The 112,241-nt window shown below is 60.9% G+C and carries 105 protein-coding genes, 2 tRNA genes, 1 pseudogene and 1 other annotated feature (1 of these 109 running past the window's edge); of the genes and pseudogenes, 51 read left to right on the top strand and 57 right to left on the bottom strand.

The features are described from left to right. The 17 genes from AOZ53_RS18185 to AOZ53_RS18110 all read left to right on the top strand — a co-directional run. Nucleotides 1-64 (top strand) — tRNA-Pro (locus AOZ53_RS18185); it begins 13 nt to the left of the window's first position. 447 nt (nt 65-511) lie between these two features. Then, complete coding sequence (locus AOZ53_RS18180; RefSeq protein ID WP_054488783.1) at nt 512-1,363, top strand: ParA family protein; 852 nt, start codon at nt 512-514, stop codon at nt 1,361-1,363. A gap of 398 nt (nt 1,364-1,761) precedes the next feature. Further along, a complete protein-coding gene (locus AOZ53_RS18170; protein ID WP_006224646.1) occupies nt 1,762-1,986 on the top strand; it encodes a hypothetical protein in 225 nt (74 codons plus the stop codon). Then, a complete protein-coding gene (locus AOZ53_RS18165; protein WP_006224645.1) occupies nt 1,986-3,632 on the top strand; it encodes a ParB N-terminal domain-containing protein in 1,647 nt (548 codons plus the stop codon). Before AOZ53_RS18170 ends, AOZ53_RS18165 begins: the two co-directional genes overlap by 1 nt. After that, on the top strand, nt 3,629-4,159 hold the full coding sequence (locus AOZ53_RS18160; RefSeq protein WP_006224644.1) for a hypothetical protein: 531 nt from the start codon (nt 3,629-3,631) through the stop codon (nt 4,157-4,159). Before AOZ53_RS18165 ends, AOZ53_RS18160 begins: the two co-directional genes overlap by 4 nt. Before the next feature lie 397 nt (nt 4,160-4,556). Further along, on the top strand, nt 4,557-5,015 hold the full coding sequence (locus AOZ53_RS18155) for a hypothetical protein (protein ID WP_006224643.1): 459 nt from the start codon (nt 4,557-4,559) through the stop codon (nt 5,013-5,015). A 7-nt stretch (nt 5,016-5,022) separates the two neighbouring features. Then, on the top strand, nt 5,023-6,480 hold the full coding sequence (locus tag AOZ53_RS34235) for a hypothetical protein (protein WP_006224642.1): 1,458 nt from the start codon (nt 5,023-5,025) through the stop codon (nt 6,478-6,480). Nucleotides 6,481-6,607: 127 nt separating this feature from the next. Continuing rightward, nucleotides 6,608-7,660 carry a PFL_4669 family integrating conjugative element protein gene (locus AOZ53_RS18150; RefSeq protein WP_006224641.1) on the top strand — a complete coding sequence of 351 codons (1,053 nt, stop codon included), beginning with the start codon at nt 6,608-6,610 and terminating at the stop codon, nt 7,658-7,660. A 12-nt stretch (nt 7,661-7,672) separates the two neighbouring features. Then, on the top strand, nt 7,673-8,251 hold the full coding sequence (locus AOZ53_RS34230; protein ID WP_127186024.1) for a hypothetical protein: 579 nt from the start codon (nt 7,673-7,675) through the stop codon (nt 8,249-8,251). Further along, entirely contained in the window at nt 8,248-8,754 is a 507-nt protein-coding gene (locus AOZ53_RS18145; protein WP_006224639.1) for a single-stranded DNA-binding protein, read from the top strand. The genes AOZ53_RS34230 and AOZ53_RS18145 overlap by 4 nt, the downstream gene beginning before the upstream one ends. Nucleotides 8,755-8,810: 56 nt before the next feature. Further along, the gene (locus AOZ53_RS18140; protein WP_006224638.1) at nt 8,811-9,068 is read left to right on the top strand and encodes a hypothetical protein; all 258 of its coding nucleotides are present in this window, start codon (nt 8,811-8,813) and stop codon (nt 9,066-9,068) included. Nucleotides 9,069-9,077: 9 nt separating this feature from the next. After that, the gene (locus tag AOZ53_RS18135) at nt 9,078-9,488 is read left to right on the top strand and encodes a hypothetical protein (RefSeq protein WP_006224637.1); all 411 of its coding nucleotides are present in this window, start codon (nt 9,078-9,080) and stop codon (nt 9,486-9,488) included. After that, a complete protein-coding gene (locus AOZ53_RS18130; protein ID WP_054485445.1) occupies nt 9,485-12,031 on the top strand; it encodes a DNA topoisomerase in 2,547 nt (848 codons plus the stop codon). The genes AOZ53_RS18135 and AOZ53_RS18130 overlap by 4 nt, the downstream gene beginning before the upstream one ends. A 421-nt stretch (nt 12,032-12,452) precedes the next feature. Then, nucleotides 12,453-13,136 carry a hypothetical protein gene (locus tag AOZ53_RS18125; protein WP_231690639.1) on the top strand — a complete coding sequence of 228 codons (684 nt, stop codon included), beginning with the start codon at nt 12,453-12,455 and terminating at the stop codon, nt 13,134-13,136. Continuing rightward, nucleotides 13,133-14,347, top strand: coding sequence for a tyrosine-type recombinase/integrase (locus tag AOZ53_RS35050; protein ID WP_231690638.1), 1,215 nt, complete (start codon nt 13,133-13,135; stop codon nt 14,345-14,347). Before AOZ53_RS18125 ends, AOZ53_RS35050 begins: the two co-directional genes overlap by 4 nt. Nucleotides 14,348-14,667: 320 nt before the next feature. Then, nucleotides 14,668-14,722, top strand: a sequence feature (sul1 is cis-regulatory element that is thought to sense ions involved in sulfur or methionine metabolism; They are found in Alphaproteobacteria). Between the two features lie 86 nt (nt 14,723-14,808). Beyond that, nucleotides 14,809-16,293 (top strand): SulP family inorganic anion transporter, encoded by a 1,485-nt coding sequence (locus AOZ53_RS18115; RefSeq protein ID WP_006224632.1) that lies wholly within the window; start codon nt 14,809-14,811, stop codon nt 16,291-16,293. A 9-nt stretch (nt 16,294-16,302) separates the two neighbouring features. Continuing rightward, nucleotides 16,303-17,157: a universal stress protein gene (locus AOZ53_RS18110; protein ID WP_006224631.1), complete on the top strand. Its 855-nt coding sequence runs from the start codon at nt 16,303-16,305 to the stop codon at nt 17,155-17,157. A gap of 291 nt (nt 17,158-17,448) precedes the next feature. Here AOZ53_RS18110 and chrA read toward each other — a convergent pair whose 3' ends face one another. Further along, nucleotides 17,449-18,678, bottom strand: coding sequence for a chromate efflux transporter (gene chrA / locus AOZ53_RS18105; RefSeq protein ID WP_006224630.1), 1,230 nt, complete (start codon nt 18,676-18,678; stop codon nt 17,449-17,451). After that, complete coding sequence (locus AOZ53_RS18100; RefSeq protein ID WP_006224629.1) at nt 18,675-18,977, bottom strand: PadR family transcriptional regulator; 303 nt, start codon at nt 18,975-18,977, stop codon at nt 18,675-18,677. Before AOZ53_RS18100 ends, chrA begins: the two co-directional genes overlap by 4 nt. 362 nt (nt 18,978-19,339) lie before the next feature. On the opposite strand from AOZ53_RS18100, the gene AOZ53_RS34225 reads away from it, so the two are divergent. Further along, the gene (locus AOZ53_RS34225; RefSeq protein WP_127186023.1) at nt 19,340-19,705 is read left to right on the top strand and encodes a hypothetical protein; all 366 of its coding nucleotides are present in this window, start codon (nt 19,340-19,342) and stop codon (nt 19,703-19,705) included. Between the two features lie 6 nt (nt 19,706-19,711). On the opposite strand, the gene AOZ53_RS18095 is transcribed toward AOZ53_RS34225, so the two are convergent. The 8 genes from AOZ53_RS18095 to merT form a co-directional block, all read right to left on the bottom strand. Next, complete coding sequence (locus tag AOZ53_RS18095) at nt 19,712-22,678, bottom strand: Tn3 family transposase (RefSeq protein WP_001138070.1); 2,967 nt, start codon at nt 22,676-22,678, stop codon at nt 19,712-19,714. 2 nt (nt 22,679-22,680) lie between these two features. Continuing rightward, nucleotides 22,681-23,241 (bottom strand): recombinase family protein, encoded by a 561-nt coding sequence (locus AOZ53_RS18090; protein ID WP_003124096.1) that lies wholly within the window; start codon nt 23,239-23,241, stop codon nt 22,681-22,683. Nucleotides 23,242-23,371: 130 nt separating this feature from the next. Further along, on the bottom strand, nt 23,372-24,361 hold the full coding sequence (locus tag AOZ53_RS35040) for a DUF3330 domain-containing protein (RefSeq protein ID WP_003132006.1): 990 nt from the start codon (nt 24,359-24,361) through the stop codon (nt 23,372-23,374). Then, entirely contained in the window at nt 24,358-24,594 is a 237-nt protein-coding gene (gene merE, locus AOZ53_RS18080) for a broad-spectrum mercury transporter MerE (protein ID WP_003132004.1), read from the bottom strand. The genes AOZ53_RS35040 and merE overlap by 4 nt, the downstream gene beginning before the upstream one ends. Further along, nucleotides 24,591-24,956 (bottom strand): mercury resistance co-regulator MerD, encoded by a 366-nt coding sequence (gene merD, locus AOZ53_RS18075; RefSeq protein ID WP_000995360.1) that lies wholly within the window; start codon nt 24,954-24,956, stop codon nt 24,591-24,593. The genes merE and merD overlap by 4 nt, the downstream gene beginning before the upstream one ends. 17 nt (nt 24,957-24,973) lie before the next feature. Further along, entirely contained in the window at nt 24,974-26,659 is a 1,686-nt protein-coding gene (gene merA / locus AOZ53_RS18070) for a mercury(II) reductase (RefSeq protein ID WP_054488781.1), read from the bottom strand. Nucleotides 26,660-26,730: 71 nt separating this feature from the next. Further along, nucleotides 26,731-27,006: a mercury resistance system periplasmic binding protein MerP gene (merP, locus tag AOZ53_RS18065; RefSeq protein WP_003131987.1), complete on the bottom strand. Its 276-nt coding sequence runs from the start codon at nt 27,004-27,006 to the stop codon at nt 26,731-26,733. 12 nt (nt 27,007-27,018) lie between these two features. After that, complete coding sequence (gene merT, locus AOZ53_RS18060; RefSeq protein WP_006224622.1) at nt 27,019-27,369, bottom strand: mercuric ion transporter MerT; 351 nt, start codon at nt 27,367-27,369, stop codon at nt 27,019-27,021. Nucleotides 27,370-27,440: 71 nt separating this feature from the next. On the opposite strand from merT, the gene AOZ53_RS18055 reads away from it, so the two are divergent. The 3 genes from AOZ53_RS18055 to AOZ53_RS18045 all read left to right on the top strand — a co-directional run bounded on the left by AOZ53_RS18055 (nt 27,441) and on the right by AOZ53_RS18045 (nt 30,508). Then, complete coding sequence (locus tag AOZ53_RS18055) at nt 27,441-27,875, top strand: mercury resistance transcriptional regulator MerR (RefSeq protein WP_003131969.1); 435 nt, start codon at nt 27,441-27,443, stop codon at nt 27,873-27,875. An 8-nt stretch (nt 27,876-27,883) separates the two neighbouring features. Next, complete coding sequence (locus AOZ53_RS18050; RefSeq protein WP_088159612.1) at nt 27,884-29,836, top strand: PhoX family protein; 1,953 nt, start codon at nt 27,884-27,886, stop codon at nt 29,834-29,836. Between the two features lie 192 nt (nt 29,837-30,028). Then, entirely contained in the window at nt 30,029-30,508 is a 480-nt protein-coding gene (locus AOZ53_RS18045; protein WP_231690636.1) for an ArsR/SmtB family transcription factor, read from the top strand. Here AOZ53_RS18045 and moaA read toward each other — a convergent pair. Genes moaA through AOZ53_RS18025 form a run of 4 tightly spaced genes read right to left on the bottom strand, consistent with a single transcriptional unit; the run spans nt 30,505 to nt 34,993 of the window. Beyond that, the gene (gene moaA, locus AOZ53_RS18040; protein WP_081247806.1) at nt 30,505-31,599 is read right to left on the bottom strand and encodes a GTP 3',8-cyclase MoaA; all 1,095 of its coding nucleotides are present in this window, start codon (nt 31,597-31,599) and stop codon (nt 30,505-30,507) included. The genes AOZ53_RS18045 and moaA overlap by 4 nt on opposite strands. A gap of 8 nt (nt 31,600-31,607) precedes the next feature. Then, entirely contained in the window at nt 31,608-31,937 is a 330-nt protein-coding gene (locus tag AOZ53_RS18035) for a c-type cytochrome (protein ID WP_006224616.1), read from the bottom strand. A gap of 27 nt (nt 31,938-31,964) precedes the next feature. Continuing rightward, entirely contained in the window at nt 31,965-34,448 is a 2,484-nt protein-coding gene (locus AOZ53_RS18030) for an arsenate reductase (azurin) large subunit (protein ID WP_006221920.1), read from the bottom strand. Nucleotides 34,449-34,462: 14 nt separating this feature from the next. Further along, the gene (locus AOZ53_RS18025) at nt 34,463-34,993 is read right to left on the bottom strand and encodes an arsenate reductase (azurin) small subunit (RefSeq protein WP_006221921.1); all 531 of its coding nucleotides are present in this window, start codon (nt 34,991-34,993) and stop codon (nt 34,463-34,465) included. Between the two features lie 111 nt (nt 34,994-35,104). On the opposite strand from AOZ53_RS18025, the gene AOZ53_RS18020 reads away from it, so the two are divergent. The 5 genes from AOZ53_RS18020 to AOZ53_RS18000 all read left to right on the top strand — a co-directional run bounded on the left by AOZ53_RS18020 (nt 35,105) and on the right by AOZ53_RS18000 (nt 40,811). Beyond that, nucleotides 35,105-36,043, top strand: coding sequence for a substrate-binding domain-containing protein (locus AOZ53_RS18020; RefSeq protein WP_006221922.1), 939 nt, complete (start codon nt 35,105-35,107; stop codon nt 36,041-36,043). Next, nucleotides 36,040-37,557 (top strand): sensor histidine kinase, encoded by a 1,518-nt coding sequence (locus tag AOZ53_RS18015; RefSeq protein ID WP_006221923.1) that lies wholly within the window; start codon nt 36,040-36,042, stop codon nt 37,555-37,557. The genes AOZ53_RS18020 and AOZ53_RS18015 overlap by 4 nt, the downstream gene beginning before the upstream one ends. Nucleotides 37,558-37,574: 17 nt before the next feature. Continuing rightward, on the top strand, nt 37,575-38,903 hold the full coding sequence (locus AOZ53_RS18010; RefSeq protein WP_006221924.1) for a sigma-54-dependent transcriptional regulator: 1,329 nt from the start codon (nt 37,575-37,577) through the stop codon (nt 38,901-38,903). A 33-nt stretch (nt 38,904-38,936) separates the two neighbouring features. Further along, nucleotides 38,937-39,428 (top strand): MarR family winged helix-turn-helix transcriptional regulator, encoded by a 492-nt coding sequence (locus AOZ53_RS18005; protein ID WP_035212055.1) that lies wholly within the window; start codon nt 38,937-38,939, stop codon nt 39,426-39,428. 105 nt (nt 39,429-39,533) lie between these two features. Then, nucleotides 39,534-40,811 carry an FAD-dependent oxidoreductase gene (locus AOZ53_RS18000; RefSeq protein ID WP_006221926.1) on the top strand — a complete coding sequence of 426 codons (1,278 nt, stop codon included), beginning with the start codon at nt 39,534-39,536 and terminating at the stop codon, nt 40,809-40,811. Between the two features lie 86 nt (nt 40,812-40,897). Here the strand turns inward: AOZ53_RS18000 and AOZ53_RS17995 are convergent, their stop codons facing one another. From AOZ53_RS17995 to AOZ53_RS33530, 6 genes are all read right to left on the bottom strand, one after another. Continuing rightward, the gene (locus AOZ53_RS17995; RefSeq protein WP_100220332.1) at nt 40,898-41,317 is read right to left on the bottom strand and encodes a universal stress protein; all 420 of its coding nucleotides are present in this window, start codon (nt 41,315-41,317) and stop codon (nt 40,898-40,900) included. A 192-nt stretch (nt 41,318-41,509) separates the two neighbouring features. Further along, nucleotides 41,510-42,262 (bottom strand): arsenical resistance protein ArsH, encoded by a 753-nt coding sequence (arsH, locus tag AOZ53_RS17990; RefSeq protein WP_006221928.1) that lies wholly within the window; start codon nt 42,260-42,262, stop codon nt 41,510-41,512. 10 nt (nt 42,263-42,272) lie between these two features. Then, on the bottom strand, nt 42,273-43,472 hold the full coding sequence (locus AOZ53_RS17985; RefSeq protein WP_006221929.1) for an MFS transporter: 1,200 nt from the start codon (nt 43,470-43,472) through the stop codon (nt 42,273-42,275). Between the two features lie 60 nt (nt 43,473-43,532). Next, complete coding sequence (arsC, locus tag AOZ53_RS17980) at nt 43,533-43,958, bottom strand: arsenate reductase (glutaredoxin) (RefSeq protein WP_006221930.1); 426 nt, start codon at nt 43,956-43,958, stop codon at nt 43,533-43,535. A gap of 8 nt (nt 43,959-43,966) precedes the next feature. Further along, nucleotides 43,967-45,052, bottom strand: coding sequence for an ArsO family NAD(P)H-dependent flavin-containing monooxygenase (locus AOZ53_RS33535; protein ID WP_035212062.1), 1,086 nt, complete (start codon nt 45,050-45,052; stop codon nt 43,967-43,969). Continuing rightward, on the bottom strand, nt 45,052-45,375 hold the full coding sequence (locus tag AOZ53_RS33530; protein WP_006221932.1) for an ArsR/SmtB family transcription factor: 324 nt from the start codon (nt 45,373-45,375) through the stop codon (nt 45,052-45,054). The genes AOZ53_RS33535 and AOZ53_RS33530 overlap by 1 nt, the downstream gene beginning before the upstream one ends. Nucleotides 45,376-45,486: 111 nt before the next feature. On the opposite strand from AOZ53_RS33530, the gene AOZ53_RS17975 reads away from it, so the two are divergent. The 13 genes from AOZ53_RS17975 to AOZ53_RS17920 all read left to right on the top strand — a co-directional run bounded on the left by AOZ53_RS17975 (nt 45,487) and on the right by AOZ53_RS17920 (nt 58,577). Continuing rightward, a complete protein-coding gene (locus AOZ53_RS17975; protein WP_006221933.1) occupies nt 45,487-45,936 on the top strand; it encodes an ArsR/SmtB family transcription factor in 450 nt (149 codons plus the stop codon). A gap of 100 nt (nt 45,937-46,036) precedes the next feature. Next, nucleotides 46,037-47,059 (top strand): phosphate ABC transporter substrate-binding protein PstS, encoded by a 1,023-nt coding sequence (pstS, locus tag AOZ53_RS17970; RefSeq protein WP_006221934.1) that lies wholly within the window; start codon nt 46,037-46,039, stop codon nt 47,057-47,059. A 95-nt stretch (nt 47,060-47,154) separates the two neighbouring features. Continuing rightward, nucleotides 47,155-48,144: a phosphate ABC transporter permease subunit PstC gene (gene pstC, locus AOZ53_RS17965; RefSeq protein ID WP_006221935.1), complete on the top strand. Its 990-nt coding sequence runs from the start codon at nt 47,155-47,157 to the stop codon at nt 48,142-48,144. Continuing rightward, a complete protein-coding gene (gene pstA / locus AOZ53_RS17960) occupies nt 48,141-49,001 on the top strand; it encodes a phosphate ABC transporter permease PstA (protein WP_006221936.1) in 861 nt (286 codons plus the stop codon). Before pstC ends, pstA begins: the two co-directional genes overlap by 4 nt. Nucleotides 49,002-49,068: 67 nt before the next feature. Beyond that, nucleotides 49,069-49,845, top strand: coding sequence for a phosphate ABC transporter ATP-binding protein PstB (gene pstB / locus AOZ53_RS17955; RefSeq protein ID WP_006221937.1), 777 nt, complete (start codon nt 49,069-49,071; stop codon nt 49,843-49,845). A gap of 61 nt (nt 49,846-49,906) precedes the next feature. Further along, nucleotides 49,907-50,269 carry an ArsR/SmtB family transcription factor gene (locus AOZ53_RS33525; RefSeq protein WP_081247808.1) on the top strand — a complete coding sequence of 121 codons (363 nt, stop codon included), beginning with the start codon at nt 49,907-49,909 and terminating at the stop codon, nt 50,267-50,269. Between the two features lie 12 nt (nt 50,270-50,281). After that, nucleotides 50,282-50,788, top strand: coding sequence for an arsenate reductase ArsC (locus tag AOZ53_RS17950; protein WP_006221939.1), 507 nt, complete (start codon nt 50,282-50,284; stop codon nt 50,786-50,788). Between the two features lie 78 nt (nt 50,789-50,866). Continuing rightward, nucleotides 50,867-51,226, top strand: a complete 360-nt coding sequence (gene arsD / locus AOZ53_RS17945; protein WP_035212057.1) for an arsenite efflux transporter metallochaperone ArsD — start codon at nt 50,867-50,869, stop codon at nt 51,224-51,226. A gap of 10 nt (nt 51,227-51,236) precedes the next feature. Next, the gene (arsA, locus tag AOZ53_RS17940) at nt 51,237-53,021 is read left to right on the top strand and encodes an arsenical pump-driving ATPase (RefSeq protein WP_006221941.1); all 1,785 of its coding nucleotides are present in this window, start codon (nt 51,237-51,239) and stop codon (nt 53,019-53,021) included. Nucleotides 53,022-53,085: 64 nt separating this feature from the next. Beyond that, entirely contained in the window at nt 53,086-54,366 is a 1,281-nt protein-coding gene (locus AOZ53_RS17935; protein ID WP_006221942.1) for an arsenic transporter, read from the top strand. Nucleotides 54,367-54,711: 345 nt separating this feature from the next. Beyond that, nucleotides 54,712-56,388, top strand: coding sequence for an ATP-dependent nuclease (locus tag AOZ53_RS17930; protein WP_223283291.1), 1,677 nt, complete (start codon nt 54,712-54,714; stop codon nt 56,386-56,388). Next, entirely contained in the window at nt 56,385-57,917 is a 1,533-nt protein-coding gene (locus AOZ53_RS17925) for a UvrD-helicase domain-containing protein (protein ID WP_006227973.1), read from the top strand. The genes AOZ53_RS17930 and AOZ53_RS17925 overlap by 4 nt, the downstream gene beginning before the upstream one ends. A 165-nt stretch (nt 57,918-58,082) precedes the next feature. Continuing rightward, the gene (locus tag AOZ53_RS17920; RefSeq protein ID WP_006227972.1) at nt 58,083-58,577 is read left to right on the top strand and encodes a hypothetical protein; all 495 of its coding nucleotides are present in this window, start codon (nt 58,083-58,085) and stop codon (nt 58,575-58,577) included. 235 nt (nt 58,578-58,812) lie between these two features. Here the strand turns inward: AOZ53_RS17920 and AOZ53_RS17915 are convergent, their stop codons facing one another. Together AOZ53_RS17915 and AOZ53_RS17910 are read right to left on the bottom strand one after the other, a co-directional pair. Continuing rightward, nucleotides 58,813-59,361, bottom strand: a complete 549-nt coding sequence (locus AOZ53_RS17915; protein ID WP_054485450.1) for a hypothetical protein — start codon at nt 59,359-59,361, stop codon at nt 58,813-58,815. Nucleotides 59,362-59,412: 51 nt separating this feature from the next. After that, nucleotides 59,413-59,955 carry a helix-turn-helix domain-containing protein gene (locus AOZ53_RS17910; RefSeq protein ID WP_054488779.1) on the bottom strand — a complete coding sequence of 181 codons (543 nt, stop codon included), beginning with the start codon at nt 59,953-59,955 and terminating at the stop codon, nt 59,413-59,415. A gap of 778 nt (nt 59,956-60,733) precedes the next feature. On the opposite strand from AOZ53_RS17910, the gene AOZ53_RS17905 reads away from it, so the two are divergent. Together AOZ53_RS17905 and AOZ53_RS33515 are read left to right on the top strand one after the other, a co-directional pair. Beyond that, on the top strand, nt 60,734-62,068 hold the full coding sequence (locus AOZ53_RS17905) for a DUF5623 domain-containing protein (protein WP_006227456.1): 1,335 nt from the start codon (nt 60,734-60,736) through the stop codon (nt 62,066-62,068). Between the two features lie 170 nt (nt 62,069-62,238). Beyond that, the gene (locus tag AOZ53_RS33515; protein WP_006227457.1) at nt 62,239-63,183 is read left to right on the top strand and encodes a glycosyltransferase family 9 protein; all 945 of its coding nucleotides are present in this window, start codon (nt 62,239-62,241) and stop codon (nt 63,181-63,183) included. Between the two features lie 69 nt (nt 63,184-63,252). Here the strand turns inward: AOZ53_RS33515 and AOZ53_RS17895 are convergent, their stop codons facing one another. The 6 genes and pseudogenes from AOZ53_RS17895 to AOZ53_RS33495 all read right to left on the bottom strand — a co-directional run bounded on the left by AOZ53_RS17895 (nt 63,253) and on the right by AOZ53_RS33495 (nt 70,295). Next, nucleotides 63,253-65,529: an SNF2-related protein gene (locus AOZ53_RS17895; RefSeq protein ID WP_006227458.1), complete on the bottom strand. Its 2,277-nt coding sequence runs from the start codon at nt 65,527-65,529 to the stop codon at nt 63,253-63,255. Between the two features lie 737 nt (nt 65,530-66,266). After that, entirely contained in the window at nt 66,267-66,710 is a 444-nt protein-coding gene (locus AOZ53_RS33505; protein WP_006226471.1) for a hypothetical protein, read from the bottom strand. A 242-nt stretch (nt 66,711-66,952) separates the two neighbouring features. Further along, a pseudogene (locus AOZ53_RS17890) lies at nt 66,953-68,074 on the bottom strand (DUF6094 domain-containing protein); the annotation flags it as partial. A gap of 54 nt (nt 68,075-68,128) precedes the next feature. Continuing rightward, nucleotides 68,129-68,755: a DUF3275 family protein gene (locus AOZ53_RS17885; RefSeq protein ID WP_006226469.1), complete on the bottom strand. Its 627-nt coding sequence runs from the start codon at nt 68,753-68,755 to the stop codon at nt 68,129-68,131. Between the two features lie 483 nt (nt 68,756-69,238). Beyond that, the gene (locus AOZ53_RS17880; protein WP_006226467.1) at nt 69,239-69,595 is read right to left on the bottom strand and encodes a hypothetical protein; all 357 of its coding nucleotides are present in this window, start codon (nt 69,593-69,595) and stop codon (nt 69,239-69,241) included. 91 nt (nt 69,596-69,686) lie between these two features. Next, nucleotides 69,687-70,295 carry an outer membrane lipoprotein gene (locus AOZ53_RS33495; RefSeq protein WP_006226466.1) on the bottom strand — a complete coding sequence of 203 codons (609 nt, stop codon included), beginning with the start codon at nt 70,293-70,295 and terminating at the stop codon, nt 69,687-69,689. Nucleotides 70,296-70,593: 298 nt separating this feature from the next. Between AOZ53_RS33495 and AOZ53_RS34220 the strand changes: the two genes are divergently transcribed. Together AOZ53_RS34220 and AOZ53_RS17870 are read left to right on the top strand one after the other, a co-directional pair. Then, on the top strand, nt 70,594-71,211 hold the full coding sequence (locus AOZ53_RS34220; protein ID WP_124260339.1) for a hypothetical protein: 618 nt from the start codon (nt 70,594-70,596) through the stop codon (nt 71,209-71,211). 525 nt (nt 71,212-71,736) lie between these two features. After that, nucleotides 71,737-72,198: a DUF3577 domain-containing protein gene (locus AOZ53_RS17870; protein ID WP_006226465.1), complete on the top strand. Its 462-nt coding sequence runs from the start codon at nt 71,737-71,739 to the stop codon at nt 72,196-72,198. A gap of 478 nt (nt 72,199-72,676) precedes the next feature. Here AOZ53_RS17870 and pilM read toward each other — a convergent pair whose 3' ends face one another. Genes pilM through AOZ53_RS17810 form a run of 13 tightly spaced genes read right to left on the bottom strand, consistent with a single transcriptional unit; the run spans nt 72,677 to nt 86,433 of the window. After that, the gene (gene pilM / locus AOZ53_RS17865) at nt 72,677-73,129 is read right to left on the bottom strand and encodes a type IV pilus biogenesis protein PilM (RefSeq protein WP_006226464.1); all 453 of its coding nucleotides are present in this window, start codon (nt 73,127-73,129) and stop codon (nt 72,677-72,679) included. Between the two features lie 40 nt (nt 73,130-73,169). After that, entirely contained in the window at nt 73,170-74,408 is a 1,239-nt protein-coding gene (gene pilV / locus AOZ53_RS33490) for a shufflon system plasmid conjugative transfer pilus tip adhesin PilV (protein WP_006226463.1), read from the bottom strand. Beyond that, the gene (locus AOZ53_RS17855) at nt 74,405-75,400 is read right to left on the bottom strand and encodes an ATPase, T2SS/T4P/T4SS family (protein WP_006225788.1); all 996 of its coding nucleotides are present in this window, start codon (nt 75,398-75,400) and stop codon (nt 74,405-74,407) included. The genes pilV and AOZ53_RS17855 overlap by 4 nt, the downstream gene beginning before the upstream one ends. After that, entirely contained in the window at nt 75,400-75,963 is a 564-nt protein-coding gene (locus AOZ53_RS17850) for a type 4 pilus major pilin (RefSeq protein ID WP_006225789.1), read from the bottom strand. Before AOZ53_RS17850 ends, AOZ53_RS17855 begins: the two co-directional genes overlap by 1 nt. A gap of 51 nt (nt 75,964-76,014) precedes the next feature. Next, the gene (locus tag AOZ53_RS17845) at nt 76,015-77,064 is read right to left on the bottom strand and encodes a type II secretion system F family protein (protein WP_006225790.1); all 1,050 of its coding nucleotides are present in this window, start codon (nt 77,062-77,064) and stop codon (nt 76,015-76,017) included. Continuing rightward, entirely contained in the window at nt 77,051-78,754 is a 1,704-nt protein-coding gene (locus tag AOZ53_RS17840) for a GspE/PulE family protein (RefSeq protein WP_054485455.1), read from the bottom strand. The genes AOZ53_RS17845 and AOZ53_RS17840 overlap by 14 nt, the downstream gene beginning before the upstream one ends. 6 nt (nt 78,755-78,760) lie before the next feature. Beyond that, entirely contained in the window at nt 78,761-79,231 is a 471-nt protein-coding gene (gene pilP / locus AOZ53_RS33485) for a type IV pilus biogenesis protein PilP (RefSeq protein ID WP_338328941.1), read from the bottom strand. A 34-nt stretch (nt 79,232-79,265) separates the two neighbouring features. Then, a complete protein-coding gene (pilO2, locus tag AOZ53_RS17835) occupies nt 79,266-80,594 on the bottom strand; it encodes a type 4b pilus protein PilO2 (RefSeq protein ID WP_006225793.1) in 1,329 nt (442 codons plus the stop codon). 4 nt (nt 80,595-80,598) lie between these two features. Beyond that, on the bottom strand, nt 80,599-82,350 hold the full coding sequence (locus AOZ53_RS17830; RefSeq protein ID WP_052017902.1) for a PilN family type IVB pilus formation outer membrane protein: 1,752 nt from the start codon (nt 82,348-82,350) through the stop codon (nt 80,599-80,601). Further along, a complete protein-coding gene (locus AOZ53_RS17825) occupies nt 82,347-83,339 on the bottom strand; it encodes a TcpQ domain-containing protein (protein WP_006225795.1) in 993 nt (330 codons plus the stop codon). The genes AOZ53_RS17830 and AOZ53_RS17825 overlap by 4 nt, the downstream gene beginning before the upstream one ends. After that, on the bottom strand, nt 83,340-84,659 hold the full coding sequence (locus AOZ53_RS17820) for a TraB/TrbI/VirB10 family type IV secretion system protein (RefSeq protein WP_081247809.1): 1,320 nt from the start codon (nt 84,657-84,659) through the stop codon (nt 83,340-83,342). It abuts the gene before it with no gap. Further along, entirely contained in the window at nt 84,656-85,624 is a 969-nt protein-coding gene (locus AOZ53_RS17815; protein ID WP_006225797.1) for a TrbG/VirB9 family P-type conjugative transfer protein, read from the bottom strand. The genes AOZ53_RS17820 and AOZ53_RS17815 overlap by 4 nt, the downstream gene beginning before the upstream one ends. Next, the gene (locus AOZ53_RS17810; RefSeq protein ID WP_054488777.1) at nt 85,624-86,433 is read right to left on the bottom strand and encodes a VirB8/TrbF family protein; all 810 of its coding nucleotides are present in this window, start codon (nt 86,431-86,433) and stop codon (nt 85,624-85,626) included. The genes AOZ53_RS17815 and AOZ53_RS17810 overlap by 1 nt, the downstream gene beginning before the upstream one ends. A 246-nt stretch (nt 86,434-86,679) precedes the next feature. Between AOZ53_RS17810 and AOZ53_RS33480 the strand changes: the two genes are divergently transcribed. Continuing rightward, complete coding sequence (locus AOZ53_RS33480; protein ID WP_052017976.1) at nt 86,680-86,892, top strand: hypothetical protein; 213 nt, start codon at nt 86,680-86,682, stop codon at nt 86,890-86,892. After that, nucleotides 86,889-87,050, top strand: a complete 162-nt coding sequence (locus tag AOZ53_RS34215; RefSeq protein WP_155523078.1) for a hypothetical protein — start codon at nt 86,889-86,891, stop codon at nt 87,048-87,050. The genes AOZ53_RS33480 and AOZ53_RS34215 overlap by 4 nt, the downstream gene beginning before the upstream one ends. Before the next feature lie 5 nt (nt 87,051-87,055). Here AOZ53_RS34215 and AOZ53_RS17805 read toward each other — a convergent pair whose 3' ends face one another. The 7 genes from AOZ53_RS17805 to AOZ53_RS33475 all read right to left on the bottom strand — a co-directional run bounded on the left by AOZ53_RS17805 (nt 87,056) and on the right by AOZ53_RS33475 (nt 94,769). Further along, nucleotides 87,056-88,075, bottom strand: coding sequence for a type IV secretion system protein (locus AOZ53_RS17805; RefSeq protein ID WP_058207508.1), 1,020 nt, complete (start codon nt 88,073-88,075; stop codon nt 87,056-87,058). 306 nt (nt 88,076-88,381) lie between these two features. Beyond that, nucleotides 88,382-89,092: a TrbJ/VirB5 family protein gene (locus tag AOZ53_RS17800; protein WP_231690635.1), complete on the bottom strand. Its 711-nt coding sequence runs from the start codon at nt 89,090-89,092 to the stop codon at nt 88,382-88,384. Between the two features lie 685 nt (nt 89,093-89,777). Beyond that, nucleotides 89,778-92,411, bottom strand: a complete 2,634-nt coding sequence (locus AOZ53_RS17795; RefSeq protein ID WP_006222323.1) for a VirB4 family type IV secretion system protein — start codon at nt 92,409-92,411, stop codon at nt 89,778-89,780. Further along, the gene (locus tag AOZ53_RS17790) at nt 92,402-92,734 is read right to left on the bottom strand and encodes a VirB3 family type IV secretion system protein (RefSeq protein WP_006222322.1); all 333 of its coding nucleotides are present in this window, start codon (nt 92,732-92,734) and stop codon (nt 92,402-92,404) included. Before AOZ53_RS17790 ends, AOZ53_RS17795 begins: the two co-directional genes overlap by 10 nt. Nucleotides 92,735-92,741: 7 nt before the next feature. Beyond that, nucleotides 92,742-93,113 carry a hypothetical protein gene (locus tag AOZ53_RS17785; RefSeq protein WP_006222321.1) on the bottom strand — a complete coding sequence of 124 codons (372 nt, stop codon included), beginning with the start codon at nt 93,111-93,113 and terminating at the stop codon, nt 92,742-92,744. Then, nucleotides 93,106-94,161, bottom strand: a complete 1,056-nt coding sequence (locus tag AOZ53_RS17780) for a CpaF family protein (RefSeq protein ID WP_006222320.1) — start codon at nt 94,159-94,161, stop codon at nt 93,106-93,108. The genes AOZ53_RS17785 and AOZ53_RS17780 overlap by 8 nt, the downstream gene beginning before the upstream one ends. Then, on the bottom strand, nt 94,161-94,769 hold the full coding sequence (locus tag AOZ53_RS33475) for a lytic transglycosylase domain-containing protein (RefSeq protein WP_006222319.1): 609 nt from the start codon (nt 94,767-94,769) through the stop codon (nt 94,161-94,163). Before AOZ53_RS33475 ends, AOZ53_RS17780 begins: the two co-directional genes overlap by 1 nt. Nucleotides 94,770-95,444: 675 nt before the next feature. Here AOZ53_RS33475 and AOZ53_RS17775 point away from each other — a divergent pair. From AOZ53_RS17775 to AOZ53_RS17760, 5 genes are read left to right on the top strand one after another with little or no spacing between them, the layout of a single operon-like run. Then, complete coding sequence (locus tag AOZ53_RS17775) at nt 95,445-95,861, top strand: hypothetical protein (protein WP_006222318.1); 417 nt, start codon at nt 95,445-95,447, stop codon at nt 95,859-95,861. Then, nucleotides 95,842-97,932 (top strand): MobH family relaxase, encoded by a 2,091-nt coding sequence (mobH, locus tag AOZ53_RS33470; RefSeq protein ID WP_052017799.1) that lies wholly within the window; start codon nt 95,842-95,844, stop codon nt 97,930-97,932. Before AOZ53_RS17775 ends, mobH begins: the two co-directional genes overlap by 20 nt. A gap of 2 nt (nt 97,933-97,934) precedes the next feature. After that, entirely contained in the window at nt 97,935-100,046 is a 2,112-nt protein-coding gene (gene traD, locus AOZ53_RS17770) for a type IV conjugative transfer system coupling protein TraD (protein WP_054485458.1), read from the top strand. Then, nucleotides 100,036-100,734 carry an IncC plasmid conjugative DNA transfer DtrJ family protein gene (locus AOZ53_RS17765; protein ID WP_006227466.1) on the top strand — a complete coding sequence of 233 codons (699 nt, stop codon included), beginning with the start codon at nt 100,036-100,038 and terminating at the stop codon, nt 100,732-100,734. Before traD ends, AOZ53_RS17765 begins: the two co-directional genes overlap by 11 nt. Nucleotides 100,735-100,773: 39 nt before the next feature. Then, nucleotides 100,774-101,328, top strand: coding sequence for a hypothetical protein (locus tag AOZ53_RS17760; RefSeq protein WP_006227465.1), 555 nt, complete (start codon nt 100,774-100,776; stop codon nt 101,326-101,328). Here AOZ53_RS17760 and AOZ53_RS17755 read toward each other — a convergent pair. Further along, nucleotides 101,318-102,322, bottom strand: a complete 1,005-nt coding sequence (locus AOZ53_RS17755) for a tyrosine-type recombinase/integrase (protein WP_081247811.1) — start codon at nt 102,320-102,322, stop codon at nt 101,318-101,320. The two genes, AOZ53_RS17760 and AOZ53_RS17755, sit on opposite strands and share 11 nt — an antisense overlap. Before the next feature lie 181 nt (nt 102,323-102,503). On the opposite strand from AOZ53_RS17755, the gene AOZ53_RS17750 reads away from it, so the two are divergent. Next, nucleotides 102,504-102,617 (top strand) — tRNA-Pro (locus tag AOZ53_RS17750). A 202-nt stretch (nt 102,618-102,819) separates the two neighbouring features. Here the strand turns inward: AOZ53_RS17750 and AOZ53_RS17745 are convergent. The 8 genes from AOZ53_RS17745 to AOZ53_RS17710 form a co-directional block, all read right to left on the bottom strand. After that, nucleotides 102,820-103,638, bottom strand: coding sequence for a phosphate/phosphite/phosphonate ABC transporter substrate-binding protein (locus AOZ53_RS17745; protein ID WP_054429341.1), 819 nt, complete (start codon nt 103,636-103,638; stop codon nt 102,820-102,822). 10 nt (nt 103,639-103,648) lie between these two features. Beyond that, nucleotides 103,649-104,653: an ornithine cyclodeaminase family protein gene (locus AOZ53_RS17740; RefSeq protein WP_054488774.1), complete on the bottom strand. Its 1,005-nt coding sequence runs from the start codon at nt 104,651-104,653 to the stop codon at nt 103,649-103,651. Nucleotides 104,654-104,667: 14 nt separating this feature from the next. Then, nucleotides 104,668-105,651, bottom strand: a complete 984-nt coding sequence (locus AOZ53_RS17735) for a Bug family tripartite tricarboxylate transporter substrate binding protein (RefSeq protein WP_054429684.1) — start codon at nt 105,649-105,651, stop codon at nt 104,668-104,670. Between the two features lie 40 nt (nt 105,652-105,691). Then, on the bottom strand, nt 105,692-107,350 hold the full coding sequence (gene hutH, locus AOZ53_RS17730) for an HAL/PAL/TAL family ammonia-lyase (protein WP_054429343.1): 1,659 nt from the start codon (nt 107,348-107,350) through the stop codon (nt 105,692-105,694). 256 nt (nt 107,351-107,606) lie between these two features. After that, nucleotides 107,607-108,437 (bottom strand): carbon-nitrogen hydrolase family protein, encoded by an 831-nt coding sequence (locus AOZ53_RS17725; RefSeq protein ID WP_082385673.1) that lies wholly within the window; start codon nt 108,435-108,437, stop codon nt 107,607-107,609. Nucleotides 108,438-108,450: 13 nt separating this feature from the next. Then, complete coding sequence (locus tag AOZ53_RS17720) at nt 108,451-109,314, bottom strand: serine hydrolase (protein WP_054429344.1); 864 nt, start codon at nt 109,312-109,314, stop codon at nt 108,451-108,453. Between the two features lie 11 nt (nt 109,315-109,325). Beyond that, nucleotides 109,326-110,771, bottom strand: coding sequence for a gluconate:proton symporter (locus tag AOZ53_RS17715; RefSeq protein WP_054488772.1), 1,446 nt, complete (start codon nt 110,769-110,771; stop codon nt 109,326-109,328). Between the two features lie 228 nt (nt 110,772-110,999). Further along, on the bottom strand, nt 111,000-112,007 hold the full coding sequence (locus AOZ53_RS17710; protein ID WP_054488770.1) for a quinone oxidoreductase family protein: 1,008 nt from the start codon (nt 112,005-112,007) through the stop codon (nt 111,000-111,002). Between the last annotated feature and the right edge of the window lie 234 nt (nt 112,008-112,241).

The raw sequence follows: 112,241 nt of genomic DNA, 5'->3' as shown, positions 1-112,241 counted from the left end.
AGCCTGGTAGAGTACTGCGTTCGGGACGCAGGAGTCGGAGGTTCGAATCCTCTCGCCCCGACCACTTATCTGTGGTCGAATTCTTGGTGGTGTTCTCGACACCAGCAGCAATAGCCGGAACCGCGAAAGCGGCGCCGGCTTTTTTGCGTTTGCTCTCTTCCTGTGCCAGCAAGATGAACGTCGCATCGATCGCGACGCCCGCTTCCTGAGCCATCAGCATAGCAGTCCGGTAGTCCGGAAGGTGCGTGCCCTTCACATAGCGATCCAGGGTCTGCTGTTTCAGACCCCACGCCTTCGCCATGCTGTTCACGCTGCGCCCCTTGAGCGCGGCTTCTACAAATTCCTGATATTCCATCGCCAGTCCTATCTTGCCGAATTACACGGATTCGGGTAATGTCGCCCTGAATTACACAAAATCGTGTAACACGGAACCGTGTTTTGACTAACGATAACCGCCCTTGAACGGGTATGCAACTGGGCCGAATGGCCTAGCGCCGAAAAGAGGAACGCCATGCCACACGTGATCGCTGTCGCGTCCACCAAAGGTGGAGTCACGAAGACCACAACCTGCGCAAATCTCGCAGGAATATTTGCCGATTTCGGCATGCAGGTGCTGTTGTTCGACGCGGACGAACAGAACAGCCTGACGAAGTACTACCCCATCGAACAGCGCGCTGAACACGGGCTGACGCGAGTTATTACGCGCGGTGGCCTCGTCACCGAAGACTGCATCAGCAAGACCGCGATTCCGGGAATCGACATCGTTTGCTCGGATGCTGTCGCGGGGAATCTGCAAACGTGGCTGAAGGATCGTGAAGATCGTCTGTTGATAATGCGCCGGGCAGTGAGGCGCTCAGCGGCCGTCGAGAAATACCACGCGATCATCATCGACACCCAGGGCGCGGCGGGCGAGCTGCAGAAGACGGCGGCGATGGCGGCGGACGTGATCCTGTCGCCGATCAAGCCTGACGTTCTGTCTGCGGCTGAATTTGCAGACGGCACGCTGCGCATGATGGAGTCTTTGAACAGTCTGTCCGACTTCGGCGCCGACTTCCGCAATGGGGACCTATACGTCGTCATCAGCGCCCTGGAGCGTAACAACAACGCGCGTCACGTTGCGGATCAAATTCGCCGAAGCTTCCTCGGTCATCGGCAGGTGAAGGGCATTCTAGAGACGGTCGTTCCGCATGCAGCCGCCTATACCGCTGCGACGACTGCACGAATTCCGGTTCATCAATACGACCGTCGCAGGGGGGACAAGTCGCCCTGGGACGTCATGCACCGCTTGGCTTGGGAGCTCTTCCCCGCATTGAACGGCATCTACGTGGACGGTCAGGGCCAGCCTAGTGACGCGGGGGCTTGAGCAATGAAAAGAGCCATTAGACTTCCCGAACTGCCGGACATCGGAGACGTGTTCCGCGCAACCGCGCCTGCTGGAGGAGAGCAGCCGCCCCTGACGTTTTACGTGGCCGTGTCTTCAGATCACGCGCCCCTGGAAATGCGACGCGCGCGTGCTGCTGCCGTAGTGCAGACCGCTCTCCTCGCGATGCGACCCGTCGGCCTTGATTCTACGTCGACGGCTCCCTCCGAAGTCGTGAGCTTCAGCGAAATGAGCCTTATGGGCGTCTCAGAGACCGAGGCCGCAAGAATTTTTGAAGACCCAGTCCTCCATCGCTGGGTCCACCGCCCGATCTTTATCGTGCCGGACCCAACGCCCTACTTGAAAGCGTGGTCCGCCATCAGCTCGGGGAGGGTAGAGGCATGAGCACGAACAAGGAGCTTGCTCTCCTGCACTTGAGCACCGAGCTCGATCTTTTGCATCGTGCAACCGCGGGCTCCCCCGAACGCGCCCTGCACTTGGGCGTGGTGTTAGGCGCCGTGAGCGCGTATCGAAACCTCGGCGTGCTTGATGAAGACGACTTGCTTTTCATGGCCACCGCCCTCGCTGGCGAGGACGAAAAGCTGCCAATCCTGAGGGGCAACTGATGAAGCCCGCATCGAAGAAAGTAGACCTGGACCAAATGATCGCTTCGCGGCTGAGCGAAAGGTCGCCGGACCCTGCCGCAATCGACTCGGCGTTGACCAACGTGATTACCCTCAATGTCCGAGACGACTGCCGTCTGTACGAGCGCAACCCGCGGACGGTTCGCAATGAAAAGTACGACGAGATCAAGGAGTCGATCCGCACGCGCGGCCTCGATCAGATGATTGCTGTTACGCAGAGACCTGGCGAGAAGCAGTACATCCCGGCTAAGGGCGGCAACACCCGCTTGGAAATCCTGCAGGAACTGGTCGCCGAAGGCCATATGCAGTTCTTGCATATGGACTTCGTGAAGGTTCCGTACCGCAGCGAGGCAGCCCTTCTCGCGGCCCATATGGTGGAGAACGACCAACGCTCGGGCCTGCTGTTTTGGGACGCAGCGCGTTCGACCTTTGACCTGAAGCAGGAGGTGGAGCGCGAACGCGGCGGCCCGATGAGCTTGCGTGACTTTTCCGAACACCTCAAAGCAGGTGAAGGAATACAGGCGTCCCCTGCGCTTCTGAGCCACTATGGTTTCACCATGAAGCATCTGGCCGACCTGGCGTGCGCGGCCAGCCAGCTCTCCAGGCGCGATGTGCAGGACCGCTTCATACCGGCACGCAGTCGGCTGGCGACGATTGCGGCGAAGCTTGGTGCCGAGGAGGCTCTCGACCAGGCTTGGACGCTCGCGATCGATCACATGCGAGAGCGCTACGTCGCGACCAAGTCGCTGGACTTCGCGGCATTCACTGCTCGTCTTGACGAGAACTTCGCCCAGCGCATCAGTCTTACGGTGGACGAGCTCCAACGCGCGGTGCAGATCCTCCAGGCTAATCCGGACGCTGAATCCGCGAGCTTGGTGCGTGACGCGAAGCAGCATGCGCCAGCACCAGGCAGCTCCCTGGCAGACACGCAAGCCTCGGACGGTGCCGATGAAAGTTCAGGCCGTGATTCAGCGAACGTGGCCACGCAGATGAAGCTGCCTCCGCAGCATGAAACCTCCAATGCCTCAACCTCGCGGCGGAATGGTGAGCACGACACTGAAGCCGCCGGCGCGCAGCCGAGTTCGAAGCAGCCGCCCGCCGACAGTCGAGGCTCCGCCGAACGGGAACTCTGGCATGCGCTGGAGGAACTCGTGACGGTCAGCCATCTTCAAGGGTGCCTCCTGTCCGTTGACGAGCTGCCTTTGCGCTTCATGGTCGAGATACCCAAGGATGTTGGCGGCGACCTGGGCTCATTGCAAGAACAAGCTCTGCAGGGTGGGGACTACGCCGAACGTTATTACGCGTGGTGGTGGCTGGTCCTTCTGTCGCAACAAAACACGCCCGCAGGCCTCGCGGCTCTGTCCCTTGAGTCAGACTTCAAGCTCCACGCCGAAAGCACTGACTCCTGGCAGGATGCGTGCGACAACCTGTTGGGAGACCCGGTTTACGCAGACGGCTCCTACCACGTCGTGCGTCGAATGACGGACCCGGATGATGCCACTGGGCTTGTGTATCTCAGGGTGATCCAAGCCGTCCGACAGTTCAATCAAGCATTTCCTGAGCGTTCGAAGGACTCATTCTGGCAATCGGTGGGCGTGCCGGTGGAGTTGACTGGAGGCGCGTCATGAATTTCCTGGAGTTGACCCATCCCACCCTGAAACGCAAAGCGCTGCGAGAGCTGAACGAACAGATCCGGCGGCGCGCACATGCCGACGGGGCGCTACCACAGCACACGGCGGAACTTTTATTGGCTGGCCTTCGCGATCGAGGGCTTGATGCAATGCTTCCAGCAGTCACGGTGCGCATCTACGTGGACCCCGAAGCACTGGTGGAACAACAGAGCGAGCACCAGCGACGCCAGGAGCTCATGGCGCAGCTTCGACGGTTTCTCCGCGCACAAGCGGGCGGATCGCTGATCCGCGCGCTGTTTCCGGCAATACCGGCAGCGGAAGTGGACCAGATGCGGGCGCATATGCGGCTAAGTCCGCCTGGCCCAGCCGTTGAGCTGGATCCAGCGGAATACCTTCGGGTGCACAGCATTTGGAAGGAGCTGCAGGGGACCACTTCTGACGTCCGGGAGCGATATCTCGCACTCCATGAGGCATTTCCAAAGCACACGCTTCTCACACTGTTCGCCGCGCTCAATCAGCGCTAACTGGAGATCGCCGATGACTTCGACAAAATCACCGCGGGCCTTACCCGCAAACGCTGGCGAGGATGCTCCTGGTGCCATGGTCACCGTCCTCAAGGGCACGCCGGCGTTTCGCCCGCTGACGTACACACTCGCGATGCAACGGGTCGTGGAACGTGCGGCAGATCAGCCCCCTATGAAGGCGATGTCAGGCCGTGCCGGCCTGTGGAGGGCCGGCCGTGATTAGGATCCTGTCGCTGTTGAGTTGCTTCCCAATGCCCAGGAGGGGCTTGGGACCTTTGGCTTCGCCCATCGACCCTGCGTGGTTCCCAATTCGCCTCTTTGATCGACGCGGAAGCGCTGCGAACGATCCTCAGTTCGTCACCGAGGGTCGGCACGTGTGCCCAGACGGGAGTCCGCAATGACAGCATGGGATTTTGCGCTCGATCCCTACGGGCGACAGTACACAGCGAACGCCGATACGGATGCCGTCGCCCAGCGCGACCAGGCCAACGAGCATTACTTGCTAAGAGTCTTGGACGCGCCGATCACCATCCATCGCGCCTTCGTAGAGCTCGCAGGCAGTCTCAACGCTGCGGCCATCTTGAGCGACCTTGCCGCCCAATCCGACCTGACCGAACTAGCGGGCGACTGGGTCTATATCGACGCGGAGGAATGGCGTTCGCGCCTGGGACTGTCCTACAAAGAGCAGCTCACAGCGCGAAGACTATTGGAGCGGAACGGCTTTCTGGAAACGATGCGCATCGGAATGCCCCCGCGAACGGCCGTTCGCGTCAACTGGCTGGTAGTGGATAGGGAACTACGCGTACAGGCCGCGAACGCGGCGCTGGCGCGTCCATCTCCGAGCCTGAGTAGCTGACAGTCGTATGTCGACCAACATCGCCTACGACCGACTTTGGCTGGCCCTGAAGCGGAGCCGGCCTATCGCCTTTGGACTGTTCTTGGCACGTATGACCGGGAATCCGAAGGCGGCGATCGTACTGTCCCAGCTCGCGCATTGGACGCGAACCGGACGAGACGTAGCTCAAACCAACGGCTGGATCTTTAAAACTCAGCAGCAGTGGTGGCTTGAGACAGGCCTGTCGCGCGCGGAGCTCGACACCGCGCGCCGCAGGCTCCGCAATCTCGGCTTCGTAGAGGAGACATTGGCGGGCCGGCCAGCCACGTTGTGGTATCGAATGAACCTTCCGAACATAGCGAGGGCCTTGGAGGTGTGCAGGAAGGAGGCCCTTCCTGTCGAACTCACATTTGAGTTCATGCGCGCGCCTGAGCGCGCGGTGCGGGATCTGCTCGGGCCAACTACGGCGTATCACCGCATCCTGGCAGACGTGACCGGCGGAGTGAACGCCGGTCTACTTCTGTCGCGACTGCTCCAGCTTCAGCGCAAGTCCGTCGAGTCCGGGTATCCCTGGTTCAGCCTGACCGCACTCAACTGGCAAGAGGATCTCGCGCTGAATAGACGCTCGTTGGAGAACGCCAAGGATAAGCTGAAAGAGCTAGGTCTCGTACAGGAGTTCTACCTGAACCGCGGCGCCAAGCGCGTTTACACGCAAGTAGATCCCGCACTGCTCTGCAAGCTTCTGGAAGCACAGTTCGCATCTCAAGCAGCAGCCCGAAAGAGGGCTGAGGTGGAAGGTTTGGCGACCACGCGGCGCCACCAGGCATTCCAAATGTCTAGGGGCGAGCCGGGGCAGACTATGCCGCAAGCGGGCCCCGCGCCTGCCAATGTACGAAACCGACAAACTGGTAATGCCAAACCGGAAATATCAGATTGTGGGATTCGTACATTGCAGATTGCTGGAAACATGCATAGCAGTTTGCCAGATTCGTCCACTTCTATAAGGGATACGACTACAGGTCCGAATACAGCAACGACCACAACCCACGCGCGCGCACGGGAGGCCGTTTTGCAGCGAAACGAGTCAGTGGTGGTTGATTTGGACTCCCTTCTGTGGCCAGACGTGCTTCCGCAAGAGAGCAGGCAGGGCGCGATCACGATTCTTGGCTACGCGCCAACTGCTGTCCGGCAAACCCTGCTCGACGAGTTTGGCGCGCGAGCAAGACGGCAATCTGTGGAGAACCCGCTCGGATACCTGAGGCGACTGGTTCTCCTGGCCCAGCAAGGACGATTCGTGCCCGAGCTTGCCCATCTTGAAGAACAGCGTCGTCGCAACCTGGTTGCGGTTTCCGCCTCGGTGCGGGCGGCGGAGGCTGTGGTGGCGGCGAAGGCCTGCCCGGGTCCTCAGCCTTCGTCGAAGGAAGAGGGACGCGCCCGAATCGCAGAGCTACGCGCGGTGATGGCGGAGCGGAGGGCTCGGCCATGAGTGTTTTGCAGCAAAACAGGTCGACAAGGAAATTGACATTCGCGACCACGCTGTCGCCCTGGAGCAATTTCCTAACGATGCGGGCCAGCATCACCCATAAACACATTCAACAACGGAGAAGCGCCTGATGGCACCGAAAAAAACGGCGGTTGATTCTTCCCTGTCCGCATTTGCGACGGCGGACAACTCCCCATTTCCCGATCGTTACGACCTCGACGGTGAGCGCCGCATACTGGGCTCCCTCCTCAACGACGATGACCCCGACCCGGCCCATCCTCTCTTCGGGCGCTTGCAACTCTACTACGAGCGCGAGGCCGAATTTACGCGTATGCGTCAGGCCCATGAAGCGCGTGCCGGCGCCGACCCCTTGGTTGGGAGTTCTGAGGCGCGCCAGATAAAGACGTTGCCGTCGCTGGTCGCCGAGAGCCAGGACGTTATGTCTCTTCACACGCTGGAGGCCCTTCGGCTGTTTATGGGAAAGGCGGTCGAGCCCGGCAAGCCCGGCGCTCCGATTGCGGGTGGAAAGCGTGTTGCGGCAGCACTTCGATCCCTTTGGTCGCTGTCGTCGAATGACAATCCCTATGCAGACTGGGCTCTGGTCGAAACGAAGGCCCGCATTGAGGAAGTGCGCGCATACATCAAATCCGAACAAGGGCAACTGCTGTTGAAGCTGGACGAGATGAGAGCCAAGGGCCTCGCGTACTCGGTTTTGCAGTCCCGGGAGCCCGCGCAAATGCAGCTCGGCTTCGCCTCGCCCTATGGCTATATGGTGGCGCTACTCATCGTGGAAGTCGACTACTTCACACGAGTGTTGAAGAGTGCTCAACGTCGCGACCTAGTTTCGGGACGCCAAGGTCATGCGCTACTGCAGGCCGTCAAGCACAAATGTCGGAGCGTCTTTGAACGCGTTCTGTACTGGCAGAAGTATCTGATGAAGGACGAGCTCGTCACCCTAAGTCGCGTCGACTTTGTCGCGGGAGCAGAAGCGTCAGCCCAGCAGCGCGTGAGCGCCGTGAAAGCCATATTCGGGGAGGTGCCCAAGCCGGTGTTCATGGGTGAGGAGGCTCCTCGCCATACGAAGCGCCGGCTAAATCTATCTGCTGCCGAATTGCGACTGTTGGATGCGGTGCCGCTAGCGGATGCAGTTGCTACAGGCGTCGACAAGAACCTTCTGACCTAGATGGAGACGCTCATGTCGCCAAAGTCTGTCGCAGATGGTCTCACCAGCATGACAGGTTTGCCGTCACCTTCCGGGCTGGAGGGTGCGCGAGCGGTCGCCAGTGTCCCATCGTTCTCGTGCTCGTCCGTATCCGTGGACATAAAAGCCTTTAAGGGTAAGGGAGCGTTCCGCTCCCTGTCGCGGCAGTTCGCTGATTCGGTGGCGCAGGCAAGGGATGCCATGAGCGATCTGGCGCTGGATACCACCAGATTCGAAGTCGGCTGCTACTTGCGCCTAGTAGAAGAGCGTGGCCGCGGGGCGCTGGGACGGGCGCGGTTGCGTTGGTGCATTCGAGGCCATGCGCGCTACGTGCGATTTGAAGCGCTGGCAGGAATCTTGGAGACGCTCCCGCCATCGGTCGTGGAGCACTTCCGCAACTGCGACGTTCGCGCGATGGAATTGAACGCGCTTGAAAGCGTGCTGCGCCAAGCCGTCGACCAAGTGGAATCGTACTTGCGAAATGGTGCGCTGCGCCAACGGGCTGGAAACTTGGTGCCGCGCGCCGTTTTGCAGCAAAACACAAGAACCTATGAACGAAACCAGCAATCTTGAAGCTGCCGAAACGGGCGAACGACCCTGTCCACGCGGTAAGAGAGTTCTACGAGGATCAACTTTTTTGGAGCATTGAAATGGCTATGAGAAGCGAGATGGGCGGAAATGTTCTGGTGAATCCAGTGCTGAAGACCGTCAAGGTGAAGGGTGATGATCGCCAAATTTGCGAGCTCCGAGTGATGTGCTCGGAATACAAATCTGATGGCAATGGGGGGTACGTGCAGGACGACTCACGGACGTTTCCCGTCCAAGTGACCATCTGGCATGAGGGAACTGCAAAGCGGGTGTACGAGGTGGTGCGGGTTGGGGCAGCCGTCAGCGTGGTCGGGGCCGCATATGTGCGGCCATGGATCAACGAGCAAAGCGGTCAGGCAGAGGCCGGCATGTGCATGGACGCCGAGAAAGTCACCCTGGGCCTTCAGCGGATTGAAGCCGTGCAGTACCGCGCCAAGGCGCAGCCGGAAGCACCCCGAGCTACCGAGGCGGCGCCGACCGCTCTCTAACCATTATTCGATCGGTCGGGGGTGGCTCCGCCACCTCTGACGTGGAGGACATTGATATGCGTATCAGCACGAGAAGGCCGAAGTGGGAGCAGTTTCGCGAGTCGTACGTCCTGCGTGTCGGGAAAGAGCAGCGAGTGGTGGGCAGAGTCGACGTGATTGGCTCGGTGGGGTACTGGTGGCAGACGGCCGATAAGACGGATGTCGCCTACAGCCTTCAAGAGGCCAAGCGGAAGGTTGAGGACTTGCTTAGGCTGGGCGGTGGAGTGGTGGTGCTCAAAGGCATGGCGGCAAGTCCAATGGCCCGGGCCGCATAGGGGCGGGCCATGCGTAACTTTATTGGTCAGTATTTGGCGCGCGTGCGCCTAGCCACTCTTGAGACTGTTCTCGGGACTGCCGCCCTGGCGAGGAAGGGGCGCATCGCTGCGATGGGAGCGCCGCGCCGGTGGTGGCGCGTTCTGGCTCTTTTCTGCTCTGGTGTGCTTTTCGCAAACCTTATCGCCTATTTCGTGTCTGGCGGCGAGTCTGGGCATGAGGGTCTTGCCGGGTTTGCCGCACATCCCTTCAACATGGCCCTCATCGCTTATGTCCTCGGGTACGTGCTCTGCTTCGGCACCTGGAACTTGCTTTCGGTTGTTCGACGGTTGGGCCGCGAGGAAATGACGCGGGCGTCCTTCTTGCGAATGAATGGAAAGCGCACGAACTGGCCGCGACGTATCCCTCAGGAGCGGAAATGACGAAGACCCTCATAATCGCTGAGAAGCCCTCTGTCGCTCGCGATATCGCTGCGGCGCTTGGTGGGTGCCGTCAGGCCGGGAACTGGCTGGAAGGTGAGCAGTTTGTTGTCAGCTCTGGCATAGGGCACTTAGTTCAGATTGCCGACCCCGATCCTGGTCAGCCTGCTGGTGGGTTCGGTGGCCTTCCCCGCATTCCCGACCGATTTGTGCTGAGTCCTATCCCCGGAACGGTCGACCAGCTCAAGCTGCTCGGGAAGCTGATTGCACGCCCGGATGTGATCTCGGTGGTCAACGCTTGCGACGCGGGCCGTGAAGGTGAGCTGATCTTCAATCTGATTTATGAGTTTCACAAGGCGCAGAAGCCGGTGTATCGGATGTGGATTCAGTCCATGACTCCTGCGGCGATCCGCGAGGCCTACAAGGGGCTTCGGCCGGCCTCAGCCTTCGCCAGGTTGGGCGATGCGGCGCGCAGCCGGTCCGAGGCGGATTGGCTGGTTGGCATTAATGGTTCAAGAGCGGTATCTGCATTGGTTGAAGTGCTGACCGATCGACGCGAGCGGAATTCGCTGGGGCGAGTCCAGACGCCGACGCTCGCGATTGTTGTTCACCAGGAGCTTGCCATTCGCTCCTTTGTGCCGCGGCCATACTGGGAACTGCATGCGACTTTCGCCGTGCAGGCGGGCGAATATGTCGCGCGTTGGCGCGGTCCGTCTATCGACTCGGGGGACTCTGGCGACACGACTCACCGCATATGGGACAAATCCGCGGCCGAGGCCCTGCACGCACGATGCCGCGCTGCGGAGCCCTCCACGGTGCGAGATGAGTTCAAGGCAGTAACAAGCGCTCCGCCTAAGTTGTTCGACTTGACGACGCTTCAGCGTGAGGCCAACAAGCGGTTCAAATTCTCCGCCAAGAAAACGTTGGACTTGACCCAGGCCTTATACGAGAAGCACAAAGCTGTAACTTACCCGCGCACAGACTCCAATGCGCTTCCGGAGGACTATGTGGGGAAAGCTGCCTCAGTAATGGAGACGCTCTCTGTGGGTGCGTACGGCGAGCATGCTGGACGGATCATTGCCAATAGCTGGGTGCGCCCGGACAAGCGGATCTTCAACAATGCGAAGATCTCCGATCACTTCGCCATTATTCCAACTGGGAAGCTTCCGGAAGGCCTGACCGAAGGCGAAGCTAAGGTTTTCGACCTGGTCGTGCGACGGTTCCTGGCTGCCTTTCACCCGCCCGCGGTCTACGCTAAGACCGAGCGAACGACAGTCATGGCAGGGCACGAGTTCACGGCCACGGGCCGAGTGCTTCAAGAGGCTGGATGGATGGCGGTCTATGGGCGAGACCTTGATCCGGAGGACGATTCCACATCACTTTGCCCATTGGTGCAAGGCGAAGGCGCGGCGAATCGCGGCGTGAAGCTCGTGGCGCAGAAGACGAAGCCGCCCGCCCGGTTTAACGAAGCCACGTTGCTGGGGGCAATGGAGACCGCTGGAAAGTTGTTGGAGGACGATGATCTGAGAGAGGCGATGCGAGAGCGAGGGCTTGGAACGCCCGCCACTCGCGCGGCCATTATCGAAGTACTCCTAGCGGATCATGATCGTGCCAAACGACCGATTGAACCCTATTTGCGGCGGGAGGGAAAGGAGCAGCATCTCGTGCCCACCGACAAGGGCATTCAGCTTGTGCAGTTCTTGGAATCCAACGGACTTGAAGAATTGACTTCGCCCAGGATGACCGGGGATTGGGAAAGCAAACTGCGACTTATGGAGCGCGCCCAGTACGACCGATCGCGCTTCATGACCGAAACCGCTCAGTTTGCACGTCGCCTGGTTGAGACATTGAAGGCCAGGGCCGCGGCCGCCCCTGCGACGCCAAAGACCAGGCTTGCAGCGCCATGCCCAAAGTGTCAGGCGCCGCTGCAGGCGGGCACGCTACAAGTCTCGTGCAGCGCAGAATGTGGGTTTCGCCAGGTTAGATTGGTGGCAGGACGCGAACTTTCCGACGCAGAGCTGACTGTTCTGTACATCGATGGGAAAACGGGGCTGCTGGAAGGCTTCGTCAGCAAGACGAAGCGACTGTTCAGTGCCAAGCTCAAGGTAAATGCAGAGTGGCGTCTGGAGTTTGAATTCGAGGCCAGAGGTGACGCCAATACGGGCGCCGGTGTGACGCTCGGTGGTACGCAGAAGCGCTATCCGTGCCCGCTTTGCCGGCAACCGCTGCGCCTGCGGCAGAGCTCGAAGGGAGCCTTTTGGGGATGTTCAGCTTATCCGCAGTGCAAGCACACTCAGCCCGACGATGGCGGAAAGCCAGGCGTTCGCACGGCGACGGTCACGGCATCCATGCCGGTCGCGGAGGCGTTGCAGCTATCTGCCAGCCGTGAGGCGCCCGGTGGCGCTGCCGGAGCGGCGTGCCCGACTTGCGGCTCGGGAAAGCTCGTGAGCCGGGCTTCGAGCACGTCGCCCAGGCGCTTTCTAGGCTGCAGCAAGTTCCCTAAATGCCGTCATTTCGAATGGGAGAAAGGTCATGCGTCGAATTAGGGTGGACGTGCCTTTCAGGGCAGCTATTGGAACCATAGGGCGTGTGTCTCTGAACTTTGACCACTATGACAGCCTTCAAGTGCCAAAAGCCAGCTTATCTATTGACTTGGGGGTTGGGGCATGCGGGGAGGCAGTTACTGCCAGTCTTGACGTTGCGGCACTACGGCAGCTTGTGGACGGGATGATGGACGTGACTCTCGCGGTCGAGCGACGCCAGCGTTTGGACGGCCTGCAGGCTGCTGTTTAGCACTGCAGAACCTGTAGGTGCGGTATTCGCTGTTTAGCGTACACACTGCGCGGTGTGTACGGTAGTGAAGAAGCAGCATCATAAATATGACGATTTTCGTGATCAATAGCTTGGAGATCTGCGGCAATGGGTAGGCCTGCGTTTCAGCTAACGGACGACCAGGCGCGGCAAATCATGGCGGAGATCTCTCGCCTCCAGGCTGCCTATCCTGACGTCGCAGATAACCGCGCTTTTCTTGGTGGTCTGATAAGCGCGGTGCTAGAGGTCACGGGCCGCCTATACGGCGTTCCAACATACCAACGGATACTGCGTGCCTACGCGCCAACCCGAAGACCTTCCACGACCACCATCCTTTCCGTGTTGGTTCGCGTGCAAGAGCGCCTGGCTCGTACCTCTGCTGGGCAGGTCGATCCGGATCTCCGCGCGACTGCGCTTCCGCGAGTGACAGAGCGTGCGGCGAGGCAGGATGATCCGACTACCCTTCGACTGCTTGCCGTTGAGTTGGAGGAGCACCGCCGCCGGCGGCAGGTGCTGGAGGCTGACAACGCTCGGTTAGAGGCTGCGATGGTGGCCCAGCAGTGTGAGCTCGCCCGCGTGCAAGGTCAGGCCGACAGCGCCGAGCGGGCGTTGGCCGCGATGGCGGATAAGCTCTCTGCGCTTGTGACTACCGTGACGAACGTCACGGAAGCGGAGAAGGGCGGTCGGGCGTTTGCTCTGCGCGCGATTGAGGCAGCACGCGCGGAAAGCCGGCTGTGGAGGGAGCGCTACGAGGGGCTGCAGGCGCTAAGGAAGGAGGAACAGGCGCTGCTCGAATCGTACCGAAGAGCGGCGGTGGGGGCCGCAGGAGCGCCGCGATGAGCGAAGTGGCACCTCTCCCCCAGTTCGTCACTGCAAACGGCTCTGAGGCCGTTTCTTGCGTCCTTGGACATGTTAGCGATGACTGGGAGGCGGCAGAGCGTTGGCTTCAGGCGCTCGCTGCAAGAAGGCCGCCGGTGAGCCGGCACACACTGGCGAACTATCAGCGCGAGATCTTCCGCATCCGATGGTATTGCGACTTGGTCGGGTCTGATGGGCCGAGTCGATGGTCCATTCCCGACGTTACCCGCTATCTAAAATTCTTGCGGGAGCATTCAGGCGACCACATCTGCGGAAGACGTGCAGCACGCGTTGGTGATATCGATTGGACGCCTTTTCGCGCCAGGCTTGGTGCTTCTGCCTTGGCGAATGCTCAGAAAGTGTTGCATGCCCTCCTCAAGTTTTGGTTTGAGGCAGGGTATCGGCGGGCCAATCCGATGGCATCGATTGGGAGTGGTGGGGGAGTGGGCCGGGATGCTCCACGCCGGCATGCAGTGCCACCAGACTTGATTGAGGAGGTTCTAGATTCGATGGAAAAGGCCTCCCGCACATCGGTTGAGAAGAAGCTCATGTTCTTGCGGGATCGTTTTATCTTGCGACTGCTGCAATTCACAGGAATGAGGGCGAGCGAAGTGGTTCTCGCAAGTATGGGCGATGTCGAGCTCTATGCTGATCCGAAGTCCGGGCGCGCGCACTGGTCCTTAGTTGTGAGGCATGGGAAGGGAGGAAAAACAGGCCGCGTAGCTCTTCCACCCGCAGTCATGGACGATCTTCGTGCATACCGATACGCGTTTAACTTTCCGCCAGATCCCGTGTGTGGTGACACTACGGCGCTCATCCTGTCGACGCGGACTCGCAAGGTGGACGGGCCGGCGCGCTGCCCGTCCACCGTGGTAGGACGCCGTAGTCAGCGCCGATGGGCCGAGATTCGTCGTCGCGCCACCCTTTGGGACATACTCACGGGCGCCTTTCAGCGATGTGCTGCGGGGTTTCGTAGCGCTGGCCGGGATCAGGACGCAGTGCTGCTGGAGCGGGCGTCGACCCACTGGCTAAGGCACACGTTCGGGCGGCAGCTGACCGCGATGGGAGTGGACGTGCGGGTGGTCGCCAAGGCGATGCGTCATGACGATGTACGGACTTCTATGGCATACACGGAGCTGGACTTTCTAGACGTCGTGCGGGAAATGGAAAAGGCGCAGCTTTTCGGGAAATAAGGGGGGGGCCGAGCCGGCAGATAGAGGGGGGGGCCTTGCAATGAAATTTCATGCGGAAATGTTTGGATGTTTTGCTGGTCCTTGGGGCAAACCGACCAGAAGCGGAAGTCCACTTGATTCGCGCAATGTTTGGTGAAGGCCGGGAGCGGCCATCAATGACAGGCAGCTCCCGACCCAATGCGGCCGGTCAAAGGTTAGTTCTCGCCGCCCGATATCGTGTTTGTGACGATTCGGCCCTGGTCTGAGTCACGCTGCACAACCCGTGTACAATGCTCCCGCAGCATCTGCAACGGATGCGGCTTCGCTTCGATAGCGATACTAGTGGACCCGGCGTTTGCCGGGTGGCTCGGCCGGGCGCCTATCCCTCGGACAACTCCAAGCGAATTACGGCTCGCTCCGAGACCAACTACAAACCACCCTCGGTGCAAGGCATCGCTTGCTAACGTCAGGTTAGCCTAACAATGTCTTTTTTCTCCTCTTTTCGTCGCGAATGGATGTCCAGTCCTCGTAACGATATTCTTGCGGGCATCGTCGTTGCCCTTGCTCTTATCCCCGAAGCCATCGGCTTTTCCATCATCGCGGGTATTGATCCGCGGGTAGGCCTCTACGCATCGTTCTCGATCGCGGTAATCATCGCTTTAGTGGGCGGCCGGCCTGGCATGATTTCTGCGGCCACGGCCGCCATTGCCGTGCTGGTGGTGCCTTTGGTCAAGGATCATGGCGTTGAATACCTGTTCGCCGCCACAATCCTGATGGGCATCTTCCAGATCATCGCCGGCTTTCTTCGGCTTGACCTGCTGATGCAGTATGTGTCGCGGTCTGTCGTCACCGGGTTCGTGAACGCGCTGGCAATTCTGATCTTTGTTGCCCAGTTGCCGCAGCTGACCAACGTCACGTGGGTCACCTACGTGATGGTGGCGGGAGGGTTGGCGATCATCTATCTGTTTCCGCGCCTGACCCGGGCCGTGCCGTCGCCGTTGATCGCGATCATCGTGTTGACGGCCATCTCTATTTACTGGGGCCTGCCCGTCAACACGGTGGGCGACATGGGCAAGCTGCCGTCGTCCCTGCCTTCGTTCCTGATTCCGAACGTGCCCTTCACGTTTGAAACCTTGCAGATCATTCTTCCGTATTCGCTGACCATGGCGGCGGTGGGTTTGCTGGAGTCGATGATGACCGCGCAGATCGTGGACGACTTGACCGACACGCCCAGCAATAAGCGGCGCGAATGCAAGGGCCAGGGTATCGCGAACTTCGTGACGGGCTTCTTTGGCGGCATGGGCGGTTGTGCCATGATCGGCCAGTCCGTCATCAACGTGAAGTCGGGCGGTTCGACGCGGCTTTCCACTTTCGTGGCGGGTTCCTTCCTGCTGTTCCTGATCGTGGTGCTGGGGCCCTTGGTGGCCAGGATTCCCATGCCGGCACTGGTCGCGGTCATGATCATGGTGTCCATCGGCACGTTCAGTTGGGGTTCGATCCGCAACCTGCGTTCGCATCCCTGGCAGTCTTCCGTGGTCATGCTGGCGACCGTTGTGGTGGTCGTCTGGACGCATGACCTTGCACAGGGCGTACTGGCGGGCGTGCTGTTGAGCGGCGTGTTCTTCGCGGGTAAGGTCAAGCGGCTCTTCGCAGTGACTTCGGCCTTGTCTGAGGACGGGCGCACCCGCACCTACTACTACGAGGGCCAGGTGTTTTTTGCATCCACCGATCGGTTTTCAGAAGCCATTGATTTTAAAGAGGTCGTCGACCACGTGGTGCTGGATGTATCCGCCGCGCACTTCTGGGACATCTCGGCCGTGGGTGCCCTGGACAAGGTCGTGATCAAGCTGCGCCGCGAAGGCACGACTGTAGATGTCGTCGGTTTGAATGCCGCCAGCGCCACCATGATTGGTCGATTTGCAATTCACGACAAACCCGGCGCCGACACCAAGTCGTTGGGACACTAAGGAGAAGATATGTCGAAAGTACTTGCATGCATCGATGCCTCCCACTACGCCGCCGCGGTCTGCGACTTGTCAGCCTGGGCGGCGCACCGTCTTTCCTGGAGAGTTGAACTGCTGCATGTTGTGCAGCGAAAAAGCGCGGTGACAGCGCGGCACGACCTTAGTGGCGCTATCGGGCTAGGTGTGAAAAGCGAGCTGCTAGAAGAGCTGACTCGCATCGAAGAAGCGCAAGGAAAACTGGCGGTCGAAGGTGGCCGCGCCCTCTTGGCGACCGCTGAAGAGCGATTACGGGCTGCCGGCATCGGCGACGTCAGTACGGTGCACCTCCATGGTGGCATTGTGGAAACCATTATCGAGCGCGAAGCCGAGGCTGGCTTGGTGGTGATGGGCAAGCGGGGAGCGTCGAGCGAATTCGCCGCCGGCCATCTCGGATCGAAAATCGAGCGCGTGCTTCGAGCCAGTAACAAGCCGCTATTTGTTGCTCCCGAGCGGCACGTGCCGCCAATGCGCGCTGTGATTGCCTACGATGGCGGAAAGTCTATTGCTAGAGCGATTGCATTGCTGACAAGCACGCCGATGCTGGACGGTCTGCCAATACACCTCGTGAGGGCTGGCGCGGAGTCGCAGGAGAATCGAGCCCAGATGGAGCAGGTCGTTCAGCTATTCGCGCAAAGCGGGCGAACGGCAACTTTTTCGATTACCCCGGGGGCTCCAGAGAAAGTTATCGCTGACTGCGTAGCCGGTGGTCCGATGTCCGTGCTGGTCATGGGTGCCTATGGTCACTCGCCGCTCAGGAATTTGATCGTCGGCAGTACCACGACGGCAATGATACGAGCTGTTGAGGTGCCGATCCTGCTTGCGCGATAGCGCTGTGAAATTATGGAATGCCCTGAGGTGACTGGTGTGCGTCACCTGCATAGGATCGGGTGAATGTCCGGCTTTGGCCGGCAAGCGACCGTTCGCCGGCCCGGGATGCATCAACCTCAGTTTGCTCTGCCATCTCAACGGCATCGTTAGCTCGATCCCGAGGTAACGAACCCTGCGTTCAAGCTTCGTTCGCCCAAGCAGCAGCTATACCGCTGGAAGATTCTTCGTCCTGAGGTACATCAGCGAAGGAATTATGCGAAGTTTGATTGAAAGCTCTGAGTGAAACGAATTTCAGATGCCCATCGCCATGACCCAGCCTGCCAAGCCAGCCAGCAGCACCACGAGCGCTGGCGGCACGCGCCCCACTGTGAGCAGCCCGAACGAGAGCAACGCCAACCCGAAGTCCGCCTTGCCGTGGATGGCGCTTGTCCACACCGGGTCATATAAGGCCGATACCAGGATACCAACCACGCCGGCGTTGATGCCCGCCATGGTCGTCTGAATACCCGCCCGGTGGCGAAGCGCCGCCCAGAACGGCAATGCGCCGACCAGCATGAGGAAGGCTGGGAGGAATATGGTGCCCAGCAGAGCCAGGCCGCCAATCCAGCCATGCAGCGGGCCGTGGGCTATTGCGCCAAGATACGCCGAAAAAGTGAACAGCGGTCCCGGCACGGCCTGGGCAGCGCCATAGCCAGCTAGGAAGTCTGCGTTGCTGACGATGCCGCTGGGCACCACGGTGGCTTGCAGCAGCGGCAGCACAACGTGCCCACCGCCGAAGACTAGCGCACCGGAACGGTACACCCCATCCAGCAGCGCTATCGTGGACGATCCCGTGGCTGCTGCACATAGGGGCAGCAAGACAAGCGGTGTTGCAAACAGAAGCAGCGCAATGACGCCCAGTCTGCGCGAGACCGGGTAGCTGTGAGCTTGGCCACCGCCAGGTTGTGAAATCTTCAGCGTCCACCAGCCCAGCAGTCCTGCCAACAAGATCGCGACAATCTGTCCCGCTGCTGAGGGTAGGATCATGGTCAGCAGTGCCGCCAGAATGGCCAGGGCAGCGCGTGGCCGGTCAGGGCACAACGACTTGGCCATGCCCCACACCGCCTGAGCTACGATGGCCACGGCGACTACCTTGAGACCATGCACCCACCCGGACTGGGCTAGTCCCTGGTACTCAGCGATGCCGAAGGCAAACAGGATTAGCGCGATGGCCGATGGCAAAGTGAACCCTGCCCACGCCGCCAGCAAGCCCAACCAGCCAGCGCGACCCAGCCCAAGCGCCATGCCCACCTGGCTGCTGGCCGGACCCGGAAGAAACTGGCACAAGGCGACCAGATCGGAATAGCTGCGGTCATCCAGCCAGCGGCGGCGCTCGACAAACTCCGAGCGGAAATAACCCAGATGCGCGATCGGCCCACCGAAGGAGGTCAATCCCAGTTTAAGGAAGGCGCCGAAGACTTCAACGGGTGAACCGCGCGTAGCTACAGCTTCGTGCTGTACGGTGTTGGTGGAGCCTGTCATTTGTGCATTGCCTCCCCGGTGAACTCCCGGATGCGTTCCTTGGCCAGCGCCAAGCCTTCCTTGCCCTTGGGCGTGATCGTGTAGAGCTTTCGCACGGTGCGTCCGTCGCGCTCCTGGCGCGAAACTAGGTATCCGTCGCGCTCCATCTTGTGAAGCATCGGGTACAGCGTTCCGGGAGAAAGTCGGTAGCCGTGGTGGGCCAGTTCGTCAATCATCCACTGCCCATAGATCTCCTGCGCGGCTGCGTGGTGCAGCACGTGCAGGCGGATCAGCCCCGATAGCAGATCGTGGTGCTCCATGGCGCGAGGTGTTGAGTTCTCTTTCATATCGAGTTTCGATAACGAAATACGATCATAGCACTTGCACCAAGATTCTAGGTTGGTCCAGCTGTTCCGTCTTGAAGGGCAGTTATTGGCTGTGGATGAAACCGGTCGTTGCAACAGCTTGGTTCAATCGCTCGGCCGATGACGACCCACTTCGGCCGGTCGGAGTGCCTCGGTCAACGGCTGCTGTGCAGCGATTGCTGTCCATTGAATCCACCGCATGGTGACGCTGCATCGCCTCGCGCATTACGGCCCGAAACGAACGTCCGATCCGTCATGAAAAAGTAATTGGCGCCACCTACATTCATTGCTTCGTTAAATCCAGACAAATGGACAATATGAAGACCAACATGAATGCGCCCGTCGTGGACTTCAATGACGAGGACTCGAACACATCGCCAAATCCGACATTCGACGCGGTGCTACAAACCCGCTTGAGTCGACGCCGGATTCTGAAGGGAGGCATGGCAACGGTGGGCTCTGCCCTGTTCGGGGTTGGCCTGGCGGGCTGTAATGGCGACGGAGACGACGACAGCGATGTCGATAGCCCGGACACACCGCCCACAGGAGCTCCTCCCACGGAGCCCTCGGAAAAACTGCTCAATTTCGGCGCGGTTCCGAAATCGCTGGCAGACGCGGTCAGCGTTCCTTCCGGATACACCGCGCAAGTGCTCTATGGGGTCGCCTCAGAAAACGGAAAATAAAGCACGCTAAGCCGGTTGCAGCGGTCGTAGCGGCCTGAACTTGCCCGCGCCGATCTTGGCGCTGCTGCGCCAGAGGTAATCGCCGGTGAGGTTGATGTGCTCCCAACCGAGCGGCGACAGGTACTGCAACAGCGCGTCATCAACGGCATGGCCGTTGCCACGCAGCGCGTGCGCAGCCCGTTCCAGATAGACCGTGTTCCACAACACGACGGCAGCCGTTACCAGATTGAGGCCGCTAGCCCGGTAGCGCTGCTGCTCGAAACTGCGGTCGCGGATTTCACCCAGGCGGTTGAAAAACACTGCCCTGGCCAGCGCATTGCGCGCCTCGCCCTTGTTCAGGCCGGCATGCACGCGGCGGCGCAGTTCCACGCTTTGCAGCCAGTCCAGGATGAACAGCGTGCGCTCGATGCGGCCCAGCTCGCGGAGCGCCACGGCCAGGCCGTTCTGGCGTGGGTAGCTGCCGAGCTTTCGGAGCATCAGGGAGGCCGTCACCGTGCCCTGCTTGATCGAGGTGGCCAGCCGCAGGATTTCGTCCCAATGGGCGCGGACGTGCTTGATGTTGAGCGTGCCGCCGATCATGGGTTTCAGCGCGTCATAGGCGGCGTCGCCCTTCGGGATGTAGAGCTTGGTGTCGCCCAGGTCGCGGATGCGCGGCGCGAAGCGGAAGCCCAGGAGGTGCATCAGGGCGAAGACGTGATCGGTGAAGCCCGCCGTGTCGGTGTAATGCTCCTCGATCCGCAAGTCGGACTCGTGGTACAGCAGGCCGTCGAGCACGTAGGTCGAATCGCGCACGCCGACGTTCACGACCTTGGTGTGAAATGGCGCGTACTGGTCAGAAATGTGGGTGTAGAACGTCCGCCCTGGGCTGCTCCCGTATTTCGGGTTGATGTGGCCGGTGCTCTCGGCCTTGCTGCCGGTGCGGAAGTTCTGGCCGTCCGACGATGAGGTGGTGCCGTCGCCCCAGTGCTCGGCGAAGGGATGGCGGAACTGTGCGTTGACCAGATCGGCCAGCGCCGCCCCGTAGGTTTCGTCGCGGATGTGCCAGGCTTGCAGCCAAGCCAGCTTGGCGTAGGTCGTGCCGGGGCAAGACTCCGCCATCTTGGTCAGGCCCAGGTTGATCGCGTCGGCGAGGATCGTGGTCAGCAACAGGTTCTTGTCTTTGGCCGGGTCGCCCGATTTCAGATGCGCGAAATGCCGAGTGAAGCCCGTCCATTCGTCCACCTCCAGCAGCAGTTCGGTGATCTTGACGTGCGGCAGGATCATTGCCGTCTGGTCGATCAGCGCTTGGGCGGTGTCGGGTACCGCCGCGTCGAGCGGCGTGATCTTCAAGCCTGACTCGGTGATGATGGCGTCCGGCAGCTCGTTGGCCGTCGCCATACGGTTGACGGTGGCAAGCTGTGTTTCCAGCAGCGTCAGCCGGTCGTTCAGGTACCGGTTGCAGTCGGTGGCCACGGCCAGCGGCAATTCGCTGGCCTGCTTGAGGCTGGCGAATTTCGCGGGCGGCACCAGGTAGTCCTCGAAGTCCTTGAACTGGCGCGACCCCTGCACCCAGATGTCGCCGGAACGCAACGCGTTCTTCATCTCCGACAGCGCGCACAGTTCGTAGTAGCGCCGGTCGATGCCGGTGTCGGTCATGACCAGCTTCTGCCAGCGCGGCTTGATGAACTCGGTCGGCGCGTCGGCGGGCACCTTGCGGGCGTTGTCGCTGTTCATGCCGCGCAGCACCTCGATGGCGTCGAGCACGTCCTTCGCGGCGGGAGCGGCCCGCAGCTTGAGCACGGCAAGGAATTCCGGCGCGTAGCGGCGCAGCGTGGCGTAGCTTTCGCCGATGCGGTGCAGGAAATCGAAGTCCTCGGGCTGCGCAAGCTTCTGCGCTTCGGTGACGCTCTCGGCGAAGGCATCCCAGGACATGACGGCCTCGATGGCGGCGAACGGATCGCGGCCCGCCTGCTTGGCCTCGATCAGCGCCTGGCCGATGCGGCCGAACAGCCGCACCTTGGCGTTGATCGCCTTGCCGGACGCCTGGAATTGCTGCTGATGCTTGTTCTTGGCGGCGTTGAACAGCTTGCCCAGGATGCGGTCGTGCAGGTCGATGATTTCGTCGGTGACGGTGGCCATGCCCTCGATGGCAAGCGCCACCAGGGTGGCATAGCGTCGCTGCGCCTCGAACTTGGCCAGGTCGGCGGGCGTCATCTGGCCACCCTCACGGGCGATCTTGAGCAGGCGGTTCTGGTGCACCGACCGCTCGATGCCAGAAGGCAGGTCGAGCGCCTGCCACGCTTTGAGGCGTTCGATGTGTTCCAGCATGTGCCGCGAATTCGGTTTGACGGGCGATTGGCGCAGCCAGGCCAGCCAGGTCGTTTTGCCGTTGTCCCGACGCTTGAGCAGATCGTCGAGGCGGCGGCGATGCGCGTCCGACAGCGGTTCGGCCAAGGCATCGTAGATGCGCCGGTTGGCGCGGGTGATTGCTTCGGCGCTCGCCCGCTCGACGGCGTTGAGGGCAGGCAGAATGACCGACTGCTGCCGCAGGTGCTCGATCAAGGTGCTGGCCAGCACGATGCCCTTGTCGGTCTGCAAGGCCATCTCGGTCAGCAACTGGACGGCCTGCCGGTAGTGGCCCATGGTAAAGGGCTGGAAGCCGAACACCGTTTGCAGTTCGACCAGGTGCTCGCGCCGGGTCTGCTCCCGCTGCCCGTATTCGTCCCAGCTTTCGACGCTGACCTTGAGCTGGTCGGCGACCAGTTTCAACAAGGGCGGAAACGGCGGCTCATCGACGCCCAGGATGACACCAGGAAAGCGCAGGTAACAGAGCTGCACGGCGAAGCCCAGCCGGTTGGCCGGGCCGCGCCGCTGCCGGATGATGGAGAGGTCGGTTTCGCTGAACGTGTAGTGACGGATCAACTCATCCTTGGTGTCCGGCAACGCCAGCAGGCTTTCGCGCTCGGCGGCGGACAGGATTGAACGACGTGGCATATTTACTGATCCGTTCTCAAGTATTGATACAGGGTTTCGCGACTGATTCCGAATTCACGAGCCAGCTTGGTCTTTTGCTCGCCAGCCTCGACACGTTGGCGCAGTTCGGCAATACGCTCAGACGACAGGGATTTCTTCCTGCCACGGTAGGCCCCGCGCTGCTTGGCGAGCGCGATGCCCTCGCGCTGCCGCTCGCGGATCAAGGCGCGTTCGAACTCGGCGAACGCGCCCATTACCGACAGCATCAGGTTCGCCATCGGCGAGTCCTCGCCGGTGAAGGTCAAATGCTCCTTAAGGAACTCGATGCGTACGCCGCGCTGGGTGAGGCCCTGCACCAGGCGGCGCAGGTCGTCGAGGTTGCGCGCCAGACGATCCATGCTGTGCACCACGACCGTGTCGCCTTCGCGCACGAAGGCGAGCAGCCGTTCCAGTTCGGGCCGCCGTGTGTCCTTGCCCGACGCCTTGTCGGTGAACACTTTATCCACCTGGATCTGTTCGAGCTGCCGTTCTGGGTTCTGGTCGAAGCTGCTGACGCGGACGTAACCGATGCGCTGACCGTGCAAGGTATCCTCCTGAGGGAAATGTGTCAGGAAGAAATCTATGACCCTTGACGGCGTATGTCAATCAATTCGGAAGGCAACTCTATTCTGACGATTTAGCGCCGGATGGTCTGACGCCAAGTTAGGGTATGCCTCAATCTGACGGTAGCGAGTCGCAGGCGTTCGGATCGGCATCGGTTTCGTTCCCTGTCTTGGCACGCGCTTCGAAGCGTTGATAACACTCCAACCCGCAGAAGTGCTCGACGTATTCCGCGCCTTCCGGGGTGAAGGCGGCATCGAGCGGGATTTCCTTGCAGCACACGCAGCAACTGGTGGTGGTCGAGTCACTTGCATTCATGGTGGCACCCCTCCATTGACTGACGAAGACGGCGAATGCCGCCGCCGGCATTGGCTTCGCGAACAGGAAGCCTTGTCCTGTGTCGCAGTCCGCTTGTCGCAATAGATCAAGACTCGCCGATGTTTCCACGCCTTCAGCCACCACATCCATGCCCAGCCCGTGCGCAAGCTGAATCACGGTGTGCACGATGGTTTGGTCGCGGCGGTCGTTGGCGAGCCCGGCGACAAACGATTGGTCGATCTTGAGCGTGCTGATTGGGCAGCACTTCAGATGTTGCAGACAGGAATACCCCGTCCCGAAGTCATCGGCGGCGAAGCGCACACCGATCTGCCGCAAGGCGTCCAGGGCGGGGAAGATCGCCGGATCACCAAACGCGACCGATTCGGTCAGCTCGATTTCGAGATACTCGGCGGGCAACTCGGCATCAGCCAGCACGCCCTTTACCCACCCGTCGAAGTCCGGTCCCACTTGGCTCGCCGAAACATTGACGGCCAGCCGGAACGGTCGCCATGCCAGCATTCGCCAGTCACGCATCTGGCGGCAGGCTTCGCCCAGCACCCAAGCGCCGATTTCAGGCATCAGGCCGGACGATTCGACCACGGGCAGGAACTGGCCCGGTGGCAATAGTCCAAGCGTCGGATGACGCCAGCGCAACAGGGCTTCCGCGCCGACAATCCCACCACTGCGCAGATCGACGACGGGCTGGTAGTGCAGTTCAAGCTGCCCGCGCTCGACCGCTTGGGCCAGTTCCGGCGTCGTCCATCCATCCGGCCGGAAAGCGCTCATTCTCTTTCCCTGAATGCCCGCAACGCCCGCGACAGGGACAGAAGGAACAGGCCGGTCAAACCGAGCGCCGCGATGACCCAATGCTCGCCGAGGAAAGCACCGGCGGTTGTGCCGGCCAGCACGACAGCGAGGATGGGCAGGTGGCAGGGGCAAGTCAGCACAGCCAGTCCGCCCCACAGGTAGCCGGTGATCGGTTTGTGCGTCTCGGACGGCAAGCGCTCGGGGTTGTTCATGGCAGACTCTCCGCGTGCTGTGCCGGCTCGGTCGGCAGGGTGGCCAACTGCACTTCCAGATCGGCCAACGCTTCGCGCCGACGCTCGACGAACTGACGCAGCAGGGCAAGCTGCGCGGCCGCTTCGTCGCCGTCCGCCGCATCCAGCGCCCGGCACAGCCGCGCCAGCGCGTCGAGGCCGATGCCCGCCTCGAAGGCCGCCCGCACGAAGCACAGCCGTTGCAAGGCGGCGTCATCGAACAAGCCGTAGCCGCCTGGTGTGCACGCCACCGGGCGCAGCAATCCGCGCAGCAGGTAGTCGCGCACGATATGCACGCTCACCCCGGCATCAAGAGCCAGCCGGGACACCGTGTAGGCGTTCATTGAACACCTCCTTTTTCTCACCCGGCGCAGCAGGAAAGCTGCTTCACATCCTTGTTGAAGGTCTGCGCCGCGAGCTTCAACCCCTCGACCATCGTCAGGTAGGGGAACAACTGGTCGGCCAGTTCCTGCACCGTCATGCGGTTGCGAATGGCCAGAGCCGCCGTCTGGATCAGTTCACCCGCTTCCGGCGCGACCGCCTGTACGCCGATCAGCCGATGGCTGCCTTCCTCGATAACCAACTTGATGAAGCCGCGTGTGTCGAAGTTGGCGAGCGCACGCGGCACGTTGTCCAAGGTCAAGGTGCGGCTGTCGGTCTCGATCCCGTCGTGGTGGGCTTCCGCCTCGCTGTAGCCCACGGTCGCCACTTGCGGATCGGTGAACACCACGGCCGGCATTGCGGTCAGGTCGAGCGCCGCATCGCCGCCGGTCATGTTGATCGCGGCACGGGTGCCGGCCGCTGCCGCCACATAGACGAACTGCGGCTGGTCGGTGCAGTCGCCGGCCGCGTAGATGTTCGGGTTGCTCGTGCGCATGCCTTGGTCGATGACGATGGCACCTTGCGCATTGACAGTGACCCCCGCTGCGTCCAGCGCGAGGCTGCGCGTGTTCGGTGTCCGACCGGTGGCAACCAGCAGTTTGTCGGCGCGCAATTCACCGTGCGTGGTGGTCAGCACGAATTCACCGTCCATATGGGCGACCTGGCTGGCTTGCGTGTGCTCCAGCACCTCGATGCCCTCGGCACGGAAAGCGGCTGTCACCGCCTCGCCGATGGCCGGGTCTTCACGGAAGAACAAGGTATTGCGCGCCAGGACCGTGACCTTGCTGCCCAGCCGGGCAAAGGCTTGCGCCAGCTCCAGCGCCACCACCGACGAGCCGATTACGGCAAGGCGTTCGGGAATGGTGTCGCTCGCCAGGGCCTCGGTGGAAGTCCAGTAGGGTGCCTCTTTCAAGCCCGGAATCGGCGGGACCGCCGGGCTGGCACCCGTGGCGACCAGGCAGCGGTCGAACATCACGACGCGCTCGCCACCCTCGTTCAAACGGACGGTAAGGCTCTGGTCGTCCTTGAAGCGCGCCTCACCGTGCACAACGGTGATGGCCGGATTACCGCCCAGGATGCCTTCGTACTTGGCGTGCCGCAGTTCGTCGACGCGGGCCTGCTGCTGGGCCAGCAGCTTACTGCGGTCAATCGTAGGCACAGTTGCCGCAATACCGCCATCGAACGGGCTTTCCCGGCGCAGATGGGCGATGTGGGCGGCGCGGATCATGATCTTGGACGGCACACAGCCGACATTGACGCAGGTGCCGCCGATGGTGCCGCGCTCGATCAGCGTGACCTGCGCGCCTTGCTCGACGGCCTTCAGCGCCGCCGCCATCGCGGCTCCACCGCTGCCAATGACCGCTACCTGCACCGGGGGCTCGTTGCCACTGTGCTTTTCGGCGGCGGCCATCCATCCCCGCACCTTGTCGAGCAGTCCGACGCGGTTGTCCGCCAGTGGCGCATCGGCTAGCGTTGCCTTGTAGCCCAGTCCGGCCACGGCGGCAGTCAGCGCGTCCGGCGATGTGCCCGGCACGATGGCGAGTTGCGCTGTGCCCTTCGGATAGGACACCAGCGCCGACTGCACGCCTGGCACTTTTTCCAGCGCTTCCTTGACGTGCGCCGCGCACGAGTCGCAAGTCATGCCGGTGATTTTTAGATGGGTCATGCAACAGATCCTTTATCGTTTGTGGCGCCAGACAATGACGTCCGTTGTGCTGCGGTGCCGTTTTCAGTGACTCACTGCTTGACGCTGGACGGATAGCCCGCGTCTGCGGTTGCCTTGGTCAGCTTCTGCACGCTGGTCTTGGCATCGTCGAAGGTGACGACCGCTTGGCGTGTCTCGAAAGTCACGTCAACTTTGCTGACGCCTTCGACCTTGGAAATCGCCTTCTTGACAGTGATCGGGCAGGCGGAGCAGGTCATGCCCGGTACGGACAGCGTGACGGTCTGGGTGGCGGCCCAGACGGGGGCAACAACGGCGGCGAGGGCGAGGGAGGCAAACAGTTTCTTCATGGTGAACTCCGATCAGTAGAAAAATGGCATGACGTAGGGAAATCCGAGCGCGACCAGAACCAGCGCGGCCACGATCCAGAAAATGAGCTTGTAAGTAGCTCGCACTTGGGGAATCGCGCAGACCTCACCCGGTTTGCAGGCCGCTGCCTGCCGGTAGATGCGCCGCCAGGCGAAGAACAACGCCACCAGCGCCACGCCGATAAAGATGGGGCGATAGGGATCCAACACCGCCAAGTTGCCGATCCAAGCGCCGCTGAACCCCAAGGCGATCAGAACCAACGGCCCGAGGCAGCAAGCCGAGGCGAGGATGGCGGCAAGCCCTCCAGTGAAGAGCGCGCCGCGCCCGGTTTTTGGTTCAGACATGCGCTTGTCCTTTCGAATTGAAATTGGATAGCGTAACCTTACTTCCGTACTCATGTACGGAGTCAAGCGATATGGAAAACAATTTGGAGAACCTGACCATTGGCGTTTTCGCCAAGGCGGCCGGGGTCAATGTGGAGACCATCCGTTTCTATCAGCGCAAGGGCTTGTTGCTGGAGCCTGACAAGCCCTATGGCAGCATCCGCCGCTATGGCGAGGCGGATGTAACGCGGGTGCGCTTCGTGAAATCAGCCCAGCGGCTGGGCTTCAGCCTGGATGAGATCGCCGAGCTGCTGCGGCTGGAGGATGGCACCCATTGCGAGGAAGCCAGCAGTCTGGCCGAGCACAAGCTCAAGGACGTGCGCGAGAAAATGGCTGACCTGGCGCGCATGGAGGCCGTGCTGTCTGAGTTGGTGTGCGCCTGCCATGCGCGAAGGGGGAACGTTTCCTGCCCGCTGATCGCGTCACTACAGGGTGGAGCAAGCTTGGCAGGTTCGGCTATGCCTTAGCGTGCTTTATTTTCCGTTTTCTGAGACGACCCCTCTATGGCTTGGGTGACCCGCTCGCTGAGGGGGTGCTTGCCTACAAGAACGATGGCACGGACAACGATTTCGACAAGCGTGCTGGTGACCACCACGATGGCATGGAATGGTTCGGCCTTGGTGCTGACAACCGGCCGTCGGCAAGCTCGACGGATCGCGGGCTGCTGGCGGTCAACCATGAGGCCACGACGAACGAAGGGCTCAGTTCGTTCTTCCTGCATGCAAATGGGGGCACGAATACGCTACCCCGGCCAGCCGCCGAGGTTGACAAGGAGATCGCCATTCATGGAGTGTCGGTTGTCGAGGTAAAGAAAGCCGGCAATGCCTGGGGTACGGTTCCCGATTCGTTGTTCAATTTCAGGCTCACGGCGCTTTCCGAAGTCGAGATCGCCGGCCCCGCCCGAGGTAACCCGCTGCTGGTGACGAAGTACTCGCCCGACGCGACGCGTACGCGCGGCACGCTCAACAACTGCGGCACGGGAAAGACCCCTTGGGGCACCTTTCTGACTGGCGAGGAAAACTGGTACGGCTATTTCACGCGAGACGCTGCGGACGATGCCGCCCGCGGGAATGACAAATCTGTCACCTCGCTTCGGCGCTATGGACGCAATCAAGGCGCTGCGTCGCGCCACGGTTGGGAATCGGCCGGCGCGGACGATCGATATGCTCGCTGGATAATCAGCCAGTCTGGCGCGTCGGCTGACGGTAGCGATGACTACCGCAACGAGATGAACGGCCAGGGCTACGTCGTCGAGGTGGATGCTTACGACCGCAGCAGAAAGGCGAAAAAGCGCTCGGCTTTGGGCCGGTTTGCCCATGAATCGGCCGCTTTCCGCACGGCAGTCGCGGGTCAACCGATCATCGTATATATGGGCGACGACGCTCGTGGCGAGTACCTCTACAAGTGGGTCTCGTCGGCCAATTGGGATCCCGCGGACGCAGACGCGATCAGTCGTATCTCTGTGGGCGACAAGTACCTTGATAACGGCACACTATTTGCGGCCCAGTTCTCAGAAGATGGCACCGGCTCGTGGTTGGAACTGTCGATGCAGAACTCGGCGGTCAGCGGGTATGCGACCTACCCCTTTTCCGATCAGGCCGATGTGGCGGTCAATGCCCGGTTGGCGGCCGATGCCGCCGGTGCAACTAAGATGGATCGGCCCGAATGGTGTGGCGTGAACCCCGCGAACGGCGAACTCTATTGCACGTTGACGAACAACAGCAGCCGCCGCGTTGATCCCACCGGCTCGCAGTATGAGCCCGACTCCGCCAATCCTCGCGTGTACACCGATATGAAGGGTGGCGCTAGCCAGTCTGGCAACCCCAACGGACACATCATTCGTATCAAGGAATTGGCAGCGGCCGGTGATGGCGATCGCTTCGAATGGGATGTGTACCTGTTCGGCGCGCAAGCCGACGCCGATGTCACGACCGTAAACCTGTCCAGTCTTACCGATGACCAGGACTTTTCAAGCCCGGATGGTCTGGTGTTCAGTGCGGTAACGGGTCTGTGCTGGCTGCAGACCGATGACGGCGCCTACACCGACGTGACCAACTGCATGATGTTGGCCGCGCGCCCCGGGCAGGTTGGTGATGGGGCGAAGAAATCCCTGGCGTATCCCGAGGGGGACGGCAGCACGCTTACGGTGGATACCTATGTCGGTAAGCCGCCAGCGCCAGAGCAGCTCAAGCGCTTTCTGGTGGGTCCGGTTGGATGCGAAATTACGGGATTCTGCGAAACCCCTGATGGCAAGGCCATTTTTGTCAACATCCAACATCCTGGCGAAAACACGGACCAAGCCAACCTCGCTGATCCTTCCAAGTACACCAGCCAATGGCCAAGCAATGCTGGGTATGGAGCGGGCAAACGACCCCGCTCCGCGACGATCGTGATTACGAAGGATGACGGCGGCCGTATCGGAACCTGATACCCAAAACCATAAGTAGGGCCAACATCGTCGATTCGTCGACGACTTTGCGGGGCGATGCTGGGGGGCTGGCACTCGCCCCAATTTTTTTGCGGCGGCCGCTTTAGCATGTCAGATGTTGCTGACACTAATCTGTCATCTATGCGATATAGTCTGTCCGGATATACAGAACTACCGACTTATCGAATTTCCATGCCCATCGCCAGCACGTCCACGCCTTCCCCAGCGGTTGCCAGCCATTTCAACCCGGATTTACCTCGGGACGGAGTGTCTTTCCAGCACGCGCTAAGCGCATTCCACGCCCTTTCTCAGCCAACGCGGCTCGAGATTTTTCGCCTTTTGATGGCGCGCGAGCCGGAAGGGGTGCCTGCGGGCGCCATCGCGGAAATGGTGGAGGGCCCCCACAACACGGTGTCGCAGCATCTGTCGGTGCTTGCCCGCGCGGGCTTGATCTGGGGAGACCGCCAGGGGCGAAGCATCATATATCGTGCCGACGTAGGCGTCATGGGCTCGTTGATGTCGTTCATGTTGACCGATTGCTGCCATGGCCACCCCGAGGCGTGCGCGCCGGTCATCGCTGCGCTGGCGGGTCACTGCGACTGCGACATCATCCCGAATAAGAAGCCGCTTCGTGGCGCCAAGAAAAATGCTGGCGCCTCGGCGGCTACCTAGCCGCCGATGTAGCTCATCTCGATCTTGTGTTGGCGTGGTTGTGACGTTCGAACCTCTGAGTATCGATCGTTGCGGGATCGCCACCGCTCAGCCAAGCCGTTGATCAGCATTTGTGGATTCGACTCCGACCTCAATTGCAAACGTATGTCATCGCCTTGTTCGGCAAACAGACAGGTATAGAGCTTGCCGTCGGCCGAGAGCCTTGCCCTTGAGCAATCGCCGCAGAATGGGTGGCTGACGCTAGAAATCAAACCGATTTCTCCTTGACCGTCTTGGTAAGCCCAGCGGCGGGCGACTTCGCCGCGCACCGTAGGCGCCAAGGGTGTCAACGGGAAAACGGCATGTATTCTCTTTAGGACTTCGTCGGACGGCAGGACGGCCGAGGCATTCCAACCGTTGGTCGCACCGACATCCATGAATTCGATGAAGCGCAGCGCGTGCGCGGTTCCGCGAAAGCGCCGGGCCATCGGCAGGATCTGATCGTCATTCACACCACGGTGCACCACCATATTTATCTTGATGTGCGGGATGCCCGCAGCCTGGGCTGCGGCTATACCCGCCAATACATCATCCACGGAAGCAGTCGTGTCCGCGACCCGCGCAAAGATGGACGGCGAAAGCGCGTCAAGGCTGACGTTCAGACGCCGCAACCCGGCGGCGGCCAGCCCCCGGGCCTTGCGTGCCAATAAAGACCCGTTGGTGGTCATGGCCAGATCAATCGGCGCGCCGGACGGCGTACGCAACGCCGCCAGTCGCGCAATAAGATGCTCCACGTCTTTGCGCAGCAGCGGTTCACCCCCGCTGACCCTGACCTTACGTACGCCCAGGCTGATGAAGGCGCTTGCGACTCTCTCAATCTCATCAAAAGTCAGCAGCTCTTCGCGGCGCAGGAATGAATGATCCGCGCCGAACTGATCTCGGGGCATACAGTAGGTGCAACGAAAATTGCACTGGTCTATGACCGAAATGCGCAAGTCATGCAGAGGCCGACCGTGCCGGTCTTCGGGCGGGCCGTCCATGCCTGACGAGGCGGTCGATGTTGACCGTAGCGAAGGAGATTTGCGGCGATCCAAAAGTGGAGCTTCGATCATGTTCTGCGTCAGCCTGGCGCGCCGGCAAGTATCCAGTCGACGACCTTTTTCGCGTCCTCGGCTGAAATTCCGGGGTTCGGCGGCATCGGCACAGGTCCCCAGGTGCCCGCACTGCCATTCTTGATTTTCCCTAGCAGCAGGGCAGCGGCGCCGGGTTCGTCCTTGAACTTGGCGCCCACGTCCTTGTATGAGGGGCCGACGACCTTGCGGTCAACCGCGTGGCACGCCAGGCAATTGTTCTTGGTCAAGATCGCTTGGATTGTGGCGTCCGGGGCCGCAACACAGGTCAGGCTGGCGGATGCCAACCCAACCGACACGAACAGCTTGGTGATACGCATGAGGGGCAATGCTCCTTTTGTTGAAAATCAGCCCAGGGTGAATCGGCGGCTCTTGAAACTGATGGTGTTCCGGAACTCCTCGACGGAGCCAACTTTCCGGATATTCCCCCAGGTGCCTTTGTAGTAAGGAATGATGTTGCGGTCGGTCCATTCGGTCGTGACGTCGCCTTGGATTCCGTTGACGTAGCCGAACATCATGAACGTCTGGCCGCGCTTTATTTCAGGCACCGGGTACACCATCGCGTAGGTGGAGCCGTAGTCGTTGTAGACCTCGACCACGTCTGAAGCCTCCACGCCTAGGTCCTGGCAATCGGCAGGGTTGATCTCGATGTACGCCATCGGATAACGGTCTTGCGCAAAGCTGTTGTACTGATCGTGATAGGCCGTTTGCCAGATCTCGTTATTGCGGCCGTTGTTCAACCAGAACTTGTATATCTTCTTTTGGGCGACCACGGGCTCGGGCAGGCCTTTCCACTGCGCCGGCTTGAAGTGAGCTTTTCCGTCGGCGGTGTCGAACTTACCGTCCGTGTAGAGCATTTCGGTGCCTTTGAGCTTCCCATCCGCGTAGGCCTGAACGGGTAACTGAACGCCGTTATTGCCGGCGGCGAGCAACCGTTCGTACGTGACCAGGTGACCGGTATCGCCGCCTTGGCTGTCAATCTTCGGCGCGTCCTTCTGGCCCGCCCGACGAAACCCATCATTGAACGCATCCTCTTCCGTCTTCCAGTCGAATCCGGCGAAACGTTGCGCCATCTTGCTGTTGCCTTCCTTCTCGTACATGGCTTTCAGCGTGTTGGCGATTCGCGCGGCGATCAGGCAGTCCGCTTGCGCTTCCCCGGGCGGGTCCGTGAACTTTTGCGACAGGCGAATGCGCCGCTCGCCATTCATGGACGTCAGGTTCGTTTCGCCCGGGTGCGCCGCTGGAAGCAGCAGATGGGCAGCCTCGGCCAGTTTGGTTGGATAGAGATTGATGCTTGCAACAAACAATCCGCCTCGTTGCGTGGCCGCATAGATGATGTCGACCATCTCTTCGGTTGAAGCGCCGCGCGCTTTCTGCATGGCTTCCTTCACGATGGCGGATCGCTTGAGCACCGCCTCTCGGAGCGCTTGCGCGTTATTGCTGGTCTGGAAGTTGTTGGACCCCCACCAGGTCATCATCCTGCCCTTGCCTTTGATGAGTTCCTGGTCAATGTAGATTTTCTTGTCGCCAGGGTAGGGGGGCCTGGCATAACCCTCTTGGTGCCCACCCATGCGTACACATCCGGTGCCACGGCGCCCCACGTTGTGCGTGGCGATGACCAGATCCAGCAACGCCGACTGAATGACGTAGTTGTCGTTGCCCCAGATGATGCCTTTTTCGTAGGCATGCATGGTGCGCGGAAGCTGCCCTGTCTTCTTCGGCTTGTACGACCACTCCGCCGCCTTCTTCAGGTCGTCGACCGGTACGCCCGTGATCTTGCTGCATTCCTCCAGGGGCATGCGATTCGTGTTGACGGCCTCATCAAATCCCGCCGTGTGCGTCTTGATGAACGGCTTGTCCACCCAGCCCTGTTCAACTACGTAGGTGAACAGCCCGTTGAACAGCGCGATGTCAGTGCCAGGTTCGATCGCCAGATGCAGCACCCGATCTTTTCCGGCAATTTGGCGGGCGATCGCGATGGAAGGCGTGTCGCGAGGGTCCACGAAGACGATGCGGGTATCCGGGAGCTCTTCGCCTGCGAAGCGCGCCTTTTTCTTTTCGACCGTCTGCCCATACAGATTGGGGATCCAGTGATTCAGGAAGTAGTTGGTCTGGGATTCGTAAGGATTATTTCCAATCGACCACAGCACGTCGGCAAGCTCGGCGTCTTCGTAGGCATTGTTGAGCTCGCCGATGCCCATCTCGCGCGTAGCATGGCATTCCGAGTTGTAGGCTGGACGATTGTGGATACGGACCATTGGCGTCTGGAGCGCGGTGAACATCAGCTTGCCCGTGCCCCAGGTGTTTTCGAAGCCTCCGCCAGCCCCACCGTGGTCGAAACAGGAGAACACAATGCCCTCGGGGCCATCGGTATCCAGTACCTTCTTCAGCAGGCCGGCGTACAGTGCCAAGGCGTTGTCCCACGGAACGTCCACCCATTGGTCGGCGGCATACATGCGCGGCTGTTTCAGGCGCGCCTTGCCATCGCCATCGGGCGTGTACATATAGCTGGCCATCCGGCCGCCACGGGTCGAACTCAAGCCGCTGTTGACCACGCATTCCTTGTCCGGAACGATCATGATGTTGTGACGCGAGCCATCCCGCTGCGTGATTACGTTGGTCATCGCCGGGGTAAGCGTCAACGCGAAAGGCGGTAGCTGCTGACGAAAGTCCTGGCCCAGCGCATTCTCCTCGGGTGCCCGGCCTCCCTCGCTTTGCTCCGGCCATTTGTAAACGTGGTACCCACAGCCGACGATACAGAAGTGGCACGTCATATTCGTGCGCGCGGCATCCTTCGGCGGCAAGGTGATGCGGTCTTTGGGTGCGGACATGAGCGTCTCCCGACTTACAGAATGTTGGCCTGGCGGCCGTAGATCAAGCCTTCGACCCCAACCGCGGATATCGCGTCCGAACTGGCGTCATAGCGCAGCAGAATCCGTGGGAGGTTTTCGGTGGCTTGCCCGCAGATCATCTGGCCTGCCTTCTCGGCGTCAAACTCGCTGAAGTGGCACGGGCACTTGAACGTTTTTGTTTTGTTGTCGAAAACTGTGGGGCAGCCCATATGCGTGCACATCGTGCTGTACGCGACGATGTCGTGGTCAGGGCCAACGCCGCCGGGAACGGGATGCCCGAGCTTCACAGCGGTACACGGCGAGGCATTGTCGGGATAGGCGAACTGCAGGGGCGTGTCGGCCGTGAGCTTCTGCGCGACGGCGATGGACTTCACGGGGTAGGGCAGCGTGGTTCCTGTGTGCGGCGCCGTGGCCGGTTGGGCTTGGGCGGGCATGATCGGGATGAGTGTTGCGGCAGCAACAGCACCGCCCGTTCCGCTCAACTTGAGGAATCCGCGCCGGGTAAGGATTTGTGGCTCTGACATGTCGATATTTCCTATTGAAACGAAATGACGGCTTCAGTACTCTGTAGAGCGATAAGCAAAGGGCATGCCAAGTGTCTCTGGCACTGCCCTACACAGGAGGAGACCAAGACCATGGGCACAACGCGATGCCGGAGAGGTAACGTCCAGGCGCCCCAACAGGGGCTGGCGTTACCGTTCGGTAACCGCCGCAGCTTTCTCGCGGCCGGCGTAGCGTCTATCGCGGCCTGTACCTTGCCGCGCAACGCAGCGGCGTCCGCGCCGCTTCTGTTAGGCACGACCGCGGTGTTCCTGGACGACCAGCTCCAACTGCTGGATATCTGGCGGGCCGATCTTCAAGCAGCGCTTAAGCAGGACATTCAGTTCGTCCAACGACGCAGCTACGGGGAAATCGTGGACCTGCTGTTGCGCGGCCAGATCGACGCGGCATGGATCTGTGGCTACCCCTACGTCTTGAACGCCGATAAGCTCAAGCTGCTGGTGGTGCCGCAGTACCAAGGCAAACCGCAGTACCGGTCGTACCTGATCGTGCCCAAGGAGGACCGAAGCACGGCAAGAATTGCAGGCTTGCGCGAACGGGTCTTCGCCTACAGCGACCCACTTTCTAATTCCGGCTTTCTGGTGCCTCGGACGGAACTGCTTGCCGAGCATCAGGACCCGCTACGGTTTTTCAGCAAGGCTTTCTTCACCTTTGCGCACAGCAAAGTTGTGGAGGCGGTCGCGGCGGGGCTGGCCAGCGGCGGGGCGGTCGATGGATACGTCTGGGACAGCATTGCGTCGCAACATGGCGCGCGCGCCGCCGGCACCCGCGTCGCATGGCGATCCCCGGAATATGGGTTTCCGCCCATCGTGGTCGGCGAGCATGTTGCCGACGACACCGCGCTTGCGCTGCGCGATGCTTTGCTCCAGATGCACGCGCGTTCGGATGGCCGCTTGATACTCAAGCGCCTATTCCTCGATCGGTTTGTTGAGGGGGCCGATAGCCTGTACGACGGTATCCGTGGGTTGGTGCGCACGTCAGCGGGCGAAAACCCGGCACGAGATTCTGCATGAAGTCAGCCCGTTGGAACCCCTGGTCCAGAATCAGCTATCGCTACAAGGTGCCGTTGGCCTTGGCCGCCGCGATCGTGGTAACGGAACTGGTGGTTACCGCGACGCTGATGCGAACCGCTTACGTCGGCATGCTGCGAGACACGCGGCAAAGCGCGATGGCGTTAACGCAGGTTTTATCCTTGTCGGTGCGCGAACCCTTGATGCGTGACGATCTGTGGCGGGTCTACGAGGCGTTGCGCATACCGCTCACGGCAGGAGATGGCGCCCCAGGCTTGCGGTCGATCATTGTGCTGGACCCCAGCTTGCATGTGTATGCGTCATCCGATCCGCATCGCTATCCGGTGCTGACGCCCGGCGCCGGTTTGCCCACCGAGCTGGCTGCTGCGGCGCAAACCCTGCGTGACGATCCGCGCACCTTTGTATTCAATACCCCCGATAGCCTGGACGCCACGTTGGCAGTCGCCGGCGCCGCAGTTGTGTCTGAAGATGCGGGATTGGCTGGATACGTGCTGGCGTCTTACGACGCTAGCATCTGGCGCCAGCGCCTGTACGACCTGGTCAGCCAGGTGCTGCTGGTCAGTATTCCCGGGCTGCTGTTGCTACTGGCGCTGGGCTGGTTATGGGGAAACCGCATTGCACGGCCGCTCCTGTCTTTGGCCCAGGCGACTCAGCGTGTCGGGCGCGAACCGGCGGCCAACATCGGACTTTCCTTGCGCAAGGAAGGAAGCGACGAAATCGCGGTGTTGGGGCGCAGCTTTGCATCCATGCTGACGCAACTGGAACGACAGGAAGCGCTTGAACAGGAAATCATTGCCGCCGAACGGCTGGCAGCGGTAGGCCTAGTGGCTGCCGGGGTCGCGCACGAGATCAATAACCCGCTTGGCGGCATGCTCAACGCGTTGGATACCTTGGAAAAGCACGGTTCCTACGATGAATTAACCCAAAGAACAGTCGGCCTGACGCGACGGGGCTTGATGCAGATTCGGCATACGGTCGGTGCCTTGCTGGTGGAGGCGCGCCTGGATTCGGCCTTCATGCACACCACGGATTGGCAGGATCTGCGCTTGCTGATCGAGCCCGAATTATCGGAGAAGAACGCCTCGTTGCTGTGGGACGTCACCACCCGGGACGAATTGCCGCTGCCCGCGCATCTGGTGCGCCAGTTGGTCTTGAACCTGCTCATCAACGCAAAGAACGCCGTGGAACGCGGCGGTAGCGTCAGTTGCACCGTGACCGGAACCGCCGACCGCCTTTCAGTAGAAATTGCAAATTCCGGGCAGCACATTCCACACGATGTGCTGCCCCATTTGTTTGAGCCTTACCGGGTGGATGCCCGGGGAGCGGGGCGGGCAGAGGGCCGCTCCCGCGGACTGGGCCTGTGGGTGACTTACCAAATCGTCACGCAATTGCAAGGCACGATCGAAGTGATAAGCGAAGAAGGCTACACCGCCTTCACCATCACACTGCCTTGCGCCGCACCCATTGAAAAAACGAACTTGGAGCTGACGCCGTGATACAGCCATATGTCTGTTTGATCGAAGACGACGCCATCATGGGCGAATCCATTGTGGAAAGGTTTCGTCTGGAGGGAATCCGTGCCGACTGGTTTTCCAAGGGGTATGAGGCAAGGGAGGCCATCCACGCCAATGCCTATGGCGTGGTGATCAGCGATGTCCGCCTGCCAGACCTGGATGGCGACGAACTTTATCTACAGTTGGTGGCGCAGGGCGGTACATTGCCACCGTTCATCCTGATGACCGCCTATGCCACGGTGGAAAGGGCCGTGGATTTGCTGAAGCTCGGCGTCAAGGACTACGTGACCAAGCCTTTTGACATCGCGACGCTGATCCAGACCGTGCGCGATGTTGTCCCGGCGCAGGCCTCGCCGGAAAGCGATACGGAACTAGGGGTGTCGCAGGCGGCCCAGAATCTACGCCGCATGGTGCCCCGGCTGGCGGGCCGTGCGTCGGCCGTCCTGTTGGTTGGAGAGTCAGGGGTTGGCAAAGAGGTATTGGCACGACTGATCCACAGCCAGGCGGGGCCGGACCTTACCGCGCGGCCGTTCGTAGCCGTGAACTGCGGCGCCATTGCCTCCACCATCGCCGAAGCGGAATTCTTCGGCTATGAAAAGGGGGCTTATACCGGTGCGGACAAGCTACGCAAGGGTTACTTCGAACAAGCCGACGGCGGCACGCTGTTCCTGGATGAAGTCGGAGAGCTATCGCCGGCGCTGCAAGGCGCGCTGTTGCGTGCGATACAGGAAAAGCGTGTCCGCCGACTGGGCGCCGAACACGACACCCACACCAAGTTCGACCTGGTCTGCGCCACCAACCGAAACCTGGCCGAGATGGTCAGCGCCAAGTTGTTCAGGGAAGACCTTTACTACCGGATCAACACCGTCACCCTTGAGGTAAAGCCGCTGCGCGATCGGCCTGAAGACATCCTCTGGCTGGCCAAACGGTTTGCCACCAGCATTGCCGAGCGCCTGGGAGAGCCTGCAAAAACCCTGCACCCGTTGTCACTGGCCAAGATGCAGGCGTACCCCTGGCCGGGCAATATCCGCGAATTGCATAACCGGATCGAACGCGCCTGTCTGGTAAGCCAGTCCAGCGTCTTGTTGCCGGGGGACATCTTTCCTGAAGGTCCGGACGGCGACCATTTTCACGATGAGCCGCAAGGTGGGGAAGAGGCCACGCTCAACGCCTACCAACAGATCTGTGAGCGGCTGTACATCGAAGAGGTGTTGCGCCGGCACGGCGGCCGCATTCAAGAAACGGCCGACGTCTTGAGCATATCCAGGAAGAACCTGTGGCAAAAAATGAAGCGCTACGGTATTGACCTGAAGCGCCAAAGCGAATAACGTTGGCACCAACAACTAATTTAGCCACCAAGAATGAATTCAACAAGAACACGTCTGGCCAGTCGGGACGCCGAAGCGCTCTATGAAGCGGTGAACCAGCTGATCAGGGTCCATCAATTCCGCGATCGCGATCGCATTTGTTGCTATGACGTGTCCGTGGCGCAGTGCTATGCCTTGGAAACCCTGGTCAAGCAAGGGCCGCTGCGGTTGCAGGCGCTTGCGCTGGTGATGTTCCTGGACAAGAGCACGGCCAGCCGAATTGTTGATTCGCTGGAACGCAAGGGCTACGTCACAAGGATCGAAGATGCCGCCGACCGCCGGGCGGTGCAGCTTGAGCCGACCGCGGCGGGGCGCAAGCTGTATCAGACCATTCGGGCGGATCTGGTTGCCGAAGAATTTGCCATGATCGAACACATGAAGCCCGAGGTCCTGGAGGCATCGCTTGATCTGCTGCGGCAGTTGACGCGCGCCGCACAAGCACGTTGTGGCGTCGCCTCGACGTGTGCCGTGGAGTTTGAGCCGTAGAGTCCAAGCCGTAGAAATTGCGGCTTTTTTTTAAGCAAATAGTTGGTAGTACCAATTAAATACGGCTTCGGCCGTGTCCCAACCCCATGAAGAGAGGTACCTGGAATGCGCATCAATGACCACCCCGTCGCAATCATCGGAGCCGGCCCCGTCGGGCTGAGCGCCGCCGCTCATCTGCTGGACAGAGGCATACCCTTCGTCGTATTCGAAGCAGGGGACCAGTCGGGCGCAAGCCTGAACCAGTGGGGACATGTACGGATGTTCTCTCCGTGGGGCTACAACATCGACAAGAAGGCCGGCGAGTTGCTCGCGCAGTCAGGTTGGGTTGCCCCGCCCAGTGACGCTTATCCCACCGGACGCGAATTGCTGGCGCAGTATTTGCAGCCCTTGTCGGAATTGGCGCCGATCAAGCGTTGCCTGAAGACCCATCACCGCGTGATGGCGGTCAGCCGCGTTGGGCACGATGTCATGAGAAGCCAGGATCGCGCTGCCGCACCGTTCCTGCTGCGGGTCAGCGGACCCGATGGCGAGCGGGATGTCCGGGCACGGGCAGTTATCGATGCCTCTGGCACCTGGAACACACCAAACTGGATGGGCGCGCATGGCATCCCGGCCTTGGGAGAAGAGCGGTTCGCGGCCCAGATCGCCTATGGCATTCCCGACATTCTGGGAGACGCCCGGCAGCGATACGCCAATCGTCGAGTGTTGGTGATTGGCGGGGGCCATTCCGCCTTCAATGCGCTTCAGGACCTAGTGGAACTGGCCAGCATTGAACCTGGTACACGGGTTTATTGGGCGATCCGCGGGGCTTCGACCGATCGGCTTTTCGGAGGCGGAGAGAATGACCAGCTTGAGGAGCGCGGTAGGTTGGGAACGACAGTCAAAAAGCTTCTGGACGAGGGAAGGATAGTGCTTTTCACCGGTGTCGACGTTGACCGCGTGAGCGATTCCGACGAGGGCTTGACGGTTCACAGTGGCGTCAAGGCGCTTGCCCCCGTCGACGAGATTGTCGTCGCAACGGGATTTCGTCCCGACCTTCGGTTGATGGCGGAGCTTAGGCTCGAACTCGATCCTGCAACGCAAAGCCCTATTCGCTTGGCTCCAATGATCGACCCGAATGTGCATAGTTGCGGGACAGTTCGGCCCCATGGCGCCTCGGAACTGGGGCATCCCGACGAGGGGGTGTTCGTCGTTGGAATGAAAAGCTACGGGCGTGCGCCTACGTTTCTAATGCTGACAGGCTATGAACAGGTCCGATCTGTTGTGGCCGCACTAGCCGGCGACTTGGAAGCTGCAAAACGAGTGGAGCTTGTGCTTCCTGAGACCGGTGTGTGTAACACGCAAGTTCGTCGTGCAAGCGCTGAAGCAAAGTGCTGCACCTAATCTGCAATTGTCATCGGAGGGCGCAGGCGGAGGTTCAATCTGCGACCCCGCTGCCGATGAAGACGGTCCACGTCGACGAGGTGGTTTTAAGGAAGGATCAGGATGGCCACATCTGCGCGCCCTAAAAGCTCTTTGCACGGGACTCCCAGAATGGCGTTCTTGAGGCCGCCGCAGTGCGAATTGCCTGCGACGATTAGGTCGGCGTCCATCTCACGCCCGAATGCCAAAAGAGACTCAATAGAATCGCCCGCAAGGATATGAAGACGCGGCTGCAATTCGCGTTCTCGAGCTGCGGACAAGAGCGTAGCCCACTCGGTCCCAATCTGCTTATGCACATCAGCGAGGAATGACTCCTCGGATTCGCTCAAAAGCTCATCCAGCTTTGGGCGCACTGCGAGGAACGTCAATGCAGCATGGTTGGCTTGTGCCAAGTCCAAGAGCGCCACCAACGATGGCCGACTCAGGTGTGCGAGGTCGAAATCCACCAGAATGCGCGTAAACATCATCTTCACCCATGAGGCCAGGCAACGTGATTCGCCGGCGTCCCTCAGGCTGATCGGAACGTCGATAGGCTGGATAACCGGTCCGGTCCCACCCGCATTTCTTGAAAAGAACGGAAGCTATTCCGTATGTCCAGGTATATGGAAATAAAGTCCGTTCGTCAAGTTGATGAAGATAAGGAGAGGAGGGCGTAAACCTTATTGGGTCTCCGTCTCATGCGTCATCGCTTCACGAGCCAGGCGTGCGATCTCCTCGGCCATGCCCTTGCGCTCGCTATATCGGTCCGTGAGATAGTCACTTCGGTCCCGCACCAGCAGTGTGAATTTATAGAGTTCTTCCATGACATCCACCACCCGGTCGTAGTAGGGCGAAGGCTTCATGCGGCCGGCTTCGTCAAACTCCTGAAACGCCTTGGCGACTGAGGACTGGTTCGGGATGGTTACCATGCGCATCCAGCGGCCCAGCACGCGCAAGGCGTTTACCGCGTTGAAGGATTGGGACCCCCCCGAAACCTGCATAACCGCAAGCGTGCGGCCCTGTGTCGGCCGCACACTACCCGTCTCCAGCGGCAACCAGTCGATCTGACTCTTGAACACACCCGTAAGCGTGCCGTGCCGCTCGGGGCTGCACCATACCTGCCCCTCGGACCACAGGGATAGTGCACGCAATTCAGCCACTTTTGGATGGTCCGCGGGAACACTATCGGGCAAAGGCAAGCCGCTCGGATCGAAAATCCGGGTCTCGGCGCCGAGCCGCGTCAAAATCCGCGCCGCCTCTTCAGTGAGCAACCGACTGTACGAGCGTTCACGCAGGGAACCGTACAGCAGCAGTATGCGGGGCGGATGCGTCGCGCCGGCCGTCAGCGACAGCTTGTCGTGCGTGGGGACGTCCAGCAAAGAGTCATCCAGGCTCGGAAGATCGAGGTCAGAGGGTGAAGAATACGTCGTCATTGCAATACACTCACTCGGGCAAAAATTGTAGTTTTGGGCGGCTGAGCCACGCTGCCAGCCAGAAGCTTGCGGCCAGTAATAACGCCACCACCAAGATTGAGACAAGCACTCCGTCGTAGGAGGATCCAATGGCCCAAAGGGCCGCGGCGCCCACCGGGGCGGCGGCGCGCGCAAATGTCATCGGCACGGTCAGGAGCCCGTTGATGGCTCCGTAGGCATGTCGGCTCAACATTTCAGGCACAACCATGCCACGAACGATCGTGAATATGCCGTTGGCTCCGCCGTAAACCACGCAGATTGCCGCGACGACAATGAAGTCCGTGTGCAAGTAGGCAAGGGCGCCAAAGGCGAGCGGGAAGACCGTCACCACCGCTGTACCCACCATTCGCATGGAGGCGCGTGCCGCGAAAATGCTTACGACGATTCGGCCCGCCACTTGGGCGGGGCCGATCAAAGCGATGGCTTGAACAACCGAAGCGGTGTCGATGCCTCGCTCGCGCAGTAAGGGGTACATATGGAACGTAAAGGCAGAGAACATGGCCGCGTATGCTGTCAGCGACAACAGCAGCGCCCAGAAAACAGGCCGACGCAGCGCTTCCTGAACAGCTAGGCGATTTCTTTCGCGCTGTTCACCAGGATTGACGTTGTCGGTCGGCCTGGCATCTCGGGCAGGCTGAATAAAGAGCAGGTAGGCGCCGGTGCAGATGATTGCGTTGACCGCAGCTAGTGCGATCAATGCTTCACGCCAGCCCCATAGATTCAACAGCCATTGCACCAGCGGGATAAAGACAGTACTGGCAAAGCCACCCCATAGCGTCAGAGCGGTAATGCCCGCCCGTGAATGACCCGGACCCACGCGGCGCGCGATCACGGCGAAGGCCGGCTCGTAAAGCGTGGCTGCTTGCAACGCGCCCAGGGCTGCGACAAGGACGTAGAAAGCCGGCAGGGACGTCACTTGAGACCAAAGCAACAGCAACCCTCCCGCGAGCAGTGAGGAAAGGCCCATTACCCAACGACCGTGTCCACGATCAACCGCAACACCCACCGGATATGCGGCCAACGCGGCGAGGATCAGCCCGAGCGTGGCAGCGCCATAGAGGTCGGGTTTGCTCCAGCCAAGCTCTTTGCCCATCGCCTCGGCAATCAACGGAAAGCTATAGTAGAGCGATCCCCAGGAACAGATCTGACCTATCCCCAATGCTGTGACCAATCCGTGCGCCTTGTCGGATGGATGCACAGTGTCCGCGGCTGTCGAAGGACTTGGCATGGTTTAGCGCACGCGCTTTCCGCTGTCGTCGATGACCACTTCGCCATCTTCTTTGGTGAACGGGCCGCGCTGGGGAGCCTCGAGGATGTCCAATACCTCCTCGGAAGGTCGGCACAGGCGAACACCCGAAGGAGTCACGACAAACGGGCGGTTGATCAGAATGGGATGCGCCAGCATGGCGTCGATCAACGCATCATCGCTTAAGGATGCGTCGTCCAGCCCAAGCTCGAGATACGGCGTCCCCTTCTGGCGAATAGCGTCACGAACGGTCAAACCTGCTTGGGCGATCAGATCAACGAGGGTGTCGCGATCCGGCGGCGTTTGTAGATATTCGATAACTTGCGGTTCGATCCCCGCGTTGCGTATCAGCGCTAGCGTGTTCCGGGAGGTTCCGCATTGGGGATTGTGGTAGATGGTAACGGTGCTCATATGTGTGATCAGGAGGTGAGAGAAAATGCGGTTTCAACAAAAGCGGCCACTTCGGCCGCAGTGGATTTGGCGGTTCGCATGACGCCAATGAGGGTGGCGGACGCAAAACCCGTCCATTCGCCATAACCGACGAGCCACAGGCCTGGAACATCGGCAGCCTGCGTGCCAGAAACTCGAACTTTGCCATCGGGGTCGAGGATGCCTAGTGCGGCGAGATGCGCCAATGCAGGCCGGAATCCGGTGCACCACACGACAGCGCCGACCACTGACGAAGAACCGTCGGCCCACACGACGCCATCGCACGTAAAGCGCGAGAATGGGCGAACCGATTGCAGTACTCCGCGCTCGCGCGCCTTGCGCACGGGTGGGACCATGACCACATCGCCAAATCCGCCTGGAAGGTCTTCGGGTTGTTTGCCCGACTGCATCGCCTGCCAACGCGCGGTAGCGCGTTCAAATAGAACCCGTCCATCAACGTCATCCGGCAAGAACAGCGGTTCGGTGGACGTTACCCACGTGGTTTGGGCAACCTCGGAAAGCTCTGCGAGAATCTGTGCTCCGGAATTACCGCCGCCAACGACCAACACGCGCTTGCCCGCGTAAGGGGCTGGCGACTGGTAGTGCGCGGAATGGACCTGTTCGCCACGAAAGACGTCCCGGTCGTCGTACGGTGGAATGAATGGAGCGCTCCAGGTGCCTGTGGCGCTGATTACGGCCTTGGCATGCCAAGCGCCCTTGTCAGTATCGACGAAGAATCCTGACTCCCGCTTGCTGATGGACGCAACCGCTACAGGCCGCTCCACCTTGAAGCGGTATCGTTGTTCATAGCGCGCGAGGTATTCAATAACCTGATCTCGCGCCGGGTAACCTTGTGTCGGGGGCATAGGCCAGCCGGGCAGGGAGCTCCACTGTACGGGTGAGAACAGGTGCAACGATTCCCATCCGTGCCGCCATGCTCCGCCCGGACCCGCGCCAGCGTCCAGAAGAATCACCTTTAAAGCGGTACGCCTGAGGAAGTAGGCAACGGCGAGGGCACTCTGGCCACCCCCAACAATGACCACATCCGCATGGCGGTCAGGAGCGACCTCGGACATCAGGCGGCCCCCAGAGTTTCGGAGGAAGAGGGCGCTGGAATTCCGCTGCAGCATTCCGCAGTGAGATAGCTCACTAACTCGTTCATCAAATCGATATTCGCGCGGTAGCGCATGTACCGCCCCTCTTGCTCTACGGTAAGTAGACCTGATTGCGTTAGCGCCTTTAGATGAAACGAAAGATTAGTGGGCGGCAGGTTTAATTCCGCCGCGATCTCCCCGGCAACACAGCCGACTGGAGCGGCGCGCACGAGAAGACGGAATATGTCCAAGCGAACGCCGGAGGCAAGAGATTCGAAAACGCTCACAGCAGTGTTTTTATCCATTCGTCAATACTACAACAATAATTGAAACGTTGAGAAGATAAATTTAGACTGTCATCGAATCGTCATGTGACAAGCACAATATGTCGTTAAATCAAGACATATGGACTTTATATGGAAACCCTCGATTGGCCCTCAGGGCGCCCTCAAGCCATGGTCTCAGCGCTCGCCTCTCCAATCGCCTCGGCAACGAATGCAGCGGAAGCTGTCTCGGTGTTCACTGCGCTGAGCCACTCGACGCGCTTGGCCATTTTCCGGATGTTGATACGCCAGGAGCCGCGCGGAATGGATGCGGCGAAGATAGCCGCCGTCGTCGGCGGGCCGCGCAGCACGGTGTCGCAACACTTGGCTGGGCTTGCGAGAGCTGGTCTGATCGTCGGCAGTAGAACAGGCGAGGTCGTTCGCTATCGTGCGCGGCTCGGAGGCATCTACGGGCTACTTGAATTCATCCTGGAAGACTGCTGCGCGACGCATGCGTGTGGCTGCTTGCCTGACGACGCCGAGCTTGTCATTGGCACGTCGGGACGGGGCAGGCAGGAATTGGAAACTGTCATAAACCGTTAATGAATTTGATTCATTATTTCCATAAATCACGACAGACAGAGATGTTGTGATCAGGGAGTCAAACGGACTTCCTCAATGCACCCTCAAGTGGAGAATAAGCATGTTTGCACAGGCCAAAAGATACGCTGCCGGATTGGGCATTTCCTTCGCACTCGGCATGGTTTCAGCCCAGGCCGCGGATATCACGGGCGCCGGATCGACGTTCGTCTACCCGATCCTGTCGAAGTGGTCCGACACTTACAACACCAAGACGGGCAACAAGATCAACTACCAATCGATCGGTTCGGGCGGCGGTATCGCGCAGATCAAGGCCGGTACGGTCGACTTCGGCGCGTCTGACAAGCCCTTGCCCCCCAAGGAACTCGCAGAGGCCGGTTTGGGCCAGTTCCCGGTGGTCATCGGCGGCGTGGTTCCCGTCGTTAACATCGCCGGCATCGAGCCGGGCAAGCTGCGCTTCACCGGTCCCTTGCTCGCTGATATCTATCTGGGCAAGATCGAAAAATGGAATGACAAAGCAATCGCCGATCTGAACCCGGGGATGAAACTGCCCGACGCAAAGATCACGGTGGTGCATCGTTCGGACGGCTCGGGCACGACCTTCAACTGGGTCAACTACCTGTCCAAGATCAGCCCGGAATGGCAGACCAAGGTGGGTGAGGGCACGTCCGTACGGTGGCCCGTTGGTGTGGGCGGCAAGGGCAACGAAGGCGTCGCCGCATACGTGAAGCAGATCAAGAATTCGATCGGTTACGTAGAACTGGCGTACGCGCTGCAGAACGAGATGTCTTACGCGGCAGTCAAGAACTCGGACGGAAAGTTCGTCGTGCCCAGTGACAAGACGTTCCAATCCGCAGCCGCGCACGCCGACTGGAAGAACTCGCAGGATTTCCATCTGGTGATCACCAACGCGCCGGGTGACGACGCCTGGCCCATCGCGGCAACGGTGTTTGTCATGATGTACAAGCAGCCCAAGGACGCAGCGCGTACGGTCGCCACGCTGGACTTCTTTAAGTGGGCCCTGGAAAACGGCCAGCACGAAGCCGAGGCATTGGACTACGTGCCGCTGCCCAAGGAGCTGGTTGCCCAGATCGAAAGCTACTGGGCCGCGCAGATCAAGCGTTGATCCCAGGAGTCGGTCTCGCCCGGCAGCGCTTGCAGGATCGGCGCCGCCGGGCGAGACCGACAGCCAATTGGCTGCGTTCTTACAGGTTGACGTAAATGTCGAATAATCCGGGTTTTAACCCCGCGCTGGATTTCCAGGCCGAGGAGTCGCGATCGCGCCGCGATGCGTCTTCGGACAAGGTCTTTCGCCGCATTGTTGCCGTAGCCGGCATTTTTGTATTGGTGTCGCTGAGCGGGGCCGCGCTGTCCATGCTGTGGGGAGGCAGGCTCGCCTTCAGCACCTTTGGGTTCGAATTTCTCTGGTCCAGTGATTGGGATGCGGTCAATCACAAGTTTGGCGCGTTGGTGCCGATCTACGGAACCTTGGTGACGGCGTTCATTGCCATGCTGATCGCGGTACCGGTCAGCTTCGGTATTGCGTACTACCTGACTGAAGTCGCGCCCAAGTGGCTGCGCCAGCCGGTAGCGTCGGCGATAGAACTGCTGGCGGGCATCCCGTCCATCATCTACGGCATGTGGGGCCTCTTCGTCTTCGTGCCGGTGATGGCTGAATACGTCAATCCGTGGCTTGACGAACACATCGGCGCGCTTCCCTTCATCGGCGTGCTTTTTTCCGGCCCGCCTCTGGGCATGGGCATGCTGACGGCCGGCATCGTGCTGGCCATCATGGTGGTGCCGTTCATCACATCCGTCATGCGCGAAGTGTTTTTGACGGTGCCCCGCCCGTTGAAAGAGTCCGCCTACGCCCTGGGTTCCACCACCTGGGAAGTCGTCTGGAACATCGTCTTGCCGCACACGCGCTCGGCGGTGATCGGCGGCGTATTCCTGGGGTTGGGCAGGGCGCTGGGCGAAACCATGGCGGTGACCTTTGTATTAGGTAACGCGCATCGGCTGACGCCCTCGTTGCTGGAGCCGGGCAATTCCATTGCGGCCACCATCGCCAATGAGTTCACCGAGGCCGACTCCGACATCTACCTGTCGTCGTTGATCGCCCTGGGTTTCCTGCTGTTTGTCGTGACCTTTGTTGTCCTGGCCATTGCCAAACTGATGCTCAACCGCCTCAATCGTCAGGAGGGAAGGCAATGACCCCGCAAGGCCTGCGTCTGCAACGCATGCGTACCGCGCGAAATCTGGTGTCGGTAGCGCTGTCGATGGCTGCGACCCTGTTTGGGCTGTTCTGGTTGATCTGGATCCTGTGGACCACGGCAACCAAGGGCTTCGCGGCGCTTAAATGGGACCTGATCTTCAAGATGACGCCGCCGCCGGGCGCCGATGGGGGCTTGGCCAACGCCTTGTTCGGCAGCCTGTTGATGAGTGTGGTCGCGATTCTGCTCGGTACCCCCATCGGGATTGCGGCCGGAACGTACCTGGCAGAATACGTGAACCGCCATCGGATCGGCGCGGTGATCCGCTTCGTGAACGACATTCTGCTTTCTGCGCCTTCCATCGTGTTGGGCCTGTTCGTCTACGAACTGGTCGTCCGGCAAATGGGGCATTTCTCCGGCTGGGCGGGCGCCATCGCGTTGGCGTTCATCGTGCTGCCGGTTGTGGTCCGTACCACCGACGAAATGCTGCAACTGGTTCCCAGCCAAATGCGCGAAGCGGCGTTGGCTTTGGGGGTGCCCCAATGGAAAGTGACGGTTCAGGTGTTGTTCCGGGCCGCGTTGCCGGGCATCACGACCGGCGTGTTGTTGGCCTTGGCGCGCATCAGTGGTGAAACCGCGCCCTTGCTCTTTACGGCGTTGAACAACCAATACTGGAACGCGGACCTGAGCGCGCCGATGGCCAGCGTGCCCGCCGTCATCTTCCAATATGCAATGAGCCCCTACGAAAGCTGGCATGCGCTGGCCTGGGCCGGCGCCTTCGTCGTCACGATGTTCGTACTGCTCCTGAGCCTGCTCTCCCGCGCTATCTTGTCACGCAACAAGGTGAATCATGACTGAATTTGCTTTCCCGTCATCGGTATTGAACTCCTCGGCGGCCGGGGCCATTGCGGCCCGCAGCGCCACCTTGGACAATCCGGCCATCGCGACGCAGCCGAAAGTGGTGACTCGCGACCTGTGCTTCTATTACAAGGGTGTCCAGGCGCTGAACAACGTCAATATCGAACTGGCTTCCAATCGCGTTACCGCGCTGATCGGCCCGTCCGGCTGCGGCAAATCGACCCTCTTGCGTGTCTTTAATCGTATCTACGCGATTTATCCAGGGTTGGAAGCGCGCGGCGAGGTCTTGCTGGACAACCAGAACATTCTGGACCCCGAGTATTCGATCAACCGCTTGCGTAGCAAGGTGGGGATGGTGTTCCAGAAGCCGGTCCCGTTTCCGATGTCGATCTACGACAACGTTGCCTACGCCATCCGGCACTACGACCGCTTACCCAAGGCCGAGATGGACGTCAGGGTGGAAGCGGCATTGCGCAACGCCGCGCTCTGGGACGAGGTCAAGGACAAGCTGGAGCAGAACGCGCTGGGGCTGTCGGGCGGCCAGCAACAGCGGCTATGCATCGCCCGCGCAATTGCCCTGAGCCCCGACGTGTTGCTGCTGGATGAACCGACTTCCGCACTGGACCCGATCTCCACCGCAAAGATCGAACAGCTGATTGCCGAGCTGAAGAAGGACTACACCGTCCTGATCGTGACGCACAACATGCAACAGGCTGCGCGTTGTTCTGACTACACCGGGTTCATGTGCGCCGGCGAACTGGTCGAGATGGGCCGGACCGACGACCTGTTCACCAAACCGAAGCGTGAACAAACTTCCGACTACATCACCGGCCGCTTCGGCTAGCCATCACCCGCGACCCTAAATCAGGGTTTACAGTCTTCCACTATTCCACGATAATCGAAAAATGGAAATGAAAGATGCTGTCAAAGCCCTCGCCGCGATCGGACACGAATCGCGCCTTACCGTCTACCGCCTGCTGGTCCAGGCGGGGCCGGAAGGTCTGCCTGCCGGCCAACTATCGGAAAAGACGGGCATCCCTCCCTCTTCGCTTTCTTTTCACTTGAAAGAGCTGGTGTATGCCGGCTTGTTGACGTCGCGGCAGGAAGGAAGGTTTGTCATCTATGAAGCTCGATTCGAGTCGATGGCGGAACTGTTGGCCTACCTGACTGACAACTGCTGCGGTGGCCAACCTTGTGCCCCGACAAGCGTCACCGCTTGTGCCCCACATGCAGCCGCTCGCGCGCGGCGCGTGAACAACCTCTCTTGAAGAGTCCGCATCATGACCGAGAAAGTCTATAACGTTCTATTTTTGTGCACCGGCAACTCGGCGCGCAGCATTATGGCGGAAGCCTTGCTCAATACGCTGGGGAAGGGCCGCTTCCATGCGTACAGCGCGGGCAGCTATCCGGGTGGCACCGTGAATCCGTTCGCGATCGAACGAGTGCAAGTGTTGGACTACCCGATAGAGCAACTGCGCAGCAAAAGCTGGGACGAATTCGCCGCGCCGGACGCACCCCAGATGGATTTCATCATCACCGTGTGCGACAACGCCGCCGGCGAAGTCTGCCCGGTTTGGCCAGGCCGGCCGATCTCTGCCCATTGGGGCTTTGAAGATCCTGCCGCCGCGGAGGGCACCGATGAAGAGAAGCGCCGCGTCTTCGAAAAGATCTTTCGGCAGATCTCCGCCCGCATCAATATTTTTGCCAACCTGCCCATCGCGGCGTTGGATAAGGCAGCGATTCATCGCGAGTTGAAGCAGATTGGTGAAAGCAAGCCGGCCGAGTAATGCCGTGCTAATGCTCATGACGCCTGTCGATGGGCCATTTTTTTTGACGAATATTTCGAAAATTCTTGGAGCGTCAAAATGAAAACCATACAGATATTTGACCCGGCCCTGTGCTGCAGCACAGGCGTGTGTGGCTTGGACGTGGATCAGGCTTTGGTAACGAGTGCGGCCGACATCGATTGGGCGAAGCGGCAAGGCGCAAACATCGAACGGCTCAACCTGGCCCAACAGCCCTTGGCGTTTGCGCAGAACGCGGTGGTGAGCGCGTTTCTGACGCGCTCGGGCGCGGAAGCGCTTCCTTTGACCTTGGTTGATAACGAGATTGCGTTGGCGGGCAGATATCCCACGCGCGAGGAACTCGTGCGATGGACAGGTATCGAAGCCCCCGGCGACGCCAAACCGCAGTCGGGTTGTTGTGGCGGCAATCGCACCTGCTAAGGGGACGGCCATGAAATTTCTAGATGCAGCTCCCAGGTTTTTCTTCTTTACCGGCAAAGGCGGAGTCGGCAAGACCTCGCTGGCTTGCGCGGCGGCCGTCTTGCTGGCGGAGCAGGGCAGGCGTGTGCTGTTGGTCAGCACTGATCCCGCATCGAACGTGGGGCAGGTATTCGGCGTTGATATCGGCAACCACATCACCGCGATTGCCGCCGTGCGCAACCTGTCGGCGCTGGAAATTGACCCGCAAGGCGCGGCCCAACAGTACCGGGACCGAATCGTGAACCCGGTGCGCGGCGTCTTGCCCGACGATGTGGTGCGGGGCATTGAAGAATCCTTGTCGGGCGCCTGCACCACGGAGATTGCGGCGTTTGACGAATTCACGTCTTTGCTGACGGACTCAAACCTGACGTCGGACTTCGATCACGTCATTTTCGACACGGCGCCCACGGGGCATACCATCCGCCTGTTGCAGTTGCCGGGAGCCTGGAGCAGCTTTCTGGATGCTGGCCAAGGCGATGCGTCATGCCTGGGGCCGCTGGCCGGCCTGGAAAAGCAACGTTCCCAGTACCGCGAAGCCGTCGCGGCGTTGGCGGACCCGCAACGCACGCGCCTGGTGCTGGTCACGCGCGCGCAGCGGGCCACGCTCGAAGAGGCCGCGCGGACTAGCCAGGAGCTGGCGGGCATCGGGCTGTTGCAGCAGCACCTGGTCATCAATGGTGTCCTGCCTGCCGCGGCCGTCCAGCATGACGATCTGGCCGCGGCCGTCTATGCACGAGAGCAGGCCGCCATCGAGGCCATGCCCGCACCGCTTGTGGCCTTGCCCAAGGACCAGGTCACCTTGAAAGCCTTCAACGTCGTTGGGCTGGAAGCCTTGCGCCACCTGCTCAGCGACGCCGCGCTTGATGCCGACGAGCCGAACCGTGTTGACGTTCCCAAGATCGAAGCCCCTGATCTGGCATCGCTGGTTGATGGCATTGCCGCCGACGGGCACGGCCTGGTCATGGTGATGGGCAAGGGCGGCGTGGGCAAAACCACGCTGGCCGCGGCGATCGCGGTCAACCTTGCGGAACGTGGCCTGGCGGTGCACCTGACCACGTCGGATCCCGCGGCGCATCTGGCACGTACGCTGGAAGGCACGCTCCCCAATCTGACGGTCAGCCGCATTGACCCGCGAGTCGAAACCGAGCGCTACCAGCAGTACATATTGGCGACCAAAGGCGCCAAGCTGGACGCGCACGGGAAGGCCTTGCTGGAAGAGGATTTGCGTTCGCCATGCACCGAGGAAATTGCCGTCTTCGGCGCGTTTTCCCGCATCGTGCGCGAGGCCGGCACCAAGTTCGTCATCATGGATACCGCGCCCACCGGCCACACTTTGCTGCTGCTGGATGCAACCGGCGCCTATCACCGGGACATCGCCCGCCAGATGTCGGGCAGCAATGTCCACTACACCACGCCGATGATGCAATTGCAGGACCCTACGCAGACCAAGGTGCTGCTGGTCACCCTGGCGGAGACCACGCCCGTGTTGGAGGCCGCCATTCTTCAGGAAGACCTGCGCCGCGCCGGCATCGAGCCCTGGGCCTGGCTGGTCAATAGCAGCATCGCCGCGGCGGGACCGACATCGGCCTTGCTATGCCAACGCGCTTTCAATGAACTGCGCGAAATGGACGGCATCGCCAAGCTACACGCGAAGCGATACGCCGTCGTGCCCTTGCTGAAGTCCGAACCCGTCGGCATCGAGCGCCTGCGGCAATTGGCCAGCCACCACCATGACGCCGCGCCAAGCCTTGCGTAGTTACCCACGTAATGACCCTTTATCGCTTCAACCTTCAATCCACAAATAAAAAAGAGTTCGCCCAATGTTTGGTGCAATAGCAATTTTTGTTCTTACGCTCGTGCTCGTGATCTGGCAGCCCCGTGGCCTGGGGATCGGGTGGAGCGCCAGTTTGGGCGCCGTCCTTGCGCTTGTCGCCGGCGTGGTCCACGTCGGTGACATCCCGGTGGTGTGGAATATCGTCTGGAACGCCACCGCCACCTTTATCGCCGTCATCATCATCAGCCTGTTGCTCGATGAGGCGGGCTTTTTTGAATGGGCCGCCTTGCACGTGGCGCGATGGGGCAAGGGTAGCGGTCGGGCGCTGTTCGCGCTGATCGTGTTGCTGGGCGCGGCGGTCGCGGCGCTGTTTGCGAACGACGGCGCCGCGCTGATCCTGACGCCCATCGTCATGGCCATGTTGCTGGCACTGGGATTCAGCCCGGCCGCCACCTTGGCCTTCGTCATGGCGGCAGGTTTTATCGCGGACACCGCCAGCTTGCCATTGATTGTGTCCAATCTGGTCAATATCGTTTCCGCCGACTTCTTCGACATCGGCTTCAACCGTTATGCCGCGGTGATGGTGCCTGTCAATTTCGTTGCGGTGGCAGCGACCTTGGCGGTGCTGATGCTGTATTTTCGTAAGAGCATTCCCGCGCGATACGACGCGGGCCAGCTCAAGCCGCCTGCGGCAGCCATCCGCGACGCGGGCACTTTTCGTGCCGGCTGGGTCGTCCTGGTGTTGCTGCTGATCGGATTTTTCGGCCTGGAGCCGTTGGGCGTGCCCGTGAGCGCCGTGGCGGCAGTCGGGGCGGCAATCCTGCTGCTGGTTGCAGGACGCGGCCATATCATCAGCACGCGCAAGGTCATACGCGAAGCGCCGTGGCAGATCGTGATCTTCTCGTTGGGGATGTACCTGGTCGTTTACGGCCTGCGCAACGCCGGCCTGACCCAATACCTGGCTGATCTGCTGAGCGGGATCGCGGAGCAGGGGATCTGGACGGCCACGATCGGTACGGGCCTGGTGGCGGCATTCCTGTCGTCCATCATGAACAACATGCCGACGGTGCTGGTAGGCGCCTTGTCGATCGACGCCAGCCAGGCCAGCGGCGTCGTCAAGGAAGCGATGGTCTACGCCAATGTGATCGGTAGCGATCTGGGGCCGAAGATCACCCCGATCGGGAGCCTGGCGACGTTGCTTTGGCTGCATGTATTGGAGCGCAAAGGCACCGTGATCTCGTGGGGCTATTACTTCAAGGTTGGCATTGTGCTGACGCTGCCGGTGCTTCTGGTGACGCTGGCTGCCTTGGCAATCAGGCTAGGGTAGCGAGGGCGAGGGTGCTCATATCTCAGACAAAGACCGCTTCTGGCCGAAAGCGGTCTTCGGTTTTTCTTGTCGCGACGGCGGCTCATACGAATACTGTTTATTGAGTTGAGTGCTGCTAAGCTACGTGCGTTTAGCATTTTGTTGCAGTTGCGGAATGAGCGTGATCGTAAACCTGTGAGGGTATTCGAAGCTCGCATTCCATGAATGAGGTGAGAGAGTGGCTTGCCGGCTTAGCTCTTATTGCCCGCAATTGATAATGACATGGCCCACACAGCACATATTCGTAAACTAACTATTCAACGCTTCAGGGGCATCCACTCCCTAACATGGCTGCCTGCGGAAGGAATGAACGTCATCCTGGGTGGGGGTGACGTCGGAAAAACGACCATCCTCGAAGCGATTGCATTGCTGCTTTCACCGTCGAACACTGCGGTCCTCTCTGAGGCCGATTACTGGGCGCGCGACAACGCGCAGGAGTTCGTCATCGAAGCCGTCATGACCCTACCCGATACGACCGGGATCGGCTCGCAGAGCACTTTCGCCTGGCCGTGGGCGTGGGACGGGCAGAATGCGATACCTCCGTCAGCCGACGAAGAAGGAGACCTTGCCGCGCCCGGCGAGCCGGTATATCGCGTTCGGGTACGGGGTACCGCGGAATTGGAACTCGCGTGGGAGGTCATGCAACCCAACGAAGAATTGGCCCATTTTTCGTCAGCCGTTCGCCGGCGTATCGGCTCGGTTCGAATGAGTGCTGATGAGCGCAATGATCGCGATCTGCGGCTTGTCTATGGCTCGGCGCTGGATCGGTTGTTGGCCGATAGCGCATTGCGGGCCCGCATCGGCAAGGAGGTAGCAGGGCTCGATTTGCACGATTCGCTCAATGACAAGGGTAAGAAGGCGATCGAATCGCTGGATGCGCGTATGGCCGGTGCCGCGCTTCCCAGCAATTTGAAACTCGGTCTCACGACCAGCCAGGGGTTGTCCATCGGCGCGCTCATCGGACTAGTGGCGACCGAGAATGACGTGGCGTTGCCTCTGAGTAGTTGGGGGGCTGGCACCAGACGTATGTCCGCGCTCGAAATCGCATCGTCAACGGACAAGGAAGCTAGCATTACGCTCATCGATGAGATCGAGCGCGGGCTTGAGCCGTACCGTCTGCGCAAGCTCATCAAGATCCTGGCCGGCCAACACGGGCAGATTTTCCTCACGACGCATAGCCCTATCGCCATTTCGTGTGCCGAGGACGCGCACCTCTGGTATCTGGACAGCGCGGGCTCCATCGGTGCGCTGCCTCGGGACAAGATCGGGCCGCAGCAGAAGCGCGATCCTGAAACATTCCTGGCGCGTGTGGCCGTCATCGCAGAAGGACCCACCGAAGTCGGCTTTTTGCAGTATCTATTAGAGAGGGCCTTTAAGGGCAACCCGCTTGATTACGGGGTGCGAGTCTGCGATGGTCAGGGAAACGGTGCGACCTTGGATCTGTTGGAGACGCTCGCGTCTTCCGGTTTGCTATTTGCCGGCCTGGCTGACGACGAAGGTACCGCACCAGAGCGGTGGAAGAAGCTGAAGGACAAGCTCAAAGGACGATTGCACCAGTGGCCCAAGGGCTGCACCGAGGACCATGTGATCGGGGCCGTCCCTGAAGAAAATCTCCTCGCACTGCTGAGGGATGCAGAAGGCGAGGTGGATGGCTATCGACTCCGGACTTTGGCGGAGCGCCTCGGACTTCAAGACAAGAGCGTGGAGACGATAGATGCGGCGCTGAAAGCATCGGGAAAGACGTGGCGTACTTTGATAATAGCGGCCGCCAGCGGCAGTAAGGATGGTGCGCCTGCAGGTCAAGAAAAGGCTTGGAAGAAGCACTCCCAGCAATGGTTCAAGTCCACTGTCGGTGGCCAAGAGTTGGCCCAAAAAATGGTCGCGTTAGGCGCTTGGAAGAAAATAGAGCCGCAATTGCTTCCATTGATCAACGCGGTATTGACAGCCGTGGGTCACAAGGCTCTGCAAGAGCTCGATCTATGAGCGACCACGCCGTTGCCAATCTTCTCCGCTCACCCGAGCGGCTGGTGATCATTGAAGCTGCGGCGGGCTGCGGCAAGACATACCAAGCCGCCGCGTACGCGCAGGAGGTGGTTGGGGCGATCGGTGATGGCCGCTTGCTCATCCTGACGCACACCCACGCCGCGTGCTCTGTCTTCGCAGAACGCACGAAGAAGGCAGGGGCGCGCGTCGAGATCAAGACCATCGATGCCTTGATAGCGCAGATCGCACTGGCTTACCATGAGCCACTTGGTCTTCCACGCGATCTGACCTCCTGGGCTTGGCAGGACGGCGGGCGAGGCTTTGAAATCATGGCAACCAAGGTCGCAGGATTTCTGCGGCATCAGCCAATGGTGGCTCGTGCACTGGCCCAACGCTATCCAGTCATCGTGTGCGATGAGCACCAGGACACGAGTGTCGATCAGCACAGTGTTGTCATGTCCTTGCTGTCTGCTGGAGCAGTTGTCCGGATCTTTGGTGATCCCATGCAGCGGATTTACGGCGCCAAGACCGACAAAGCCGCGCGCGAGGATCGTGCCCGCTGGGACGCTTTGAAGGCGCAGGGAGCAGGCGAGAAGCTGATCACGCCCCACCGCTGGCAGACCGGTTGTCCTCTGTTGGGGGCTTGGGTCATCGAGGCGCGGGAGAGCTTGGAACGCGGAATTCCAATAGACCTGACTGGAGCGCTGCCTCCATCAGTTAGGGTGCTTGTCGGAAACAACACGGCTCAGATGCGTACGGGCTACAAACTGTCCAAGGAGCATAGAGCACCGATCGACAAGGTGCTGAAAAGCAGCTCACAGCTTATGATTCTCGCATCGCAGAACGACTTGGTGTCGGCACTTCGGGCGTTCTGGTTTCGTACAGTACCAATTTGGGAAGGTCATACGCGTAATGCGCTAGGGGCGCTCGTACAGACACTGCGCGCAGGTCATGGTGATCCGGAAGCACTGGCGCAGGGTGTCATCACTTTCATGGGCAGCGTCGCAGCGGGATTCAGCTCGTCCAGCCACGGTGACCGACTTTTGCAGGAAGTTCGCACCGGCGCGGCGCGCTCCACCACCGGAAAGCCGGCCAACATCCAAGCGGTCGCACGATGTCTCCTGAATAGTCCCTCACATACGGGCGTGTCGAACGCGCTCGCAAAAATTGCTGCGCTGGTGAAGGAAAACGCCGCAGGCTTTGACACAGTGAAGATTGATCACTGGTCCGAACTGCGGGATGCCGTGCGCATTGGTCAGTTTGCAGATCCGGACGAAGGATTTGCGGAGGTGTCGCGTATGCGCTCCCATTCCCATCCGTCATTACCCCCAAAGGTGCTCAGCAGCATTCACAAGGCGAAGGGCCTGGAGTGCGACCACGCGATGCTGATGGCCTGCGACAAGGGGCAGTTCACATCGACCCTGTACGCCAAGTCCAAGATGTATGTAGCCTTTAGCAGGGCGAAAAAGTCACTAACCTTAGTGGTTTCGACATCCAATCCGAGTCCCCTTTTCAAGCTCCGTTGGTGAATTAGCCCCAATTACCGGCTGTCCGCGTACCTGAACTAGCGGGCGTGAGTGGCAGGCGGGTCAAGGTTGTCCTTTAATTTCCCATGAATCTTGCCGTTGTTCCTTCAGGGCGCGCGCATGGTCCGGCGTGTCTCCGATAGGAGCAGGATATAGGGAGATGTAGGGATGGACGGAAATTCGCAGTTTCAGGGCATCGACAAGGAGTATCCCAGGTTCCAATACCCCGGCCTGATGTCTGTTGGCACGTGCTTTTTGCGTGCCAGGGTGCGACATGACAGCCTGGTAATCGTCTGTGCGCAGCTTTACGACTATCACGGGACATCGGTGACGAATGCCATCGAAGAGGTGCGCGAAGCAGCTATCGTGCAGTTGCACGACGACGTCGGGCTGCAGCACCTCATGCCCGCAAGGAAGTGGTGGCAACGCAAGCCTGTTCGAGAGGAAGTGCTTGCCAATGCGGCTGCCCTGAGCACGATCATCGAGCATTGGCCAAAAGGGCGGGGCCTCGCGCCCGCCGGGTCTTTTGCGATCGTCGAATTTGACGACGCAGGAAAGCCGGAATGGGATTATCGGCCCCAAGCGATGGCGGCGCGGGCATGCGCGGTAGAGGAGGAATTTTTGACGGTGGATCCTGAGAGGCTGTATTTCCGCCAATGTTGATACTGGTTACATATACAGTGATACGTACAGAGGCAAATTCTTCGTCGTACCCGGTCTGGCTGGGAAGGATGGGTTGCGCGATGCTCAAATTTGAGCAACAATAGCCCTAACGCAATAGCTGGTGAGCCTTCGGGCAAAAGCGTTGACTGCCGCGCAAGCGGTTCCGCCAAAAGCGGAGGCAACAGAACGCCAGACTACGGGGCCCCTTCGGGGGCCTTCGCTTTTTCCGGTCATACTATTTTCGAGGCGGGCGCGGCTTGATTCCGTCAAGCGTCAGTTCGATCAAACGCGTGAACTTGATGGAGCCGTGGATTGGCGGCTGTTTTCCCGCGTCCAGCTCGTAGGCGCTCTGGATGGTCAGGAGCACTGCGAGACCGTCGGCGTCCTTGATTCTCCGCACGTTGAAGAAGACACCATAGCTTCCGGTAGAGCCTTCGGCGGTCTCCACGTCGATGGTGACGTAGTTCTCATGCTTGGCATAGCCGCATTTGCGTTTGGCCAGCTCGCGAACAATGAGCGGTAAGCGCGGGGACAAAGCATAGCGGTCATGGCAAAACCTGCGGACCTCGCGCTCATCCTGGTACAGATCCGGGGCATGCTCGGTAACCTCATTTCCGTGCGTGAAGCAGTGCATCGCGAAAGCTACACGGATTTCTACCGTCCGGCCGTCAGTCGTTTCCAACTGGTATCGGAAAGGATGCAAGTGGTTGAGCGGAAAGGACCGGCCTTCGGCGTCAACATATGGTGCCCAGCGCATCATTCCTTCGTTCCAGTTGGCCCCCATTTTTCTTTCCGTGTTTTGAGTTGTGCGAGGCGGCGAGTATGCCTCATCTGGTCACATTTTCTGGTTAGACGCGCTTGCAGTGGTATGTGTGCGCTGTTCCACATGGACGGCGTTCCGCTTAGCGAAGGTGATGCGTTCGCCGATGTAGAAGCCACCGAATTCTTGGCCTGCTTCGGGGTGCCCTGGGAATCCGATAACAAAGCCGCCATACGACTCCTCGTCGATCAGGCCGTCATGCACGCGGTCCAGCCACACTCGGGCTTGGATCATCGGGCCAACGACAGGCTGTAGGTGGACGAAATCACCTTGCTCAATGGTGTCCCGTATCGTGTCGCTGTCGAGATCCCAAGATCGGGTGGCGCCATCTTCCGGGATGAGGAAGTCCGAGGGCAAACGGTGGCCACACATCTGTAAAAAGCGCCACGTTGCCGGCGGCATCGACTGCTCACCTGCCTCCCAACGTTGCACTTGGCGTAGGCCAACGCCAAGAATGGCCGCCGTTTGCGCTTGCGTGCGGCGAGTTTTCCCCCGCAATTTCTTGAGGTCTTCCGACGTGGGCCTCATGGTGTCCGCCAGGCTGAGATTCTGGTTCATGTCTTGCTCCGATCGGATGCGTCTAATAGACGCGACTTAGAGCCGTAATTTCACTATAGCGACTAATAGACGTAAGGGCAAGTCGGTGTCGAGTCACCGCCAAAGCTGTGGCCGCTGCCGTGCAGGCCCGTCAAGAGAGGGCGCAGCTCTAGCTAGCGGGATAGGACGACATAGGTTTACTGTGCAAACATACAGTATTCGCCTATGCCGTTCAGATCTCCTTTATCCCTCGCTGAGCTCCGCGCTATTCAGGACCGTCATCGTGGCTCTGATGGCAAGATCTCCGACGCAGACGTGCTCGCCCTGCTGCTGGAGGTCAAGCGGTACCGCTCGTTTGTGCTGCGAACGAAGCAGTTGTCGAGCGAGGTTCAAACGCCCTTCCGGCGTTCTAGCCCCTGTCTACGATGAATGGTGGGAAGCGCTCGCGGCGGAACCTTGCGTGGCTGAACAGGAGCTGATGGTTCGTGAACTGCTGGAGGGGCCCGGTAAGCTACGCAAAGGCATGGCGCCACGGTAGGCGGCAAGTGTGGAACTCCACACAGGAACGGAGCTGATTCTACCGGTTGGCCGACAGGTGCCCCGTCCCAGCGCACCCGCTGCCAGGCCTGATTGACTTCAACGATTCGTGAGGAGTAAAGTCGATCTGCGCTGGCACGCGCAGGACGCCGTCTTCCGAAGCTCCTAGAGCAGTGCTTTGATCTTCTATTGGCCGATGCCTTCCTTCCGGCCTTTCAGAGCGACGGTGACTCTGTAAACGGGGCCTTAAGGATCGAAGCGCATGAATACCGCCAGCATTAAGCCGCTCTCAGTGAACGGCATCAAGCAGCTCGCCAAGAAAATTAGCCGCGAGCAAAACATCACCCACACAGACGCTCTCAATCTTGCCAGTCGCCAGGCTGGCTACGAGAACTTCGTGCACGCGAAGCGCCAGCTTCCCGTCGCAAGTGCACCGCGCGGGTTTCCCGTCTACATCTCCGTGCACTGGTTCACCCGGCGTCCGCGCAAGGACGATCAGACGCCCAATGGGCTGAGGCATGGCCGAGAACTGCTATGTGTGCACCTCTCTCGTCCATTGCCCGAAATCGTGGCCAAGCACCGCGTCGGCCACGCGCGTGGGCTCTACGGCTTCCGGATGGAATACGTCGATCATCTGGAACACCGGACCAATGTGGACAACCAAGAGGCGGCTCGGGACCTTCTACTGAAGGCGGAGCGCAGCTTGCGCTTCATGGAAGCGACAGGCCTGCAACCAGTATCGACCAAGAAGTTCGACGCCATCGCTAGCGTGCTGAACGGCATGCCCGGCAGAGACCATAACTCGGACTGGTTCGACCCTGTGAGCGGGAGCTATGTGTGCCTGGACGAGCCGTATGCGGCTGAGGTCAAGCGCATGGAGGCCAAGCGCGCCCACTGGCTGCAGAGTAATGGCTGCAAAATGGTGGTGCCCAAGTGGGAGGGCATCTACTACGCCGGCGAGTGCATTCCTCTCCTGATTGGCCTGGACGGCGCCCTGCTGCAGCGTGTTGCTGACGCGTTGGCCAATCTGCGCCCCGTCGTGGAGCCCCACCCGTGGCCACACGAGACGGGCAGGTGCAATGACGATTTTGTCAGTCCTCAACGCGAAGCGGATGCAAAGCCGCGCCGGCGGCGGCCGGGGCCGTCTTACGGCGAATACAACGGCGCGGTGCCGTATGGTGGCCAAACCGGTATCCCGTCGCGCTGGCGCCCGGCCAAAGCGATGCCAATTGAGCTACATCTACAACTTGCCCCTCTAATGCGAGGCCTGTCGGCCATCGGGTTTTCCAGCCGAGTCCACTCGAAGCTGGGCGCTGCCCGTTCCGAATTGGACAATTGGTGGCCATTGGAACACCGGGATGAGCAGGGGCGGGCCTTGGACGATATCTACTATGGAGGGCCGATCGCAGTGTGCGGCGATTCGGACATGGAGCGCCTGGCGATGCTCACCGAAGCGCGTTCCATCGTCGTGCGCGGCTACGACGACTGCAAGCCGCGGCGCACACTGCTCGCGGCTTTTGACGCGGGCATCGCTGAGCTGCAGAAGGTTGAGCGCATCCGCGCGGCGGCGAGCCCAGGCGCTAGCGCTGCGATCTGACGTCTCGCGACAAGCGCGCTCGCTGCAAACAGCCCCCGAAAGGGGGCTTTTTGTTGGCAGCGCTTCGCGCCAGCACAGCCTATAGGCCACGGTGCAGCCTCGTGATAAATTGCCGGCGTCGTGCCGAAAACGACCATAAATCCCCGCCTACTTGTTTAGGTGTCCGGTTTATGTCTGATGTTGTGGTTTTTGTCAGGAGCCAGCCGAGGTTCGGCGATCAAATCGTAGCTTTTCCAGCGCTAAGCCTTCTGAAGAAATTTTGGCGTGAAAAGCGCGTCCGTGTAGTGTCCCGGTACGCAGTTGGCCACTTTTACACGAGCCTGCCGTGGGTGGACGAATTCGTCCAAGCGGATGCGTTCGCGGCGCAAGTGCGCGCGCTGCCACGCCGAGCTCACGCTTCCTTAAGTCTTCACCATTCTAGCGAGCGCTACTCGCTGATTAACCTTATTCGGCGGCCAGCGCTGCGCATGGGATTCGAGAATGGCCGGCTGGGCGATCGCGTATGGACCCACAGTCATCGAAAAGACATCAATGAGTACATTGGGCTTGCAAATCTGCGCCTGCTCGCGACGCATCAGGGGCATGAGCCTGAGCGAACTGCGCGTCAGGCATTTCTGGAGATCTCCAAGCCGCACGTCGGGAAGGTCACACCGGCCGATATCGTTTTCATACCGGGCGGTGGCGCCGGAGATTTCAAGCGATGGGCGTTGGACCACTACGTGGCGCTCTCGGATCTTCTTCAAAACCATTTCGCCGGATCTGCAGGGTTCACCTTCGTTCTGGGTCCCGACGAAGGAAGAATGCGGGAGCACATTGCATACCTAGGCCGAAGCGACTTCAAGATTGAGTTCTGTCGGCCGCCAGCAGAGCTCGCCGCGCTCATGCGCAATGCCCGCCTGGTCGTATCGAATGATTGTGGTCCGTCGCATATCGCCCAAGGCCTGTGCGTTCCATATGTCGGAATCTTCAATGAGCCGAATCCAGAATGGTTCTGGGCGCGAAGGTACACGCGGGATGTGGTTCCGGACAACGGAACGGACGAAATCAACTCTATCGAGCCGGCGCGAGTTCTAAGGGCGTGTCTGGACGTCCTTGGCGAGCGGCGGCGCGCGTAGCGCTACATCTTGCAAAAAAAAAGGCCACCCCGGGTGTGGGGTAGCCTGTCCTGAGAGAAAGCACCGAAGTCAGTTAACCAACTGCTTCGCAAGGGCGACTTCAATGCTGTCACCCCCCTGATTCAGGATATCGAGCCCTGAGTCGGGCATATCGCCAGATGTGGATTGAGAGACTGCAATCTTCTGAGCCATGAGCTGCAGGCAGCGCATCTGGGCGGTGCCCTGATAGCCAAGAAAATCCACGTCCACGTCTCGCGTCTGCCCGATCCGCCAACTACGCCTTGCGGCCTGCTGCAGTGTGTAGACGTTGTAGCCGGTCTGCATGAACAAGATGGTCGGAAACTCCAACATATCCAGGCCTGTCTTGACCAACTCCGGGTTGCAGATCAACGCATCGATCCCTCGGTCGACTTGCTCCATTACCCAGTCCTCCCGCTTTTCCGCGGCCACACTGGAACGAAGCACGGCACTGCGCACGCCGGCCTGGTCAAAGAGTGCCTTTAGCCTGGCCGATGTGTCGCGTGTGCCCGTGTACGTCGTGTAAACGAGCGTACGACGGCCTTTTGCAGTCTCCCGTCGCACGCGCTCCAGCAATGCGTTCTCTTTAGGCGACGCATCCTGGTTGCCGTACAGCGCTGGAAGGCTAGCAAGCAGCGACTTGGTATGAGGATGCCGAACCGTCTCAGCCCGAAAGCAGCATTCTGGCCAAGCGAGAAGTGCATTCAGAACAACTCCCATGAGCGACTTGTCACCAGCACGCAGTGCCCGCCGCAACTCGTCAACCAGCGTGCGCTCCAGATAGTGATACGCCGCCTCCATGTCGGGCGACATAGCGACTTCCACCATGCTCTCGCGATAGGGCGGCAGCACGTCCTGACCGAGCTGAGACAGCTTCAAGAACGCCGTGTATGGGACCACATACCGCATGATCCCCTTCGGACCAAAGCCCGGACCTTTGACGGTGGAGATGGTCCTCTTATCCCCCTTTGCCGTTCGATGAGATCCCGAGTTCGATTCCTTGTGGATGTCGATGAGGACGCCGTGTTCACGCATGAATGCCATCGTCGCAGATGCCATCGACCCCTTTGAGTTGAAGTTATACCCGTCCTCTATCATCATCCGCGGGTGGAGGCGATAGAGGAGATGGTATAGGTCGTCCGCGTAGCCTCCCATCAGCGTTCCGGTCAATGCCAACGCCTTTGAGCACTTGCGCGCGAGCACGCCCATCGCCTGGCCTTGAGCCGAACCTTCGTTCTTGTACTCGTGACCCTCGTCTGCAATGAGCAAGCCAAAGTAGCCTTGCGGAAGATACCGTTTGATGAACTCAGTCGGTTGGAATCCGCCTTGTCCGAAAGACACTTCGGTATAGGCGAGTGCCCGTTCCATGCGCTTGGCCTGGCGATCTGAAAAGACTAAGTCGCCTTCATCGTCCATCAAGTTGATGAACTCGTAGACGTTGTCCTGCAGCATGTCGCCGAGCATTTCCTCGCCGAAGCGAGAAAGCAAGCCGTCCGCAGTGCGGGGGCCTACCGTGGGCATTTGAACGAGTGCATTTTTGACCATGTCCCGGTAGCTCATGGGCGTCGCACGCTTCGGAACGAGCGTCCAAAGGCGCTCGCCGCAATTGCACGCGGTGCGCCGCTCGTTCAAGGCCGCCGTAGCCAGCGTCGGTGTGAGCGGTACACCATCCTCGTCGCACACGAACTGACCGCATCGGGGGCAGCAAGCGGCACTTCTGCAAACGCGACCGAGTTCCGAGTCGAAGAGGACCGGCCGTGTTGCGAAGGCAGGGCGCCAATCGAACCCCATCCGCATCCGAACGCGGCCCAAGATGAAGAACTGCGGTGCAGCAGGTCGACCTCGCATGGTCCTGAGCTGAAGCAGCTTCCGAAGCGTGTCTGGACCGTTGAGGATCCAGACTTGTGCGTTCGGTACCGTTGCACGAATCTCCCGCCGCCATTTGTAGACCAAATGAGGCGGTGCAAGTACTAAAGTTCTCGGGAAACCGGCGTGATGGAGGAGCGTGGCCACGAGAATGCCCATAAGAGTCTTTCCCGTGCCCATTTCAGCGTTGATGACGCCGGCTGGCGCATGCTGCGTCAGCAGCGTGGTCAAGGCGTGCACGACGCGCCGTTGAGCCGGGAACGGTGTGCGAGAGAGAGAGTCTATGATCCCGTCCCAGTCGGGGCGGTGGGCTTCGTCAAATATAGGGGGGTTCTGCGCTCGGACGGCCTGCAACAGGCCAGCGCCAAATTTGCTGATGAACTCCGGAAGGGGGATGTGATCGGTTTCATCAAGCTGGGCTTCTTCCAATGCGACAACTTCGTCGTCAACGATCGCGTTCATAATGGTGCTCCAAGAAAAGGGGATTGAGAGACACCAACTCCCCTTCCGGGATGGTGTCCCGGAAGGGAAGAGAAGACGCTGTTAAGCGCTAGGGTGAAGTGTCAGATGTCCATTGCGGACGTAAGAAGAAATTCGCCTCGAAAAGTCCGTGGGAAGACGTACGAAAGTGGGACTAATCCTCCCGACAGGCCGGCAGGCCTCATCATTCAAGTCGGCCAGTAGGTCTGTGCTTAGTTCTCCTAAAAGGAAGTCCCGCCAGTGATCCAAAAGTGGGACGTCAGAGACCTGCTTGATCAGGTCCCATACCAGGTCTGCAGCAGCGCCCGGTGGCTCGTCGCCACCAACGTCGCGTAGCACCCAGCCACTACGCGTAGCTCGGGACGGCTTCAACAATGCGGGGTCATAGATCCAGCAGTGCAGGAGCCCGCCGAAGAGAGTTTGCTTAGGCAGTCTGCCCGAATGCTTTTCGAGCCGCTTCACATCTCCGACAGAGACTACGGTTTCAACGGCTGATGAGGTCGTCATCAGTGTCAATTGACGCAGGCCTCCCTCTTGAACGCCAAGTTGCAGCGATGCGAAGAGCTGCTGCGCGGACCCATCACGGCCATAGAACGACAGAAAAGCAAGGTCTCCGTTAGGAAACCTCACGCAGGCGTCTACAAATAGATCTTGCAGTTCGCGAATGCGGAACATCATAGATGCGCTCCAGAATTTAGATCAATCGCAACGGGTCACAGTTAGGATGCGAGCTCGATAGAAGCCAAGTACGGCAACAGCTCGCGAATCTGCTGAATCGAGCGTGCAGACAGCCTTACCTCAAGCAGGCGGTCGAGATCGACGACTTGCTCGGTTAATGAAGGTGCGGCATCAGAAACCATGCGGCAGAACTGAAGAAGGCTTCGGGCCCTCGAATGGAGCTCAAATTCCTGAACGCTTGCGCCCGGAGACGGAAGCGGGGCGCTTCCCAAATAGGTAACGTATCGGTTCACGCATTCCCCATCCTCATGGAAGTCATCATGAAGGAGTTTTTGCGGGGAATCTTCTGCCCATAGTGTGGCATTCCCGAAAGCCGCTTCGGCTTGCTGCAATGCGGCTAGATCGTTCGGCGCTTCTACGCCGACCTTTATGAGATGCCGATACGCGACTTCGAAAGTTACGATGAAATTTGAGGGCGTTGTCATTGGTCATATCCAAGCGACAGCGGGCACCCTGCGGGAGGTTGCCCGCAAGGGTTAAGAAAACACTCCAGGTCTGGAGGACCTTGGCCTGGGCAAAAGCCCATGGAGCCGAACCAAAAGGATGCCGGTTACGCCGGCGGCGGCCCAGTAACGCTGGGCTTCGTGGAACGCTGGCCTAAGTGCATGGAGATACGCTTAGGGCAGCGCCCTCGCGAACGCGAGGGGCTGTTTCAATAAGGCTTGAGTCACCGGATGTTGACCAGACGGCCCAAGCGCGCTCCTGGCGTGAAGTCGATTCCGACGATGGTCGGTACGAACTTGTCGCGCATCACGATCGTGGTGCGAACATCGCCATTGCTGGCTTCTTCAAGCTGAACTTCCTGGACTTTGACCTTGATCGTGTCTCCCCGGATAAGCAGCTTGGTCCCGTCGTCGCCCTCCACTACGCCACTTATCTGTCCGGCCGCGAGCGCAAGCGCAAGATGCCAGTCAGAGAGGTTGCAGAGCGGGCGTCGATGAGTGACTTCACCGGTCGAAAAGAAGCGTCCGAGCTGCGGCCATAAAGTCGAAGGTGCTATGCGTTGAAGCTCGTCACGTAACTGTTCGGCGTCGATTTTCGTGGACAGAAATGCGAGCTGACCGGCAACGTGCGGCACAAGATAGGGTGCAGTGGTCCATTCAGCGGGTAGCTCGGACGGAAGTGCTCCTTGCCCAATTTCGACCAACCTTTTCACAACATTGGGGTCAGGTGAGTCGGAACGCCTCTTTACACCGAAGACGACAAGCTGCCGAAACTCCTGCTCAGGCGCCAAGTGGGCCCGCACCCCTTCAAAGTTCCGGGAGATCATGGTCGCAAATTGCTTGTCCATCACATAGTGTGGGACGATCAAGACCAGCACGCCGCCGAAAGCGAGCGATGGCACCGCGGCCTGGTAGAAGACCTTTTCCAAGCGGTCATAGTGCCGGTCGCCAGTGTGCCCCTTGTCGGCCACCACGGCTCCATAAGGGGGATTTAAGAACAGGAGGCTCATAGACCGCGCTGATACAAACACATCGTGGACATCAGCGTGAAGTGCTGACGAGAGGAGCTCCTTTGCGTGCCAGGCGCGGCTCCGGTCAAATTCGACGCCATACGTCACTGTGGACTTTGAGGCATGAAACGCGTCCAGAGCGGAAGCCACCCAGTTAAGGGCGCTTCCTTCTCCGCAGCAGGGGTCATAGAGCCTTGCCCCCGCATCAGGATCGAGCAGCTCAAGGGCGGAGCAAACTCGCTTCAGTGTCTCCTCGTCGGTTGGAAAATAGCCGTTGCGAATGAAGTTCTGCGCGAGCCTAGGAAAGATAAGTGCCATGGGGTTCTGCCTGTAGTGGAGGTTTGAAGCGCGGGCCGGCTGAAGCCGGACCTGCGCATCGAGGGATTGGTGTTATTTGACGTGCCAGGTTTGAGATGCAGCACGGAAGCTGTAGTTGAGTCGCTTCCCGAGCCAATCGCGCTGCGACCGGAACAGCGCGCGGTCGACCGACGGATCTAGCTTTACTGGCTGCCGGGCTTTGATCAGCTCCGTAAGCTCAGCGCCGAAGACTTCCAAGAGCTCGCTGTCCTCGAAGGGCACGCTTGACGCCGTGGGCTGCTCGGCGGTCGCAAGTGGAGCGCTCGCTGCGGGAGGAGGAGGGGCCTCTTCCGCCGACAAGACCTTTGGAGTTGCGGCCTCGCTCTGCGTAGCGATCGATGGGGAACTGCGTTCTTCATCCGCTGGATCGGGCTCGGTCGCCTGAGTGGCAATCTCCGAGTCGCCAGGGTCGTCGCTGTCTAGCATCACGTCCGCGAGCATGGCGCGAATCTCAATTGTGATCTTCCCGTACCACGTGTATGAGTGCGGATAGATCTTCGAGATTAGAAACTCGCCGGGGTAGGAGCCCGACTGAAACTGCTCCAAGATCTTGTCCTTGATTTTGAATTCACCGATTGCGGTTTGCAGCTCACCGACATTGAAGTCGCCGTTGCCGCCTCGAATCGTCTTGACCTCCAGCGTGCCGGGGATCTTGATCATGGTGTTGCTCCAGAAAAAAAAGCGGCCCCTTAGGGGCCAAGATGAATGAGAGGGGCTGCGCGGGAATGCAAACCCGCGCGAGGGATGGACTGGATTGCGTCAGGCCCTACGAATTCGCGGTTCCTGTGGCAGTTTCCAGAATTTTTACGTCACTTCCGAAGATGCGTCGGGGTTGAGGTGCTGCTCAAGTTTCGTTTTGATTTCTTGCGCAACACCTCTCCATGAATGGGGGTGGATGAGATGATTCTCAGGCCAGTTTTGGAGATCTTCGTCGCTGAACTTCGCGACGCTCGTCGCGTGCTTGAGGAGCGCGTCTACGACAAACATTTGAGCGAGCGGGCCATAGGAGGAGAACTCCATTAAGTCCGTGACGCACTCAACGTTTGTCATTCTTTCTCGGTTTGAGTGGTGAGGCATAGTTGGGCCTTTAAGAGGGAGGCCCCCCAATCGGGAGGCCCCGATGGGTCAATGAGAACAGCAGTCTTAGATCGGATGTTCGGAGAACGTGCCATCCGCCTGGTGTGTGACGAGGCGGTTGCCCACGTTATTGCGACGATCCGCAAGCACCTCGACGTACATGCTCTCGGGAAGGGTAATGCCGAGTCGATGCAAGACTCCGCGGAAGTAATCGAGGTCCAACCCAAAGGGATTTCGCTCGTAAAGATTTGAATAAAGGAAGTCGCCGCCGAATTCGCCGTCGTCGTCTGCATCCGGATCAGTGTCAAGAAGCTCGACCGGCTTCGGTATGACCAGGAAGAAATGGCCCATGGGGCGGTCCCAGCCTAGATTGACCGTGATGGCATGGCCGTTGTGCAGGGTTTTGAAGAAATGATTGCTCATCGCAAGCTCCGAAGAAGAGCCCACTCGCCCGTTCGGGCGTGGGCCCGGTAGGGGAAGGAGCAGGGCGTCCAATGGGCGCCACTGCTTGGGTTTAAATCGGGATGACGCGAACTGCGCCGGCACCGCTCAGGACTTGGACCCGTTGGCCAGGCTTGAGCGGGATGTCAGCCTCCTGCGCGATTGCTTGGGTTTGACCACTATCGAGTCGTACAACGACTTCGATGCCAGCGGCTTCGGACACCTTGCGTTCGACAGAATTGCCGGCGATACCGCCGATGAGCGCGCCTATGGCTGCCGCGACATAGGACCCCTTGTGGTTTCCGATGGCGCTGCCCGCCAATCCGCCTAGTGCGGAACCTGCTGCCATGCCTGCCCCGGAGTTGTAGCCGGCCTGAATGGTGATTGGTCGTGCCGAAATGACCGTCCCCGATTGGACCTGCTGCACCTGCTGAGCTTGCTGGTAGCTGTACACGCCGCCTGAGGCGCTCTGATTTGCACATCCGGCGAGAAGGCCGGTCACCGCGATCGAGGTGACAATAGCCGCACGTCGGGTGTTGCCTCGGCTATGCGTGAAGCCGTGGGCGCATGCGCGCACGGCCACGTAGGCCCGCGGTGCCAGGGAAATAGCCCCCCAGACAATGGCGCCGACGCAGATGCCAAAGGCGATAGAAAGGCTTGCAACGCTGAACGTTGAACTCATGTCGGTTCTCCTGAATGAAAAAGGGGAACCGCCGCCCCATTCGGGGAGGAAAGTTCCCCGATGGGCTGAAAAGACACTCCTGGTCGCTAGGACCTGCGGTCACCGAATGGTGGAGCCAAACCGCAGCACTGCAAAAGATGCCAGATGAGCTCTGACGGGCATACTGGGCGGAATCCTACACACAATCTCAACGGTTTGGCAAGAGGGCTACCGAGCTTTTTTGGAGCTTGCCGCCGCTCTATGATGGTTGCGGTGCTGCGGTGGCAGCGTCCTGTTTTGCCGTGGCTTAGGAATAAACTTGAACTCCGTATTTTCAATCCCGAAGTACGTGACACGATCGGTGTTTGCGGGGCTCGGCCTGGTCGCGGTGATCGCACTGTCTGGTTGCGCGACAACCTCCGGTGCCCTGCATGTCGCGCCGGAGGGATTGGACTTCGACTACACGGTCAGTTCGGACGGCGGCCACGTTGCGGTACGCGCATTTGGTGACCATGGAAAAATCATTCTGGTCCTGGACCAGCCGTTGCCGTCGAAGCTGCGGTCGGTGCCAATTGAACTGCCAGGAGGGGCTCGGGGAGATGCCGAGGTGCGAGGCAACTACGTTTTTGTACCTGGCAGGCCGGACCGCTTCTCCGTGCTGCTGCCTGCAGGCCGCGTTGATGTCGTTCGATCGTCTGTTCTCGCAGCGGCAGGGTCCGACTCCGACCACATACCCGTCCAAAGCCCACCAACCGCCTCTGGCGACGAGGGCGACGGCGACGAAGTTGAATCCAACCTCGACTGGAGTGCTTCGGAGGTTCAAAACGGCGCTGCAGCTCCGGTCCTACAACAAGGCGGGCCAGTGCCAGCGCGGCCTGTCGGCTATAACGATCTCCGGCTGGGGCCACTGCCGCCCACAGGTGAACAACCTCGATGAAGGAACTCGCAATGAACATTATTTCTCCCTGGGCAAGCAAGTGCCGTGCTGGAACTCAGGCAAGACACGAACGTCTTGGTGACGTGTCAATCCTCGCTGAATGTGGGGATAGCCGAGAAGTCGAAACAGTGACGCTGGACAGCGAAGGGTGCGAAGTGCGCGCTGTCGAAACGGTGCCGGCGGCGGAACTGACGTCGGTCGACCCGTGCCGAGACTTGCTGCCGCGCCGAGCTCCCGCGACCATACTTTCCTTTAAGGCTCCGAGTCCGGAGTGAGGGACTTTCCTCTCTCTCGAAAATTGGTGTGGTGCTGCAGGAAATTCCATTGATTTCTTCATCGCCGAAACGTAAGATGTCGGCTAGAAAGCCGTCCGACAGCTTATGTCGGAATCTTTTGTAGCACTGCGGTTTGGCTCCACCATTCGGTGACCGCAGGTCCTAGCGACCAGGAGTGTCTTTTCAGCCCATCGGGGAACTTTCCTCCCCGAATGGGGCGGCGGTTCCCCTTTTCTTTAGGAGATCCGTCATGGCTCAAGCAAACACCCCCAAGTACTTCGATGCTCATCTTCGTGGCCTCGGCTATGTTCGTCGTGTTCGCGAAGTTAAGCCCAAGAAAGGTGCTCCGTTCCTTGCGTGCAGCATCAGCATCTTTCACGGTGAGGCGCAGGAAGGCAGTGCGGATTCACTCACCTGGCTCAATTGCGACGTAAAGGTCGTCGGCAAAGACGCCATCAAGGTCATGAGCGAAAAGCTTCAAGAAGCCGCGAACGACTCCAGCCGCAAGGTCCTGGCGTCCGTGACCATCGGCGATCCGTACATCGACACCTACAAGATCACGAGCGGCACCCGTGCCGGTCAAACAGGGGTGGTCCTCAAGGGCCGCTTACTGAAGATCCACATGGCGAAAGTTGATGGCGTGATGGTTTATCAGTACGTTGAACCCGAGGCTTCGGCCGATGGCGTTCGAACTGGCACGGATGACAACTGAGTCCTAGCCAACCCCGGAAACTCCACACACGTGGAGTTTTCTTCAATGTGCGCCGGTGGTGCATATTGAAGAAGACTTCGCAGGTTGTTCAGTGCGCGCCGCACTCAAAAAGGCGCATCCCGAATATCTGGTTAGGCTGCTGAACAGGCCAGATGAAAAAAGCAGTGTCCTCCACCCTCAGTCGATTCGGTGAATTGGCGTTCCTCGATCGAAATTGAGCTACCCGTCGCGGCCCTGAACCGGCCGCGGCTCTCTCTTCCGATCCCGGCTCTGTCCAGGGCAGGGCACACTTGGCCCGAGTAGGCTTGCCAGAGGCGACTTCGTCGTCTGTGGCAAGCCTATAGTCAAGCTTACTCGGGCGCCAACCCTATCCGCTATCCCAGGCCAGCAGCGGCCCGTAACGCTCGCAACCTTAGCGCATGAAGCGCTCCAACCCCCGCCCGGCACCGCCGGACGGGGGTTTTTGTTGGCCTTGCGGTTAAAGGACGTACACAATCGCCCCGTCGGGCACACCGGGCGGCAACGAAAGGACTGCCGCCCCGCCAGAAGGCGAGCTCAGAATACCGCTCCTGGCGACGCCAAAGAGAATCGGCAGGCCATCCTCGTCGTCCGGGAACATCCGGTATAGATCTACCGCGCGTCCGCCTGGAAGAAAGTAGATGTAGGCGGTGCCACCCACAACGACATTGCCCGTGCCGAACTGTGGGCTGAACCAGGTCGGAAGGTCGAGCGCCGTGGACGGGGCTGATCCAGAAAACGTTGGGTTAGATTTTGCAAACCTGGCTACTGAATTCGCGTAGATGCGCAGACTGCCTCCGGACACGACCGCCTCGTGCTGCTGCTGCATATCCAACGTAGTCTGCTCCGACGTGGAGGCCAGAGATGCAATTAGGATGAACAGCGCCAGCAGCGGAATCATCAGTATGCTCATAGCTGTGCGTCCTTTGGGACGGGGTCGCCGCCGGAGGTGGTCAAGAGATCCCGCAGCACGTGTAGCCGTGCCCGACGTTGCCCGCGTACAGGCTCTTTCCCATGACGTTGTAGAAATTCTGGTTCCTGCCTGCGCTGGTTACGCTGGTTACGATCATGCCGGCCGGGCACCAAGAGTTGTCCGTAGGGAGGTAATTATCGGCACGTCCCGCGAAGTAGTACTCGCAGCGAAATTGTCCTCCGCCAGACTTTCGCCACACTCCGGCCTGGCAGGATAGGGGTTCACCGATTCCCGTCCTGGCCACCAGGCCGTTTGCTTCGCATGCCCAGCCTTCGTTGGCGACCCCGCCGACGTACACGTATTCGTAGGCGTTGAGGCGTCCGTGAGAATAGGTTTGGCCCATCGAACGTAGTGCCCCGCCGCGGACTTCGCCTGCAGTGACCACATGATTGTCATTTAGAACGCGAAGCCAGCCATCGTTGCCTGCTGTATACCAGCCGCTACGGGTAGATCCGTCAGCGTTCTGTATTACCAGTGCGCTCTTAGTATTGATATTGCCGGAGGCCTCCACGGTCTGAGTGCGAACGGTGCGTGTGTTATTGAGGTCATTGCCATTCATGTCGATACTCGTGTTCATCCGGTTGACCTCTGGCCTCCCAGCGACCGAATTTCGATAGAGATAGTCCGTAACCTGGCCGGCGCTGTTGAAGAACAGCGCGGTGGCCAAGTTGCCGCCGGGCAATGCCAGTCCGAAGCCGGAAACCGGCACCTGCCAGCTTCCCATTGAGCCTTGAGCTATGGCGGGCTGGCGCGCGAGAACGAACCCGCCTCCCTCCAGCAATGCAGCGGTACGACGCAGGTCTTGTTCCGGAATGTCGCCGCCACCTGTCACCAGGAGTGCTTCGAGAATGTTCTGGCCACCCTGCGTTACGCGGCGTACTGCGAGCGTATAGGCCTGGCCGTAAGGATTGAGCGCGGGCAGGGCGGCGGGCAGGTTCCCAGCGTTGCGGATCGTGTCCAGTGAGATCGTGACAGGACCGCCGGCGGTAGCAGCCAGAAGAGATGCATAGTTGTTTTTGACGTATGCCGCAGCGGCGTTGCCCACCTGTTTTTGATGAAATGCCGCTTGGCGGCTTGTGAGCGTGGCCATGTAGTCGGTCTGGTTCCAGAGCCATGCTCCCAGGCCTATCGCGAAGAGAAGGAGCACCAGCATGCCCTCGACCATTGTGAAGCCCGCCTGCTTTCGCCTTGAAGCGGTCAATTGGTAGCGTCGGTTCATAATCTGTTCCCGAAGATGGCAGCGGCTTTCTGCGCTGCAATTTCTGTGTTCAGTCCGGCGAAGTCGCCTTTGCGGATCTTGGCCCGGATGGCAGTGTCCTCTTTGCCATCCAACACCAGCCAGTTGATTTGCAGGCGCTTGGCAATCCCAGTGCCTGTTTTGACTGTTTCAAGCTGTTGGTGAATCACCGCGCTGATGTTGTCAGCCAGCATGGCGTTGAACGACTCAACCGATGCGCCCGAGCCAGCGCATAGCGATTGCAGTTTGGTGAAAGTGAGCTCCGGACTGTCTGCGTGCAGTGTGGTGAGGACGGGCCATCCGTTGCCGCTTACACGGACGACCTCGATTGCGGAGGACGGGTCGCGGGTCTCCCCAAGATAGAAGATGTTCGCGCGAGAACGCAGCCCTCGCATAAGCTGCTCTTGGTAACCGCCATGCTCGCGTGCCACCTCGATTTGAATCGCGCGGCCCCTCCCGTGCATGCCATTCAACGATGTTTCAGGCGGATCAGCCAACGCGATGCCAAGCCCACCATGCCGTTCAAGCCGGTCGATGAAGATCGCATCAGCGGTGGACGTCTTTCCGTGGCGCATTCCTCCCGACACGACGACTAGGCCACTCAGCTTCGGCTGTATCAAATGGTTGAATAGCCGGTCCGCCATACCGAGCGATCTCAGCGGTCGTGTCTTCACATCCGCGCGGGCCAGGATGAATATGTCCTGCGAGTCCACGTCGAAGAGCTGCGTCACCCTGAACTTCTCCTCGCCTAGGGTGGCGGTGAACTCCGACTTCGTCAGTGTCCGCAGTGCCTGCCTGCATTGCTGACGCAGCAGATTGACGTCCGCCTGCAGGTGGCCCGGGACCTTGTCTGAGAGCGATTGACTTCCCTCCAGTTCACGAAGCTCGGCGTAGTCGGGCCCGATGATCATATCGACGAATCTCAGGTCGAGGAGGCTGGTTGCCTCCTCCAAGGTAACGGGTGTGTTGTCCATCAGCGTGCAGTCATTACAAGGTCAACATTGCCGGTGGTTGGGCAATTGGTCATGCTGACGAACTGAGCCGTCCGGGAGAGGTTGGCGCGCAGAGGGATGCAATTGCTGCTGGGGACAGCCCGGTAGGTAATCACGAACTGGGTGGCCGATCCAACGACAGTCACCTCGCCATCCCAACTGTGATACAGCGTGCCCGTCGTCGCGCCGACCATGTTGCTCGGAATCGCGCCGGCGGCTTGTAGCGCCGCAGTTGTGACATTGGCGTACCCATTCATGTCCCGGAGGAGCTTGGCCCCCTTGACGAGCTGGGCGATGTTCTGAGCTTCCGTGTTGTTCTCGGTGTCCTTATTGAGGACGTAGTAGCCTCCAAAGATGGCGCTGGCCACGATAACGGCAAGCAGCATCCACGCCAGGAAATCGGCGACGGAGGCTCCTGCTTGGCGAGCTACCGGCGTGCCGGCGTGAGGAAGCGCATAGCCAGTGACCTTCTGCGAAGCGCCGTCGGATAGCGACTCGCGATCGGCTGGTGCAGCGGTGCAGGAAGGGTCGATGTTAAGGGTCATGTGATGCTCCAATAAACGGGAGTAGTTGTGCAACGCGCCTTCGGCGCGCAGTTAGAAAACTCGATCGCCCATCGCGGCGGTCTGAAGTCCGAATAGTCCGAAGAAAATCACGGCGGCGAGTGCGGTTACGCCAATCAAGCCCAGGAAGAAGATGACCTTGCCCGACGCCTCAAGCCGCAGCGCGGCGTTCTCTGCCGAGTTGGCAGCAAACTCAGACAGCGCATAGGCGAATCCCTCGCGCGAGGCGATTGTGGTGATGTACGCGATCGATTCTTCGTCCGGGAACTTGTGACCTGCCAGGTCTAGCGCGACGCCAAGGTTTTTGCCCATACTGAGGCCATACATAGTGTCTTGCAGGCGCTGTTGCAGCCAGGGGCTCGCGTGCTTATGGATATGCACCATGGTTTGCAGCAAATCCGCACCGGCATTAAGCAGGATTGCGAGATTGGAAAAAAAAACCGCGCCCTGCATGGTCTTGTACGTGGACCATGGGGGAATGCGTTCGAACGCCAGCCTCATTGATCCGGTCCAGTTGGGCAGCGACCAACGGATCGCAAAGCCAACCGCGACAAGGCCGGCCAGGATGAAAATGCCGAAATGCCGGATGGTTTCGCTCATCCAGTAGACAAAGGCGGTGTACCCCGTCCAAGTTGTTGGATCCGAGCCTCTGGCGAAAACTGGGACCACCTTGAAGGAGACAAAAGCCAGTAGCACGGCGGCCATAGTTAGAATCACTGCCGGGTACGCGACAGCGCTAATAATTGCGGCGCGGACACGTGCCTGGCGCTTGATGTGCTTTATGGCGTCTTCGCACCCGGTGGCGATGTCCCCCGCTTTCTGGGCTGAAGCGAGCATAGAGATCTCGGTGCCCGGAAGCCAACCTTCGAGTGCCTCGGAAAACCGATCGCCGCTCATCCCGCTGGAAAGGCGCACTAGCACCTCGTGTGCGAAGACCGCGATAGTCGCCTTCGGGCGGCGACCATTGCGGCTATGCGCCTTCTGAATGTCGACAAGGGCGTCGAAGACCGGAACCTTCGATCGCGCCATGGCGTAGAGGGTTCGGTAGATCACTATGCGGCGACGCGAGCTAAGCTTTGCCATGACGAGAGCTCCGGCGGTTGAAGAGTGTCCGCTGGGCGCGGCGCGTGCGCCTGGCCTTGCGCGGCCCTATGCCTTCAGCGAGCCAGTCGTCGCTGTCTAGCGGCCGAACCATAAGCTCGCCGAGATCCGGATCCACGCGGCCTGCTTCGATCAATCGGATCAGATGCCCGCACTGGGTTACGCCACCCATCTCCTGCACCCAATATTTCTGCGCAGCGAACGTCCCGTTCTTACGGTAGACCGACATCAGTGAGGGGGTCGGGGACACCACTTCGGCGCAGACGGTACGTCCGACCAGGCCGCGGCGGCAATGCGAGCAGCCCTCGCCTCGAATCCGAACACCCGATACGTCGCAGACTCGCCTAACCCGGTCGCGAAGCCCCGGCTCAAGTTCGCCCTCCGCTTTGGCGAACGGCTTGCTGCAATGCCGACATAGGACCGGAACTAGGGCCTGGTTGATGATGCCGATGAACAGGGTTGGATCGGTGAGCAAATTGCGTGGCACGCCGGAATCTTCGAGCCTGTCAAAAGCGCTCATAGCATCCTTGACGTGCAGCGTTGCAAGGGTAGGGTGGCCGGTTAGCGCTGCGCGGATAGCAGCTCTCACCGAGGCCTTCCCACGAATCTCGCCGATCAGAATCGAGTCCGGATCTGACCTCAGCATGTGATCGATGGCATCGACCCACGCTGCTTCAACGTCTTCTTCGCTGGTGCCTGCCGGGATAATCGGTTCCTGAACTGCCACGTAGACGGCCTCGGCGCCATTGCGGACGGTGACCACCCGAATGGGCTGCTCGACGGGGTCTTCGGCCGTCGCGACGATGAGCTCCCCTTCTGCTTGCAGCAACGCTTGCTTCAGGTAGTGGTTCAGTGTGGTGGACTTGCCCGAGCCAGTGGTCCCTGTCACCAATACGATTCCGGACGTCTTGCGGCCGAATGATCGAATTTGGGCACATTGTTCGGGCAGGTAGCCGAGCTCCGCCATGGACTTCGGCGAGTCTCCGGTATCGGGATAGAGACGGATGACGAGCTTTCGACCGCGTGCCGCTGGGCCAGTCGCAATCCGGCAAACAAACAATCCCGACTGGCGGGCGTAGCGCTCCATGAGTCGAGCGTTCTGCTTTCGGGACGGCTCGTAGTTGTCGGGCTTCTCGCACATCGACGTGTAGAGCGTGGAGATTAGGTCCTCCGCCACGGCGCGGTCCAGGGTGAATCGACTCTCCGGAATGCCGTTGATTCGGTATTTCACATACGTCTTATCGACGTCGGGAAGAAAGTGAATGTCGCTCGCGCCCAGGCTCGCTGCCTCGGAGATCATTCGATTGATCTGTTCTTGCTGGGCGGTCTTGGTGTTTCCGAGGCCTTCGGCCATGGAGAGCGCAGCGCCGTCCTTCGCGGACTGCTGTAGGCGTTTGATCTCGGTGTGACTGACCGTCCGCAGTTCGAAACTTACTCGGTTGAGGCGAAGGCGCGATATGTATGACATCACACGCATATCGTCGCTGTGCTCTTCGTCCACGTACAGGACGCCGTCGTCGGCCAGCACGACGCGGTCGATTACGTACTCAGGCGCCTGCCAGTCCCCGCCGACAGCGCTGAGATTCTGAACTCGGCGTGCAGGCGCCATGGGCGGGGCGAGTGTCTCGTTCTGGCCTTCGGGCGAGTTGGGGGCATGGATGGTGGTGTCCATTTATGTTTACCTTCCAGGCTGGAATGGAACCGCGGCCCCGGGGAAGGGAGACGTCAGGCGAACAGAGCCCTCGGTAACGCTTTGGGGGGCTTCCGCCGAGAAGCCCAGGCGTAGGTCTTGACCGTTCCGCGTAAGGACCACCCTGTCTACGGAAATTGATTTCACGCGATAGCCTCCGGGGATGTCCTCGCCTGCGCGAGCTGTGGCCTGCGCGCCGCCCGCGTACACCAAAATGGCGGATAGCTTCCCTCCAATCCCTTGTACAGACCGAACCGTAGGAACGCCGGTCGCACTGCGATCTTCGACGCGAGACGTCTTTTCGTAGGCCAGTTTTGCTTCATTCATTCCGGTCAGCGCTTCATAAGTGAGCCTGCGTAGCTGGATTTCGGCGAGGTCTGCGAGGGTGCTCGCGGTTGCGGGGCCAGAGTCGGGCGAGCGCGCGACTTGCCCGACCGCGTGGGAGACAGGTCCGAGCATCAGAGCGACGAACGCCGCTAGGCCAAATACGTTCTTACTTTCCATAGATCTCTCCTTTAAGCGTGTAGGAGAGCTTTCTCTCCTTGAGGGACGTAGACTGCTCCAGCAGCCGCACGCCGCGCGTGTCAAAACCGGCGAAGACGGAGGCGGCAGGCCAATCACTGACGATTTCGAAGGTCGCAGTGCTCCAGTCCGGGGCGGGCTCGCCTACCTGCTCGTTGGGGGTGCTGTGAGTAGGCGGAGCCTTTGGCGCGACCTTGATCGGAATAAGCTGCTTCTGGAGGTGGGAGACAAGGCTATCCACCCTGTGTCCGATCTCCAGCATCTCGTCGTCGCCTCCCGCAGGCGCTTTGGACATGACGCGCACTGTCGCTTGGTCGGCGTCCGCCTGGATCGACACGGCGTATCCCGGGGGAAACACCGCTGCCGCTGCTGCTCTGAACTCCATGACCGTGGCGCCGGGCCGCCGCGCATATGCCGCCTCGTATGAACTCGGCGTGCAGTTTTGCGCGCGGAGTTCCCATGCAGCGACATCCAGTGGTGTCGATCTCGCGGCTGCTATGCAGTGCGAAATCATCGCGGGCACGGAGGGCGTAGTCGTCCATGGATGTACCAAAGCGGCAGGCCGAACGTCCTGGCCACTATCTTTCCGAACGCGCTCCAGCTCGGCCTGGCGGAGCCGTTCAAGGCGTTCTTCGCGCTCGCGTTCGTGCTGGCGCCAGACCATATAGACGATGGTGAGCGCGATGATCGCCGCCACCGAAAGGGCCAGGAGAAGCCATTCGCGGCGACTCAGCCCGAAGCGAAGCGGCTTTAGCTTGTGATCGCGCGTGGCAGCTCGGGCGAGTACCTCCAGCGTGACAGATGCATCACCGCCAAAGTCGAGCTCGGATGGGGCGTAGACGGTGACTTCCTTCCCCTTGGAAGAGAGCAGCGCGTAAAGAGCGCGCACTGCGTCCTGTGCCTGAGCCAGAGTGTCGAAAACAACGTCCGAGTCAGGCACCACGCCGCCATCCTTGAACGCGACAATGGCGAATCGCCCATCTCCGACCGCGAAGGCCGCAATAAGGGGGTCGAGCGTGGACTGCCCCTCTTTACGCAGCAGCAGGTCCGCCACGATCGAGGCGAGGCTGAACATGCCTTTCTGAACTCCCGCTTGCTTGCGCACAAAGCCGGCCTGGATGATTGTGGGCAGTCGGCGAATAGCGACGATGTCCATACCGTCTCGCTTGCCGATCTCGCGCGCCTCTTTCATGACCTTTTGGGGTTGCGAAAGTGTCTGCCAGTACAGACCGGAAACGAGGGACTTTCCGCCGGCCGAGATCACTATCACCCGGCCGGGTTCTGGTTGTTTCGGACCCATAGGCTCAGCTCGCTGTTGCTCTGTAGTCGCCAGCGCTGCCGCCAGACTCGTGAATCTCGGAGTCATCATCCAAGACGATAGGGGTGATTAGAATCACGACCACCTCGCGTCGATTGTTCGTGGAGCCCCCACCGCCCGTGAGCCAGTTTGATGGGCTGAACATCCCGCTCCTGTTCCCGCGGTCGACGTTCTGCTCGAAGCCGGAGAGAATCAGCGTCTGACCTGATCGGAGGCGTACACGTTGGGAGAAGATTCGGCTGTCCACCTCCGGGACTTCAATGGAGTTGTCGCCGCTCGTGACCGTGCGCAGGCGAGGATCTGTTGAGAGGTTCATCGTGAACTGCAGCAGCATCTGGTCGCTGTCGATCATGAACGGGAGAAGATCCATGGAGAAGCCGGTCGTGACGGTCCCCGGTGTGAGCGCCGAGGTTGAGCCAACTTGAGCCGTGGCGGTGTTGGATACTGCAGCAAGATAGCTGGTCTGCTTTGCTACCTGGACTGGGACAGGCTGATAGTTGAGGGTCGTGACCGAGGGCTGTGTCACGATCGATACGCGACCTTGGCTCGACAGCGCGCGGAGAATGGCTTTTGAGCCAGCGAACTGGCCGGCTGTGCCGGTTGCGGTGTCCAAGATTCCGATTGAGGCCGAGCCCGCGCTAGAGGCTGCGGTGAAGGCATTGGCGACAGTGATTCCGTAGTTGCCGTTCAGCGACTTGTACACAGCAGTCAAGTCGAGGCCTTGGTCATCTGTCTCTGTCCGCTGCACGACTGCCACGGTGATGTTGAAAAGGGCCTGTCGCGTGATGTTTCGGTTCTCTGTTTTGAGATAGGCCGCGATGCGGCTGAGCACGTCCGGCGTGTCCGTGACCGCCACGGTCCCAGTGCTGACGGACAAGCTCGATTGGCCCAGACCTGGAGTGAGCATGCTTTTGATCATCCGGTCCACATCCTCCGCCAAGTTCGATTCAATCGAAACCATCGTCGTCTGTGTGGAGCCGCCTGACACGGTGCTCCCGCCTGAGCCTGAGGAAGACGTGGCGCCGGCGGCACCCTGACCGCTAGTGCCGGATGATGCAAGCTGGGTGCCAGATTGCACGACAGACTGCATGTTGGTCTTGGACTGGATTGCGTATATGCGAAAGACTCGGGTGTCCAGGTAGTGGATCTGGACGGCGCCATCACGGAAAGTCCAGCTCAAGCCCAGTCGTGAGGTCACGGCATCGAGCAGCCCCGGTAGGGGCTTGCCGTCCCAACGAATGCCGGAGATCGTTGTGTCTCGTGCGGACATCGAGGGCAGCGATGAGCCTGCGCTGAGGGCGCCGACCCCGCCTGGGGGGATCGGCCCCCCGGATCCCGTCGGTGGGGTCATATCAGGCGTCCTGGCGGCGGTGCGTGCACCACCGCTCAGCGCTGTGATGGCATCAGGGGTGATCCTGACGGGCACTCCGCACAACGCCGTCACCGTTTGTCCAAACTCAAATACGCTGATCGGAGCGGCAGGGACAAATGTGATTGGGCATTGAAGGGGTGCGGGATATGCGGCCGCAGACGGCCGCGTAATTGGCGTCTTCGATACCCACGGGCGATCGATTACCTCCACTGCGCGATCTCGGGTCTTTCGCATGCTGGCTGCGCTGGCGGCGTGCTCGCCGTAGGCATCGTCCACGCGCGCCTCGGTATCCTTAATGCGCTGCAGAGCGCAGCCAGACAGGGTCGTCGCGAATGCGATCGCGATCACAATTGCTTTTCTCATCATTTCCTCTCCATCACTTCCAGTACTTTGTTGTCCCGATAGGCGAGGCCATTGAATTTCCTTTTGGCGACGTCATACGCAGCTAGCAGGTCATTGGCCGCATCCCAAAATTCGCCTCGGAGCGTGACCGGGACTTCGATGATGTAGTCGAAATCGGGGTGCCACTTGACGGGCTGCCACCCTGCCGCTTGGGCCCAGCCGTCGAGCGTCTGTTGAACGGTCTTACCCGTCTCGGCGTGCCACTCCTGGACGGGGGGTGGCGGCGGAACGGGCGGAGCGGTGCTTGTGGCCGCGGTGACATCGACGGTCGTGACGGGTGCGAGAGTGGCGCCACCTGGCGCAATGACGTCAGCTCCGGAGCGGCTGTCTCCCGTTTTTGGCTCCGCGATGGGTCCGCCTAAGGCGACTCCCATGAACGCGGCCAGACTGGAGCCGTCTGGCATCGAGGCGACGAGGGGCTGTGCGGTCGCCTGCAACGCAGGGGCGGGTGCAACGATTGGCTTGTACGACGGGTCAGGCCCGGCAGCGGCGTCAGCGGCAGTGCGACGAAATGCCAACTGCTCTCTCGTGGCAGGGACCGCGGCGCTGCCCGTCTGTCGAGCCGGCGTGGCCAGTCCCGTGTAGCTGCCTTCAGGCGGAATCCCAGCGCGCCACGCTACCGCTTCTCGCTTACCGAGTCTGAAAGCGAGGCGGGCTTCCATATGAGGCACGACAATGTATGGAGACTGCGCCTCCCAAGCGAGCAGAATTCGCCCGCCAGGTGCGTCGGCGAAAATGGCCGGGATCTCGGTTCCGGGTGCGAACTGCAGATACACCCTCTTGCCGTTGTCAAAAATCTGCACAGGAGAGATACCGCTGTCGCCGGCCTGCTTCCAGTTGAATTCATACACGGCCGGCACGGGGGCCGAGAACTCGGGCTGGGCGGCGGTGGCGATGGGCGGCATCAGCGCAGCCCATGCAATGACTATTAGATGGGTGAGGCGATTCTGCATTCAGTAGCTCCTGACTATGTTGGGGTCAAGCACGAGATCTCGCGCGACGACGATGTTTATCTTGTCCGCAGGTTCGAGCGTGAGGGTCCTCTTGATCGACTGATTCCGTTGGAGAATCTGACGGACGGTGTCGCTTAGTGCTTGACCCGCGGTGCCTGTCAGCGTCGAAGTGGCGTTGCCGCTGTTCGAGCCGCCACTTCCCACGTTTATGGTGACGTTCTGGCTCTTGTCGTAATGGCCTGCCAGCGCCGCCACTGCAGCTACGCCGAAGGCGCTTCCAAAGCGCTGCCAGAAGTGGTCGTCAACCTGTGCAGCAATGCCTGCGGCGCCCGTCCGATCGGAAATGTCCCAGCCGCCTAGAGCCACCCGGCCGCCGCTCGGGAAGTCCATCCGGTTGACAGACATGAGGATGCGGCTTTGGCCTTCAGCGATGTCCGTGCTCACCTCGCCAGTGAGCGCGGTGCCTCTCTCTATGAGGAGGTGCTCGCCACGTAGGCTGTCGTAGACGTCCGACGTCACCATGGCGCGGAACGTGCCCGGGGCATCTGTATTCAGGGACTGCTGGATCACAGCAGGGATGATCCAACCTTCGCGGATGTAGTATGGGGATGGCGCTGCGGAGGCGAACAACGGCGGCTTTATGTTGCCAGGAGTGCCGGCCTGTCGGCCGGCACTGGCCTGCGGTCCAACGACCTGGCCAACCGTGTTGGCGGGGCCACCGGCCGGCTGCGCACCAGGTATACCCCCGGCGGAAAAGCCGGAGGTGTCGATGCCGGCTGCTGTAGCGACGGTAGACACGTCACGAAGTGCTGCTTCCGCGCCGGCTGGGTCGCGATGCGATGATCGCCCGATCGTGGTTTGAGGTTCGTCGGCGTCCTGCGATTCCCAGAAACCGATCTCCACTGCGGAGAGATCCTCCTGTTGCGCGATTGTCACTGTGTTGCGGTGGTCCTCTATCCGCCTGGCATCGGCCTCGGTGCGAGTTGGCTCCGTAGTCGGAGCTTGATCAGCGATCTGCGGCGCATTAGACGGCTTGGGCGCGGCCTCTTCGTTCCGACTGAGACGGTCGCGTAGCTGGTCGGCAATCAGCCGCTGCACTGCGAATGGATTTCCTGCTTCCTTGGCGGCGCGCTCCTGCTCTTCCTTCCTAGCGCGGGCGTCGGCGGCGGATTCCGGCGCTATTCCAGCGAGCCGTCGCACGAGAACGAAGCCGAGAACGACGGCGATGAACGTGATTAGGACGATCTTGATCAGTCCTCGCGACACCGCAGTACGGCGTTGGGGCGAAGGACTGCTGGAAGGGGAGGGAGCGGCACTCATGGGTATGTCGCGCTGTTGAGATTCTTGACACCAGACACGCCGCAGCCGAAGAGCCCGCACGCTTTGCCGCGCCGGTTAAAGATGCGGACCTCATCTTTTCGAAGCTTCAGCAGTGCCCCATCGGGGAAAAGTCGCTGGACCACAAAGTAATTGCGGCGAACCGTAAAGTTGACTAGCTCTGCCGTTCCGTCCGCTCCCAGCGCGAAGATGGCGGGAATCTCCTGTACGTCGGCTGGGAGCTGTATCCAGGTGAACTTCCCATCATCGAAAACCATGGCGGGCTTGAACGGCGCGCTACCTTCCACCCGGTAATCAAAGTTCGCCTTCGAAATGTCGACGATGTCGGCCGGGCGCCCACCCTGGTGGGCACGCGACGATGAGCCAGAGCGGACGGCTGGGGCCGGAGCGTCCCATTCTGCGCTGCCCATTGGACCGTTCGGGCTGGCGGGCATCGGACCATTGCCTCCGAAGGTGTCCAGGCCGGCTACTGCGGAATCCTGATCGGGGTCCGCAGCCCAGTTGACGCGCTTGTAATACGAGCCTTTGGATGCTGAGACGAAGGTGACTTGATAGGTGCGGAGGTTCGTAATGATCGTCGCGGTGTTGAGCAGGTTGTCGCCCTTCGACATGACAAAAAGATCGCGCTTCGTTCGGGCCGGCTTGAACGTCCAACGGCTGGCGCTGGTATCCGACGCGTAATAGCCCTTGAGGATCTCGCCGGCGGCGAATTCCAGATGAACCATCGTGAAAGGCCGCATTAAGACGGGGTAGTCATAGTCGCGATCGAAGTTGAAAGTGACCAACCGCGCATCCAACGGCATCGGAACTGCAGCGTTCGGGCCCGTTCCGGCACGCTTCTGCGCCTGCGCGACCTCTGCTCGGACGTCGCTCTCCTGCGCGTGCGCCGGGACGCCCACGCAGAGCACGGCGATTACCGCTGCAAGTAGGGAAATGGCCTGACGCATTACTGTGCTCCCTGAATTCGAACGCTCGTGGGGCCGAAGTAGTCCGTGAGGGTCCACCACTCGATCTTGACGCCAAGCGGGTTGGAACGCTGCTCATCGATCGCTTGCTTATCGGTAGAAAGGAGGAATCGGATTGTCAGAAGCTTGGTTTTCGGCTCTCCGAATTCCTTGCCATTGACGCGCTCTTGCAGGGTGAGAAGCATGTAGGCCTGTTTACCGTCCACGCTGTAGGTGGTGGAGTTCTCGGTGACTTCACGCGTGAGTCCAGGCTGATCCGCTATGCGGACGCCGATCGGATCGACCTTGGCGAAGTAGTCGGTGAGCTGATCTGTCGCTGTGCCAATGGTCCAGCGAGTTGCTTTCGGGATGTCAACGTCGATTGAGTCCGACGGGTTCGGTTTGATGGTAAGTAGCCAGGTGGCCCATTGGCGCAGAAAGAACGTCTTATTGGCGGTTTCCGGCGTGAATCGCTCGGCAACACGGTCGGAAATCCAGACCGCGCCCGAGCGGGCGTCCCACTCGACGAAATAGGGGGTCTGCTGCTTGAGTGGCACCAACTGATATAGGGCAATGCCCTCGACCAGGGCGACGAGGAAGAACGCGAAGGCGACTAGCGCGGAGCGGTCGGCTTGTTGCAATGGACGCTGGAACACCGCGTAGTAGAGACGATGCGCGCGTTGGGTCAATGGGAGGATGTGCGCGTCGAACGACGGGTCCTCCGCGGTTTGGACGGGCGGCTGGGAAGTGTCTGTTGGGCGGAGATCTGGACGGCGACGGCGCATGAAGCGGCCCTTGAAGTTGAGGGGCATGGTTAGGCTCAGCGTTGGAGAGGATGCGTGGACGCGCACGCGTCGACGGCGCGGATGCAGTTACCGCTTGAAGAAAGTCCGTAGGAAGGGATAAACTCAAGCCGTAGGCTCGACCTTTGCCCGTGGCAATCGTTGGCCACACCAGCGGGCAGGGCGCCCTTGCGGAGGCCCTCCATACCAGAGTGGTCCGAGTTGGCGTTTGATAGACTCGGGCCCATCGAACAAAAATCGTATGGGGTGTCCACCATGTCCAAAGCAAAGTTCGGCTTGCTCGTTGCCGTCGCCGCGATTGCGATCGGCGTGGCTGTGTATGCGTTGCAGAAGTCGCGGGGATCCACCGCAGCAACGTCGATTGAACAGTCGAGCGTGGCGAAGCGGGAGGCCATTAAGCAGATGACACCGCTTTGTTTGGCCGGGATGGATTGCCCTGCAAATGCATCTGCCGGAGATAAGAGATGAGCGGACTGTTGGGATTCGCCGCGCTTGCGATCTTGGCGCGCGCTTTTCTGAAGGGCTTCGCTGCGGCGGGTCGCGACGACGGTGTCGGCGAGAGCTACGCTGACCGCTTCGACAAAGAATGGGAAGAGGAGTGGGCGCGGGAAGTGCGCGAGGGTTGAGGAGGTCATCGCTTGCCTCCGCTGCGCAAGATTTTTGCGGCCATGCCGCGGCCCACCATCCCTCGTCCGAAACTTTGCGCGTTTGCGCTGCCCCCCGCAACGAGCGCCTGTGCAAGGCCTGGTACTTGCCACATCATGTATGCAGCGATGAATCCTAAAAGGGCGATCGCGATCATCGCAATTTCATTGGACGCGAAGTAGAGATCCGCCTCCTTCCGGCTGTCGATCTTGTCGTAAAAGCTGACCAGTGTCGGGACAACACCCTTCGTTATGAGCACAGCGACAAACCACGCGACAAGCTGCTGCAGCGAGGCAGCGATCATGAATCGCAACCAGCCGTCGAACAAGAAGGAAACAGCGGGGATGATCGATAGGCCGACTAGCAGCGGCCCGAGGGCGAGACCGAGCTGCAGCATGACATAGGACATCTGCAAGACGACAATGAACGCGATCGACATCAGCACCATCGCGATGATTGCCAAGATTTGGCATAAAAAGATCACAAGGATGAGGGGCAAGTTCTTGAGAATCTCGAAGAACCCAATCTGATCTTTGTTGACGCATTCGGCGGGGCGTGAGTCGATGATCCAGTCCAGAGGATTCAGTGACCACCCTCCATGCATCTTGCAGTAGAGGGACTTTTCCGATTCCTTGCGCTTGCCATCGGCGATGAGCGAGATGGTGTCCATCGTCAACTTGAGAATCTCGACCGGATTTGCCGAGCCCTGAGTAATCTTGGTCGACGCTTCCTTGGTCGCGGTAACGAACATATCTCGCGGAACGCCATTCATGCTCTGCACGATCACCAAAACCACACCCATCCTCAGGATCAGATTGAAGAGGCTGACGAGGAACTTGACGGTGTCGCTGGCGAGGAAATAATCACGGAGCAGAAGCCAGAGAGCCGTACCCGAGGCTCCAACGGATAGGAGGATCAGCCCCTCCTCTTTAAAAATGTCGGCCAGGGCAAAGCCGGCCGTGTTGACGGCCGAGAACGCCTGATTGAATAGGGCTGCGACGTCCATGTCAGCCTCCGAGATGCCAGCCGAGCGCGCGAGCACCTGCATCAAGCGCGAAGAGGGCGGCGGATGTGAAAATCACTGCGACAAAGCCGGCTAGCGCGTTGGGGGACGCGCTGTCGACCTGCACGATGGCGATCGCCAACGACAGCCGCAGAGACTTCGCTGCCGCGCGTAGCGGCTTGTGCTCAAGTCGGCCACGCGCAGCAAGCTCCACCCTGTACCTGCGCCGCTCCTTGCATACGATTCGGAGCTCGCGACGGCTGCGGCAAAGGGCGAGTAGTACTCGACGGAGAGGCTTACCTGTCATGTCTAGAGGCCAAATTCGAGGCTTTTCATCTTTCCGATGGCGGAGCGCTTGTTCGCGGCTTCTTTGGTGACCGCGTCGTACCGCTGTTGCGCGCCTTCAACAGAAAGCTTGTTGAGGTCCTCTTTCGTGGCGCGGTCCTGGAGATCAAGCACGACCTGGCGCTGCATGAGACTGCGCATCTCCAGGAGTTCGCCGGCCAAGACGCTGGACTGCTGATTGAGGAGCTGCAGGCCTTGGACGTTGCCCTCAATGCCGGGAATCTGGCGGGACAACTGGCGTAGATTTGCAGCACGCGACGCGAAGGCCTCCATGGTCGCGAAGTCCTGGTCGAGCTGTTTGCGGTACACCCCGCCCTTGGTCTGAGCCAAGTGGACGAAGGCCGTACCCCAACGCTCAGGGGTCATGTTGAGAGACTTCATCTCGGCGCTCGCAGCGTCGTACATCCCTTGTAACTGCTTGCCCGCTTGGTAGAGATCGGAAACACTGGAAACGAGGTCGCGCATGGAGACTCCCTGACCGCTATACGCCTGGTCAGCCAGGCTGAGCACATTTCCGCCAAGCCGTTGTAAGTTCGCCAGGTTTTGTTGAACCATCGTGGTCTGCTGCGTGAGCTGCTGGGTTTGGTTCATCACGCTCAAAAGCTGTTGCGCGAAGTTGGCGCCGTCGAAGGTCGGAATGCCGGACGCTTTGGGGGCAATGGCGAAGCAACTCATGGCGATCGCCGTAAGGGCGCGAATGACGGTCCTGCGTTTGGGCGAGTGCATAGTCGTACCTCAGTAGTGAACACGGTTGTAGAGCGCGCCGTCGATGATGACGTCGATGGCACGCGGGCCCTTATAGGGCAGCCACACCACGCTGCTGAACACGTGCACGGTAGTGGGCGTACCGCCACCGGCGTCTCCGCCCGGGCCGCAGTTATCGCAGACCTCGTAGTGGCCGACGTATCCGCTGACGCATGCGCGTTGACCGGGCGAGCCACTCTCATTGCTGTCGGGCTCCGAAGTGGCATAGGTCCCCTGAAGCCGGAATTTCGGCCTGAATCGCTTTGTTTCGCCTGTCGGCGTCCCTTGAGCGACCACTTGACCTCGCCGCGCTGGCTCGTGGCCGGCCGGGCAAAGGTCGTATGGCTCGCGCGACTTCTTTGCGTAGTTGTTTGCGCCCGCCATTGCGCACGTAGGGAACGGTCCGGGCGGAACTGCATTCAGGACGCGCCAGAGCCGGTTGAGGTAGCCACTGCATTGGCTAGGGGGCTTTATGCCGGCAAGACATAGCAGCACTCCGCATCCCCACTCCGATCCACCTGGTTCATAGTCGGAAGTGTCGGGGAGCTGGAATGGTGCCGAGAATGCAGGCGCTTCGACAATAAGGAGCAGCGCCAGAAGCGCGCGGGCTGTCGATTTACGGATTTGATGCACGGACCACCTCTCGGAAGTATGCGTCGCGCCAGTCCTCGCGGTCGGACGCGCGATAGTGGTCAAACAGCGCTTGGGCGTCCAGTTCGCTCCGCAGGACCGCCAGTGTGCGTGTATCCAACTTCAAGGCAACCTTCCGCATGAAGCCATCCTTCTGCGTAAGAAAGTAGTCTTGCTTTGGAATGCCCTCGGCAAGTTGGTCGATTTGTTGCGGATTTAGGCCGAGCTCCGTAAACGCCTTGCGCAGAGATGGCGAAGTTTTGGCGGCCGGGTACGGCAGGATGATGCGGTTCGGGACGTTGTCCCGAATCGACGCATATATCGGCGAGTTGATGTACCGCTCCGGCGACTGGGCGTCCATCCAGACGCAGCCCAATAGCTTGCGGAGGGTATCGATCCACTCGGCCAGCTTCCTTGCAAAGATCGGCTCCTCCAGAAAACCCCATACCTCCGGCAGGCCGATGAACGTCGGGGCAATCAGTCCAGAGTTGCGGCGACTTTCAATCCGATCTTGAATGCGATAGAAGCAATAGATGAGATATGGGATGAGGACGTCCGGCTGCGCCAGGAGCTTTCCCATCTCGATGCCGAGAACAGCGGCAGCTCGTCCAGCCGCGATTTCATCGAAGATGTCCAAGCCGTTGTCGAACCAACGCGCATTCAAGGCATCGCCGACCCACTCTGCCAGAGCATGCTGGAAGGAACCGACAGGGAGCTGCACGTAGACTGCGTGCAGCCTCCAGTCCTTACGCTGGAGTTGGCGGGTTGCCAGAAGCGCCTTTTCTAGTTCTTCCCTGTCGTTGCTTGTTGCGAGGTACCCGCGACGCTCGGCGAGCGTGCAGATCCAGTCCTTGACAAACTTCAGGTGCCGGACTTCGCCAATAAGTGAGAGGGGGTTCACCGTCAGCCGATTGGTGCTAGCGTCTTCAGGATCGCAATAGACGCCGCCTTGCATCATTATTGGGATACGACTTGAGAAGGTTCGGTCGAAGATGAAAACGTCGGAGCCGAGGTACTTCCGAAAGAGGGTCCAGCCCAGGTTGACGATCGTGGTCTTCCCTAAGCCAGTTTCCCCCGACACCAGTGTGTGCCCGATATCGTGATAGAAGCCGGTCCAGAAGTATGGCGTGCCGTAATCGGTCGGCAGGCCAGCCAGGGCCGGAGACGGCCGCTTCATCGTGTTCGAAAGATGGCGATTTTCCTTTGAGCCTTGCGAGACGGTGCGAAGAGGTACAGCGCGAGCGACGACAGCGGCGCGTAGCGGTGCCCATCGTGCGATGTCGCGCCATGCGCCGGGGATTGTGGCCGTCCAACTAGAAATTGCGCCCAGTGTTTCGACCAGAGGCAAGAACTTTGCGCCGATCAGGGCGTCACCGACCTTTCCGGCCGTTGTTCTGACCTGGTCCATAGCGCTGTCCCAATCTTCAACCAGGTCGCTTTGGAACGGTGCGGATAGCGATGTGATGCTCAGCGTGTATTGGCCATAGGAGGCCTTCCCGCGGCTAACGCCCTTTTTCAGGTCCTCCGCTTCGTCCGCTGCTTCAACTCGTCCTCTGTCTTCGCGCGGTGCATAGTTCGGATCGCCTGAGTTTGCGGCAACGGCAGCAAGCGCTCGCAGATCCAGCGCGTTCGTTCTATGGTACGAACCCATCTGGTCAATCATTTTCGCGCTGGCGTTGGCGTCTTGGATCCGATAAACGTGGCTGATCGTCAGCTCACCAGGAACCTTGAGGAGGTCATCCAGTGCATGCGGGCGGATGCGGGAAGGATAAAACTGGTGCGCGGCGGGTATCGAGGTGACAACACCGATTCGCTTCCGGCCTTCAGCTTTGAAAAGGATGTAGTCCTCTGCGGGGATAACTTCGCCGTGGGACATCGACTCATCGAGGAAGTCCACCATGGCTACTGCACTCCGACGGGGCGCGGCAGGCGCGGCGCAGGATGCAAGGAATGCGCCGAGCTCATCCCCGACGAGTCGCGTGAGCGTAAGGGCAGGCAGGCTCGCCCGCATCCGAGTCAGTTGCTCCTCAAAGTCTTTGACGGCTGCCGCCAGCTCAACGGAGGTGTATGCGAAGTCTGCCTGGTCAGACCAAATTCCACGCAGCGCGTGGATCGCAGCACGAAGGGGACCTACCTTCTCGTGCGCCATCGCGTGAAAGAAGCGGCCGGCGATGCGGTCTAGACCCGCAGAAGCGCTCAGGGCGATGGCGAGATAATGCCGATTCGTGTAGTTCGACTTGGTCTTGAACGCATTACTGCGCTCGTCTTCGACGATCTGAGAGTAGGGGTCAGGCATGACCGCGGGCGCATACGGGTCGCTCCGTCGGCGGTGCGTGATAAACCAGAAAGTCAGCGGATTTCTGCTCGCGACCTGGAATGCATGCTCAGCCTGGTGCATGAGGCTCAGCAACTGCGCCGCCGATTGACTGTCGGTGTCGGGTCCCGTGTACTCGAAGCAAGCCATCAACGCGGAATCCTTGTTGACGACGATCTGTTCGTTGTAGCGGAACATCCAGGGGAGGAGTTCTGCCGTGGATGCCAAGCCTCTCACGCGCGCTGATTCGAGCTCGCCTAGTGTGCCGGCGTCGAGCGTGTAGCCATTTTTCTCAGTCAGTAGCATGGGAAATCTCTGCCAAAGCCGAACGGGCGCTTGTTGCGCTTCTGGGCGCGTGTGGCGCGGGGAACGTAGTGGTCGTGTTGCGCCTTGTATGCCTGGTACACGTCAATCTTGTCCGGGTCCTTGCGCATCACGTACCGGATGCCTAGGTACATCGGGATGCCGATGAGGGCCATCCATAGGCTGCGGCTTATGAGCACGACCATAGGCGCCAAAAGCAAGAATGCCGCCGCCGCCCGCCGATCGAGCCCAATAATGCGGCGTTTCTCGATGAGGGCCTTATCGACCTCCACCTCAAGTTCATCGATCGGATCTCGCTCGTCCATGGCTGCGTCAGACGCCGATAGAGCACATCAGGTTTCGCCCGGACACGAGCGCGACCACCGTGGCGATACCGAAGATGGATGCGATGCCGCCAGCCAGGCGGAGAGCGAAAACTTTCACCTTCGATTGGCCATCATCGAGCAACCACATCAAGATCGCGCCGACGCAGGCGACGAGCACTACAACGGAGATCAGCTCGTTGTTAACCACCGCCTGGAAGCCGGAGCAAAGCCGGCCCCCAAAAATGCTCTGTGCGAAAGCCGGGGTTGGAGCGAGGAGCGCGAGCGTCGCGTAGGCTACGAGGAGCAGCCTATCCGTACGTGTAGCGAGGCTACGACCACGGATCCATTGCTGGAGTTGGTGCAATTGATGACTAATCATAGTGTTGGTCCTGGAGTTGGATTTTGGAAAACAACAAGCGGGTTTGGTACAACCCATTTGAGTCGACGCCCAAGATTTCCCTGATCTCGCGGGGGCCTCTGGATGACCCGACGCGCTGGGCATGAACGACGAATCTGAACGTGGCTGCGATCTGTCTGCGAAGGTCCTGCAGAGGCCAGTTTTGGGTTTCTGGTGCCATTCTCAGCATCGACTCCAAGCGGGCCAGGGCCATAGCACTGGAGTCGGCGTGCAGGGATACCTGGCTACCTGGGTGGCCCGTATTCAGAGCGTCCAGGAGATCGAAAGCTTCTGCGCCGCGGACCTCGCCAAGCACAATCCGGTCCGGCCTGCATCGAAGGCTGAGCCTGACCAGGTCACGCACGCTGATCCCGAGCGCTTGGTTGGCTTCAAGGCCAACATGGTTGGGTACGGCCAGGCGCAGCTCGGCCGTGTCCTCGACCGTGATGACGCGGTCTGTGCTCGGAACAAGGTCCAAAAGAGCGTTGAGAAGTGTTGTCTTTCCGGCGGAGGTAGAGCCGCTGAGGACGATGTTGTGACGCCGCTCGATGATCCACTGGAAAAAATCTCGTAGCGCGGCGCCGCCATGACGCAGGGCGCTTTTTAAGGACGCTTGTTCTTGGTCGGCAGCGGCGGTTTCGAGTGGGTCTTGCGTGACAACGTCGAACGCACCGCTTTCGACGTAGCTGTCCAGAGAGATGCGCTTCGCGGCGAAACGACGAACGCAGAGCATCGAGCCCCGCAGAGCGATGGGCTTGCGCGCGGCAGCGATTCGAAGGCCGGGCAGGCGCGCGTCTAGGAGTGGGGAGTTTGGCTTGCCGTTCTTGCTCGCGATCAACGTAATTGCGCGGTCGACTTGCTCCTCGCTAAGGCCCGCATCTACCTTGCGCATGACACCGCGCTCTTCCACCCATATGTCGTCAGCGGCGTTCACCATCACCTCATTCACTTCGTTGGAGGTGAGGTACGGTTCAATCACGCTGAGGTGTTGCCTCAGGATGTCTTCCGCGTAAGTGGTCGACGCATCCATCAATGCTGCTCCTGCGAACGCTGCGAGGAGGCCTGGCCTGCCGCGATCAGCGAAGGGTCCGCTGTCTCAATTGCGAGGGCTGTGCCCGCTCCGGCGACAGGAGACCTGCCCGCCGGCTGGTCGGCCGGTGTTCGCGGTGAAAAGGGGACGCGAACCGGGATAAGAGTGCCGGCACGAATTGCGTTGAGCTTCGCCTGGATTTTGTTTGCATATGCGGCGCGCTTGGCGGGCGTTGAGGCGTTGTAGGCGCCCACGGCGTCCCAGGTGACGCCAAGGCGATCGAAGTTCTCAGCGAGAATCCAAGCTCCGACATAGGCTGAGACGCATGGATTGAAGAGGTCTTGCTTCGATACGCCGAAGCGTTGCAGGCGTTCCAGATGGACGCTGTTGATCTGAGCTAGGCCGTAGTCGCAGGATGCGTTTGCATTGGCGCAGTTCACTGCCTCCGCTCGGCCGGAGGATTCCTGCATGACTATTGCTTGCAGCAGTTGAACGTCAATTCGGTGATAGGCCGCTGCGGCGGCGATGCAGTCGGCATGCGCGTGCGACGGGAGCATTGCCCACAGCGCTATCGCGGCGGCGAATCGATACCGGGTTTGGAACTGCACGTCGCACCTTGGAGGAAAAAGCCCCGCCGGGCTGCGAGCCCAGCGGGTAAGCCAGCGGATCGGCAACGAGGGATGCCGACGGCTGAACTTTCGCCTCACATGCGAAATTTGGCACTTGGTGAATTAAAGAGAATCCAAACGTTACGGCGTGTCGGCGCTTGTTGTTGGCCTCAGTACGTGATATGCGCGCGCCGCTATTGGCCTGAAGACGACCCTCAAGAGGTCCCGACTGTGAAGGCAGACATAGCTGGTTTCAATAATTATTCGCGCAAATGTATCGTGAGTTGTGAGAAACGAAACTAAATGCCTCCAAGGGGAAGGGGCCTACCCAAAGGCCGGGCACTCAAATCTGTGCCCTCAAAAGGCGCAAATGCTTAAGGGGTAAGGGCCCTGCAAAGGGCTAAGGGAAGGGAAAGGGCGAAAGGAGGAACCGAAAGGCGCGGGTGTGGTGCCTCGTCGCTTGAGGTCAGACGAGCCGATCGGCATTTGTCAATATGTCGCACGCTGTTACGTTTCTGGCGGAGCAGGTTTCCGCATTGACCCTGGGGCGTGGTGGCGGCGAGGCTTGTCGCATTTTCTCTGCTGCCCACGCCCATGAACTACCTCCGGCATTCCTCCTCTCGCCCGACTTGGCCGCCCGGGGCAATGCCGCCGCCAGATAAGGCTAAAGCGGAAATGCACCGGGAGCTCAGTCGAGTGTGCAGTGGGCCGCAACGTGCCGTCGCCTTGATCTGGCTTGGCCGTTTTGACGGCTGGCAGACGGCAACCGGCGGGGAAGGCGGTGTCGAACTCTACGACATTGCTTGCCAGGAATTGAAGGGCCGCAGCGAACCGTTTAGCAGCCCTATCTCGTTTGTCGAGTGGCTGGTAGATCTGCCTTGTACGGGCTGGCGAGCGGCAACCATCGATTCAACCAGCCAGTGGGACCCGCTCGCCGAGCGCTTCACCGATTTCCAGGCTGCTTGCGGCAAGCTTGTTGTCGTATACGCCACGGATGTCGGAGCGGATACGTGGCGCAGCTATGTAAGGGGCTATCTGGCCGCTGCCTTGGTCCAGCTTGAGAACGCAGACCGTGTTGATCTTCCAGTCTGACATTGTGTTGCTCGCCTGCGCTGGGGCGGCAGCCTGCGCACTATGGTGGCTGAAAAATCCTCGGCCGTCAGCCGCAGACGTCGGGCCTCCTGACCGCAAGCCAACGCCGCGGGCAGCTCCCAGCGCGCGGCACTTGGAGGTGCTTCCCGCGCATCGACTGTTTGACGTAACCGGTACGGCGCCTCTACTGGAGCAGATCCGCCAGCGAATTGGATTCACGCCGGAGAACTTCGACGAGGACGTGCGCCCCTTGTTGGAAGCCTTTGCGGAGTTTGTCCAATTGCTCCCCGCGTCCGAATCGCATCACCACGCGCAACCTGGCGGTCTGCTGGTGCATTTACTTGAGGTCGCAGCGCATGCACTGCATTTCCGCGATGCATACAAACTGCCCATGGGCGTGGCGCCCGAGGAGCAGACGCGCCTCGCGGCTCGATACACATATGCCGTGCTCGTCGCGAGCCTGCTGCACGATATTGGAAAGCCGATAACCGACGTGTTGGTCCAGCTTCAAGACGCATCAGGACACTCCAAGCCTTGGGTGCCGCTGGGGGGAACGATGCGAGAGCAGGGAGGCGAATGGTACACGGTGGACTTTCCATCGCAGAAAGACTATCGCAAACACGAGCGGCTCGGCCTGCCTCTGTTGCGGACACTGGTCCCCGGCCAGGCGTTAGCGTGGATCGGGGAGCATCCTCCGCTCATGGATGAGCTCTTCGAGTACCTCGGAGGGGAGCAGCGTAAAGGGGTGATAGCGGAGCTCGTGGGCAGAGCGGACAAGCAGTCCGTGGCGACCAATCTAGCGAATGGCCCACGAACGCGTTTTGCGTCTGCTCGATCGGTTCCGTTGATCGAGCGCCTTATGGCGGGACTTCGGCGTGTACTGGCCGAAGGTGCGGTCTCCATGAATCGGGCTGGCGCAGTGGGCTTCTGTGATGGCGAATCGCTCTGGTGCGTTTCCGGATCCATTGCGAAGCTCGTCCGAGATCACCTGGCGCAAACCGAGCAGCGACGGCCAGGTGCGGCCGGCATTCCAGACGACAACTCGCGGCTGTTCGATATGTGGCAGGAATATGGCGCAGCGATGTCCAACGAGGCTGGTGCAGCTATTTGGACCGTACAGATCGCCATCGGTACTTGGAACCAACGCCTCACAGTTCTTAAATTCCCCCTGCCGTTGTTGTTCGAAGATGCGGCTTTGTATCCAGCAGCCTTGCCGGCTGGTGCAATTACCGTGGTTGATGCAAAGGCGAACGTAAGCAGTACAGGGCCGAAGGCGACCGCGGAGAGCGCCCCTATGCGTGAGCCAGATGCAGCGCCGGACGGACAGATCCCACCGGCCGCGCAACAATCGGAGGAGGGCTCCCGGAGTGACGAAGTGCTGGCAACTTCGATGGCGCCTGGTGCAGACCCCTGTCAAGAGGAGCATCTCGCAGTTTCCGCGAGTGAACCAATCGCGGTTGAGTTGGTGCAGGATGTTCAGCTTTCGGCTGCTGACGTCCCACTTGAGGTGGACGATGGCTACCTGGACGAGATCGACAGTGCTCTTCCAGACCTGGTGCAACCCGTTGACATTGAAGCACCCGAACTGATGAGTGCGCCAGTGGCTCCGCGCGTTAGGGCTGCGCCAGCTCCTGCGGCACTGCCGGCTATGCCCGCCCGTAAAGCAAACGTTGAGCGATTCATGGCTTGGATTCAGGCAGGGGTAAGCACGGGGTCTCTGCCTTACAACGAGGCGAATGCAGCAGTGCATTTCTGCGAGGAAGGCATGTTGCTGGTCTCCCCAAAGATCTTCAAGGACTACGCGGAAAATTTCGAGGCCAGGATTGACTTGCCAGCGCGTTCGGATGGCGGAACTGCCAAGGAACCGTGGCGTGTCCTGCAACAGCAATTTCAGAAATCCGAGTACGCGCAGAAGAGCGCCACCGGCTCGTTTCTGCATCGCTACAACGTAAGCGGACCCGGGGGAAAGCAGTTAACCGGCATCTTGGTACCAGGGCCCGAACGGTTCTTTCAACCTGTCCCATCGCCCAATCAATTGTTGAAGCCGGCTCCTGCCGGCGCGAGCTCCTGAGAATGGCACACCCATACGAAAATCTGTTCCGGCGACCATATGAAGCTGTCTCCTCAATCGCCGCGCTTGCGTCTGTCGGCGCTCTCTGGACTTTCCAAGGCCTATTCCTGGTCACTCCTGCAACAGGAGGGATGTTGAGCGCGGGGCTCCTATCGCTCGCGGCTATTAGGGCTCGACAGGCAAGGCGTCTTGTTCGCTTCCAGCGCAACCTGCGTCGTCTGCCGACATACTCGCTCGCGGCGGACGAGATCCCATGCTCGTCTACAGAGCTGTTCCTGGGGAAGGGCTTCTATTGGACGCAAGAGCATACGCAGCGCCTATACATCGCGCGCCTGCCTCAGTACAAACATCTGACTGCGAGAAATGAGCTGTATCAATGGGCCCGCCGGATGGAGCGCGAGCACCCCGGATGGCTCGCAAATCAGCTCAGACGAGACGTTTGGTGGAACCCGGCTAAACCACTACCTCCCGTCGGGGGAGACCCAGCCATTCATGGCGTTGAGCCAGATGAACGGGATATGTGGTCAAACCTTGGCGAGCGAGTTGGGCATACGCTGGTGCTGGGAACAACGCGCGTGGGAAAGACCAGGTTATGCGAGCTCCTGGTGACGCAGGACATCCGACGCGGCGACGTCGTCGTCGTCTTTGATCCAAAGGGTGACGTCGAACTGCTCCTTCGAATGTACGCGGAGGCATGTCGTGCCGGGCGAGAGAAGGACTTCCGCTTCTTCCACCTGGGGTATCCGGACGCGTCGTCGAGGTACTCACCCATTGCGACCTTCTCCCGTATTACCGAAGTGGCAACCCGGCTTGCCGGACAGTTGCCCTCAGAAGGGCAGGCGGCAGCATTCAGGGAGTTCGTGTGGCGCTACATCAACGTCATGGCGCGTGCCATGGTGGCCCTTGGAATGAAGCCTAGCTATGAAGTGATCTACCAGAATGCAGTCAACATCGATGACCTCTGCCTAAAGTACTTCGAGTACTGGCTTGACCGTGAACATATCGGCTGGCGTGATGAGATGTCGGAGCCCGACAAGCAGCTCCAGGCGCAGGCGCAGAAGACTGGTCGGGCGATGTATCCGTTGCAGATCCTCAAGCTAATTCGAGACAAGGGCTGGCACGATCAAATTGCGGACGGCCTAGCAAGCGTCTTGACGAATGATCGGTCGTACTTCGAGAAACTCGTGTCTTCGCTGTATCCGCTGCTGGAAAAGCTGACGACTGGCCCAGTGTCGAAGCTGCTATCTCCAGACTATTCGGATCCTACGGATCCGCGCACGGTGTTCGATTGGCAAAAGGTGATCGACACGGGGGGCATCGTATATGTCGGCTTGGACGCGCTGAGTGACTTCGAGGTCGCTGGCGCTGTCGGGAACTCGATGTTCGCTGATCTTACGTCGACGGCTGGGCGCCTCTACAAGTTTGGATCAGGTTACGGACAGACTGCACCAGGAAAGAAGCGAAACGTGTGCATCCACGCGGACGAGTTCAATGAGCTTGTCGGCGACGAGTTTATCCCCATGGTGAACAAGGCTGGCGGCGCCGGCTACCAGGTGACGGCATACACGCAGACGGGGTCGGACGTCGAATCCAGGATAGGCTCAAAAGCCAAGGCTGACCAAATTTTTGGAAACTTCAACACTCTGGTGATGATGCGGGTGAAAAATCTGGCCACGGCCGAAATTCTCACAGATCAATTGCCTAAGGTGCAGGTTTACACGCGTCAGTTGGACTCGGCGACCGGCGACGGAACAGATGATGGCGTAACCGATTTCACTTCGCGAACGCAGGACAAGTACTCGCCGCGGGAAGTCGCGTTGGTCGATCCGTCGGACCTGGTGCAGTTGCCGAAAGGCCAAGCCTTTGCCCTTATCGAAGGGGGGCAGTTGGTGAAGCTGCGCTTGCCATTGGCGAGCAAAGATGCAGATCCGCTCATGCCGGCCGGTTTGGTGGACGTAGTGAAGAGCATGCGGTCGACCTACCAGGCGTATACGGACGCCGCAGACGCTGGCCGAGTCGCAGGCATACAGGATTTTGAGGGCAGATCCTCGCACGGTCCTGAAGGCGCCGCCGTATCGAGTGTGACCGTGGAGGGGACAGGAAGTGGCTTCTAAAGAAAGACCCGCGGGAGAGGATGCCGTACGTGCATTCTTTTGGCCGATTCATGCTGCCCTTCACCTTGCGGTGTGGCTTGTCATCGTCATGTTCCTCTCAGTCGTGGCATCCCTTGCGGTTGCGGTAGGTCTGCAGAGCGAGCAGGCGCCGTCAAGGTACATGGGCGATCTGGTCGAGTACTACCTTGATCAAGCACCAAATAAGCAGGTTGCGAACGACGTGGCCGGGGTCTCGCGTGCGCTTGTGTTCGGTTGGCCGGGTGTGGCCACCGCCTTGTCCAGTGAGGCGAACCCTGCGGCTCCAAGCCTGTTGGGAGGGGCTCTGCAAAGATCTACGCGTGGGCAGGGGCGAGAACTCATATTGGTGACTATGCATGCCGTGGAGTTGTTGGGCGTGCGACTCATGCTGCTCTTTAGTGCGTTGCCAGCCCTCGCTCTGCTTCTTGCTGTCGCGCTAATTGATGGCCTTGTTGCACGCTACGTCCGGCGCGAATGCGGTGGCCATGAATCAGCAACGCGTCATACGCGCGCCAAGCGTCTGCTCAATCGCGGCATCGTTCCAATGGTGGCTGTCGTATGGCTAATCGTGCCCGCGCCAATGTCTCTGGCCATGTTCTTCTTTCCCGTAGCTGTCGGAGGAGCGGGTCTCGTGTGGGTCATGGCCAAGTACTTCAAGAAATATTTGTAAGACAAAAAATGCACGCCTCGTGGCGGTCAGGATGAACGAATGAAAGAGATTATGCGCGTTGCCGTGGGTCAGGTGTTTTTGTGCTTGGAGGGCCAGCCAGGTGGGCGTTTCGTGGACCTTCGCATTCGCGAGAAGAGAGAGAGCGGTCGGCCCGGCCGGACCATGGCGTTGGGGAATCAGCACCGATCGGGGCTATTCGCGATCGCGATGGGCCTGCTTGCTGTGGGCAGCTCGCTGACGCCTGAGGAAGCATTCGATCAAAGCAAAACTATCGGCGCTGTTCGAAAGCGGCCCGATCGTATTCCTCTACGCAAGCACGAATGGGAGCAGTTGGATAGGATTCTATCGGCCGATGCCGATGAAGCACGGCGGACCATCCAAGTCGCGAACGCGATGCATCGCAAGCTCCAGCGCCGAATGCACATTGTGCAGCGCTGCGTGCAACTGATGGAAGTGCTGGACGACCAGGATGCGCAGCAGATTGACCTACTGCTCACGCTTGCAGCCACTGGCCGTCCGTTGCCGTTTTCGATTCATGTGGGGCTGGCGCCAAGTCCCGAGAATGAAGAGCTTCGCGGCGGCGTTACGCATTGACGATGGGCCCGCTGCTCCGATGCCAGGCCTCTTCAAGTCGACGCATGGCATCGTAGACCTGGTTCGGTGCCAGGTGTGCATATCGCTCGGTCATCTCGATCGAGGAGTGGCCAAGGAGGTCTCGAACGACCAGCAGCGGCACGCCAGCCATAACCAACCAAGAGGCGCAAGTGTGCCGAAGGTCGTGGATCCTGAAGTCGTCGATGTTGGCTTTGGTGCAGAGGGATCGGAAGCCCTTCTGAATGGTGCTCAGGGGCTTCGTGTGGTCCCGCGGAGAGGGGAAGACCCAAGGCGACGTGGGGCAGTGCTCCGCGCGCCACGCGGCCATTTTATTGAGAGCCTCAAGCGCCGGCGCGTTCAACGGGATGATCCGATGCTTTTTGGTCTTGGTATCCTCGCTTTCAAGCGTTATGAGACCTTCCTCGGTCCTAACGCGTTGCAGGCGGAGTTTAAGCAATTCGTTTCGGCGGCACCCGGTGTGCAATGCCAACTGGATAAACGACGGAAGGTGTGGTCGCACTGCCATGGCCTCGGCTACCGAGATCATTCGCTGGGCTTCACCCCTCGTTATCCAGCGTGTCCTACCTTCTGGAACTGGCAGAGACATGCCCACCAGAGCGTTGGGCAGGTTGAGCTCGTGTAGGAAGTTGTACCAGTTGATCGCGGCGCTGAGGTCATCCAGCTCGCGGTTGATGGTCGCCGGGCTTACCCCAGCGGCTTGGCGGAGCGTGATGTAGCGTTGGACGGTCGCACGGCGCAGACTGCGAAGTGCGCGGCCCTTGAAGAAGCGGTCAAGCTGCAGCCGGCTATACCTGAATCTCTCCGTGTCCTTGCCCGAGGCCTGGTAGGCCTGCATCACGGTCTCGTATGTCGGATTCTCGTCGACGCCACTGTCGTCATCGGTGTGTCCAGTTTCACTCACGCCATCGATCGGCGGACGGGCGGACGCTGGGAGGGCGGAGGGGTATGGAGCTGTTGCGAGAGTATGGTCCATGTCAGTGGCCGGCCGTTACGCCCAGGAAGCGTTAAGGGAGGGGGTCACGTACGACCGACATTCGCAAATATCTGGCAAATGATGATAACATATTGACATGAATCGACTTTTTCGCATATTTGCGGGACCGTTTGACCGTAAGCGCTTAGAGCGCTTGCGGGACTTCGTCCTGGAATCGGGCCAGGGCGGAGCCGAAGACGTATCGATTCAAAAGTTCGGCGATCTTGTTCGGGCCTCGAAGACCACTGCGTTCGGGACGCAGGAGTCGGAGGTTCGAATCCTCTCGCCCCGACCACTTATCTGTGGTCGAATTCTTGGTGGTGTTCCCGACACCATCAGCAATAGCCGGATCCGCGAAAGCGGCGCCGGCTTTTTTGCGTCTGGGGCCCGTAATCGGGGGAAGCGGCGCGGGATCGTGCGCGGCAGGGGCGTGCGGTCGGCATGGCCGGCGAATACGTTGCCAGCCAATACGTCGCCGGCCTGTACACGCCGCCGGGTCAGCGGATCACCGCGTAGCCGGCCGTCTCGGCCGCCTGTGCCATGCCGTCCAGCACCGTGTACGCGGCCGGGTCGGGCCGGGTGAAACGCGCCACGTGGGCGGCGCGCAGCAGCGGCTTGTGCGCCGGATCCTCATGCATGGCCAGTAGTGCGTCCGAGAGGGCCTGCGCGGCGGCCGGATCCACGTCGGGGCCCGCCACCAGCAAGGGGTTCGGGGTCCAGGGCGTGTACGCCAGCGTGCGCAGCCCGGCCAGCGCGGCCGGATCATGCTCGCGCAGCAGATCCAGATACCAGGCGTCCGCGGCGGTCAGGTCGATCTCGCCGTCGGCCAGGGCGCGCAGCAGGCCGCGCGGGTTGCCGTAAGGCCCCTTGGAGGCCGCGAACAGGGCGCCGCCGGGCGGGGCAACCTTGGCGAGCGCCGCGCGCGGCGCGTTCCAGCCGGATTGCGAGTCCTGCACCATCCAGCCATAGCGGCTGCCGGCCGCGTCGGCCAGCGACGACCACGTGCAGTCGGCGCGAACCAGGAATTCGCTGCGATAGCGTGGCAGGCCCTCGTAGGCCGGCCAGTCGGGCACTACCGCGGCCATGGCGCCGAATGCCCTGCCGGCCTTCAGCGCCCTCACGTAGGGCCAGCCGCACATGAAGACGCCGCACAGGCCGGGCCGTTCCCAAAGCTCGCCGATCGGCGCCGGCCAGCCATGTTCGACGAATCGCACGCGCAGCCCGGCGCGATCATGCGCGGCCCGCAGCAGCGCATGCCAGGCGGCCCGCGCCGCGGGCGCGACGTCGTACATGCGCGTCGAAGTCATGAATTCCATGGCCGGCTTCCTACGCGAACTTGAGGGTCTGGCCGAGGCCCATCTTGCGGGCTTTCTCCAGCATGGCGTGGCCGAGCGCGATGTCGGTGGTGGACAGGCCGCGGTGCCAGAACAGGATGGTCTCGTCATCGCGCTCGCGGCCCGGCTTCAGGCCGGCGACGATCTGGCCCAGTTCGGCGTGCAGGTTTTCCTCGGTAATGCGGTCGCTGTCGACGTGGGCGCGCAATGCGCCGTAGGGCAGACCCTTGCGGCATTGGCCCCAGTCATCGACCACCACTTTGCTCATGATGTCGGTCAGGCTCAGTTCCACCGCGCTCATGGTGCCATAGGGCATGACCAGGGCGCCGGGCTTGATCCATTCGGTCTTGAGCAGCGGCGTGGGCTGGGGCAGGCGCGAGGCCTCCACCACGATGTCGGCGCCGCGCACGCAGGATTCCCAGTCGTTGACGACCTTCACGGGCTTGCCCAGGTCGCGCGACAGGCGTTCGCCGAAGGCCTGCTGGCTTTCGGGGCGGCGCGAATGCACGCGGATCTCGTCGAAGTCGTAGAGGCTGTCGAGCAGGCGCACATTCCAGTACGAGGTGCCGCGCGAGCCGATATGGCCCAGGACCTTGCTGTCCTTGCGGGCCAGGTACTTGGCGCCCAGCGCGGTGACCGCGCCGGTGCGCATGTCGGTAATGGCGGTCGCGTCCACCACCGCCAGCGGCTTGCCGTTGACCGGATCGAACAGGTTTAGCAAGGCCATCTCGGAAGGCAGGTCGACCTTGTAGTTGTCGACGAAGTCGCTGACGACCTTCACGCCGGCCACATGCAGCGGCGCGATATAGCCGCGCAGCACGTTGAAATGCCCCTTGTCGGAGGATTCCGGCACCAGATGCATGCGCGGCTCGATGACGGTCTGGCCGCGTCCCTGGGCGTCCAGCGCGCTTTGCACGGCGGCCAGGATTTCGGCGTCGGTCAGGCCCAGCGCGCGCACGTCAGGGCCGTTCAGATAGGTGATGTCGATGGATTGCATGTTGTCTCCCTTGTTTATTGAATTGGCTGGATGCCGGCCTGCTTGACGATGGCCGCCCATTTGTCGGTTTCCTGCTTGATCGCCTGGCCGAAGTCGGCGCGGTTGGATCCGGCCGGATCCACGCCCAGGCCGGCGAACTTCTGGCGCACGGATTCCTTCTGCAGCACGGCGGCGATATCGGCCTGCAACTGATCGAGGATGTCGGGCGGCACCTTGGCCGGCGCGACGATGCCGTACCAGGAGGTCACGTCAAAGCCCGGGTAGCCGCTCTCGGCCACGGTGGGCACGTCCTTCAGTTGCGGCAGGCGCTGCGGGCCAGCCACGGCCAGCGCGCGCAGCTTGCCGGACTGGATGTGCGGCAATACGGTGGATACGCCGGCGAACATCATGTCGACGTTGCCCGCCACCACGTCGTTGACCGCCGCGGCCATGGCGTTGTACGGGATATGGCGCGTGACGATGCCGGCCGACTGGTTGAGCAATTCACCCGCTAGGTGGGCGCCGCTGCCAGGTCCGGGGGAGGAGTAATTGAGCTTGTCCGGATGCTGGCGGGCGTAGGCCACCAGTTCGGTGAAGGTCTTGGCGGGCACGCGCGCGTTGACCACCAGCACGTTGGGCGAGGTGGCCAGCATGGTCACCGGCGCGAAGTCCCTGGCCGTGTCGAAGGGCAGCTTGGTGTAGAGCAACGGGTTGACCGTCAGATTGCCCGCCGGCGCCAGGGCCAGCGTGTAGCCGTCCGGATTGGCGCGCGCGACATAGTCCATGCCGATATTGCCGGACGCGCCGACTTTGTTCTCGATGATGACCGGCACGCCCCATTTGCTGTTGAGTTCCTGGCCGACGATGCGCGGCAGCGCGTCGGCGATGCCGCCGGCGCCGAACGGGACGACGATGGTGACAGGGCGGGCGGGATACTTGCCGTCGGCCGCGCCGGCGGGCGCGGACAAGGCAGTGGCGAGAAGGGTGCTACTCAGGCACAGCGCGACATACTTGTTCATGGTCATTCCCCTTGTTGCAGATCTGGCTGCGGCGCGGCGCCTACGGTGTGACGGCGCGCTCTTCATCAAGAAACCGTTCGGCGCGCGCAATGTCGTCGGCCAGTCTCCTGTCTTGTGAAAGAAACGGTACTTCCTGGCGGAATGCGGCCAGCACGGCGCCGGTTCCCTTGCCCACCGGGCGCTGTCCATCGGCGCGCGTGCGCAGGTCCACCGCCTGCGCGGCGTGGATCAGTTCGATGCCCAGCAACGTGCGCAGGCGCACGGCCTGTTGGCCCAGGCGCTGCGCGGCCAGCGGCCCGTTGGTGGCCACGTCCTCGATGTTGCCGGCGACCGCCAGCGCATCGGACGAGACGGGATGCGACAGCGCGCGGATCTCGGTGGCCAGCAACGAGACGGGCTTCTGGATGGTGGTGTAGGCCAGCGTGGTGTCGTTGGGCGACAGGAAGCGCGGCAGCCTGGTGAAGGCGGGATCGCCCATGCGCAGCACGCGTTGCGCCGAGGACTGCGCCACCTGTGACAGCGCGATCCCGACCGATTGCAGGGGCACCACCCAGGCCGTGGGATCGAACCCGGCGCTGGGCACCACGGCGCCGCGCTGTGGGCCCTGGGTCACGTAGTAACGGGCTTCCTGGGCAGAAACGCCGGGCGGCGGCGCCGCGTCCAGGATCACGGTCGGGTTGTCGTCGGAACTGTTGATCTGCACCCGCAACTGGACATCCAGCTGCCGCAGGGCTTCGCGCGCCGCGCCGTGCACCTGGCTCACGGTGCGAAAGCTCAGCGGGTCCTGCAGCGAGCGCTGCTCGTCTGCCTGCCACAACGCGCTGCCGTCGAGCAGGGACAGGATGCGTTGGGCCACCTGTTGCTGGGCCGGATAGGGCCGCTGCGCCTGGGTGATGGCCAGCAGGGGCGCGATATTGCCGTTCAAGCCCTCGAGTGACAGGGCCGCGACTTCATCCGCGCGGTCGAGCATGCGCCCGGCTTCGTCCGCGGCCAGGATGGCCAGCGCGGCGCCGTAGGCATTGGAGCTGAGCAGGGACAGCGAGTCCTTGGCGTAGGGCTTGACCGGCGCCAGGCCGACGCGGCGCATCGCGTCGGTCGCGGGCATGGCTTTGCCGTCCAGCTCGATCATGCCTTCGCCCATCATGGCCAGGCCGATCTGCGGCAGGATGGTGATGTCGGCCTGGCCGACCGACCCCTGCCCGAGCACGACGGGCGTCAGGCCCTTGTTGAGGAAGTCGACGTATTGGCGCACCAGGGGCGGGCTCATGCCGGTGCCGCCGAACAGCGCGGTATTCAGCCGGATCAACATGGCGGCGCGCACGGTTTCGGTCTTCGCCGGCTCGCCGTAGGCGACGGTGTGCGACAGCAGCATGCGGTGATTGAAGGCGGCTGACGCTGCCCGGGCCTCGTCGGACAGCGTGTCGCCCGAGAAAATCGTCTGGTCCTTGTTCTGGCCGACGCCGCGGTTCAGCCCGTAGACGGGCTGCCCCAGGCGGCCATATGCCAGCAGCAGGTCGTGCGAGCGGGTCACGCGCTGCCAGGAGGCGTCGGTGGGCGCCACCGCCTGGCCGCGCCGGGCCACCGCGATCACGTCCGACGGGGTGAGCGACCCGCCGTCCAGCGCCAGGGAGCTTTGCTTGTCCGCGACGCGCGCTTGCGCCTCGGGCGGCGCAGCGGCCGCGGTGGGCGTCGCGGGCAAGGTTGCCGCCAGGGCCAGCAGCAGCGGTCCCGCGAGCCTGCGCGAGACCGCGCTCAGCTTTCGTCGGAAGCCCCTGATGGAGCGCGGCCCGGCAAGGGCACGGGAAAACGATGGCGTAGCGCACTGCGTTGCATTCATGGACACGTTCCAGAAAGTGCAATGTCGGAGGGAGTCTTTTGTACTTGCCTATACAAGTACAGTCAACCGTGTTTTCCCGACATGGCACCCGCTGGCGCGTGTCCCGGTGGCGCGAAGGTCAGCCCGTCATGGCGCTGCCGTCATAGAGATCCGTGCGGCGATGCTCCCAGGCCGGCAGGCCGGCGCGCAGGGTAGCCACCCGTTCCGGGTCGAGGTCGGCCGTGATGTGGCCGGTGCGGTCCGGCATGCAGGCCAGCACGGTGCCCCAGGGGTCGATGATCATGCTGCGCCCCAGGCAGGGCAGGCCCGGGCCGTCGCCGCCGATCTGCGCGGCGGCGATCACGTAGCACTGGTTTTCGATGGCGCGGGCTCGCAGCAGGGTTTCCCAATGGTCGCGCCCGGTGTGCAGGTTGAACGCCGCGGGCACCACCAGCACGTTGGCGCCGCGTCCGCGCAGCGCGCGGTAGAGCTCGGCGAAGCGCAGGTCGTAGCAGATGCTCAGGCCCAGCGTCAGGCCGGCGGCCTCGACCGTCTGCAGATGGGCGCCCGGCGCGAAGTCGGCGGATTCGCGGTAGGGCGTGCCGTCGACCACCGCGTCATACAGGTGGACCTTGCGGTAGGCGGCGGCGATGCTGCCGTCCGGGGCGAAGGTGACGCCGGTGTTGCCGAGCCGCTCCTGGCCCGCCAGCCGTTCATGCATCGAACCCAGGTGGATCCAGCAGGCGTGGCGTTGCGCCAGCGCGGCCAGGCGCGCGGTGACCTCGCCGGGAATCGGGCTGGCGGCGGCCCGCAGCGTGGATGGGGCGCCGCGCACGTCGCTGTATTCGGGCGTGACGATCAACCTGGCGCCGTCGTTGGCCGCGGCCGTGATCGCGTGTTCCAGCGCCGCCAGGTTGGCGTCGCGGTCGCCGCGGCTGTCGAGCTGGATGGCTGCGACTCGGATGGACATGGGGGTTTCCTTGTCAGTGTTCCCGCGCCTGGGCCTGCAGCCCCAGCGCGACGGCGCGCGCGATCTGGCCCAGCAGCGCGGCGCCTTCGCCGCCCTGGAGCGTGTGCGCGGTCTGCCAATCGGTGAAACCGTCGGCTAGCACCGCCAGCACCACGCTGCGGTCGGCCACGGTGAGGATGCCGGCATCGTGGCGCAGGCCCGGCAACTGGCCGGCCTTGCTGGCCAGATGGGCCGGCGCGGGCAGCGCGGCGCCGAAGTGGGCGCGTTCGCGCTGGTCGGCCAGCAGGTCGAGCGCGAAGGTCCGCAGGGGCGCGGGCAGCATGCCGTCGCGCAGCAGCCAGCAGAGCGCGGCCGTGGCGTCGTCGGCGCTGGTGAAGTTGTCGCGGCCGGCCTCGCGCGCGGCGGCGTCCATCATGCGGCGCTGCAGGCGGCTCGCCGGCAGTCCGGCGCGCTGGCTCCATTGGTTGATCTCGTCGAACCCCAGCAGCTCGATCAGCGCGTTGGTGGCGACGTTGTCGCTGAGCACGATCATCAGCCGCGCCAGTTCGGCCAGCGACAGGATGGTGACGCTGGGCAACTGGGCCAGGATGCCGGTGCCGCCGGCGCGGTCGGCGCAGGCGGGCAGCACCAGCGGCTGGCCAAGCGTGTAGCGGCCGCCGGCCACGGCTTCGAGCAGCGCCAGCAGGATGGGGATCTTGATGATGCTGGCCGACGGTTGCGCGCGGTCGGCCTGGCGCGCCAGCACGACGCCGCCATCCAGGTCGCGCAGGCTCAGCGAGACCCGCGCGGGCGTGGCCGCCAGCAGGGGCGCCAGCGCCGCGTCGACGTGCTGGCGCAAGGCATGGTGGTCCAGCGGCTGCGATCCCAATGGGAACATGGTCGATCTCCTCAGACCAGGAAGAAGAACAGGGACGAGAACAGGCAGAGGTTCACCAGGATCACCGCCCATCCGTTGTAGAGCATGTATTTGAGCTCACCCGAGCGCGCCAGGCCCATCTGGCCGAACATGTCCGAGGTGGGGAACGGGCCGAACCAGTCGATCTGCGAGCTGCCGAGGATGACCGCGGTGGTGGCGGCGGGGCCGACGCCGGCGGCCGCCAGCAGCGGGCCGAAGATCTTCGCGGTGAAGGTCATCTGCGCGACCGCGGCGCCGGGGATGTGGCCGATCACGTTGAACCACAGCACGATGACGCACAGCATGGCGCCGCTGATGCCGGCCAGGTGCGGCTTCGCCAGCTCCAGCACGGCGTGGTAGGCGTTGAGCTGGTCCACCAGCACCAGCACCGGATTGAACAGCCAGAACAGGAAGAAGATCCAGATCAGCTTGCCGGCGCCCGCGTACATCGCCTGCAGGATCGCGCGCGGACCCATGCCGCCGGCCAGTCCGGTGGTGGTGGCCAGCGCCACCATGACGATGATGGCGAAGGCATAACCCGCCTTGGCGAGCACGCCGACGATCGCCAGGAGAACGATGGTCAGGCAGAACGCCCACGCCGCCCGCACGGCGCTGCGCGAGGGGGCCGCATCGAGGTCGAAGGCGGCCGCGCCGGCGCCGGCTTCGTCGTATTGGTGGCTGGCTTCGGTCTTTTTCTGGATGCGGCCCGACATGAACCAGCCGGCCAGCAGCGTCGCCACGGCCATCGGGATGCCCGCCACCATCAGGTACTGCGGATAGCTCAGTCCGGTCAGGCCGGTCACCGTGACCACGTTGGGCGTGAAGGGGCCCAGCACCAGTCCGGCGGAGCCCGCGGTCTGGAACAGGGCGGCCACCGTGGGCGGCGACAGGCGCACGGCGGCGGCGATCGGGATGACCACCGCGGCGATGATGGCGTTGCCGCCGGCCAGGGTGCCCAGGGCGCCGCAGATCAGGGTCGAGGTCACCATGATGCCCAGGCGCACGCGCACCTGGTTCGACAGGCCGATGCGGCGCACGATGGCGCGCACCATCTGTTCCGCGGCGCCGGTGCGCGCGGCGACTTCGCCCACGCCGGCGCCCAGCACGATGATCAGGCCGACCACCGCGATGAACGAGCCGAGCGAGTCGGCCAGCAGCTTGCCCATGGCGATGGGCGTGGTGCCGGTCATGATGGCGCCGAGCACGATGGCGGCGATGGTGGACAGCACGATGTCCACGCCCAGCAGCGCGATGATGGCGAACACCAGCACGGGCGTCAGGCCCCACAGGCTGGTCTGGCCGGGCAGGGTGAAATGGGTGTATAGCGCGATCGCCAGGCCCACCAGGAATACCGCGATGGCGGCATTGCGCCGGCGCGGGTGCAGCGAGCCGCCGGCGGGCGGGCGTGGCGCCGCCGCCGTCTGTGCCAATGAAGTCATGTCTTCTCCGTCCCTATCGATTTGTGGCCAGGCCGTGACGCGCTGCGCATCCGGCGGTGTCGGCCTATTGTTGTGATCCCGTCCTGCGGTGCGGCAGGCGTGGATGCCCAGCGGTCCCATGCCCAGGTCGCCAGGCCGCATCGGGCGGCCCGGCGCTGGACGGTGAGAGTGTGGGCGCGACGGGCGACAGGTTCAAATGAGTGGTGCGGGTGTGACCATAACCAAAGGTTATGTGTGATGCGCGGCCCCGACGCGCATCACGGACTTGCCGATCTGTTCGCGCGCCTCGAGCCGGGCATGGATCCGTTGCACGTCTTCCATCTCGTAGCGGCCTTCGATGGCGATATCGAGCGACCCTTCGAGCAGCGCGCCGAATACCGCGTCGGCGCGGCGCTGCACCGTGGCGCCGTCGCGCATGTGGTCGGCCAGGCGCGGCCGCGTCAGGAACAGCGAGCCGGCCTCGCCCAGTTCGATCGGGTCCAGGTCGGTGACCGAGCCGGAGACGTTGCCGTAGTTGATGACGAGTCCGCGCGTGCGGCAGGCGCGCAAGCTGTCGCGCAGGGTGGTCTTGCCGACCGCGTCGAACACCACGTCCACGCCCGCGCCGCCGGTGGCCTCGCGGATGCGGTCGGCGAAGCGGCCATCGTCGTAGGGCAGGGCGTGATGCGCGCCGTGCGCGAGGGCGACGGCGCATTTCTGCGCGCTGCTGGCGGTGGCGAAGATGGTGGCGCCGCGCCGCGCGGCCATCTGCACCAGCAACTGGCCGATGCTGCCCGAGGCCGCGTGGATCAGGCAGGTGCTGCCGGGGCCGAGCCGGGCGATGTCTTCGACCAGGTAGTGCGCGGTGGCGCCCTGGAAGATCGCGGCGGCGGCCAGGTCGAACGGGATGGCGTCGGGGATCTTCGCGACCTTGGCCGCCGGCACGCTGGCGTACTCGGCATAGCTGCCCCAGGCGATGCACCAGGCGACGCGGTCGCCCGGCGCCAGGTGCGTGACGTCGGCGCCGACCGCGACGATGTCGCCGGCGCCTTCCATGCCGAGGGTGCAGGGCAGGCGCACGGGGTAGGTGGCGGAGGCCGCGTACTTGCCCTGGCGGGTGTGCACGTCCATGAAGTTGATGCCGGCGTAGGCGACCCGCACCACCACGTGGCCGGGGGCGGCGGCGGGCATGGGATGGTCCGTGCGTAGCTGCAGGACCTCGGGGCCGCCGTAGCGTTCTATCAGGATGGCTTTCACTGCGAAGGATTCCTTGTGGGGAGGGGCGCGTGGTCGCGCCGATCAGTGCCAGCCATCGTAGAAGGCGTGAATCGGTCTGGGAATTCCCCAGGAATTCACGGGGTCCGTGCGGAAATGATCGGAACGGGCGAGGGCCAGGCGCGCCAGCCGGGGGCGCCGGATCGGACGCGGCCTTGGCCTGAAAAGCAGGATCGAGTCGCGCTCCTGTCTGGGCTATCCTGCGGCAGGGGGCAC

It is taken from the genome of Achromobacter sp. 2789STDY5608621 (genome assembly GCF_001299375.1).
Lineage (GTDB): Bacteria > Pseudomonadota > Gammaproteobacteria > Burkholderiales > Burkholderiaceae_B > Achromobacter > Achromobacter insuavis.
Note: the sequence above shows the minus strand (reverse complement) of the source record. Positions and strands in the feature narration are given on the sequence as shown.

What these genes read in the sequence shown, in the direction of transcription:
- AOZ53_RS18180 (WP_054488783.1), top strand. Translation starts at nt 512, where the DNA reads ATGCCACACGTGATCGCTGTCGCGTCCACCAAAGGTGGAGTCACGAAG.
- AOZ53_RS18170 (WP_006224646.1), top strand. Translation starts at nt 1,762, where the DNA reads ATGAGCACGAACAAGGAGCTTGCTCTCCTGCACTTGAGCACCGAGCTC.
- AOZ53_RS18165 (WP_006224645.1), top strand. Translation starts at nt 1,986, where the DNA reads ATGAAGCCCGCATCGAAGAAAGTAGACCTGGACCAAATGATCGCTTCG.
- AOZ53_RS18160 (WP_006224644.1), top strand. Translation starts at nt 3,629, where the DNA reads ATGAATTTCCTGGAGTTGACCCATCCCACCCTGAAACGCAAAGCGCTG.
- AOZ53_RS18155 (WP_006224643.1), top strand. Translation starts at nt 4,557, where the DNA reads ATGACAGCATGGGATTTTGCGCTCGATCCCTACGGGCGACAGTACACA.
- AOZ53_RS34235 (WP_006224642.1), top strand. Translation starts at nt 5,023, where the DNA reads ATGTCGACCAACATCGCCTACGACCGACTTTGGCTGGCCCTGAAGCGG.
- AOZ53_RS18150 (WP_006224641.1), top strand. Translation starts at nt 6,608, where the DNA reads ATGGCACCGAAAAAAACGGCGGTTGATTCTTCCCTGTCCGCATTTGCG.
- AOZ53_RS34230 (WP_127186024.1), top strand. Translation starts at nt 7,673, where the DNA reads ATGTCGCCAAAGTCTGTCGCAGATGGTCTCACCAGCATGACAGGTTTG.
- AOZ53_RS18140 (WP_006224638.1), top strand. Translation starts at nt 8,811, where the DNA reads ATGCGTATCAGCACGAGAAGGCCGAAGTGGGAGCAGTTTCGCGAGTCG.
- AOZ53_RS18135 (WP_006224637.1), top strand. Translation starts at nt 9,078, where the DNA reads ATGCGTAACTTTATTGGTCAGTATTTGGCGCGCGTGCGCCTAGCCACT.
- AOZ53_RS18130 (WP_054485445.1), top strand. Translation starts at nt 9,485, where the DNA reads ATGACGAAGACCCTCATAATCGCTGAGAAGCCCTCTGTCGCTCGCGAT.
- AOZ53_RS18125 (WP_231690639.1), top strand. Translation starts at nt 12,453, where the DNA reads ATGGCGGAGATCTCTCGCCTCCAGGCTGCCTATCCTGACGTCGCAGAT.
- AOZ53_RS35050 (WP_231690638.1), top strand. Translation starts at nt 13,133, where the DNA reads ATGAGCGAAGTGGCACCTCTCCCCCAGTTCGTCACTGCAAACGGCTCT.
- AOZ53_RS18115 (WP_006224632.1), top strand. Translation starts at nt 14,809, where the DNA reads ATGTCTTTTTTCTCCTCTTTTCGTCGCGAATGGATGTCCAGTCCTCGT.
- AOZ53_RS18110 (WP_006224631.1), top strand. Translation starts at nt 16,303, where the DNA reads ATGTCGAAAGTACTTGCATGCATCGATGCCTCCCACTACGCCGCCGCG.
- chrA (WP_006224630.1), bottom strand. Translation starts at nt 18,678, where the DNA reads ATGACAGGCTCCACCAACACCGTACAGCACGAAGCTGTAGCTACGCGC.
- AOZ53_RS18100 (WP_006224629.1), bottom strand. Translation starts at nt 18,977, where the DNA reads ATGGAGCACCACGATCTGCTATCGGGGCTGATCCGCCTGCACGTGCTG.
- AOZ53_RS34225 (WP_127186023.1), top strand. Translation starts at nt 19,340, where the DNA reads ATGAAGACCAACATGAATGCGCCCGTCGTGGACTTCAATGACGAGGAC.
- AOZ53_RS18095 (WP_001138070.1), bottom strand. Translation starts at nt 22,678, where the DNA reads ATGCCACGTCGTTCAATCCTGTCCGCCGCCGAGCGCGAAAGCCTGCTG.
- AOZ53_RS35040 (WP_003132006.1), bottom strand. Translation starts at nt 24,361, where the DNA reads ATGAGCGCTTTCCGGCCGGATGGATGGACGACGCCGGAACTGGCCCAA.
- merE (WP_003132004.1), bottom strand. Translation starts at nt 24,594, where the DNA reads ATGAACAACCCCGAGCGCTTGCCGTCCGAGACGCACAAACCGATCACC.
- merD (WP_000995360.1), bottom strand. Translation starts at nt 24,956, where the DNA reads ATGAACGCCTACACGGTGTCCCGGCTGGCTCTTGATGCCGGGGTGAGC.
- merA (WP_054488781.1), bottom strand. Translation starts at nt 26,659, where the DNA reads ATGACCCATCTAAAAATCACCGGCATGACTTGCGACTCGTGCGCGGCG.
- merP (WP_003131987.1), bottom strand. Translation starts at nt 27,006, where the DNA reads ATGAAGAAACTGTTTGCCTCCCTCGCCCTCGCCGCCGTTGTTGCCCCC.
- merT (WP_006224622.1), bottom strand. Translation starts at nt 27,369, where the DNA reads ATGTCTGAACCAAAAACCGGGCGCGGCGCGCTCTTCACTGGAGGGCTT.
- AOZ53_RS18055 (WP_003131969.1), top strand. Translation starts at nt 27,441, where the DNA reads ATGGAAAACAATTTGGAGAACCTGACCATTGGCGTTTTCGCCAAGGCG.
- AOZ53_RS18045 (WP_231690636.1), top strand. Translation starts at nt 30,029, where the DNA reads ATGCCCATCGCCAGCACGTCCACGCCTTCCCCAGCGGTTGCCAGCCAT.
- moaA (WP_081247806.1), bottom strand. Translation starts at nt 31,599, where the DNA reads ATGATCGAAGCTCCACTTTTGGATCGCCGCAAATCTCCTTCGCTACGG.
- AOZ53_RS18035 (WP_006224616.1), bottom strand. Translation starts at nt 31,937, where the DNA reads ATGCGTATCACCAAGCTGTTCGTGTCGGTTGGGTTGGCATCCGCCAGC.
- AOZ53_RS18030 (WP_006221920.1), bottom strand. Translation starts at nt 34,448, where the DNA reads ATGTCCGCACCCAAAGACCGCATCACCTTGCCGCCGAAGGATGCCGCG.
- AOZ53_RS18025 (WP_006221921.1), bottom strand. Translation starts at nt 34,993, where the DNA reads ATGTCAGAGCCACAAATCCTTACCCGGCGCGGATTCCTCAAGTTGAGC.
- AOZ53_RS18020 (WP_006221922.1), top strand. Translation starts at nt 35,105, where the DNA reads ATGGGCACAACGCGATGCCGGAGAGGTAACGTCCAGGCGCCCCAACAG.
- AOZ53_RS18015 (WP_006221923.1), top strand. Translation starts at nt 36,040, where the DNA reads ATGAAGTCAGCCCGTTGGAACCCCTGGTCCAGAATCAGCTATCGCTAC.
- AOZ53_RS18005 (WP_035212055.1), top strand. Translation starts at nt 38,937, where the DNA reads ATGAATTCAACAAGAACACGTCTGGCCAGTCGGGACGCCGAAGCGCTC.
- AOZ53_RS18000 (WP_006221926.1), top strand. Translation starts at nt 39,534, where the DNA reads ATGCGCATCAATGACCACCCCGTCGCAATCATCGGAGCCGGCCCCGTC.
- AOZ53_RS17995 (WP_100220332.1), bottom strand. Translation starts at nt 41,317, where the DNA reads ATGATGTTTACGCGCATTCTGGTGGATTTCGACCTCGCACACCTGAGT.
- arsH (WP_006221928.1), bottom strand. Translation starts at nt 42,262, where the DNA reads ATGACGACGTATTCTTCACCCTCTGACCTCGATCTTCCGAGCCTGGAT.
- arsC (WP_006221930.1), bottom strand. Translation starts at nt 43,958, where the DNA reads ATGAGCACCGTTACCATCTACCACAATCCCCAATGCGGAACCTCCCGG.
- AOZ53_RS33535 (WP_035212062.1), bottom strand. Translation starts at nt 45,052, where the DNA reads ATGTCCGAGGTCGCTCCTGACCGCCATGCGGATGTGGTCATTGTTGGG.
- AOZ53_RS33530 (WP_006221932.1), bottom strand. Translation starts at nt 45,375, where the DNA reads ATGGATAAAAACACTGCTGTGAGCGTTTTCGAATCTCTTGCCTCCGGC.
- AOZ53_RS17975 (WP_006221933.1), top strand. Translation starts at nt 45,487, where the DNA reads ATGGAAACCCTCGATTGGCCCTCAGGGCGCCCTCAAGCCATGGTCTCA.
- pstS (WP_006221934.1), top strand. Translation starts at nt 46,037, where the DNA reads ATGTTTGCACAGGCCAAAAGATACGCTGCCGGATTGGGCATTTCCTTC.
- pstC (WP_006221935.1), top strand. Translation starts at nt 47,155, where the DNA reads ATGTCGAATAATCCGGGTTTTAACCCCGCGCTGGATTTCCAGGCCGAG.
- pstA (WP_006221936.1), top strand. Translation starts at nt 48,141, where the DNA reads ATGACCCCGCAAGGCCTGCGTCTGCAACGCATGCGTACCGCGCGAAAT.
- AOZ53_RS33525 (WP_081247808.1), top strand. Translation starts at nt 49,907, where the DNA reads ATGGAAATGAAAGATGCTGTCAAAGCCCTCGCCGCGATCGGACACGAA.
- AOZ53_RS17950 (WP_006221939.1), top strand. Translation starts at nt 50,282, where the DNA reads ATGACCGAGAAAGTCTATAACGTTCTATTTTTGTGCACCGGCAACTCG.
- arsD (WP_035212057.1), top strand. Translation starts at nt 50,867, where the DNA reads ATGAAAACCATACAGATATTTGACCCGGCCCTGTGCTGCAGCACAGGC.
- arsA (WP_006221941.1), top strand. Translation starts at nt 51,237, where the DNA reads ATGAAATTTCTAGATGCAGCTCCCAGGTTTTTCTTCTTTACCGGCAAA.
- AOZ53_RS17935 (WP_006221942.1), top strand. Translation starts at nt 53,086, where the DNA reads ATGTTTGGTGCAATAGCAATTTTTGTTCTTACGCTCGTGCTCGTGATC.
- AOZ53_RS17930 (WP_223283291.1), top strand. Translation starts at nt 54,712, where the DNA reads ATGAACGTCATCCTGGGTGGGGGTGACGTCGGAAAAACGACCATCCTC.
- AOZ53_RS17925 (WP_006227973.1), top strand. Translation starts at nt 56,385, where the DNA reads ATGAGCGACCACGCCGTTGCCAATCTTCTCCGCTCACCCGAGCGGCTG.
- AOZ53_RS17920 (WP_006227972.1), top strand. Translation starts at nt 58,083, where the DNA reads ATGGACGGAAATTCGCAGTTTCAGGGCATCGACAAGGAGTATCCCAGG.
- AOZ53_RS17915 (WP_054485450.1), bottom strand. Translation starts at nt 59,361, where the DNA reads ATGGGGGCCAACTGGAACGAAGGAATGATGCGCTGGGCACCATATGTT.
- AOZ53_RS17910 (WP_054488779.1), bottom strand. Translation starts at nt 59,955, where the DNA reads ATGAACCAGAATCTCAGCCTGGCGGACACCATGAGGCCCACGTCGGAA.
- AOZ53_RS17905 (WP_006227456.1), top strand. Translation starts at nt 60,734, where the DNA reads ATGAATACCGCCAGCATTAAGCCGCTCTCAGTGAACGGCATCAAGCAG.
- AOZ53_RS33515 (WP_006227457.1), top strand. Translation starts at nt 62,239, where the DNA reads ATGTCTGATGTTGTGGTTTTTGTCAGGAGCCAGCCGAGGTTCGGCGAT.
- AOZ53_RS17895 (WP_006227458.1), bottom strand. Translation starts at nt 65,529, where the DNA reads ATGAACGCGATCGTTGACGACGAAGTTGTCGCATTGGAAGAAGCCCAG.
- AOZ53_RS33505 (WP_006226471.1), bottom strand. Translation starts at nt 66,710, where the DNA reads ATGACAACGCCCTCAAATTTCATCGTAACTTTCGAAGTCGCGTATCGG.
- AOZ53_RS17885 (WP_006226469.1), bottom strand. Translation starts at nt 68,755, where the DNA reads ATGATCAAGATCCCCGGCACGCTGGAGGTCAAGACGATTCGAGGCGGC.
- AOZ53_RS17880 (WP_006226467.1), bottom strand. Translation starts at nt 69,595, where the DNA reads ATGAGCAATCATTTCTTCAAAACCCTGCACAACGGCCATGCCATCACG.
- AOZ53_RS33495 (WP_006226466.1), bottom strand. Translation starts at nt 70,295, where the DNA reads ATGAGTTCAACGTTCAGCGTTGCAAGCCTTTCTATCGCCTTTGGCATC.
- AOZ53_RS17870 (WP_006226465.1), top strand. Translation starts at nt 71,737, where the DNA reads ATGGCTCAAGCAAACACCCCCAAGTACTTCGATGCTCATCTTCGTGGC.
- pilM (WP_006226464.1), bottom strand. Translation starts at nt 73,129, where the DNA reads ATGAGCATACTGATGATTCCGCTGCTGGCGCTGTTCATCCTAATTGCA.
- pilV (WP_006226463.1), bottom strand. Translation starts at nt 74,408, where the DNA reads ATGAACCGACGCTACCAATTGACCGCTTCAAGGCGAAAGCAGGCGGGC.
- AOZ53_RS17855 (WP_006225788.1), bottom strand. Translation starts at nt 75,400, where the DNA reads ATGGACAACACACCCGTTACCTTGGAGGAGGCAACCAGCCTCCTCGAC.
- AOZ53_RS17850 (WP_006225789.1), bottom strand. Translation starts at nt 75,963, where the DNA reads ATGACCCTTAACATCGACCCTTCCTGCACCGCTGCACCAGCCGATCGC.
- AOZ53_RS17845 (WP_006225790.1), bottom strand. Translation starts at nt 77,064, where the DNA reads ATGGCAAAGCTTAGCTCGCGTCGCCGCATAGTGATCTACCGAACCCTC.
- AOZ53_RS17840 (WP_054485455.1), bottom strand. Translation starts at nt 78,754, where the DNA reads ATGGACACCACCATCCATGCCCCCAACTCGCCCGAAGGCCAGAACGAG.
- pilP (WP_338328941.1), bottom strand. Translation starts at nt 79,231, where the DNA reads ATGCTCGGACCTGTCTCCCACGCGGTCGGGCAAGTCGCGCGCTCGCCC.
- pilO2 (WP_006225793.1), bottom strand. Translation starts at nt 80,594, where the DNA reads ATGGGTCCGAAACAACCAGAACCCGGCCGGGTGATAGTGATCTCGGCC.
- AOZ53_RS17830 (WP_052017902.1), bottom strand. Translation starts at nt 82,350, where the DNA reads ATGATGAGAAAAGCAATTGTGATCGCGATCGCATTCGCGACGACCCTG.
- AOZ53_RS17825 (WP_006225795.1), bottom strand. Translation starts at nt 83,339, where the DNA reads ATGCAGAATCGCCTCACCCATCTAATAGTCATTGCATGGGCTGCGCTG.
- AOZ53_RS17820 (WP_081247809.1), bottom strand. Translation starts at nt 84,659, where the DNA reads ATGAGTGCCGCTCCCTCCCCTTCCAGCAGTCCTTCGCCCCAACGCCGT.
- AOZ53_RS17815 (WP_006225797.1), bottom strand. Translation starts at nt 85,624, where the DNA reads ATGCGTCAGGCCATTTCCCTACTTGCAGCGGTAATCGCCGTGCTCTGC.
- AOZ53_RS17810 (WP_054488777.1), bottom strand. Translation starts at nt 86,433, where the DNA reads ATGCCCCTCAACTTCAAGGGCCGCTTCATGCGCCGTCGCCGTCCAGAT.
- AOZ53_RS33480 (WP_052017976.1), top strand. Translation starts at nt 86,680, where the DNA reads ATGTCCAAAGCAAAGTTCGGCTTGCTCGTTGCCGTCGCCGCGATTGCG.
- AOZ53_RS34215 (WP_155523078.1), top strand. Translation starts at nt 86,889, where the DNA reads ATGAGCGGACTGTTGGGATTCGCCGCGCTTGCGATCTTGGCGCGCGCT.
- AOZ53_RS17805 (WP_058207508.1), bottom strand. Translation starts at nt 88,075, where the DNA reads ATGGACGTCGCAGCCCTATTCAATCAGGCGTTCTCGGCCGTCAACACG.
- AOZ53_RS17800 (WP_231690635.1), bottom strand. Translation starts at nt 89,092, where the DNA reads ATGAGTTGCTTCGCCATTGCCCCCAAAGCGTCCGGCATTCCGACCTTC.
- AOZ53_RS17795 (WP_006222323.1), bottom strand. Translation starts at nt 92,411, where the DNA reads ATGCTACTGACTGAGAAAAATGGCTACACGCTCGACGCCGGCACACTA.
- AOZ53_RS17790 (WP_006222322.1), bottom strand. Translation starts at nt 92,734, where the DNA reads ATGGACGAGCGAGATCCGATCGATGAACTTGAGGTGGAGGTCGATAAG.
- AOZ53_RS17785 (WP_006222321.1), bottom strand. Translation starts at nt 93,113, where the DNA reads ATGATTAGTCATCAATTGCACCAACTCCAGCAATGGATCCGTGGTCGT.
- AOZ53_RS17780 (WP_006222320.1), bottom strand. Translation starts at nt 94,161, where the DNA reads ATGGATGCGTCGACCACTTACGCGGAAGACATCCTGAGGCAACACCTC.
- AOZ53_RS17775 (WP_006222318.1), top strand. Translation starts at nt 95,445, where the DNA reads ATGCACCGGGAGCTCAGTCGAGTGTGCAGTGGGCCGCAACGTGCCGTC.
- traD (WP_054485458.1), top strand. Translation starts at nt 97,935, where the DNA reads ATGGCACACCCATACGAAAATCTGTTCCGGCGACCATATGAAGCTGTC.
- AOZ53_RS17760 (WP_006227465.1), top strand. Translation starts at nt 100,774, where the DNA reads ATGAAAGAGATTATGCGCGTTGCCGTGGGTCAGGTGTTTTTGTGCTTG.
- AOZ53_RS17755 (WP_081247811.1), bottom strand. Translation starts at nt 102,322, where the DNA reads ATGGACCATACTCTCGCAACAGCTCCATACCCCTCCGCCCTCCCAGCG.
- AOZ53_RS17745 (WP_054429341.1), bottom strand. Translation starts at nt 103,638, where the DNA reads ATGGAATTCATGACTTCGACGCGCATGTACGACGTCGCGCCCGCGGCG.
- AOZ53_RS17740 (WP_054488774.1), bottom strand. Translation starts at nt 104,653, where the DNA reads ATGCAATCCATCGACATCACCTATCTGAACGGCCCTGACGTGCGCGCG.
- AOZ53_RS17735 (WP_054429684.1), bottom strand. Translation starts at nt 105,651, where the DNA reads ATGAACAAGTATGTCGCGCTGTGCCTGAGTAGCACCCTTCTCGCCACT.
- AOZ53_RS17725 (WP_082385673.1), bottom strand. Translation starts at nt 108,437, where the DNA reads ATGTCCATCCGAGTCGCAGCCATCCAGCTCGACAGCCGCGGCGACCGC.
- AOZ53_RS17720 (WP_054429344.1), bottom strand. Translation starts at nt 109,314, where the DNA reads ATGTTCCCATTGGGATCGCAGCCGCTGGACCACCATGCCTTGCGCCAG.
- AOZ53_RS17715 (WP_054488772.1), bottom strand. Translation starts at nt 110,771, where the DNA reads ATGACTTCATTGGCACAGACGGCGGCGGCGCCACGCCCGCCCGCCGGC.